At 71.6% G+C, this 115,343-nt stretch carries 90 protein-coding genes and 1 tRNA gene (1 of these 91 cut by a window edge); 51 read left to right on the top strand and 40 right to left on the bottom strand.

Features of this window, described 5'->3' with window-relative positions:
- The 4 genes from ABZT04_RS17835 to ABZT04_RS17820 all read right to left on the bottom strand — a co-directional run.
- Window positions 1-576, bottom strand: the 5' portion of a protein-coding gene (locus tag ABZT04_RS17835) for a 3'-5' exonuclease (RefSeq protein WP_356057491.1). The gene continues 147 nt to the left of window position 1, outside the view; 576 of the gene's 723 nt are visible here — the first part of the coding sequence; the start codon lies at window positions 574-576; its stop codon lies beyond the left edge, outside the window.
- 110 nt (window positions 577-686) lie between these two features.
- Window positions 687-1,928, bottom strand: coding sequence for an SAV2148 family HEPN domain-containing protein (locus tag ABZT04_RS17830; protein ID WP_356057489.1), 1,242 nt, complete (start codon window positions 1,926-1,928; stop codon window positions 687-689).
- Window positions 1,929-2,032: 104 nt separating this feature from the next.
- Window positions 2,033-3,349 (bottom strand): copper amine oxidase, encoded by a 1,317-nt coding sequence (locus ABZT04_RS17825; RefSeq protein ID WP_356057487.1) that lies wholly within the window; start codon window positions 3,347-3,349, stop codon window positions 2,033-2,035.
- A 72-nt stretch (window positions 3,350-3,421) separates the two neighbouring features.
- Window positions 3,422-4,228, bottom strand: a complete 807-nt coding sequence (locus ABZT04_RS17820) for a Tat pathway signal sequence domain protein (RefSeq protein ID WP_356057485.1) — start codon at window positions 4,226-4,228, stop codon at window positions 3,422-3,424.
- 198 nt (window positions 4,229-4,426) lie between these two features.
- On the opposite strand from ABZT04_RS17820, the gene glgX reads away from it, so the two are divergent.
- Window positions 4,427-6,544, top strand: coding sequence for a glycogen debranching protein GlgX (gene glgX, locus ABZT04_RS17815; RefSeq protein ID WP_356057483.1), 2,118 nt, complete (start codon window positions 4,427-4,429; stop codon window positions 6,542-6,544).
- 74 nt (window positions 6,545-6,618) lie between these two features.
- Entirely contained in the window at window positions 6,619-8,967 is a 2,349-nt protein-coding gene (treY, locus tag ABZT04_RS17810) for a malto-oligosyltrehalose synthase (protein WP_356057481.1), read from the top strand.
- Here treY and ABZT04_RS17805 read toward each other — a convergent pair.
- The gene (locus ABZT04_RS17805; RefSeq protein ID WP_356057479.1) at window positions 8,964-10,070 is read right to left on the bottom strand and encodes a cytochrome P450; all 1,107 of its coding nucleotides are present in this window, start codon (window positions 10,068-10,070) and stop codon (window positions 8,964-8,966) included. The two genes, treY and ABZT04_RS17805, sit on opposite strands and share 4 nt — an antisense overlap.
- A 513-nt stretch (window positions 10,071-10,583) precedes the next feature.
- On the opposite strand from ABZT04_RS17805, the gene ABZT04_RS17800 reads away from it, so the two are divergent.
- A complete protein-coding gene (locus ABZT04_RS17800; RefSeq protein WP_356057477.1) occupies window positions 10,584-11,876 on the top strand; it encodes a M14 family zinc carboxypeptidase in 1,293 nt (430 codons plus the stop codon).
- Window positions 11,877-11,892: 16 nt separating this feature from the next.
- Here the strand turns inward: ABZT04_RS17800 and ABZT04_RS17795 are convergent, their stop codons facing one another.
- The 3 genes from ABZT04_RS17795 to ABZT04_RS17785 form a co-directional block, all read right to left on the bottom strand.
- The gene (locus tag ABZT04_RS17795) at window positions 11,893-12,318 is read right to left on the bottom strand and encodes an SSI family serine proteinase inhibitor (RefSeq protein WP_356057475.1); all 426 of its coding nucleotides are present in this window, start codon (window positions 12,316-12,318) and stop codon (window positions 11,893-11,895) included.
- On the bottom strand, window positions 12,315-13,781 hold the full coding sequence (locus ABZT04_RS17790) for a M14 family zinc carboxypeptidase (protein WP_356057473.1): 1,467 nt from the start codon (window positions 13,779-13,781) through the stop codon (window positions 12,315-12,317). The genes ABZT04_RS17795 and ABZT04_RS17790 overlap by 4 nt, the downstream gene beginning before the upstream one ends.
- 203 nt (window positions 13,782-13,984) lie before the next feature.
- Window positions 13,985-14,536 carry a DUF1707 and FHA domain-containing protein gene (locus ABZT04_RS17785; protein ID WP_019071455.1) on the bottom strand — a complete coding sequence of 184 codons (552 nt, stop codon included), beginning with the start codon at window positions 14,534-14,536 and terminating at the stop codon, window positions 13,985-13,987.
- A gap of 173 nt (window positions 14,537-14,709) precedes the next feature.
- Here ABZT04_RS17785 and treZ point away from each other — a divergent pair, with 173 nt between their 5' ends.
- Entirely contained in the window at window positions 14,710-16,458 is a 1,749-nt protein-coding gene (gene treZ, locus ABZT04_RS17780) for a malto-oligosyltrehalose trehalohydrolase (RefSeq protein WP_356057469.1), read from the top strand.
- A gap of 35 nt (window positions 16,459-16,493) precedes the next feature.
- On the opposite strand, the gene ABZT04_RS17775 is transcribed toward treZ, so the two are convergent.
- The 5 genes from ABZT04_RS17775 to ABZT04_RS17755 all read right to left on the bottom strand — a co-directional run bounded on the left by ABZT04_RS17775 (window position 16,494) and on the right by ABZT04_RS17755 (window position 21,008).
- Window positions 16,494-17,432: an aminoglycoside phosphotransferase family protein gene (locus ABZT04_RS17775; protein ID WP_356057467.1), complete on the bottom strand. Its 939-nt coding sequence runs from the start codon at window positions 17,430-17,432 to the stop codon at window positions 16,494-16,496.
- 44 nt (window positions 17,433-17,476) lie between these two features.
- Window positions 17,477-18,604 carry an aminopeptidase P family protein gene (locus ABZT04_RS17770; RefSeq protein WP_356057465.1) on the bottom strand — a complete coding sequence of 376 codons (1,128 nt, stop codon included), beginning with the start codon at window positions 18,602-18,604 and terminating at the stop codon, window positions 17,477-17,479.
- Window positions 18,605-18,714: 110 nt separating this feature from the next.
- Window positions 18,715-19,338: a LysE family translocator gene (locus ABZT04_RS17765; protein WP_356057463.1), complete on the bottom strand. Its 624-nt coding sequence runs from the start codon at window positions 19,336-19,338 to the stop codon at window positions 18,715-18,717.
- A gap of 88 nt (window positions 19,339-19,426) precedes the next feature.
- The gene (locus ABZT04_RS17760) at window positions 19,427-19,999 is read right to left on the bottom strand and encodes a PDZ domain-containing protein (protein ID WP_356057461.1); all 573 of its coding nucleotides are present in this window, start codon (window positions 19,997-19,999) and stop codon (window positions 19,427-19,429) included.
- A gap of 142 nt (window positions 20,000-20,141) precedes the next feature.
- A complete protein-coding gene (locus ABZT04_RS17755; protein ID WP_356057459.1) occupies window positions 20,142-21,008 on the bottom strand; it encodes a LysR family transcriptional regulator in 867 nt (288 codons plus the stop codon).
- Between the two features lie 108 nt (window positions 21,009-21,116).
- Here ABZT04_RS17755 and ABZT04_RS17750 point away from each other — a divergent pair, with 108 nt between their 5' ends.
- Both ABZT04_RS17750 and ABZT04_RS17745 read left to right on the top strand, forming a co-directional pair.
- Complete coding sequence (locus tag ABZT04_RS17750; protein WP_356057458.1) at window positions 21,117-21,863, top strand: hypothetical protein; 747 nt, start codon at window positions 21,117-21,119, stop codon at window positions 21,861-21,863.
- A gap of 59 nt (window positions 21,864-21,922) precedes the next feature.
- Window positions 21,923-23,464 (top strand): hypothetical protein, encoded by a 1,542-nt coding sequence (locus ABZT04_RS17745; protein WP_356057456.1) that lies wholly within the window; start codon window positions 21,923-21,925, stop codon window positions 23,462-23,464.
- A 7-nt stretch (window positions 23,465-23,471) separates the two neighbouring features.
- On the opposite strand, the gene cyc2 is transcribed toward ABZT04_RS17745, so the two are convergent.
- On the bottom strand, window positions 23,472-25,625 hold the full coding sequence (gene cyc2 / locus ABZT04_RS17740) for a germacradienol/geosmin synthase Cyc2 (RefSeq protein ID WP_356057454.1): 2,154 nt from the start codon (window positions 25,623-25,625) through the stop codon (window positions 23,472-23,474).
- Window positions 25,626-25,793: 168 nt separating this feature from the next.
- Between cyc2 and ABZT04_RS17735 the strand changes: the two genes are divergently transcribed.
- Window positions 25,794-27,032 (top strand): endonuclease/exonuclease/phosphatase family protein, encoded by a 1,239-nt coding sequence (locus ABZT04_RS17735; RefSeq protein WP_356057452.1) that lies wholly within the window; start codon window positions 25,794-25,796, stop codon window positions 27,030-27,032.
- Here the strand turns inward: ABZT04_RS17735 and ABZT04_RS17730 are convergent.
- From ABZT04_RS17730 to ABZT04_RS17690, 9 genes are all read right to left on the bottom strand, one after another.
- Entirely contained in the window at window positions 26,986-27,780 is a 795-nt protein-coding gene (locus ABZT04_RS17730; protein WP_356057450.1) for an ABC transporter ATP-binding protein, read from the bottom strand. The genes ABZT04_RS17735 and ABZT04_RS17730 overlap by 47 nt on opposite strands.
- Window positions 27,781-27,790: 10 nt before the next feature.
- The gene (gene mdlC / locus ABZT04_RS17725) at window positions 27,791-29,407 is read right to left on the bottom strand and encodes a benzoylformate decarboxylase (RefSeq protein WP_356057447.1); all 1,617 of its coding nucleotides are present in this window, start codon (window positions 29,405-29,407) and stop codon (window positions 27,791-27,793) included.
- Window positions 29,408-29,426: 19 nt separating this feature from the next.
- Window positions 29,427-30,305: an ABC transporter permease subunit gene (locus ABZT04_RS17720; RefSeq protein ID WP_356057444.1), complete on the bottom strand. Its 879-nt coding sequence runs from the start codon at window positions 30,303-30,305 to the stop codon at window positions 29,427-29,429.
- A gap of 7 nt (window positions 30,306-30,312) precedes the next feature.
- Window positions 30,313-31,227, bottom strand: a complete 915-nt coding sequence (locus ABZT04_RS17715; protein WP_356057442.1) for an ABC transporter permease — start codon at window positions 31,225-31,227, stop codon at window positions 30,313-30,315.
- On the bottom strand, window positions 31,224-32,141 hold the full coding sequence (locus ABZT04_RS17710) for an ABC transporter substrate-binding protein (protein ID WP_356057440.1): 918 nt from the start codon (window positions 32,139-32,141) through the stop codon (window positions 31,224-31,226). Before ABZT04_RS17710 ends, ABZT04_RS17715 begins: the two co-directional genes overlap by 4 nt.
- 114 nt (window positions 32,142-32,255) lie before the next feature.
- Window positions 32,256-33,116, bottom strand: coding sequence for an LLM class flavin-dependent oxidoreductase (locus tag ABZT04_RS17705; RefSeq protein ID WP_356057438.1), 861 nt, complete (start codon window positions 33,114-33,116; stop codon window positions 32,256-32,258).
- 88 nt (window positions 33,117-33,204) lie between these two features.
- A complete protein-coding gene (locus ABZT04_RS17700) occupies window positions 33,205-34,368 on the bottom strand; it encodes a damage-control phosphatase ARMT1 family protein (protein ID WP_356057436.1) in 1,164 nt (387 codons plus the stop codon).
- Window positions 34,369-34,390: 22 nt separating this feature from the next.
- Complete coding sequence (locus tag ABZT04_RS17695; RefSeq protein ID WP_356057434.1) at window positions 34,391-35,038, bottom strand: ScbR family autoregulator-binding transcription factor; 648 nt, start codon at window positions 35,036-35,038, stop codon at window positions 34,391-34,393.
- 263 nt (window positions 35,039-35,301) lie between these two features.
- On the bottom strand, window positions 35,302-35,544 hold the full coding sequence (locus ABZT04_RS17690) for a S8 family serine peptidase (protein ID WP_356057432.1): 243 nt from the start codon (window positions 35,542-35,544) through the stop codon (window positions 35,302-35,304).
- Between ABZT04_RS17690 and ABZT04_RS17685 the strand changes: the two genes are divergently transcribed.
- A complete protein-coding gene (locus tag ABZT04_RS17685) occupies window positions 35,526-36,476 on the top strand; it encodes a lytic polysaccharide monooxygenase (RefSeq protein ID WP_356057430.1) in 951 nt (316 codons plus the stop codon). The two genes, ABZT04_RS17690 and ABZT04_RS17685, sit on opposite strands and share 19 nt — an antisense overlap.
- A gap of 53 nt (window positions 36,477-36,529) precedes the next feature.
- Here the strand turns inward: ABZT04_RS17685 and ABZT04_RS17680 are convergent, their stop codons facing one another.
- Window positions 36,530-37,183, bottom strand: a complete 654-nt coding sequence (locus ABZT04_RS17680; protein WP_356057428.1) for a Tat pathway signal sequence domain protein — start codon at window positions 37,181-37,183, stop codon at window positions 36,530-36,532.
- A gap of 687 nt (window positions 37,184-37,870) precedes the next feature.
- On the opposite strand from ABZT04_RS17680, the gene ABZT04_RS17675 reads away from it, so the two are divergent.
- Both ABZT04_RS17675 and ABZT04_RS17670 read left to right on the top strand, forming a co-directional pair.
- Complete coding sequence (locus ABZT04_RS17675; protein WP_356057426.1) at window positions 37,871-38,554, top strand: DUF6230 family protein; 684 nt, start codon at window positions 37,871-37,873, stop codon at window positions 38,552-38,554.
- Window positions 38,554-38,994: a DUF6114 domain-containing protein gene (locus ABZT04_RS17670; protein WP_356057424.1), complete on the top strand. Its 441-nt coding sequence runs from the start codon at window positions 38,554-38,556 to the stop codon at window positions 38,992-38,994. Before ABZT04_RS17675 ends, ABZT04_RS17670 begins: the two co-directional genes overlap by 1 nt.
- A gap of 42 nt (window positions 38,995-39,036) precedes the next feature.
- Here ABZT04_RS17670 and tatA read toward each other — a convergent pair whose 3' ends face one another.
- Window positions 39,037-39,249, bottom strand: a complete 213-nt coding sequence (gene tatA, locus ABZT04_RS17665; RefSeq protein WP_356057422.1) for a Sec-independent protein translocase subunit TatA — start codon at window positions 39,247-39,249, stop codon at window positions 39,037-39,039.
- Between the two features lie 383 nt (window positions 39,250-39,632).
- On the opposite strand from tatA, the gene ABZT04_RS17660 reads away from it, so the two are divergent.
- From ABZT04_RS17660 to ABZT04_RS17640, 5 genes are read left to right on the top strand one after another with little or no spacing between them, the layout of a single operon-like run.
- Entirely contained in the window at window positions 39,633-40,652 is a 1,020-nt protein-coding gene (locus ABZT04_RS17660; RefSeq protein WP_356057420.1) for a substrate-binding domain-containing protein, read from the top strand.
- A gap of 39 nt (window positions 40,653-40,691) precedes the next feature.
- On the top strand, window positions 40,692-43,034 hold the full coding sequence (locus ABZT04_RS17655; protein WP_356057418.1) for a nitrate- and nitrite sensing domain-containing protein: 2,343 nt from the start codon (window positions 40,692-40,694) through the stop codon (window positions 43,032-43,034).
- A gap of 11 nt (window positions 43,035-43,045) precedes the next feature.
- A complete protein-coding gene (locus ABZT04_RS17650) occupies window positions 43,046-43,477 on the top strand; it encodes a roadblock/LC7 domain-containing protein (protein WP_356057416.1) in 432 nt (143 codons plus the stop codon).
- Between the two features lies 1 nt (window position 43,478).
- A complete protein-coding gene (locus ABZT04_RS17645; RefSeq protein WP_356057414.1) occupies window positions 43,479-43,838 on the top strand; it encodes a DUF742 domain-containing protein in 360 nt (119 codons plus the stop codon).
- The gene (locus tag ABZT04_RS17640; RefSeq protein WP_356057412.1) at window positions 43,825-44,442 is read left to right on the top strand and encodes an ATP/GTP-binding protein; all 618 of its coding nucleotides are present in this window, start codon (window positions 43,825-43,827) and stop codon (window positions 44,440-44,442) included. Before ABZT04_RS17645 ends, ABZT04_RS17640 begins: the two co-directional genes overlap by 14 nt.
- On the opposite strand, the gene ABZT04_RS17635 is transcribed toward ABZT04_RS17640, so the two are convergent.
- Entirely contained in the window at window positions 44,423-45,931 is a 1,509-nt protein-coding gene (locus ABZT04_RS17635) for a M81 family metallopeptidase (protein ID WP_356057409.1), read from the bottom strand. The two genes, ABZT04_RS17640 and ABZT04_RS17635, sit on opposite strands and share 20 nt — an antisense overlap.
- Window positions 45,932-45,945: 14 nt before the next feature.
- Window positions 45,946-47,142 (bottom strand): ROK family transcriptional regulator, encoded by a 1,197-nt coding sequence (locus ABZT04_RS17630; RefSeq protein ID WP_356057407.1) that lies wholly within the window; start codon window positions 47,140-47,142, stop codon window positions 45,946-45,948.
- Between the two features lie 181 nt (window positions 47,143-47,323).
- Between ABZT04_RS17630 and ABZT04_RS17625 the strand changes: the two genes are divergently transcribed.
- From ABZT04_RS17625 to ABZT04_RS17600, 6 genes are all read left to right on the top strand, one after another.
- Window positions 47,324-49,081 (top strand): peptide ABC transporter substrate-binding protein, encoded by a 1,758-nt coding sequence (locus ABZT04_RS17625; protein WP_356057405.1) that lies wholly within the window; start codon window positions 47,324-47,326, stop codon window positions 49,079-49,081.
- A gap of 3 nt (window positions 49,082-49,084) precedes the next feature.
- Complete coding sequence (locus ABZT04_RS17620; RefSeq protein ID WP_356057403.1) at window positions 49,085-50,044, top strand: ABC transporter permease; 960 nt, start codon at window positions 49,085-49,087, stop codon at window positions 50,042-50,044.
- Window positions 50,045-50,118: 74 nt separating this feature from the next.
- Window positions 50,119-50,943 (top strand): ABC transporter permease, encoded by an 825-nt coding sequence (locus tag ABZT04_RS17615; protein ID WP_356057611.1) that lies wholly within the window; start codon window positions 50,119-50,121, stop codon window positions 50,941-50,943.
- Window positions 50,940-52,592 carry an ABC transporter ATP-binding protein gene (locus ABZT04_RS17610; RefSeq protein WP_356057401.1) on the top strand — a complete coding sequence of 551 codons (1,653 nt, stop codon included), beginning with the start codon at window positions 50,940-50,942 and terminating at the stop codon, window positions 52,590-52,592. The genes ABZT04_RS17615 and ABZT04_RS17610 overlap by 4 nt, the downstream gene beginning before the upstream one ends.
- On the top strand, window positions 52,589-53,539 hold the full coding sequence (locus ABZT04_RS17605; RefSeq protein ID WP_356057399.1) for an ROK family protein: 951 nt from the start codon (window positions 52,589-52,591) through the stop codon (window positions 53,537-53,539). The genes ABZT04_RS17610 and ABZT04_RS17605 overlap by 4 nt, the downstream gene beginning before the upstream one ends.
- 148 nt (window positions 53,540-53,687) lie before the next feature.
- A complete protein-coding gene (locus ABZT04_RS17600) occupies window positions 53,688-55,085 on the top strand; it encodes a glycoside hydrolase family 43 protein (protein ID WP_356057397.1) in 1,398 nt (465 codons plus the stop codon).
- A gap of 67 nt (window positions 55,086-55,152) precedes the next feature.
- Here the strand turns inward: ABZT04_RS17600 and ABZT04_RS17595 are convergent, their stop codons facing one another.
- Window positions 55,153-56,115, bottom strand: coding sequence for an ABC transporter substrate-binding protein (locus ABZT04_RS17595; protein ID WP_356057395.1), 963 nt, complete (start codon window positions 56,113-56,115; stop codon window positions 55,153-55,155).
- A 356-nt stretch (window positions 56,116-56,471) separates the two neighbouring features.
- On the opposite strand from ABZT04_RS17595, the gene ABZT04_RS17590 reads away from it, so the two are divergent.
- Genes ABZT04_RS17590 through ABZT04_RS17575 form a run of 4 tightly spaced genes read left to right on the top strand, consistent with a single transcriptional unit; the run spans window position 56,472 to window position 60,575 of the window.
- Window positions 56,472-59,024, top strand: a complete 2,553-nt coding sequence (locus tag ABZT04_RS17590) for an ATP-binding protein (protein ID WP_356057393.1) — start codon at window positions 56,472-56,474, stop codon at window positions 59,022-59,024.
- Window positions 59,021-59,497, top strand: a complete 477-nt coding sequence (locus ABZT04_RS17585; RefSeq protein WP_355914949.1) for a roadblock/LC7 domain-containing protein — start codon at window positions 59,021-59,023, stop codon at window positions 59,495-59,497. The genes ABZT04_RS17590 and ABZT04_RS17585 overlap by 4 nt, the downstream gene beginning before the upstream one ends.
- Before the next feature lie 36 nt (window positions 59,498-59,533).
- Window positions 59,534-59,989: a DUF742 domain-containing protein gene (locus ABZT04_RS17580; protein ID WP_356057391.1), complete on the top strand. Its 456-nt coding sequence runs from the start codon at window positions 59,534-59,536 to the stop codon at window positions 59,987-59,989.
- A complete protein-coding gene (locus ABZT04_RS17575; RefSeq protein WP_355914954.1) occupies window positions 59,976-60,575 on the top strand; it encodes an ATP/GTP-binding protein in 600 nt (199 codons plus the stop codon). The genes ABZT04_RS17580 and ABZT04_RS17575 overlap by 14 nt, the downstream gene beginning before the upstream one ends.
- Before the next feature lie 63 nt (window positions 60,576-60,638).
- Here the strand turns inward: ABZT04_RS17575 and ABZT04_RS17570 are convergent, their stop codons facing one another.
- From ABZT04_RS17570 to ABZT04_RS17560, 3 genes are read right to left on the bottom strand one after another with little or no spacing between them, the layout of a single operon-like run.
- Complete coding sequence (locus ABZT04_RS17570) at window positions 60,639-61,304, bottom strand: ABC transporter permease (protein ID WP_356057389.1); 666 nt, start codon at window positions 61,302-61,304, stop codon at window positions 60,639-60,641.
- The gene (locus tag ABZT04_RS17565; RefSeq protein ID WP_356057387.1) at window positions 61,301-62,011 is read right to left on the bottom strand and encodes an ABC transporter permease subunit; all 711 of its coding nucleotides are present in this window, start codon (window positions 62,009-62,011) and stop codon (window positions 61,301-61,303) included. The genes ABZT04_RS17570 and ABZT04_RS17565 overlap by 4 nt, the downstream gene beginning before the upstream one ends.
- Window positions 62,008-63,138, bottom strand: coding sequence for an ABC transporter ATP-binding protein (locus ABZT04_RS17560; RefSeq protein ID WP_356057385.1), 1,131 nt, complete (start codon window positions 63,136-63,138; stop codon window positions 62,008-62,010). Before ABZT04_RS17560 ends, ABZT04_RS17565 begins: the two co-directional genes overlap by 4 nt.
- A 254-nt stretch (window positions 63,139-63,392) precedes the next feature.
- Between ABZT04_RS17560 and ABZT04_RS17555 the strand changes: the two genes are divergently transcribed.
- The 13 genes from ABZT04_RS17555 to ABZT04_RS17495 all read left to right on the top strand — a co-directional run bounded on the left by ABZT04_RS17555 (window position 63,393) and on the right by ABZT04_RS17495 (window position 82,670).
- The gene (locus ABZT04_RS17555) at window positions 63,393-64,424 is read left to right on the top strand and encodes a hypothetical protein (RefSeq protein ID WP_356057383.1); all 1,032 of its coding nucleotides are present in this window, start codon (window positions 63,393-63,395) and stop codon (window positions 64,422-64,424) included.
- 11 nt (window positions 64,425-64,435) lie between these two features.
- On the top strand, window positions 64,436-65,377 hold the full coding sequence (locus tag ABZT04_RS17550) for a hypothetical protein (RefSeq protein WP_356057381.1): 942 nt from the start codon (window positions 64,436-64,438) through the stop codon (window positions 65,375-65,377).
- Window positions 65,378-65,412: 35 nt separating this feature from the next.
- Window positions 65,413-66,693, top strand: coding sequence for an FxsB family cyclophane-forming radical SAM/SPASM peptide maturase (locus ABZT04_RS17545; RefSeq protein ID WP_356057379.1), 1,281 nt, complete (start codon window positions 65,413-65,415; stop codon window positions 66,691-66,693).
- 84 nt (window positions 66,694-66,777) lie between these two features.
- Window positions 66,778-69,762 (top strand): FxSxx-COOH system tetratricopeptide repeat protein, encoded by a 2,985-nt coding sequence (gene fxsT, locus ABZT04_RS17540; protein WP_356057377.1) that lies wholly within the window; start codon window positions 66,778-66,780, stop codon window positions 69,760-69,762.
- Window positions 69,763-69,834: 72 nt separating this feature from the next.
- Window positions 69,835-70,044 (top strand): YxD-tail cyclophane-containing RiPP peptide, encoded by a 210-nt coding sequence (locus tag ABZT04_RS17535; RefSeq protein WP_356057375.1) that lies wholly within the window; start codon window positions 69,835-69,837, stop codon window positions 70,042-70,044.
- Window positions 70,041-71,270, top strand: a complete 1,230-nt coding sequence (locus ABZT04_RS17530) for an FxsB family cyclophane-forming radical SAM/SPASM peptide maturase (RefSeq protein WP_356057373.1) — start codon at window positions 70,041-70,043, stop codon at window positions 71,268-71,270. Before ABZT04_RS17535 ends, ABZT04_RS17530 begins: the two co-directional genes overlap by 4 nt.
- A 63-nt stretch (window positions 71,271-71,333) precedes the next feature.
- Window positions 71,334-71,702, top strand: coding sequence for a CU044_2847 family protein (locus ABZT04_RS17525; protein ID WP_356057371.1), 369 nt, complete (start codon window positions 71,334-71,336; stop codon window positions 71,700-71,702).
- Window positions 71,699-72,640, top strand: coding sequence for an AAA family ATPase (locus tag ABZT04_RS17520; RefSeq protein ID WP_356057369.1), 942 nt, complete (start codon window positions 71,699-71,701; stop codon window positions 72,638-72,640). The genes ABZT04_RS17525 and ABZT04_RS17520 overlap by 4 nt, the downstream gene beginning before the upstream one ends.
- On the top strand, window positions 72,637-74,547 hold the full coding sequence (locus ABZT04_RS17515; protein WP_356057367.1) for a magnesium chelatase: 1,911 nt from the start codon (window positions 72,637-72,639) through the stop codon (window positions 74,545-74,547). Before ABZT04_RS17520 ends, ABZT04_RS17515 begins: the two co-directional genes overlap by 4 nt.
- A 479-nt stretch (window positions 74,548-75,026) precedes the next feature.
- Complete coding sequence (locus ABZT04_RS17510; RefSeq protein WP_356057365.1) at window positions 75,027-76,328, top strand: CHAT domain-containing protein; 1,302 nt, start codon at window positions 75,027-75,029, stop codon at window positions 76,326-76,328.
- On the top strand, window positions 76,325-79,654 hold the full coding sequence (fxsT, locus tag ABZT04_RS17505; RefSeq protein WP_356057363.1) for an FxSxx-COOH system tetratricopeptide repeat protein: 3,330 nt from the start codon (window positions 76,325-76,327) through the stop codon (window positions 79,652-79,654). The genes ABZT04_RS17510 and fxsT (ABZT04_RS17505) overlap by 4 nt, the downstream gene beginning before the upstream one ends.
- A 143-nt stretch (window positions 79,655-79,797) precedes the next feature.
- Window positions 79,798-80,598 (top strand): dolichyl-phosphate beta-glucosyltransferase, encoded by an 801-nt coding sequence (locus tag ABZT04_RS17500; protein ID WP_356057361.1) that lies wholly within the window; start codon window positions 79,798-79,800, stop codon window positions 80,596-80,598.
- On the top strand, window positions 80,595-82,670 hold the full coding sequence (locus ABZT04_RS17495; protein WP_356057359.1) for a glycosyltransferase family 39 protein: 2,076 nt from the start codon (window positions 80,595-80,597) through the stop codon (window positions 82,668-82,670). Before ABZT04_RS17500 ends, ABZT04_RS17495 begins: the two co-directional genes overlap by 4 nt.
- A 400-nt stretch (window positions 82,671-83,070) precedes the next feature.
- On the opposite strand, the gene ABZT04_RS17490 is transcribed toward ABZT04_RS17495, so the two are convergent.
- The 3 genes from ABZT04_RS17490 to ABZT04_RS17480 are packed head-to-tail and all read right to left on the bottom strand — an operon-like array spanning window position 83,071 to window position 85,865.
- Window positions 83,071-83,817, bottom strand: a complete 747-nt coding sequence (locus ABZT04_RS17490; RefSeq protein ID WP_356057357.1) for an FAD:protein FMN transferase — start codon at window positions 83,815-83,817, stop codon at window positions 83,071-83,073.
- 1 nt (window position 83,818) lies between these two features.
- Window positions 83,819-84,517 carry an FMN-binding protein gene (locus ABZT04_RS17485; RefSeq protein WP_356057355.1) on the bottom strand — a complete coding sequence of 233 codons (699 nt, stop codon included), beginning with the start codon at window positions 84,515-84,517 and terminating at the stop codon, window positions 83,819-83,821.
- 10 nt (window positions 84,518-84,527) lie between these two features.
- A complete protein-coding gene (locus ABZT04_RS17480; protein ID WP_356057609.1) occupies window positions 84,528-85,865 on the bottom strand; it encodes a ferredoxin reductase family protein in 1,338 nt (445 codons plus the stop codon).
- Window positions 85,866-86,015: 150 nt separating this feature from the next.
- Between ABZT04_RS17480 and ABZT04_RS17475 the strand changes: the two genes are divergently transcribed.
- Window positions 86,016-86,705 carry a response regulator transcription factor gene (locus ABZT04_RS17475; RefSeq protein WP_356057353.1) on the top strand — a complete coding sequence of 230 codons (690 nt, stop codon included), beginning with the start codon at window positions 86,016-86,018 and terminating at the stop codon, window positions 86,703-86,705.
- Window positions 86,702-88,162, top strand: a complete 1,461-nt coding sequence (locus tag ABZT04_RS17470) for a HAMP domain-containing sensor histidine kinase (RefSeq protein WP_356057351.1) — start codon at window positions 86,702-86,704, stop codon at window positions 88,160-88,162. The genes ABZT04_RS17475 and ABZT04_RS17470 overlap by 4 nt, the downstream gene beginning before the upstream one ends.
- A 114-nt stretch (window positions 88,163-88,276) precedes the next feature.
- On the opposite strand, the gene ABZT04_RS17465 is transcribed toward ABZT04_RS17470, so the two are convergent.
- Window positions 88,277-88,882, bottom strand: a complete 606-nt coding sequence (locus ABZT04_RS17465) for a GPP34 family phosphoprotein (protein WP_356057349.1) — start codon at window positions 88,880-88,882, stop codon at window positions 88,277-88,279.
- Between the two features lie 368 nt (window positions 88,883-89,250).
- On the opposite strand from ABZT04_RS17465, the gene ABZT04_RS17460 reads away from it, so the two are divergent.
- The 6 genes from ABZT04_RS17460 to ABZT04_RS17435 are packed head-to-tail and all read left to right on the top strand — an operon-like array spanning window position 89,251 to window position 104,002.
- Window positions 89,251-96,102 carry an SDR family NAD(P)-dependent oxidoreductase gene (locus ABZT04_RS17460; RefSeq protein WP_356057347.1) on the top strand — a complete coding sequence of 2,284 codons (6,852 nt, stop codon included), beginning with the start codon at window positions 89,251-89,253 and terminating at the stop codon, window positions 96,100-96,102.
- A 10-nt stretch (window positions 96,103-96,112) separates the two neighbouring features.
- Window positions 96,113-100,597 carry a beta-ketoacyl synthase N-terminal-like domain-containing protein gene (locus ABZT04_RS17455; RefSeq protein ID WP_356057345.1) on the top strand — a complete coding sequence of 1,495 codons (4,485 nt, stop codon included), beginning with the start codon at window positions 96,113-96,115 and terminating at the stop codon, window positions 100,595-100,597.
- Complete coding sequence (locus ABZT04_RS17450; protein ID WP_356057343.1) at window positions 100,594-100,899, top strand: acyl carrier protein; 306 nt, start codon at window positions 100,594-100,596, stop codon at window positions 100,897-100,899. Before ABZT04_RS17455 ends, ABZT04_RS17450 begins: the two co-directional genes overlap by 4 nt.
- A 3-nt stretch (window positions 100,900-100,902) precedes the next feature.
- Window positions 100,903-101,724 carry an alpha/beta hydrolase gene (locus tag ABZT04_RS17445; RefSeq protein WP_356057341.1) on the top strand — a complete coding sequence of 274 codons (822 nt, stop codon included), beginning with the start codon at window positions 100,903-100,905 and terminating at the stop codon, window positions 101,722-101,724.
- Window positions 101,721-102,923 carry a glycosyltransferase gene (locus ABZT04_RS17440; protein ID WP_356057339.1) on the top strand — a complete coding sequence of 401 codons (1,203 nt, stop codon included), beginning with the start codon at window positions 101,721-101,723 and terminating at the stop codon, window positions 102,921-102,923. The genes ABZT04_RS17445 and ABZT04_RS17440 overlap by 4 nt, the downstream gene beginning before the upstream one ends.
- Window positions 102,920-104,002 carry a class I SAM-dependent methyltransferase gene (locus ABZT04_RS17435; protein WP_356057337.1) on the top strand — a complete coding sequence of 361 codons (1,083 nt, stop codon included), beginning with the start codon at window positions 102,920-102,922 and terminating at the stop codon, window positions 104,000-104,002. The genes ABZT04_RS17440 and ABZT04_RS17435 overlap by 4 nt, the downstream gene beginning before the upstream one ends.
- Window positions 104,003-104,183: 181 nt before the next feature.
- On the opposite strand, the gene ABZT04_RS17430 is transcribed toward ABZT04_RS17435, so the two are convergent.
- Complete coding sequence (locus tag ABZT04_RS17430; protein WP_356057335.1) at window positions 104,184-104,948, bottom strand: SIS domain-containing protein; 765 nt, start codon at window positions 104,946-104,948, stop codon at window positions 104,184-104,186.
- Between the two features lie 119 nt (window positions 104,949-105,067).
- Between ABZT04_RS17430 and ABZT04_RS17425 the strand changes: the two genes are divergently transcribed.
- Entirely contained in the window at window positions 105,068-105,952 is an 885-nt protein-coding gene (locus ABZT04_RS17425) for a MurR/RpiR family transcriptional regulator (protein WP_356057333.1), read from the top strand.
- 24 nt (window positions 105,953-105,976) lie between these two features.
- On the opposite strand, the gene ABZT04_RS17420 is transcribed toward ABZT04_RS17425, so the two are convergent.
- Window positions 105,977-106,996: a BadF/BadG/BcrA/BcrD ATPase family protein gene (locus ABZT04_RS17420; protein WP_356057331.1), complete on the bottom strand. Its 1,020-nt coding sequence runs from the start codon at window positions 106,994-106,996 to the stop codon at window positions 105,977-105,979.
- A 40-nt stretch (window positions 106,997-107,036) separates the two neighbouring features.
- The gene (locus tag ABZT04_RS17415) at window positions 107,037-108,515 is read right to left on the bottom strand and encodes a glycoside hydrolase family 3 N-terminal domain-containing protein (RefSeq protein ID WP_356057329.1); all 1,479 of its coding nucleotides are present in this window, start codon (window positions 108,513-108,515) and stop codon (window positions 107,037-107,039) included.
- A gap of 216 nt (window positions 108,516-108,731) precedes the next feature.
- Between ABZT04_RS17415 and ABZT04_RS17410 the strand changes: the two genes are divergently transcribed.
- The 3 genes from ABZT04_RS17410 to ABZT04_RS17400 all read left to right on the top strand — a co-directional run bounded on the left by ABZT04_RS17410 (window position 108,732) and on the right by ABZT04_RS17400 (window position 112,241).
- On the top strand, window positions 108,732-109,757 hold the full coding sequence (locus ABZT04_RS17410) for a lysylphosphatidylglycerol synthase transmembrane domain-containing protein (protein WP_356057327.1): 1,026 nt from the start codon (window positions 108,732-108,734) through the stop codon (window positions 109,755-109,757).
- Window positions 109,758-109,808: 51 nt separating this feature from the next.
- Window positions 109,809-109,880, top strand: a tRNA-Gln gene (locus tag ABZT04_RS17405).
- 3 nt (window positions 109,881-109,883) lie between these two features.
- Window positions 109,884-112,241 carry a hypothetical protein gene (locus ABZT04_RS17400; RefSeq protein WP_356057325.1) on the top strand — a complete coding sequence of 786 codons (2,358 nt, stop codon included), beginning with the start codon at window positions 109,884-109,886 and terminating at the stop codon, window positions 112,239-112,241.
- An 18-nt stretch (window positions 112,242-112,259) separates the two neighbouring features.
- Here the strand turns inward: ABZT04_RS17400 and ABZT04_RS17395 are convergent, their stop codons facing one another.
- A complete protein-coding gene (locus ABZT04_RS17395; RefSeq protein WP_356057323.1) occupies window positions 112,260-112,874 on the bottom strand; it encodes a TetR/AcrR family transcriptional regulator in 615 nt (204 codons plus the stop codon).
- 162 nt (window positions 112,875-113,036) lie between these two features.
- Here ABZT04_RS17395 and ABZT04_RS17390 point away from each other — a divergent pair, with 162 nt between their 5' ends.
- Window positions 113,037-113,495 carry a cupin domain-containing protein gene (locus ABZT04_RS17390; protein ID WP_356057321.1) on the top strand — a complete coding sequence of 153 codons (459 nt, stop codon included), beginning with the start codon at window positions 113,037-113,039 and terminating at the stop codon, window positions 113,493-113,495.
- Window positions 113,496-113,502: 7 nt separating this feature from the next.
- Here ABZT04_RS17390 and ABZT04_RS17385 read toward each other — a convergent pair whose 3' ends face one another.
- Window positions 113,503-114,762, bottom strand: coding sequence for an alpha/beta hydrolase-fold protein (locus tag ABZT04_RS17385; RefSeq protein ID WP_356057318.1), 1,260 nt, complete (start codon window positions 114,760-114,762; stop codon window positions 113,503-113,505).
- Between the last annotated feature and the right edge of the window lie 581 nt (window positions 114,763-115,343).

The following is a 115,343-nucleotide window of genomic DNA, read 5'->3' as shown; positions in this document are numbered from 1 at the left end:
GAGGGCCGCGACCTTGGGGTGGCGGTCGGCTATCGCGCCGGCCAGCCGGGCGGCGGCGAGGGCGTCGGCCGAGGCGTCGTGCGCCGAGTCGAGCACCACGCCGTACTCGGCGCAGACCGCTTCGAGGTTGCGCTTGCCCCGGCGGTAGCGGTCGACGGAGCGGTCGATCGTGTACGGGTCGATGACCGGGGCGGGGTCGGTGCCGCCCAGGCGGTCGCGCAGGGACGGCAGTCCGTGCCGGCGCAGCTCGGCGGAGAGCAGGGTCAGGTCGAAGGCCGCGTTGTAGGCGACGACGGGGACGCCCGTCTTCCAGTACGTGACGAGGACGTCGGCGATCGACTCGGCGACCTGGTCGGCCGGGCGGCCCTCGGCGACGGCCCGCTCATTGCTGATGCCGTGCACCGCGACGGCGTCCGCCGGGATCTCCACGCCGGGATCCGCCAGCCACTCCCGGCGGCCCAGCGGACGTCCGCCCCTGACCTCGATGACCGCGCCCGTGACGATGCGCGCCTCGCGCGGCTCGGTCCCCGTCGTCTCCAGGTCGAAGCCGATGAGCAGCTCCTGGTGCCAGGCCATGACGGCCCCCCTTCTCGGTGGTGCTTTCCCCCAGTGGTCTCCACGATCGCATGAGCCACTGACAATCCGAGGACCGCGTTCCGCTTACCGCGGACCGAGCCGGGGACAGGTCAGGACACCGGTCGCGAATCCGCCCACATCTGCTCGAACTCATCGCGATAGGTGGGGAAAAGCGCGCTGTCGTCCAGTTCGTCCGACTTGACGAGCCGGCTTCCGTTCCGCAGCACCAGCACCGGCGCCTCCATGCCGCGGGTGCGGCGCAGATAGGACTGCACGACGGCGATGCCGTCCGAACCGTCGCCGTCGACGAGGTACGCGGTGAAGCGGGGCGTCTCGTCGAAGACCTGGATCTCGAAGGCCCCGGGATCACGCAGCCGGGACCGCACCCGCCGCATGTGCAGGATGTTCATCTCGACGGCGCGGCTCAACTCGCCCCGCTTGATGCCGAGTTCGCGCTCGCGCCGCTTCACCGCGCTGGAGGCCGGGTTGAGGAAGAGCAGCCGTACCCGGCAGCCCGACTCGGCGAGCCGGACCAGCCGTCTGCCGGAGAAGTTCTGCACGAGCAGGTTGAGGCCGATGCCGATGGCGTCGACGCGGCGGGCCCCGCCGAAGATGTCCTCCGCCGGGAACTGGCGCATCAGCCGCACCCGGTCGGGGTGCACGGCGACCACGTCCGCGAACCGCTCGCCGATCAGCTCCTCGACCGCGTCGACGGGCAGCCGCCGGGCCGAGGGCACGTCACCGCCGGCGCCGAGGGTCTCCAGCAGGTTCGCGGAGGCGCGCTCGGCCTGGTTGAGGACCGCCTCGGACAGGGCCCGGTTGCGGGAGACGACGTTGCGGGTCACTTCCAGTTCGTCCAGGGCGAGTTCGACGTCCCGGCGCTCGTCGATGTACGGCTCGAAGCACGGCCAGTGCTGCACCATCAGCTCGCGCAACTGGGGCAGCGTCAGGAAGCTGAGGACGTTGTCGTCGGCCGGGTCGAGCAAGTAGCCCTTGCGGCGGCTGACTTCGCGTACGGCGACCGCGCGCTGCACCCATTCCTGGCCGGCCGGACCGGCGGCGGCGACCACCCACTCGTCGCCGTGGACGGGTTCGTAGATGGGGCGCAGGACGGCGGCCACGACGGCCCGCAGCCGCTGTTCGACCAGGTTCAGCCAGATGTAGGCGCGGCCGGCTCGCTGGGCGCGCGTACGCACCTCGCGCCAGGCGTCGGCGTCCCAGTCCAACTCCGGCCCAATGGAACCAGCCGCGTCCATCGGACGTGCCAGGGACACCGCGCCGGGCGGGACTTCTGCGGAGTTCCCCTCGTGACCCTCGTCACCAGGGGGCAACTCCAGCCCTCCCGAGCCCACCCGTGCACCGCCTTCCGCTCCCCCGAGCTCACCCCAGTCTCAACGATCAAGGAAGGGTACTCCGGGACCGGTCGGCGGTGCAGCCGGATGGACAGGGTCTTTTCTCAACTTCCGCCGTTCACATTGCCGTTCTGATTCGCGAGGGCGGCCGGAGTGAGCGGATTCATAGCGGTGACGTCGCGCGGAGCGATCGAGAATCCCTGCCAGTGGACCGGCATGGGCTGCTGGTCCTCGTCACGGGCGATGTGGTGGAAGCCGACGTTCACCCAGACCACGGGGTGGGTGAGGGTCTGGCCGTTGACCCACTTGTCGACCGACTTCGGGTGTCCCGTACCGCAGTTGGGCAGGTTGTCGCTGGCGAACTGCTCGCACTTGTTGTACTCGGTGAAGTACACGTCGTGCTGGGTGAAGCTGCGGCCCGGGTACTTGGTGGAGGGGCCGGGGACTATCTCGTAGGACCGGGCGTGGTTGTCCTTGTTCTTGCCGGTCGCGCTGACGACACGCCACCAGCGCATGTTCTTGGCGTCGCCCGCGAGTTCCTTGGTGACCTTGGTGAGAGTGGTCTTGTTGGTGGGCGTGTTCGCGCCGTGCGTGGTGACCGTGGAGTCGTACTGCTCGACGCGGCCCTTGGAGGAGCCGTCGAGGGCGAAGTCCAACTTCCAGAAGACGTCGTGCTGGTGGCTCGTCGCGTACGCCGTGGCGCCCTTGCCGAGCGGCCAGCCGCGGCCGTCGCCCGCGTCGTAGTCGTAGGGCGAAAGGCTGCCGGTGGCACCGACGTTCATGTGGATGGTGCCGTCGTCCTGGAAGCGCCACTCGGTGATGTACTCGTACCAGCCGACCTGGTTGACCGTGTAGACGAGGAAGTCCTTGCCCTGGGTCTGGAAGACCTTGTTGGCGCTGTCGCCCTGCATCCGGAAGGCGTGGCCGCGCGAACGGGTCGTGGTGCAGAGGCCCTTGACGTTCGGGTGGTCCGGGTCGATGGCGTCGGGGACCTTGACGGTCTTGATGGTGCCGCCGGGGCACTCGCCGGGCTGCATGTTCATCAGGCCGGTGCCGAAGCCGTACTGGGTGAGGTCGCTGTACTCGTTCTTGCCGTCGTCGTAGGGCACGTGGATCTGGGCGAGCTTGGCGTCGGCGAGCACCTTGATGGGGGTGGCCTGGCCGGGCGGCTGGTAGGAGATGTTCTCCAGGACGAGGCCGGCCTCGCGCTCGTAGTGCCAGCACATCCGCCAGGTGGTGCCGGTGGAGAGCTTCTGCTCGATGGTGTAGGCGGCGCTGCAGCCGGGGGCGGCGGCGCTCGGGGCGGCCTTCGGCTGGGCGACGGCCGGGCCCGCGCCCGCGGTGGCACCGGCGGCCAGGGCGGCCACGGCGAGGCCGACGGCCCCCCGCCTGCGGGCACGGCTGATTCTGTTGACGCGCATGAAGAAGTGACTCCCTTACAGGGGAAGCAAGTTGGGAAGTGGACGAAGAACTGCGCGATGTACGCGGTCTGTTCAGCCGGTGAGCTTGCCGACCTTGCGGGCGCTCAGGTCGACGACGAAGTCACGGGCGTCGATCCACGGCCCGTTCTTCACCTTCGGGAACAGCCGCACGCAGCGGTGCTCGCCGCACTGGTCGAGGACTCCGGTCTGCTTCCCCGGAGCGGCCTTGTAGATCATGGCGGTCAGCAACAGTTGGTCCGGCGAGGTGAGTTGGCTGCCGGTGGCGTCCTTGTAGTCGGCCTTCAGGCCCGCGCCGAGCGGGTCCGCGAGCAGCAGCTCGGCCGCCTCGACGTCCTCGGCGTGACTGGCCGGCGGCTGCACTCCGTGCTGGGTGCCGGTCTGCTCGACCTTGCCGGTGTCGAGGTTGACGGTCTTGGTGACGACCGTGTCGTCCTTGTAGTCGTAGAACGTCACGTCCGCGCGGCGCGGCGCGTCCGGGTTGTCCAGTTCGCCGGCCTCGGGGTCGGCGAGTTCGACGTCGAGGCGCTGCGGTCCGCGCTTCCCGTCCACGTTCTCGCTGGAGTTGAACAGCTGTCGGTTCACCGCGAGCTGCTCGACGCGCTTGGTCTCGTCGTCGGTGAGCGGGTCGCGGCCCTTGCCCTTCTCGCCCTCGGCCGGGGCCTGCTGCACGACACCGGGTGCCGCGCCCGGCCCGTCCGCGGCCTGCTGGGCGGACCCGGCGGCCTTGCCGGTGCCCCCCGACTCGTCGGCCCCCGCCGTGCCGGGCAGGGTGACGGCGACCATCACGGCGGTCCCGGCCACCGCTATGGCCGTACCCGCCACCACTTTGCCCAGGTGGCGGTGCACTGTCCTTCGCACATTTCCCCCTACTCCCCCCGGATCCTTCCCCGGACCCCCGGGAGTGGTGTCTGTCCCACTCGGTTCGGCGTACGGCAGAAGTCGTACGCACTGGTCATTTGGTAAGAGGGACGTAAGTCATAGGTGGTTCCCTCACTTTCGGGGAGACTCAGGAGCAAGGCGCCCCGGCGGCGGGGCCCGGCTGAAAGAGTCGTGACCATGCAGGTCTGGCCTGGAGAGGCGTATCCACTCGGTGCCACGTATGACGGCGCCGGCACCAACTTCGCGGTCTTCACGGAGACCGCGGACCGAGTAGAGCTGTGTCTGCTGCACGACGACGGCTCGGAGACGGCGGTGGAACTGCGCGAGAGCGACGCGTTCGTGCGGCACGCGTACGTGCCCGGCATCATGCCCGGGCAGCGCTACGGCTTCCGCGCGCACGGCCCGTACGCCCCCGAGCGCGGCCAGCGGTGCAACTCCGCGAAGCTGCTGCTCGACCCGTACGCGAAGGCGGTCAGCGGATCGATCGCCTGGGGCGAGGAGGTGTACGGCTACCACTTCGACGCGCCCGACAAGCGCAACGACCTGGACTCGGCCCCGCACACGATGTCCTCGGTCGTCGTCAACCCGTACTTCGACTGGGGCGACGACCGGCTGCCCCGGCACGGCTACCACGAGACGGTGCTCTACGAGGCCCATGTGAAGGGCCTGACGATGCGGCACCCGGGGCTGCCGGAGGAACTGCGCGGCACCTACGCGGCGCTCGCGCATCCGGCCGTCATCGAGCACCTGGTGGGGCTGGGGGTGACCGCCCTGGAGCTGATGCCGGTGCACCAGTTCGTCAACGACCACCGGCTGGTCGACATGAGGCTGAACAACTACTGGGGCTACAACACGATCGGTTTCTTCGCCCCGCACAACGCCTACGCCTCCTGGGGCGACCGCGGCCAGCAGGTCCTGGAGTTCAAGTCGGCGGTGCGGGCGCTGCACGAGGCCGGTATCGAGGTCATCCTGGACGTCGTCTACAACCACACCGCCGAGGGCAACCACCTGGGTCCGACGCTGTCCTTCAGGGGCCTCGACAACCCCTCCTACTACCGGCTGGCGGAGGATCCCCGCTACTACATGGACACCACGGGGACGGGCAACTCGCTGCTCATGCGCTCCCCGCACGTGCTCCAACTGATCATGGACTCGCTGCGCTACTGGGTCACCGAGATGCATGTCGACGGCTTCCGCTTCGACCTGGCGGCCACCCTGGCACGGCAGTTCCACGAGGTGGACCGGCTGTCGTCGTTCTTCGACCTGGTCCAGCAGGACCCGGTGGTCTCCCAGGTGAAGCTGATCGCGGAGCCCTGGGACGTCGGCGAAGGCGGCTACCAGGTGGGCAACTTCCCGCCGCTGTGGACCGAGTGGAACGGCAAGTACCGCGACACCGTGCGGGACCTGTGGCGGGGTGAGGGGCGCGCGCTCGCGGAGTTCGCGTCCAGGCTGACGGGTTCGTCCGACCTCTACCAGGACGACGGCCGCCGTCCCTTGGCGTCCATCAACTTCGTGACCTGCCACGACGGGTTCACGCTGCACGACCTGGTGTCGTACAACGACAAACGCAACCAGGCCAACGGCGAGGACAACAGGGACGGCGAGAGCCACAACCGGTCCTGGAACTGCGGGGCCGAGGGCGAGACCGACGACCCGGCCGTCCTGGAGCTGCGGGCACGCCAGATGCGCAACTTCGTGGCCACGCTGATGCTGTCCCAGGGTGTGCCGATGGTCAGCCACGGGGATGAGTTCGCGCGCACCCAGCGCGGCAACAACAACGCCTACTGCCAGGACAGCGAGCTGGCCTGGGTGAAGTGGCCGGAGAGCGACGCGGAGTCGCCAGAGCTGCTGGCCTTCACGCGCGCGTTGGTGTGGCTGCGCAAGGAGCATCCCGTGTTCCGGCGCCGGCGGTTCTTCCACGGGCGGCCCGTGGAGGGCACCCACGACGAGCTGTCGGACATCGCCTGGTTCACCCCCGAGGGCAAGGAGATGACCCAGCGGGACTGGGACTCGGCGCGGGCGTCCGCGCTGTCGGTGTTCCTGAACGGCAACGCCATCTCGGAGCCCGGCCCGCGCGGGGAACGCATCTCCGACGACTCCTTCCTGATGATGTTCAACGCCTCCCCCCAGACGCTCGACTTCGTGGTGCCGGTCAACCACGGCCGCCAGTGGCAGGTGGTCGTCGACACGGGCCGTGCCGAAGGGGTGCCTCCCGGCACGGGCGCGAAGGTGAAGGCCGGGGACCGGCTGACCCTGGTGGACCGCAGCATGACCGTGTTGCAGCGGCCCACTTAGGAGAACACCCGGTCGGCGGACCGGATGCGGGAGTCGATGACACGAAAGACGGCCGGGCGGGTACGTAGCTCTGCATGACACCTGAGCGACCCGACCCGGCAGTGCCCACGGCCACCTACCGGCTGCAACTACAGCCCGAGTTCCCGTTCTCGGCGGCCGCGGCGGCCGTGCCGTACCTGGCGTCGCTCGGCGTCTCGCATCTGCATCTGTCGCCCGTCCTGGAGTCCGTCCCCGGTTCGACGCACGGCTACGACGTCGTCGACCACGCGCGCGTGCGGGGCGAACTCGGCGGCGAGGACGGTCTGCGGGCCCTGGCGGGCACCGCGCGGGAGCACGGTCTGGGGCTGGTGGTGGACATCGTGCCGAACCACATGGCCATGGCCCCGCGCCACAACCACGCCCTGTGGGAGGTGCTCAGGGAGGGCCCCGAGTCGCCGTACGCGCGCTGGTTCGACATCGACTGGGAGGCCCAGGGCGGGCAGGTACTGCTGCCCGTGCTGGGCGGTCCGGTCGGCTCGGAGATCGACCATCTGAAGGTCGACGGCGACGTCCTGCGCTACTACGACCATGTGTTCCCGCTCCGCGCGGGCACCGGGGAGCTGCCGCTGCCGCAGCTCCTGGACGCGCAGTGGTACCGCCCGGTGTGGTGGCGGCTGGCCCGCACCGAGCTGAACTACCGGCGCTTCTTCAGCATCTCGGAGCTGATCGGGGTGCGCGTCGAGGACCCCGAGGTCTTCGACGCCACCCACGCGAAGACGCTGCAACTGCTGGACGAGGGCGTGGTCGACGGACTGCGCGTCGACCACCCCGACGGCCTCGCCGACCCCGACGACTACCTGCGACGGCTGCACGAGGCGACCGCCGGCCGCTGGACGGTCGTGGAGAAGATCCTCGCCGACGGGGAGCACCTGCCGGCCTCCTGGCCGGTCGCGGGCACCACCGGCTACGACGCCCTCCGACACATCGACGGATTGTTCAACGATCCGGCGGGGGCGGGTGAACTCCTGGGCCAGTACCGGAGGTTCGCGGCCCCGCAGACGGACCGGGGCGGGCAGTGGGAGGCGACGGTACGGCGGGCGGCCTACAAGGTGATCACCCACGAACTGGTCGCCGAGACGGACCGGTTGACCCGGGTCGCGGCCCGGCTCTGCTCCACCTCGCCGGACCCGGCGCTCCGCGACCGGGCGCCCTGGGCGCTGCGCGCCGCGCTGGTGGAGCTCCTGGTACGCATGGAGGTCTACCGGCCCTACACCTCGGGCGACACCGCCGCCGTCGTCACCGAGGAGGCGGCGGCCGAGGCCCGGCAGGCGTTCGTCGTCGCGGAGGAGGCGGGCGCCGTAGACGTCGTACGGGATCTGCTGCTGGGGCGGTACGGGGACGGGCCCGGGCAGGTCGAGTTCCGCACCCGCTTCGCACAGACCTCGTCCGCGCTCCGGGCTAAGTCCGTGGAGGACACGGCGTTCTACCGCTATGTGCCGCTGCTGTCGGCGACCGAGGTGGGCGGGAACCCGGGCAGCCCCGCCGTGTCCCCGGAGGACTTCCACGCGTACTGCGCGCGCGTGCAGCGCGACTGGCCGGCCATGGGCACCGTGCTGTCGACCCACGACACCAAGCGCAGTGCCGATGTACGGGCCGCGCTGGCCGTGCTCACCGAGGTGCCGGAGCGCTGGGCGGACGTGCTGGCCGAGGTGACCCGCACCGGCGAGGGCGTGCCGGACGCCCAACTGGCGTGGGCCGCCTGGCAGACGGTGTTCGGCCTCGGCCCGGCGGAGCCGGGGCGCGTCCAGGAGGCCCTGCTGAAGCATGTGCGCGAGGCGGGCCTGTACACGAGCTGGACGGAGCAGGAGCCGCCGTACGAGGAGGCGGTGGCGGCGTTCGTCGCGGCGGGCCCGTGCGGGGCGCCAGGCGAGCACGTGGCCGCCTTCCGCGCGGAGGTGGAACCGCACATCCGGGCGAACCTGCTGGGCGCCGCGCTGCTGCATCTGACGATGCCGGGCGTACCGGACCTCTACCAGGGCACGGAGGCCGAGTACCGCGCCCTGGTCGACCCCGACAACCGCCGTCCCGTGCCGTTCCCGCCCCCGGACCCGGGCGACAAGGGCGCGTTGACGGCCGCCGCGCTGCGGCTGCGGGCCCGTCGCCCCGAGGCCTTCGGCGACGCGGCGACGTACACGCCGCTCACGGCGGAGGGCCCGGCCGCGGCTCACTGCGTGGCGTTCGCGCGCTCGGGGGCCGCGGTCACGGCCGTGACCCGGCTGTCCTCGCGGCTCGCGGCGGCGGGCGGCTGGCGCGACACGTCCGTCGCGCTGCCTCCGGGCCGGTGGGTCGATGTGCTATCTCCGGAACGGGAGTTCACGGGGCACGCACGCGTGGCGGAGCTTTTCGGGGCGTCGCCGGTGGTGCTGCTGGAGGTCGCCGGCTAGGTGCGCACCCTGAGGGTCCGGGGTGAACGACGGACCAGGTCGTCGGCGAGGTGCCGGTCGCCCGGTGCGCGGCGCAGGCCGGGCAGGGCGGTCAGGAGGGCGCGCAGGCCGTGTTCGGCCGTGAGACGGGCCAGGAGGGCGTCGGGGCCGGCGTCGTGGACGAGCGGTCCGGGGTCGGGGCGGAACGCGTCGTAGCGGTCGGGGTCGGTGAAGCGGTCCGGGTCGCGGCCTGCCGAGCCGAGGAGGCAGGCGACGGTGGCCCCGGCGGGAATCGCGCCGACGGGCTGGACGGCACGGCGCAGCACGACGTGCAGCGGTGGATCGCGGCGCAGGGACTCCGCCCAGGCGCCGGCCGTGAGCGCGGGGCGGGCGCGGAGCACCTCCAACTGGCGTGGACTGTCGAGGAGGTTCGCGAGGAACGACGCGAGCGCCCGCGCGGTGCCCTCGCCCGCCGCGTCGAGCAGCATGGCCACCAGCCGTGTGACGGTCGCGTCGGACAACGGGCCGTCGGCGGTCCGCGCGGTGCACAGGACGGACAGCAGGTCACGGCCCGGATGGGCGCGGCGGCGGGCCGACAACGGGCGCAGGAAGGCGGCCAGTTCGGCGCGACCGCCCCCGGGAGGGCCGAGTCCCGTCCGGCACCAGCGGTGGACCCGCGCGGTGTCCTCGTAGGGCAGTCCGAGCGCGGCCACGGCCGTGGCGGTGGGCAGCCAGTCGCAGAACTCGGCCACCAGATCGACCTCTTCACGCGCGGCCAGCCGACGGGCGAGGACATGGGCACCGCGCTCCACGGCGGCGGTCAGGGCGGCCAGCGCGGGCCCGCGCAGCGCCCGGTCGAGAAGCCGGCCCATCTCGGGTGGTGCCGCAGGTCCTTCCTCGGGCACGGGGACGAGCCGGGGATCGGCGAGCGCGGCGCGGACATCGCCATAGCGGCTGACGAGCCAGGCGCCGAACGGCTCGTCGTACACGAGCGGATAGTGAGTGCGGAGGGTGCGGTAGAGCGGATACGGGTCCCGTACGGCCATCCGCAGGCTCGGCGGGCGGGGTGGACGGGCCGGGGTCCCCGCGACCCGCGTGACGGGCACGTCCGTGAGACACAGCACCGCCGTCCGCTCCCGGGGTCGTCGCTCCGCCCCGCGCCGTGGCGGCGCGCGGCCGGTCGTCCGCGGCATGGGCACGCGCGGCTGCCCCCAGCGGACCATCGCATCGCGCGGGCCGCAGCCCCCGCACGGCCGTCCGGGTGAAGCGGCCGTCCCGCCGCCCCACGGCGTACGCCGACCCGCCGCACGCCGTAGGACCGTCCCGGCCACCGGCTCGCACCCGCGTGCGATCCCGGGGCGCGGGCCGAGCGGCGGGCGTGCGGAGTCGCAGCGGCGGCGTCGGTGTGCTCGGGGCGGGGGTGCACGCGCGTGCACGGTGTCGCCGTCACGGACAGTGAGCACCGGGTGCCCGCGAAACCCCCTGGAAATCCCGGCCCCCCCTGCTGGCACCAACTCGCTTACCGGCTGTCGGTAAATGCGCCTGGGCGCCCCCGGTAGCCTCCCCCATGGTCTTCTTGACAGTTCACAGAGGCCGTGGGGTACTGCGGGGGCGAAGCCGGGGCTGACTAGTCGGGGGTGAGTCTCCTGCCGGAGTTGCGATACCTCAGTGTGACCGAAATGGTCTCCTCAGCAAGGGCGTTGGCCGCACACCGGCCCGCCCTGTGCGCCCTGAGGCAGGTGGGCGTCTCCCGCGCGGGCAGACCACTCCATCTGCTGTCCGTGGGGCACGCCCGGCGCGCCGTCCTGGTGGTCGCGGGCGCCCACGCCAACGAGCCGACCGGTGGCTCCACCCTCCTCGCCCTCGCCGAACGGGTCGTCGGTGAACGGGAGTTGCGGTCGGACACCTCCTGGCACTTCCTGCTCTGCGCCGACCCGGACGGGGCGAGCCTGCATGTCACCCCGGCGCCGCGCAGCCTGTTCGACTACCACCTCGGTTTCTACCGGCCGGCCGGTCCCGAACAGCCGGAGTGGTCGCCCTCGGTGCTGCCGCCCGACCGGTTGCCGCCCGAGACCCGTGCCCTGACCCGGGTGATCGACGAGCTGCGGCCCTACCTCCAGGTGACCCTGCACGGCACCGATCTGGGCGGTAGCTGGGTGCAGTTGACGAAGGACATACCGGGTCTCGCCGAGCCGTTCGCCAAGTCGGCGGCGGAGCTGCACATCCCGGTGGAGACGGGCGCCTCGGACGCGGCGGGCTGGCCCGCCTCGGGGCCCGGCGTGCATGTGATGCCGGCGCCCGGCTCGGACGTGGCGTACCCGAGCATGCCGGACGACGCACGGAACAGCACCTGGTACCACGCCCATCGGTACGGCGGTCTGACCGCGGTCGTGGAGGTGCCGATGTGGGCCAGCGACCTGGTGGACGACCCGGCCCCGCATCCCGCCCCGGCGGCGGCGATACGGCGGCTGGCGCGCCGGCTGCTGCGGGACACGCGGGAGGTGGAGCGGGTGCTGGCCGAAGCCCTGCCGCGGCTCCAGGGCGCCGACGGGCCACTGCTGCGGGCCGCCCGGTGGGCGCTGGAACTGGTGCCCGGCCTCGCCGCGGACTGGATGCACACCCCGCCGGCCGACACCACGATGGCGTACGTCGGCAGCGTGGACGCGTTCGGGCGCCGGCTGCCGTTACGGGCCGCCGCGATGCTGCTGCGGGTCCTGCGGGAGAGCGACGACCGTGCGGCACCGCTGCTCGAACACCTCGTCGCGCACTGGAGCGACGCCTTCGAGGAACGCTTCCGGGCCCGCTGGGTGCCGCTGGAGCACCAGGTCGAGCATCAGTCCCGCACGGTCGTGGCGGCGGCGCTGCACGCGCGCGAGGAGACGGGGGGAATCGCCGACGCCCCACACGCGCGTGCCCGACGCTCGGCCTGATCCCGGCCGCGCCCGATCAGGTGTCCAGCGCGAAGACGTCTCCGGTCCGCGCCGCCATGGAGCAGCGGTTCGAGAAGGTCCTCGTGTAGTCGACCTGGTGCCCTTTCCACTCCCCGTGCGCGTGGGCGGTCACCGGGGCGTAGATCATCGGGCAGAAGACGCTGTCGGCCGGGATGGCTTCGATGTCCCCGTCCGCGGCGCCCAGTTCGGCACAGGCCTCGGCCGCGCGGGCGTGGCCCTGGGGCGGGTCGCACAGGAGCAGGGTCCCGCGCGTGTCACTGGACCGGCTGTCGCCGCGGGTGACGGTGAGGTAGAGCCAGTCCCCGTGGAGGCCGTGCCGGGCCACCGCGTGGGCCGGCGCCTGACCGGCGCCGAGGAGCAGCACCGCGGTGAGCAGCGCGCCTCGGAGCACGGTCGCCTTCTTCTTGAAGATGTACGTCATTCCCGGTGCATCGGCACCGCGGTCTCCGTACCCCAGCCCGGCTCACCCGAACGGGAGCGTACGGGCGCGTACCGCCGGGCCAGTTCGAACGCGCTGAGCACCACGCGCGACTGGTACTCGACCTGGCGCGCGACCGAGATCCAGCGCGCCCCGCAGCCGTCCCGGTAGTCGGCGCACCACTCGTCGATCAGCCGGTCCAACTCCGGCAGCACACCGGCCGGATCATGCCCGGAGGCGACCACGACCTGATACAGCAGCCCGGCCGTCCGCAACGCCAGCCGCCGCCCCGCGATGCGCAGGGCGGCCAGATGAGCGGTGTTGAGCGGCGGCAGCGGGCGGGCACCGCCGGTGTCGACATCGGGGTCCCACGCGTCGGCGAGCCCGGGACACACCAGTAAATAGTCGTCCACGGGCGCGAGCAGCCGCGCGACATCGGACACGGCACCCGCGGCGCCCGGTGCGGCCAGTGCTGCCCCTGGACCTCCCGCTCCGAAGGGGCTTCCCCCGGATGCCGCCGCCGTGTCGGCGGCGGGTCTGGGGCGGGCGTCTCCCGGGCCGGGGTGTGGTCCCGGCTCTGGGGCGCCCGTTACGTACGGCCGTATGCGCGCCAGGAGTTGTTCCAGGATGCGGGTGTCGTGGCGCAGGGTGTGGCTCACGGTGCGCAGGATCGATTCCGCGTCGATGGGCGGGGTGGCGTCCTCGACGGCGGCCACGCCCCACATGGGTGCTTCCACGACCGCGGTGACCGTGCCGTGCCGGTGCGGGTGGTACCAGGTCGATTCGACGGCGGCCTCGGTGATGGCCGCGGCGAGGTCGCCGATGCGCGGTGGCGGGATGCGGTAGACGGCGGGGCCGAGGCTCGGCCAGTACAGGGTGTCGTAGGGCCCGAGTTCGCGCGGGACCGCGAGGCGGGTCGCGGTGTGGGCGACGCGGCGGGCGAGGCCGGGGAGGTCGCGGGTGAGCTCGACGAAGCCGCCGCCCACGTCGACGCCGTGGAGCGAGCACTGGAGGAACGGCCGGAGTTCGTCCTGCACCTCCAACAGGGCGCGCGTCTCCGGGAGTCGGGCTCCGGCCGCGCCGTCCGGCAGCCACTCGGGCTGTTCCAGGAACCCGGGCCGGAAGAAGTTCCGGAAGTAGCGGCCGAGGCTGTAGGGACCGGACAGCCAGCCCTCGTTGCGGCGCGAGCCATCGGGGTCGAGGCACAACAGCACGTTCCAGGTGGCGTCGGCGCCCTCGCTCAACCTGGGGTCGGCGAGGACCCGTTCGGCCAGCCGCAGCACCGTCGCGCCGCCCACGGGCTCGTTGGCGTGCGGTCCGGCGACCACGAGGGCCTGGCGGGAGCCGTGGCCCACGGAGAGCAGCCACAGGGGCGTACCGGCACGGGAGGTGCCGACGCGGCGCAGCCGGGCGTCCCGGGGGTGGCGGGCGACGAGCGCGGCGGCCTGGGCGCCCAACTCGTCCACGGACGGGTAGCGGAGGAGTGGCGGCAGGGCACACCTCCACGAAGTGGTGCCGTCGATTCACCTGGTGTGCATGGTGTACGCACAGTCAGTCACGGCACGGAGGGTACGTCAACACCGCCGTAGGCAAAGGGATTTGGAGCACACTCAGGGCCACCACATGGGGTAATGCCCAGGCCAGAGGTCAGGTGGGGCTGTGTGCGCGGTCAGTTCACGGCGAGCCGGAACGCCATCCGCCCGAAGCCGATCTGATCGCCCTCGCGGACGACGGCCGCTCCGATCACCCGGCGGCCGTTGACCGTCGTGCCGTTGGTCGAACCGAGGTCGCGCAGCACCCACATGCCGCCCTGGCGGCTGAGTTCGGCGTGCACCCGGGACACCGTCTCGTGGGTCAGGCGCAGCCCGTTGGCGGGGTCGCGGCCGATGCGCAGCGGGTGGCCGTTGCCCGGGTGGGGCAGCAGCAGCTTGGGGAGCCGCTCGGCCTGCCAGGCCCTGCGCAGCCGTACCGTGAACCCGGAGACGGCCTCCACGGTGCCGAACAGGGCGCGCGAGAGGCGGCTTTCGGTGGGCAGGTCGGCGGTGAGCGCGACGAGTTCCTCGGACCGGCGGGCGGCGAGCGCCAGTTCCATGCGCCGGATGAACGTGTCGTGGGAGAGCCGTCCCATCGCGACGCCGTCGTGGAGCACCTTGAGCGCCTTGTCGCGCTCCGCGTCGGACAGCCGCGCGGGGTACGTGTGGAACTCGAAGGACGACGTCACGCTCGTGATTGTCGGGCAGTGAACCCCGGGTGTCCAGAAGACGCGGAAACGGCACGCACGTGCGTGAAGATGACGACACCTGCGCCAAAGGGGTGGATTCAAAAGCGGATTGATCTCGTTTGAAGCACGATGGACGGGCTACATCCCGGTGAGCAGACGAAGGGGAACCGTCCGTGCAGTTCGAGGTGTGGGCACCAGAGGCAGACCGTGTGACGCTCCATCGCGAGGGCTCCACGCGCGCGTTGGAACGCGATCCCGAGCGCGTGGGGTGGTGGAGCGGGGAGGCGGAGGCGGGCGACGGCACGCGGTACGGGTTCGCGGTGGACGACGGCCCGCCCCTGCCCGATCCGCGCTCGCGCCGCCAGCCGGACGGCCCGGACGGGCTGAGCGCGGTCGTCGACCACGAGGGGTACGCGTGGCGTACGGCGGAGTGGCCGGGGCGCCCGCTGCCGGGCGCGGTGCTCTACGAGTTGCACATCGGCACGTACACACCCGAGGGCACCCTCGACGCGGCGGCCGACCGGCTCGGCCATCTCGTCGAACTGGGCATCACCCACGTCGAGTTGATGCCCCTGTGTCCGTTCCCCGGCCGGCACGGCTGGGGATACGAGGGCGTCTCGCTGTGGGCCGTCCACGAGCCCTACGGCGGCCCCGAGGGACTCAAGCGGTTCGTCGACCGGGCGCACGAACTGGGCCTGGGCGTCGTGCTCGACGTGGTGCACAACCACCTCGGCCCGTCCGGGAATTACCTGCCCGTGTTCGGCCCCTACTTCACGGACTCGCACCAGACCCCCTGGGGCAGCGCAGTCAACCTGGACGCGCCCGGCTCGGACGAGGTGCGCGCCTTCCTCCTGGGCAGCGCGCTGGCCTGGCTGCGCGACTACCGGATCGACGGGCTGCGGCTGGACGCGGTGCACGCGCTGAAGGACACGCGCGCGTGCCACTTCCTCGAGGAACTGTCCGCCGCCGTCGACACATTGGCCACCGAGACGGGCCGGCCGCTCTTCCTCATCGCCGAGTCCGACCTGAACGACCCGCGCCTGGTCACCCCCCGCGCGGAGGGCGGCCTGGGCCTGCACGCTCAGTGGAACGACGACTTCCACCATGCCCTGCACACCGCGCTGACCGGTGAGTCCCAGGGCTACTACGCGGACTTCGCACGGGCCCCGCTGGCGGCGGTCGCCAAGACACTCACGGACGGCTTCTTCCACGACGGCACCTATTCGAGCTTCCGGGACCGTCACCACGGCCGCCGGCTGGACCGCACGCGGGTGGCCGCCCACCGGCTGCTCGGCTACAGCCAGACCCACGACCAGATCGGCAACCGCGCCCAGGGGGACCGCCTTTCGGCCTCCCTCTCCCCCGGGCTGCTGGCCTGCGCCGCCGCGCTGACACTGACCGGGCCCTTCACACCGATGCTGTTCATGGGCGAGGAGTGGGCGGCGGGCACGCCCTGGCAGTTCTTCACCGACCACACCGATCCGGAGCTCGCGGAGGCCGTACGGCGGGGCAGGCGGCGGGAGTTCGCGCCGCACGGCTGGGCCGAGGAGGACGTACCCGACCCGCAGGACCCGGCGACCCGCGACCGCTCCTGCCTGGACTGGTCGGAGCCGGAGAGCGAGCCCCACGCGCGGGTGCTGGCCTGGTACCGCCGTCTCATCGCCCTCCGGCACGAGCAGCCCGACCTCACGGACCCCGACCTCACCGACACCAAGGTCGCCTACGACGAGGACGCCCGCTGGCTCGCCCTCCGGCGCGGGGACGTACGGGTCGCCGTCAACCTCGGCAAGGAACCGGCCGCGATCCCCCTCGGCACCCGGCCGGCGCAGGTACTGGCCGCGTGGGAGCCCGTGGAGGCGCCGGGGGCGGACGGGTTGCTGCGACTGCCCGGGGAGTCGTGCGTGGTGCTGGCCCAGGCGTAAACGCTCGCGCAAGCCTTTGCGCAAGCGCTTACGCGCTACAACTCCCCGTCCCCGTCCCGCAGTTCCGTCACCCGTTCCAACAGGATCGCCTCCCAGGTGCGCCGCAGTTGGGTCCTGAGGAGCGGAAGGGGGCCGGTGTCGGGGCCTCCGAGCCGGCCGGCCAGGCGGACGACGGTGTCGCAGCGGGCGAGCCAGAGGCCGCGCAGACAGGGGCGGGCGCCGTAGCCGGCGAGGGTGGCGGCCCGTACGGCGGCGGGCGAACCGACGGCCAGCGCGAGCCCGGCGATGTCCTCGGCGGGGTCGCCGAGGACCGCGTCGCTCCAGTCCAGGACGCCGCGCACCCGGCCGTCGGCGCTCACCACGAGATGTCCGCCCTTGAGGCCGTGGTGGACGAGGACCGCGGTGCCGGGCTGCGCGGCGAGTTGGAGCGCGCCGGGCTGGGTGAGCTGCTGGAGGCGTGCGGCGTCGAACTCGTCGGCGGCGGCCAGCCGCCCGGCGGCCTGCTCGGCGGCGCGGCGCAGTGCCTCCAGGGAGCGCGGTGCGGTGCGCGGGACGCCCAGCGCCTCGGCCTGCCGGGCGGGCACCTCGCGCAGTCCGGTGAGCAGCCCGGCGAGGTCGGCCTCACCGACGGCGGAGACGTCCTGGTCCTCGCCGGACCGGCCGGGCACCAAGGTGTCGAGCGTGTAGGTGAGCCCTGGTGCCCAGTCGCCGTGCGCGACGCTCGTCGGTACCGCGACGGGGACGTAGGGCCGTACGAGATCGCGCAGGCGCAGTTCGCGGCGCTGCCGCAGGGCGGCCTCGTGGTTCGGGGCGAGGCGCAGCACATGGCGGGCGCCGACCCACCAGGTGGAGTGCTCGCCGCCCTCGGCGGCGGGCCGGATGTCGAGTCCGGCGCCGTCGGTCGCACCGTCCTTGAGCAGGGATCGGACCAGCCGTCGGACGGTGTCCTCGGTGGGTGTCGGTGCCTGGTTCATGGTCGCGCCGCTGCCGTTCGGGGTGTCGGGGCTCCTGGTCGTCGTCAGTCCACCAGGGCCATCTCGCGGGCCGTGTTGTTGAGCCGCCGGCCGCCTGCCCCGGTCACCGTGACGATGTCCTCGATGCGTACCCCGAAGCGGCCGGGCAGATAGATGCCGGGCTCCACGGAGAAGCACATCCCGGGTACGAGGGGCTGTTCCTCGCCCTCGATCATGTACGGCGGCTCGTGGGTGGTGACGCCGATGCCGTGGCCGGTGCGGTGGATGAAGTAGGGGCCGTATCCGGCGGCGTCGATGACCGCGCGGGCGGCCCGGTCGACCTCCTGGCAGGCGACTCCGGGGCGCACCGCGCGGAAACCGGCCTCCTGGGCCTCGCGGACGAGGTCGTGGACGCGCTGTTCCTCGTCGCCGGGTTCGCCGACGTGGACCGTGCGCGAGGTGTCGGAGCCGTAGCCGTCCTTGAGGCCGCCGAAGTCGAGGACGATCATGTCCCCCTGCCGGATGACCCGGTCGCCGACCTCGTGGTGCGGGTTGGCGCCGTTGGGGCCCGAGGCGACGATCGTGAAGTCGACCTGGGAGTGGCCGAACCGGCGGAGCAGATCGGCCAGATCGGCGCCGACGTCGGACTCGCGGCGGCCGGCGAAGGGAACCTTCCGGATCTCCTCGTACGCCGCGTCAGCGGCCGCTCCGGCGGCCGCCATGAGGTCCAGTTCCGCCGCGTCCTTGACGGCTCGCAGCATCGGCAGCGCGGTGGTGAGGGAGGCGTAGGTGGTGTCGGGCAGCGTCTTCTGGAGGCCCAGCAGATGCATCGCCCAGGCGTTGTCGCTGATGCCGAAGCGGCCCGTGGCGTCGAGCAGGGCGGCGGTGGCGGCGTAGGGGTCCTTGCCGTCGGTCCAGTCGCGCAGGGTGAGGGCGTCGGCTCCGGGTGCCTTGGCCGCGTCGGGGGCCTCCAGGGTGGGCACGACGAGGACCGGGGAGCGTCCGGGCGTCAGGACGAGCACGGTGAGCCGTTCGGTGATCGCGGTGGGCGCGTAGCCGGTGAGCCACACGAGGTCCGGCCCCGGAGCGATCAGCAGTCCCGCGAGACCGGCGTCGGCGGCGGCCCGCGCGGCGCGGTCCATACGGGCCCGGTAGTCGGCGGCGGTGAAGGGCGCGGGCGTGCTACCGGTCATGCAGGCCTCCGGGAACGGGCGAAAGGTGGCTACGGGCAGCATCCTGCCCGTACCCGGAGGGCCACGCGAGCCGATCGTCGGCACTTCCGGCCCAGGACTCGGTCAAGACGTCAGCTCTCCAGGGCCATGCGGGCCCCCAGGAGCAGCAGCACCCCACCGGAGACCTGCTCCAGGCGCCGGCGCACACCGGCCCGGGACAGCACGTTCTTGAGCCGGCCGACGAACCATACGTACAGCCCGTAGTAGCCCACTTCGTAGACCGCCCACAGCGCGGCGAGCCCGATCATGGCGGGCAGGTGCGGGGCGCCCTCGGGTACGAACTGCGGGAGGAAGGACATCGCGAAGATCGCCGCCTTCGGGTTGGCGAGATTGAGCAGCAGTCCTCCTCTGTAGGAGGCCCAGCCGCCGCGTTCGGGACTGTCCCAGCCGTCGTCCCCGGCCCCCTCCCGGGTGCGGCGCGCGTGGCGCAGCGTCTGGATGCCGAAGCCGACCAGGACGATCGCGCCGACGATCCGTGTGACGTCGTAGGCCACCTCGGAGGCGGTCAGCAGGGCGGTCAGGCCGAAGGCCGCGACGACGCCCCAGACGAAGACGCCGGTCTCGTTGCCGAGCACCGTGAGGAAGCCCGAACGGCGGCTGCGCAGCGACTGCTTGATGATCAGCACGGTGCTCGGGCCGGGTGAGGCCGCGATGAGGGTGCAGGCGCCGACGAAGGCGAGAAGGGTGCTCAACATGGGGCCATCGTGACCCCGGCCGGGGCGGCGGGACCAGTGCTTTTCCCGGCTCCCGCGCTGCCCGTGCGCTTCATGGCCCACGTGCTCGTCATACGACGAAGCCGGGGACCAGGGTGAACTGCTGGAAGCCGCCGCTGTGGTGGCGCACCGTGACGGTGACCTCCTCCCCGGGGTGGGCCCGGGTGACGGCACGCGCGAGGTCGGCCGCCGAGTCGACACGGGTGGAGCCGAACGTGAGCAGCACGTCGCCGCGGACCAGGCCCGCCGTGAAGCCGGGGCCGGGGACGTGGACGCCGACGACCAGGGCACCCGCCTTATCGGCGTCCACGGCCTCCACACCGAGCGTGGCGGCGGCGGTCGTGGACGACGACGGGGTGGGGCTCGCCGAGGGCGCGTGCGGAGCGGCGGTGTGCGCCGGTTTCCGGGCCGCCTGGCGCTGCATCTCGGCGAGCCTGCTCATACCGATCACCGTGGCGCCGACGGTGCCGAGCCCGACCCCCGACAGGACCAGCACCGTCCCGACGAACAGGCTGAACAGCAGGGTCATGAGCCGTCGGCCGCGGCGACGCGCGGCGTGCGGGCGCCGGGCGACGACGGGCCTGGTGCCGTCGCCGGGGTCCTGGCCGGGCATCGGCTTGGGACGCAACGCAGTCTGTTCCATGGATCGCCTCCGCCAGATGCTCTACCCGGCGCACCGGCGCCCGACGTGCCACGAACGAGTGAGACTGACCGACGGTCAGGAACGGGAAGGGACGGGTCTCGTAGAGGCGTCGCACGCGCGCGTGGCGCTCGCACCGGTCCCCTCACCCTCGCTCGACCAGCCGCCCCACCAACCGTGCCGCCGCCCCTCGCGGAGCGCCCCCGTGCAGCAGTTCCGTGCGGTGCAGGACGCGTGGTTCGGTGAGCGGGACGGCGACCGCGCCCGCCACCCCGGTGGCCGCCGAGCGGGGCAGCAGGGTCAGGCCGTGGCCCGCGGCGGCGAGGGCCGTGAGAACGCGGACGTCGGTGCCGTCGTAGCGGAGGGCCGGACGGAAAGCGCCGCCCCCGTTCGCGGCGCGGAGTCGCGCGAGGGGCACGCCCGTGTCGGGGGCGTCGAGCCAGCGGGCGGCGGCGAGGTCGCCGAGGCGCAGGGCGGTGCGGCCGGCCAGCGGATGGCTGTCGGGGAGCAGGACGCAGACGGGTTCCTCGGCGACACCGTGGGTGGTCAGCGGGGCCACGTCGGGCAGCCGCAGCGGGTCGTTGGGGGCCGCGATCCCGTCGACCAGGCCCAGGTCCGCGGTGCCGGTGGCCACGGCGGCCGGGATCTCGTCGCGGGCGAGCACCCGCAGAGCGACACCCGCGCGCGGGAGGGCGGCCAGGACACGTGGCCCCAGGGCGGTCGGCGCGACGGCGAGGGTCAGTCCGCGCTCGGGTGCGGCGGCCATCCGGACGACGTCCGCGCGGGCCGCGTCCAGGCGCAGCAGCAGTGGACCCGCGTGTTCGAGGAGCCGCTCGCCCGCCGCCGTGGGCACGACGGGGCGGCGGGTGAGCAGCGGGGCGCCGAGGTCCTGTTCCAGGGCGGCGATGTGCTGGGACACCGCGGACTGGGTGTACCCCAACTCCCGCGCGGCCTCCGAGAAGGAGGCGAGCCGGGCCACGGTGACGTACGTACGCAGGAGGTGCGGGTCCATGCGGGACAGGATGCCGCACCACATCAGTACCGCTTATCAGTTCCGCTTATCGAGGGTGCAGGAATCATCGTTGGACGTGAACCCCGGGCCGCACCCAGCATGGCGGACATGACGAACCTCGCAGCTCGGCCCGCCCGTATCGCCCTGGTCGGCGACCGCTCCACCAACGTCGTCTCGCACACCCGCCTTCCGCTCATCCTGGACTCCCTGGCCGAACGCGACCGGCTCCTCCTGGACGCCTACTGGATCCCTTCCGAGGATGCCGAGGCCGAGGACGCGGTGCGCGGGTTCGACGCCGTGTGGGTGCTGCCGGGCAGCCCCTACCGCAGCGAGGCCGGGGTGCTGTCCGCGATCCGCACCGCGCGCGTGGAGGGCATCCCGTTCCTCGGCACCTGCGGCGGTTTTCAGCACGCGCTCCTGGAGTACGCCCGTGACGTGTGCGGGCTGACCCATGTCGCGCACGCCGAGAACGACCCCGCCGCCGAGGACCTCCTCATCGAACCGCTGGCCTGCTCCCTCGCCGGCCACGAGGCCGGGGTCACGATCGAGCCCGGCTCGCTCGCCGAGTCCGTGATCGGCGCCGAGCACACGGTCGAGCGCTACTTCTGCTCCTACGGCCCGACCCGTCACCTCGACACCCTGCGCGAACACGGCCTGCGCTTCTCCGGGCACGACGAGGACGGTCACGTCCGGATCGTCGAACTGCCCGGCCACCCCTTCTTCCTGGCCACCCTGTTCCAGCCCGAGCTGTCCGGCGACGGCTCCCGCCCGCACCCGGTGGTCCGCGCGCTGGCCCGGGCGGCGGTGGAGCACGCCTCGCGGGACGAGCGGCGGATGGCGGAAGCGGCCGTCTGACCCCCGGCCCGTCCCGCCGTCCGAGCCCGTTGTCAGTGGCGGCTGTTACGTTCTGTGACATGACCGATCACGTCCTGCGGCTGCTTCGTCAGCACGCCCACCTGGCCGAACTGGCCGCGTTCCCCTTCGACTTCGACCTGCGCCGGGCGGAGCACGGGGAGCCGGTCCGGCTGGCGTCGGGCGGTCCGCTGCGGCCTGTCGCGGGTGATGACACGGGCGGTACGTACTTCGTGTGCGCGGACGGCTCCGTGCTGTACGCCGACTCCGAGGGCTCGGCCGGGATCATCGGCTCCAGTGTCGACGAGGCGCTGGAGATCGTGATCGGTCTGCCGGGCTGGCGCGACCATCTGGACCTGTCCCCGTCCGACGGCCCGGAGAAGATCCTGGCCCGGGTCACAGAGACGGAGGACGAGTTCCGCGAGGACTACGGCATCGACGAGGCGCGGCCCGAACTCCGCGCCGCCCTGGGCCTGTCCGAGCGCTCACCGGTCGAGCTGATCGGCATGCTGCACGCGGCCCTGCTGCGCACCGAGCCCGACTTCCTGCTCCTCAACGCGGAGGAGGGCTGCGCCTACCACCTCCTCGACCGGCATCCCCGTCCCCCGTTGTGGGAGCAGGTGCTCGCCCGGGGGCGGGCGGATCTGGCGGCGCTGCGGGCGGGCGACCGAACGGTGTGGGACGCGACAGCGGAGGATCCCGTACGGCGTCGACTCGCGCTGCGGGCCACGCAGTTCGACCGCGCGGACGGCGATCTGGAGTTGCTGCGGCATCTGCTGCACTACGAGTCGGCGGCGGGCCTGACGGACGAACTGCGGCTCGCCGCCCTGCTGGTGGGGCTGCGCGGGCGCGCCGAGGATCTGCGCCCTGTGTACGCGCTGCGGGAGAGGGACTTCGACGCCGCGTGCGGGCTGAGCGACATGCCGGGGCCGGACGCGGACGGAGCCGCCCTGCGGGAGTGGGCCGAGGAGCTGGACGACTCGCTCTTCGGCACGGACCCCGCGGACGAACCCCTGTGCACCTGGACCGAGTTGGCGGCCGACCAGGGGCTCACCGAGGTGGCACGGACGGCCCTGATCCGTCGGCTGGACGCGATCGAGATGGACCAGGGGCTGCTGCGCCACCCGGGCGCACCGAAGAAGCCGGGGAAGCTCGACCCGTCTCCCCTGGGGGCGCTGGCCCAGGATTTCGAGCGGTTGGGCGACCGCGTCCAGGCGCTGCGCGCCCAGCGCCTCTACACCGCCCTCCAGGACACGGAGTGGGACCGCGTCTCGGCCCGGCTGACCCAGGCCCGCCTGGAGCGGGAGACGGGCCAACTCCCGCAAGCCGGAAACACGTTGGCCGCCCTCCGGGACATCCTCGACTCACCCGCCGACGACTCCCTGCGGCACTTGCACAGAGTCAACCTCGGCCGGTTCATAGCCGAGGAGCACTACGACCTGACCCGCGCCCTGGCCGACGCGGACCTCCCGGAGGAGGCCCGCGCGACCCTGGCCGCCGCCGACGAGATACGCGGCAGGCTCTCGGGGGCCGCCGCGACGGCCGTACGGGAGCGTGCCGAGGACGTGGCGGAGCGGGTCCGGGACCAGAGGGATCTCGTTTGACGGATCGTCAGGCGAAAGGCAGTGCCGGGGCCCGGTCCGGGAGGAAGCCGTGCGAACGGCGGGCCAGGTACTCGGGCTTGTAGCGGTCGACCGCCCGGTGCCAGTTCAGGATGCCCGCCATCCAGTGCTGGAGGTCGGTCACATAGCCCCGCATGATCTCGCGCGCCTCGTCCGAGAGGTCGAAGTCGTCGTAGACGACGGGCAGTTCGTTCGCGGCGACGTGTTCGAACTGGCGCATGCGCTGGGTCATCAGGTCGTGGACGACGCCGAGCGCGGTCGGGTAGGCGATGCCGAAGAAGTTCTGGACGACAAGGATGGCGTTGTGGGCCTCACCCTCGTACTCGATCTCCTTCTGGTAGGAGAAGACGTCGTTGAGGAGACAGGCGTAGTCGATGGCCGCGTTCTCCAGGGAGCGGACGGGGCCGGTGCGGTAGACCTCGGGCGGGACCTTCGGGCCGTGGCCCATGCGGCACATGCTGAGGGTGAGGTCGGAGCCGAAGGTGGCGCGGCGCATCTCCAGGTAGTCGACCGGGTCGGGGACGCGGTGCTGGATCTGGTTGCCCAGCTCCCAGATCCAGCTCTCGGTCATCGTGTTGACCGCGTCCTTCAGGGTGCGCCGGTCGGCCACGGGCATCTCGGCGGTGGTGAGGGCCCAGAGGTCGATGAGTCCGCGTTCCATGCCGTTGGCCGGTACGAGGACCGCCGGGCCCTCGATGGGCATGCAGTCCGAGAGGCGGGCCGTGGTGACGCGGGCTGCGGCGAGGTCGCCGCGGATGCCGTAGACGAGGGGGTAGTAGTCGTCGCCGTAGGTGCCCCAGGCGAGCCAGCGCGAGCTGAGGTCGAGGGCCTTCTCGGTGGCGTCCGGGTCGATGCCGGCGGAGCAGAGCGGGAGGTCGGCGGCGGCGAGTTTCTCCTCGTCCCAGACGCCCTCCTCGAGCATGCCCATGGCGTGCGTCCAGTCGACGAGGCGGAGGCGGGCGCCGTCCAGGTGCGGGCTCAGCTCGACTTCGAACGGCATGTAGAAGTCGGGGAGTTGGGAGGGACCGACCTTCTGGAAGGGGACGTGGGTGTAGGCGCGCAGCCGTTCGGCGCCGGCCGAGGCGAGCAGGGCGCCGATGTCGGCGGCGGAGGTGCCGATGCCGGTCGGTCCGTTCAACGGCGAGTTGTCGAGGGCGCCTTCGTTCATGTAGCGGCTGGAGCGCAGGTGCCACTCGTGGCCGCCGGACTGCCAGTCCTGGAGGCCCCGGGTGTAGGCGGCGACGGCGCCGACCTCGTCCGGGGTGAGACCGTTCTCCAGGGCCACGGCGGGCACTTCGGTGAACGCGGTGTGCTCGAACTGGTGGAGCCGGGAGGTGAGGACGTCGTTGACGGTGTCGGCGGCCTCCTGGGTGGTGCAGCCGAAGAACGTCTCCAGGACGAGCACGCCATTGCTCAACTCGCCCTCCTCCTCGACCTCCCGCTGGTAGGAGAACAGGTCGTTGCGCAGGTGGACGCCGTCGGAGAAGGTCTCCATCAGCACCCGCAGCGGCCGCGATCCGGCGACGGACGCGGGCACCTCGGAGGTCGCGTACTCCACCAGCCCCGCCGACCAGGGCGCACCGCCCACCTTGCGGCGCATCTCGATGTACTCGACGGGGTTGGCGACCCGCCCCTCGTTGATGTTGGACAGCTCCCACAGGGACTCGTTGAGGAGGTGCTCGGTGGCGACGGCGAAGCGGCGGCGCCAGTCCACGGACATCGACGGCACGGTGCGCGCCCACAGGTCGGCGAGCCCGGCCTCGACCGGGTTCTCCGGCTCCGGCACCGGAGTCGCCAGGTCGAGCGGCATGAACAGCGGCAGCCGGTCCAGATAGGCCTTGCCGCCCACCCGGTCCTGGCTGCGCTTGAAGATCTCCAGGAAGTGGTCGTCGAAGAAGAACACCCACACATACCAGTCGGTGATCAGCGACAGGGCGGGCCCGTCGCAGTCGGGGTGGGTGTAGGCGCAGAGCAGGCCGTAGTCGTGCGCGTCGAGGTCGGCCTGCTCCCAGATCCCGGAGCCCTCCAGCATGCCCATCTCGCGGGCCCACACCGAGGAGTGGGCGCGGGCCTCGTCCAGATGCGGGTTGAGCCGCGCGGGATACGGCATGTAGAAGTGCGGGAGTTCGAACGGCTGGGTCATGGCCGGGCTCTACCCGTGGCCCTCAACTGCCATCCCGGGCAAGGGACATGATCACACCATCGCGTGAATCGGCGGTGAATCCATGAGTTTCGGCGGCACCTTGTGGCGTTCACCTCTACGCGCGCAGACTACGGGGGTTCACGTGCCCCCTCCCTCACCGGAGTCCCGATGAACCACTCCAGAACTTTCTCCCGCCGCGCCGCGCTCGGCTCCCTGGCCGGGACGGCGCTGGCCGCTACCGCCGCCTTCCCGGCGTCGGCGTCCGGGCGGTACGGGCGGACCGTGCGGTTCGCCACCTTCAACGCCTCGCTGAACCGGGCCACGCAGGGCGCGCTGGTCACCGATCTGTCGACGCCCGACAACGCCCAGGCGCGGAACGTCGCCGAGACGATCCAGCGGGTGAACCCCGACATCCTGCTGATCAACGAGTTCGACTACGTCGAGGGCGGCGCGGCGGTCCGCCTGTTCCTGGACAACTATCTGTCCCGAGGTCAGCGCGGCGCCCGCCCGATCCACTTCCCGCACCACTTCACCGGCCCGGTGAACACGGGCGTCCCCTCGGGCGTCGACCTCGACGGCAAGAACGGCGTGGTCACGACGCCGGGTTCGGACGCTTACGGGCAGGACGCGTTCGGCTACGGCTTCTTCCCGGGCCAGTACGGCATGGTCGTGCTCTCCAAGTTCCCGATCGACACCCGCGCGGTGCGCACCTTCCAGCACTTCCTGTGGAAGGACATGCCCGGCAACGTGATCCCGCCGGGCTACTACAGCGACGCGGCCCGCGCGATCCTCCGGCTCTCCTCCAAGAGCCACTGGGACGTGCCGATCCGCCTCGGCCACGAGACCGTCCACTTCCTGGTCTCGCATCCGACGCCGCCCACCTTCGACGGCACGGAGGACCGCAACGGCCGCCGCAACCACGACGAGATCCGGCTCTGGGCCGACTACATCGGCGGCCAGGCGCGCAGCGCCTATCTCTACGACGACAAGGGCGTCCGGGGCGGCCTCAGGCCCGGCGCGCGGTTCGTGATCGCGGGCGACCAGAACGCCGATCCGTACGACGGCGACAGCTACGACCACGCCGTACGGCAGCTCCTCGACCACCCGGCGGTCAACCTGCCGGTCAAGCCGCCCGCCAGCGCCGGCGGGGTCGAGGCCGCGAGGCTCCAGGGCGGTGCCAACGTGGGCCAGATCGGCGATCCGGCGTACGACACCGGCGACTTCGGCGACGCGGCCCCCGGCAATCTGCGCGTGGACCACGTCCTGCCGTCCAAGGGCCTGGTCCCGGGCCGCAACGGAGTGTTCTGGCCGACCTCCGACGACCCGCTGTACCGCCTGGTCGGCGACGGCACCACCGTCGTCACGTCCGACCACCGGATGGTGTGGCAGGACGTGCGGCTGGGCTAGGGCCTGACCGCACCGCGCGCCCCACCCGCGTGCGCAGCGCCACGAACTCCGGCAGTCCCCGTGTGCCCAACTGGTCGCGGGGAACGGGGAGTTCGACCGACAGATCAAGGGCGATCTTCGCGCCGGGACCGGGTGACAGAACGACGACCCGGTCGCCGACGTACACGCTTTCGTCGATGTCGTGGGTGACCAGGACGATGGTCGTGGGGTCCGTGCGGTGCACCTGCAGGAGGAGGTCCTCCAGGTCCTCGCGGGTCTGGGCGTCGAGGGAGCCGAAGGGCTCGTCCATCAGCAGCAGGGAGGGGCGGCAGACCAGGGCGCGGGCGATGGCCACCCGCTGCTGCATGCCGCCGGAGAGCTGCCAGGGGTGGCGGCGGGCGGCGCCGGTGAGGCCGACGCGGTCCAGGATGCGTTCGGCCTCGGCGCGCCGCTCGGCCCGGCCAAGGCCCTGTCGGCGCAGGGGCAGAGCGACGTTGTCGCGGACGGTGAGCCAGGGCAGCAGCGAGCGGCCGTAGTCCTGGAAGACGACAGCCAGGCGGTCGGGTACGCCGGTGACCGGCGTGTCGTCGATCGTGATCGTTCCTTCGCGTGCGGGCAGGAGTCCGGCGACAGTGCGCAGGAGTGTGGACTTGCCGCAGCCCGACGGGCCCACCACACACAGGAGTTGGCCGTCCGGCACGGTGAGGCTGATGTCGTGCAGGACGGGCTGGTCGCCGTAGCGCTGGCTCAGGGAGTCGAGTCGGAGCATGGGGCGCGAGTCACCTGGCCCAGGGTTCGGGGTAGAGCGCGTCCTCGCCGTAGGCGAGCCGCAGGTGCAGCAGGTGCGGCCCGTCCTCGTCGTCCGCGCGCAGGACGCGGTCCAGGGCCTCGGGGAGTACGGCGGGATCGTCGACGTAGCTCGCCGGGCAGCCGAAGGACCGGGCCAGCGCGACGAAGTCGACGCCCTCGATGTCGGTGCCGGGGACCTGCGCGATGTCGATACGGCGGCCCAGGGCGCGGACGGCCGCGTAGCCGCCGTTGTCGAGGACGACATAGGTGACGGGCGCCCGGTGGCGGGCCGCGGTCCACAGGGCCTGCACCGAATAGAGCGCCGAGCCGTCGCCGATGACGCAGACCAGCCGGCGCCGGTCGGCGAGCGCGCGGCCGACGGCGAGCGGCAGGCCCCAGCCGAGCGCTCCGCTGCCCGTGGTGAGGAAGCCGCCGGAGCTGTCGACGGGCACGCGCGCGTGGAGCGCGTCCCGGTGGCTGGGGGCCTCCTCGACGAGGACGCGGTCCCGGGGCAGCCGGGCCCGGAGCAGATCGAGGACCAGTTCCGCGGTGAGGCCCGCGCCTGGCTCCGGTGGTGCGGGTGCCGGGCGGGGTGGCGGGGGCTCGCGGTCGGTCGCCGCGAGCAGCGCGGTGAGCTGGGCGACGGCGGGCTTGAGGGTGGTGACGATGCTGGTGCCGGTGGGCAGCCAGGCCGCCTGCGCCGGGTCGCAGTCCAGGTGGTGGAGTTCGGTGCCCGGGTGGAGGAGCGGCCCGCCGTCGTCCACGTGGTAGGTGAAGACGGGCGCTCCGAGGGCCACCACCACGTCGTACGGCCGTAGCCGCGCGGCCAGTTGGCCGGCGACCGGGGGCAGGAAGCCCTGGAAGAGGGGGTGGGACTCGGGGAAGCCGGAGCGGCCGGAGAGGGGGCTGATCCAGACGGCCGCGCGGGTCCGCTCGGCCAGGTCGCGGACCTCGGGGAGGGCCTCCTCGTCGTCCACGCCGGGCCCGACGACCAGTGCGGGCCGGGCACACGCGTCCAGGCGGGCCGCGAGGGCGGACAGGGCGTGCGGTCCTGCGGTGAAGTCGGTGTGCACGGTGCGCGGTTCGACGGGTTCGGCGGGCTGCTCCCAGTCGTCCTCGGGGACGGAGACGAACACCGGTCCCCGTGGGGGTGTCATCGCAATGCGGTGGGCCTCGGCGAGTACGGCGGGCACGTCGGCGGCCCGTACCGGCTGGTGGGCGAACTTGACGTAGGGGCGCGGGAATTCGGCCGGCCGGTCGGCGCTCAGGAACGGGCGCAGCTGGAGCAGCGGGCGCGCCTGCTGCCCGGCGACGATCACCAGCGGGACGCGGTCGCGGTAGGCGTTGAAGACGGCGCCCAGCGCGTGGCCGACGCCGCCGGCCGAGTGCAGGCTGACGAACGCGGCGCGGCGGGTGCCCAGGGCGTGGCCCGCGGCCATGGCGAGGGCCGTGGACTCCTGGAGGCCGAGGACGTAGGCGAAGTCGTCGGGCCAGTCGCGGAACATGCGCAGTTCGGTGGAGCCCGGGTTGCCGAAGACCGTGGTCATGCCGGTGTCGCGCAGCAGCCGGACGACGGCGTCCAGGACGGTTCCCTTCAGGTGGTCCATGTGGTCCTTCCCTTGCCGGTCAGGTGGTCCTTGCCTTGCCGATGAGTCGTCTCTCGACGGCCAGCAGGCCGGTGTTGAGGAGATACCCCAGGACGCCGAGCAGGACCAGTACCGCCCACACGGTCAGCAGGTCGGAGCGGGACTGGGCGTCGGTGAGCGTGAAGCCGATGCCGTTCGCGGTGCCCGGCAGCAGTTCGGAGAAGACCATGAGGACGAGCGAGAGCGAGAGGCTGAGGCGCAGGCCCGCGAAGATCCGGGGCAGCGCGGAGGGCAGCAGCAGGAACCACAGGCGTTCGGGTGCGGTCAGGCGCATCACGGCGGCGACGTCGAGCCGGAGCGGGTCGGTGTCGCGGGCGCCCTCCGCGGTGTTGATCAGCACCGGCCAGACGGCGCTGAACACGATCGACGCGAGCTGCATCGGCGTACCGAAGTCGAAGACGACCACGAAGACCGGCACCAGGGCGGGCGGAGGTACGGCCCGCGCGAACTGCAGGACCGGGTTGCACAGGGCGTGGGCCCGGCGCGAGCGGCCGACCGCCATGCCGAGCGCGATCCCGACGACGGCGGCGAGCGCGAACCCCGCGGACATCCGGCCGAGGCTGGGCAGGATGGCGTCGACGGCGGCCGGGGTGAGGAACGCGTGCCCGACGGGCCCCGAGAACCACAGGTCGTAGGCGTGGTGGGCGATGCGGGTGGGTGGCGGGAAGTAGATGCTGCCGTGTGCGCGGGCGGCCAACTGCCAGACGGCGAGGGCGAGTACGAGGACCAGCAGGCGTGGGAGGGCTCCGCGGGTGGCGCGGGCCGGCCGTGTGAAGCGGTCCGTCGCGGCGCGGATCAGGGGTGCGCCGGCGCGCGCGGGTCGCCGGGGCGCGGGGTCGAGGTCGGGCGCCCTGTTCATGTCCGCCTCATGTCCGCTGCCTCGTGTCCGCGCCCCGCCGTCGGACGGATCGCCGCCGTTGCCGTGGGTGCCCGGCGCCGCCCCGACCCGGCCCACCGACCACCCCGGCAGTCGCGGTCCCGGTCTCCCGCGCCCTCCCCCGCCCCTCCGGCGTCCACGCGAACACCCGCCGCTCCCCCCATACGAGCACGCTGTTGATGACCAGCCCCAGCGCCCCCGCCCACACCACCCCCGCCAGCACGTCCCGGGTGCCGTCCGTGGCCAGTTGGGCCTGGGCGATGAAGATGCCGAGGCCCTGGCCGAAGCCGGAGAGGAGTTCGGTGGCCACGGCGAGGATGAGGGCGACGGACGCCGAGATGCGCAGGCCGGCGGCGATGAAGGGGGCGGTGGCGGGGAGTTCCACGCGGAGCAGGACGGAGAGGCGGCCGAAACCGAAGGCGCGCAGGGTGTCCTTGGCGAGGGGGTCGGTCTCGCCCAGGCCGTAGACGGTGTTGAAGAGGATGGGCCAGACCGAGGCGTAGGTGATCAGCGTGACCTCGGTCCCGGTGCCCGTGCCGAGGAGCAGCGAGACCAGGGGGATCAGCGCCACGGAGGGCAGCGGGCGCAGGAACTCGATCACGGCGCGTACGGCGTCGTCGAGGACCGGCACGCTGCCGAGCAGCAGCCCGAGCGGGACGGCGATGGCGCAGGCGAGCGCGAGGCCGAGCGCCCAGGCGCGCAGGGTGACTCCGACGCCGTCAAGGAAGGCGCGGTCGCCCGCCAACTCGACGGAGCGGACGAGGACTTCGGAGGCCGGCGGAAGGTAGGTGCGCCGTACGAGACCCGCCCGGCCGACCGCCTCGCAGGCGCCGAGGGCCAGCAGTACGCCGAGACCGCCCAGGGCGAATTCCTGACGCCGGTTCAGCCGGTCCGGCCGTTTCACTTGACGAGGAGCGCGGCCGGGTCGATCGCCTTCGTCAACAGCCCTTGTTTCCGCATGAGTTCGGTAAGCCGGCGGAGCTGCGCGGGATCGGTGGTGACCGGGTAGGCGGGGAGGTCGATGGTCTTGGCCTGCGCCGCGGTCACCTTGGTGTACTTGGGGAGTTCGGCGCGTACGGCGGAGGGGTCCTCGGCCGCGATCTTCGAGGCGGCCTCGATCGCTCGCTGGAAGGCGGCCGCCGCCTTGGCGTACTTCGCGGCGAAGTCATGGGTGGTGACGTATCCGCTGATCGGCAGGGACTGGGCCGGCGCGGACGCCCCGTCGAGCAGTACGCGTGCCCCCAACTCGCCCTGGATCGCGCTGTCGAAGGGTTCCACCGCGTGTACGGCGTCGACCTGGCCCTTCTGCAGAGCGGGTCCCATCTGCGGGAAGGCGATCTGCCGGTAGACGGGGTGTCCGGCGCCCTGCTGGTCCAGGATCGCGTTCAGGGTGAGCGACTGGATGTTGTTGAGGATGTTGACCGCGACGGTCTTCCCCTTGAGGTCGGCGGCGGTCTTGAGGGGTGAGTCCTTGGGGACCAGGACGTCCATCATGTGCGGGGCCGTCCGGACGCCCTCGGCGAGGATGCGGAGGTCGAGGGTGCCCTTCTCGTCCGCCTGGAGGAAGGTCACGTAGTTCGCACTCGCGATCACGTCGACCTGGCCCTTGCTGAGGGCGGGCAGCGCCTGGATGCTCTGCTGGACGGGCTGGATGGTGACGTCCAGGTCCTCCTTGGCGAACAGTCCGCGGTCCCGGGCCAGATAGAGCGCCGCCGAGTCCGTCAGTGGGAGCGCGGCCACGGTGATCTTCTGGCGCCCGTCCCCGGACGACCCGGAGTCCCCGCCTCCACCGCAGGCGACGAGCGCGAGCGCCAGCACGATCGCGCCCGCCGCCGACTTCCCTGTTCCCGTTCGTAATGGACGTGACCTCGTCATGGGAGCAAGAAATAGCAGCTCTTTGACATGATCACCACATAAAAGTCAGACAAACCTTCACTCTTTGGAAAAATGCGAAACGAGTTCCGCGCCGGCCCACGCGAGGGCGTCCGGCAGCGCCTTTGTGGCCACCGGCAGCCACAGGGACGCGGAGACGAGCCCGGCCTCGGACAGCCGGCCCAGTTCGTCCCGTACGCTCTCGGCCGTCGCGTCGGCTCCGCCCAAGGGCCGGCCCGGCGCCTTCGCCGCAGGGGTGAATCCGGGAGGAATAAGGAACAGGCCCGCCGTCAGGGCCAGTTGGCCGGGGTCGCGTCCCATCTCGTCGCCGAGCGCGTCGAGCCGCGCCCGTACGCCGGTGAGCCCCTCCGCGTCGACCCCGGAGCCGTGCCAGGCGTCGCCGAACCGCAGAGCCCGGCGCAGTGCCGCGTCACTCTGCCCGCCGATCCACACCCCGGGACCGCCCTCCGTACGCGGCAGCACCCCGAGCCGTGGCGAGCCCTCGCCGCGCCACAACTGCCGTACGGTGGCGAGCTGTTCGTCGGTCCGGCGGCCCCGCCCGGCGAACGGGACGCCGACGGCCGCGTACTCCTCGGTGTCCCAGCCGGTGCCGATGCCGAGCGTGAAACGGCCATCGGAGAACCGGTCGAGGGTGGCGGCCTGATGGGCCAGGATCACCGGGTTGTACAGCGGCAGGACGAGCACGCTGGTGACCAGCCCGATCCGCCGGGTCGCCCCGGCCACCGCGGCCAGCAGGATCAGCGGGTCCGGAGTAACCCCCGTCGCACCGGCCACGGCATGGCCGCTCGCGAAGACATGATCGAAGCCCAACTCCTCGGCTCTGACGGCGGTTTGGAGAACCGCGTCCAACTCGCTCTCCTGGTCGGGCCAGAGGCGGTGTGGTGCCACTCCGATACGCATCTCGGTCGTACTCCCCTCGTGCGACAGGAACGTCGTGTATCGACAGGTCTACCGCTCAAGTCCCTTCCTGTACCGAGGACTTGAGAACCTACGGCCGCACCTGGATCAGCGCGTGCGTGCCACCGGTACGCCAGCGCTGTCCTTCCGCGGCGACCAACGCGGCCTCGGTGCGGACGTCGAGGCCGGTGATCACATCGGACTTGAGGGTGCGCAGGGCGGCGACCGGGCCCGGGAAGTAGGCGGTGACGTCGGCGAAGGGCGTGGTCGGGGGCCAGAGCCGATCGCCCACCAGGCGCCGGTAGTTGAGATCGCCCTTCACGATCGTCAGGGTGGCCGCGGCGAACTCGGCGCGGAGGTCGGCCGACATGTCCGCGTACGGCAGCGGGGCGCAGGAGAAGGCGTGGGCGCGCACGGTGAGGCGGCCGTCCGCCATCGCCGACCAGAGACGGCGGCCGTATGTCGCTGCACCCGGCGCACGGGTCAGCCGGTGCAGGGCGTCGATGACGTCGGCGGCCGTGGCGTCGGAGACGTAGTACGGGTGCGGCTTGATGTGCAGGACCGCGCGCTCGATGCGCCGCTCGGCGAGGAGATGGGCGATCAACAGCAGGTCGGGGATGAGTTCGCGGCCCGCGTTGTCGGCGACGAGGCAGAGGGTTCCGGAGAGGAGCGGCCACAGTCGCTCGCTGTCGTCGGCGACCAGGGCGGGCACGGCGGCCTGCTGTTCGGCCCCGGCCGCGGAGAGCCGGAAGCCGAGGTCCGCGCGGTTGCCCCACAGAGAGCCGTGCAGCAGGGCCCGGGCGCGTTCGTCCGGCGACTTGTCCGCCAGGGCGTCCAGTGCGGCGAGTTCCTCGTCCGTCTCGGGGGCGTCGAGTTCGGCCCGCTTGAAGGGGCGGAACGGATCGATGCCCTGCCAGACGCCAGGGCCGAAGTAGCCGACGGCTTCGAGGAGTTGGCGGTAGAAGTAGCTCTCGGACCAGAGCCAGGGCACGTCGTACCAGGAGTGTCCGGCGTGCTGGTCGGTGCCCCAGGCGGCCCACTGCGCACGGTCGGAGGCGTCCGCGGGGAGGGGTTCGATCGTGCCCTCGGTGCAGTTCTTCAGGAGGGTGTCGAGGGCGCGGTGCCGCTCGGGGTCGTACGGGAAGGCGTCGCGTACCTGCTGGATGATCGCGGGGTGCCGTTCGGCCAGCACGCTGCGGGGGAACGAGCCGGGCTCGTCGCCGAGGATCACGGGCGCGGTGGGGGTGTCGGGCATGCGGCTCACGGTACCGGGCGGGTCAGCTCGCTTCGATCTCCCGCTCCAGGCGCGCGGCGAGGCTGAGATACCGGGCGCGGCGGGGGACGGGGACCAGGCCGCGGATCACCAGGTGCCACATCTCGGCGGTTCTGCGGGGCTGTAACGCCACCGGTTCGAGGGTGCGGCCCAGGACACGGATGCCGACGAAGAGGCCGACGAGGCTGTGCGCGACGGCGTCCACGTCGATGTCGGGGTGGGCGTCCGCTTCGGCGACGGCGCCCGCGAGTTTGCGGGAGGCGATGTCGAGCCATTCGGTGAAGGGGTGCGGTGTCGGGGGCCGTACCTCGATCTCCCCCGCGGCGAGCCGGAGTCCGGCCCGTGGGATCGGGCTCTCGACGGCCAGGCGTGTCATACCGAACGTGACACGTATCAGTGTCTCCAGTGAGGAGTAGCCCCGGCTGTCCACGTCCCTGGAGAGCTGACGCGAGGCCATGGACTGCAGCTCCAGGATCGTGTGGGCCAGGTCCTCCTTGGCGGCGAAGTGGAAGTACAGGGCGCCCTTGGTGACGTGGGCGTGGTCGACGATGTCGCTCAGGCTGGTGGATTCATAGCCCTGCCGGTCGAACAGCTCGGCGGCGGCCGTGATGATCGTTGTGCGGGTCTGCTCGGCCCGTAGCTGCCTCACCATCGACTGACATACTCCCGTGAAGGAAAAACAACGGCCCGTGCCGTTTTTTATTACCCCCTGTAGACAGTAGCTCACCGTACGACGGTGTCGACCTTGCACCCCAAGACCGCCAACACCCCTCACGTTCCCATCACTTGCTTCTCTGCGTCACCCTTGACCCGACTCTTGACCACATCCAGTGTTTGTGGCACGTGTCAACACCGATTCCCGGCCATACGAAAGACCGCCCGACCCGGCGGGGCGCGCGAGGGGCACACCCGCATTTACGGGTCAGTCAGTCTGTTTCTGTGGATTGCCTGTGAGGCCGGGCGGGCCGTGGTGAGCGAGGGGTTCGCCGATTTCACGAGCGCGACCAGGTCGGCGATGTGCGGGGTGGCCATGCTGGTGCCCCGGTTCACGGTGGTGGCGGAGCGGACTGAACGCGTGGGGCCCGGCGGCCGTATGACACGAACAGACCGTTGCCGCGCCGGCCGAGGAGACGTTCCGGATGTCCCGGATGACCGCACATCGCACCGCCATGGCGGCCGCCGCCATGGCCCCGCTGCTGCTCACCGTGTGGGCGGCGGGTCCGGCGCAGGCGCACGGGGCGCCGACCTATCCGGTCAGCCGGGTGTACGCCTGCTCGCCCCAGGGCGGGAGCCAGGCCAAGTCGGCGGCGTGCGAGGCGGCCGTCGCGGCGAACGGGGCGCCCTTCACCTACTGGGACAACCTGCGTGTCCCGGACGTCAACGGCCGTGACCGGCAGGTGATTCCGGACGGGAAGCTGTGCAGCGGCGGCCTGCCGGACTACAAGGGGCTGGACCTCGCCCGTACCGACTGGCCGTCGACGCGGCTGACTCCGGGGGCGAAGCTGACGATGACGTACGCGTCGACGATCGCGCACACCGGCACGTTCAAGTTGTATCTGACGAAGGCCGGTTACGACCCCTCGAAGCCGCTCACCTGGTCCGAACTGGCGACCCAGCCGTTCGCCGAGGTGAAGGACCCGCCGCTGACCGGCGGCGCGTACCGCATCAAGGCGACGCTGCCGACCGGCCGTACCGGCCGCCAACTGATCTACACCATCTGGCAGAACAGCAGCACCGAGGACACCTACTACTCGTGCTCTGACGTGGTGTTCCCCGGCGGCGGCACCGCTTCTTCGTCCTCTTCGGCGGGGGCGGACGGTTCGAAGGGGAAGACGGCGAGTCCGTCGTCGTCCGCGTCCGCGGTCAAGTCCCCTACGGCCGCGAGCCCTTCGGCCAAGGCCCGGGAATCCGCTACGGCGCAGAAGGCGTCCCCGGCCGAGGAGAGCACCGCACCGGGCAGCAGCCCGGTGGCGTCCAGTACCGACGCCGCTTCGGGCGGCCCTTCGGCGCCCATGGTGGCGGGCGGCGCCGCCGCGGTGCTGGTGCTCATCGGGGGCGCCGCCCTGGCCCTGCGACTGCGTCGACGCTGAACTCGACTGCTCGGCAGCTCGACAGCTCGACGCGAACAGGCCCTGCCTGGTGCTTAGTTGACGTAGACCGGCGCGCCACCGTCGGTCACCGGGGCGTACTTCGCGGTGAAGTAGCCCGCGCTGAAGCACAGCGACGAGCCGGAGACCTTGGTGAAGGCCTGGCTGGTGAAGTTGATGCTGTTGTCGGTGTTGCTCGACGTGCCGGTCAGGCTGGGCGCCTGGTAGACGCAGGTGATGCTGCCGAGCAGGGTGGTCAGCTTGACCGTGGTCTGGATGGTGGAGCCGCTGGCCGGGGTGACGGTCAGGGTGCCGTCCGAGGCGACCGCGGTGCTGTAGGGCAGGTTGTCGACCGTGATGCTGCTGACGCCGGTCACGCCGAGGACGTTGCTCGTGCAGCTACTGCTGTCGAAGCTCTGCCCGGACACGGACTCGGTGGCGGTGCCCGGCGCGGTCGGGTTGTCGGTGACGGTCGCGGTGAACGTCGACGAGGTGCACTTGACGCCGCTGGTGCCCGTCGCGCTGGAGTACAGGGTGGCGCTGGTGCCGGACGCCAGGGGCGCGGTCAGCACATCGCCGACGGCGACGGCCGTACCGCCGAGGCTGCCGGTGGTGAGCACGGGGGTGTCGGCCGCCGAGGCGGAGACGGTGAAGGGGAGGGTGAGCGCGGCGACGGAGCCGACGAGGGTGAGGACGGTGCGAGTACGCATGCGGGTGTACCTCTTCTTTCGAAATTCTTTCGGACGTGGAGGACCGAACCGAGGGGTTCGTCCGAAGTGGGGGAACGGGGGGATGGGGGTTGGGGGGCGCGAGTCGCCGCCGCCGGCCCGTGACGCCTTCTCCGTACGTGACGGGCCGGCAACGGCGGCCGGCCGGTGAACCGGCCGGAGGCCCGCGGGGGTTGGGGGTCTCCGGCCGGGCCGGGCGGTGGGGCGGACGGCACGGACCAGGGGGGAAGCGGCCGTGCCGGGCCGCGGGGTTCGGACTCTGGGGGCGGTGAAGTGCCCCTGCGGAAAGGGAAGTCCGGGAACGCGGCTCGTGCCGCGTGCCGGATCCGGCGCCACGGATCCGGCAAACAAGGGAGAGTTGTAGACCTGAGTGTCTGTCAACGTCAAGACGTGCAGGGCAAGTTGATGTACAAGTCGAGGCTCGACGGGACCGTCGGAAAGCCTTGCCCTACAGGTGGTCCATCATCAACACTCTTTTTTCACAACTCCCTTGACCCTCGAATGTAACCCCCGGTAACTTCCTCGACGGCTACTGCTGCGTAACCTGAAAGCCCTTGCACCCGCCGGGAGTTGTGGGGAGGGATGCGCCGCACCCGCTGTCCGCGCCAGGACAACGCGCCACTTGGATACCGACCCGCGTTGAACCAGAGCAGCACATTGGGAGCAGACATGGCTTCACCCTCGGACGCCAACCCGTCCAACGGAAACACCCCTGAGCAGCCGGAAAGCGCTTCCGCACCCGAAACCGCAGAGGCTCCCGAAAGACGCGGTCAGGTCCGACTGCGTCGTGCCGCGATCATGGCGGTGCCGGCCACGCTGGTCGCCGCGACCCTCGCGGTGCTCACCGCCCAGGGCGCCCTCGGGGTGCAGTTCTCCATCTCGGGCATGCCGTTCACGGTCACCGCCAAGTCGATGGACGGCACCGGCTTCGAGCAGTTCGGTGACCTCGACAACATGATCCCGAACAGCCCGAACGCGGGCGACACCGGCGGCCAGGAACTGATCATCACCTCCGCCATCAAGAACGCCACGCTCGACAGCCTGTGCCAGAGCGTCGACCTCGGCGGCATCAACCTGCTCATCAAGGCGGGCAGCGGGGCGACGAAGGTGACGGCGACCGACCTGACCACCGACTCGACGGAGATGTCGGGCAACGCGTCCTTCAACAACATCGAGATCGGCAACGACGCCAGCACGCTCACCAAGGCGGGGGTCCAGGGCAAGAAGGGTGTCTTCAGCCAGCAGGCCGACACCGTGCACATCGACAATCTGCGGCAGACCAACTACGCGACCACGGCGGGTGTGTTCAAGCTGCCGGGCCTCAAGCTCAGCTTCAGCGACACGGGTTGCTGATGTCGGAGAACCTGCCACAGCAGGGGAGAGGGCCCGCCTTCCGGCGCTGGCGGGCCCGCCGTCCGTTCTGGGGCGGGCTGTTGCTCGCCCTGGGCGGGGCGGAGATCCTGCTCACGGAGAAGGTGTCGCTGAAGGTCGCGATGCACATCGGGATGCAGGGCATGACCGGCTATCTGCTCCCGGTGATGATGCTCCTGTGCGGACTGCTGATCCTCTTCAGCCCGGGCCAGCGGCTCTTCTACTCGATCGTCGGGATCCTCTGCTCCCTGGGCAGCTGGCTCACCTCGAACCTCGGCGGCTTCTTCATCGGGCTGCTGCTGGGCATCGTGGGCAGCTGCATGGCGTTCGGCTGGCTGCCGGACCAGGAGCCGCGGGCGGAGCGCCGACGCCGTAAGCGCGAGGCGAAGTCGGCCACGAAGTCGCTCCAGCAGCAGGCCTGACCCGTCACATCGGCCCCGGCGACAGCCGGGGCTCGACGCGCCTCAGGGGGCTGTGGTGGGCGGCTCCGCGGGGGTGCTCACCCGGGGCTCCGCCACGTTGCCCTCCTCCTTCATGGCCTTCGCCTCGCTCTTGAGGATGCGCATCGACTTGCCCAGCCCGCGCGCGGCCTCCGGCAGCTTCTTCGAGCCGAACAGCAGGATGACCATGATCGCCACGATCAGCAGGTGCCAGGGTTCCAGTCCGTTGCGGAGCATGGTCTCGCCCTCTCTTCCCAGGATTCTTCCCGGACAACAGTTGCTACGTTGCGCAACTGTACAACTCAGGAGTGGATCGCAGACTCCTTGGGGGCCGGAACTTCTTCGTTCAGCGACGGGGACATCGCGATGTACGGAGCGGTGGTCCGCATGCCATAACCACCGGTCCTCCCGCACTTCACCTCGTTAACTTCCGTACGACGTCGAGATGATCACAATGCGGCAGCAACAACTCACTCCATGTCGCTGCTCACTTGACTACCAGCGGTCACACGCGATTGGCTCCGGCCAGCGGGAGTCTCCCGGTCGGCGCACCTCATACGGCTCCGGGCGCACTCTCCCCGTACTCAAGCTCGGCCGCACAGCGAGGTGCCGCACCGCTCATGACCACTCCTCCCCCACCTCACACCCCCTTCCGGCGCATACGCCGCACGGCGCCGGCCGCCGCCGTCGCGGTCTGTCTGCTGCTCGCCGGCTGCTCAGCGACCGGTGGTTCCGAGGCCGGTTCCGACGCGGGCGCGGCCGGTGCCGCGGTCACCGGCCGGCTCAAGATCGCCCTGGTCACCCACGCGAGCCAGGGCGACGACTTCTGGGTGCTGGTGAAGAAGGGCGCCGAGGCCGCGGCCGCCAAGGACGACATCGAACTGACCTACACGAGCGACCCCGACGCCACCGGGCAGGCGGAGCTGGTGCGGGACGCTATCCGGGACGGTGTCGACGGCATCGCGCTGACCCTCGCCAAGCCGGACGCGATGAAGGCGCCGATCGCCCAGGCCAAGGCCTCGGACATCCCCGTGGTCGGCCTCAACTCCGGTATCGACTCCTGGCAGTCGGACGGCATCCTGGAGTTCTTCGGGCAGGACGAGAGTGTCGCGGGCCGCGCCGTCGGCGAGAAACTGGACGCCCTCAAGGCCAAGCACGCCCTGTGCGTGATCCACGAGCGGGGCAATGTCGCCCTGGAGGCGCGCTGCGCGGGCGTGAAGAAGTCGTTCACCGGCGAGACCGACATGCTCTATGTGGACGGCACCGACATGAACGCCGTGTCCGCGGCGGTCACGGACCGGCTGAAGCAGGACCCCGGCATCGACGAAGTGGTCATGCTGGGCGCCGACTTCGCACTGACCGCGGTCAAGTCCGTGAAGGCGGCGGGCAGCAGGGCCAAGGTCGCGACCTTCGACCTCAACCAGGACCTGGTCAAGGACGTGCAGAACGGCAGCGTGCAGTTCGCGGTCGATCAACAGCCGTATCTGCAGGGCTATCTGGCCGTGGACGCGTTGTATCTGTACAAGACCAACGGCAACATCAGTGGCGGCGGGGTGGCTCCCGTGCTCACCGGCCCCGCGTTCGTGACGAGGACGAACGTCGGCTCGGTCGCGAGGTTCGCGGCCAACGGAACGCGCTGACCGGACACTTCGTACGAGGATGTAGCGAGGACGACCACGATGTCTCCACGGACAGGTGCCCGGCGCCGCGTCGGTTCCATACGTCTATCCCTGATCCTGCTCGCCCTGGTCCCCAGCATCACGCTGGCCGCCATGTGGGGCCTCACGACGACCCAGATGTTCGCGGAGGGCCTGCGGCTGCGGTCGCAGACGGAGCTGAGCAGATCGACCGGCGCCATGGGCACCGAGGCGGCGCTCGCGCTCCAGCAGGAGCGCAGTCTGTCGGCGGCGTGGCTGGCCTCGCCGCACGGGTCCCGGGCCGCGCTGGACGCGCAGCGTGTGAAGACGGACAAGGCGGTGGCCCAACTCGTGGGCCAGTCAGGCGCGATCAAGAAGGCGCCCGCCCGTATCAAGGACCGGCTGTACTCGGTCGTCGCGTCGGTGGACAGCCTGGAGTACTACCGGGGCCAGGTGGACAACCCCACCGACATCACCGCCCAGCAGGTGCTGGACCAGTTCACCGCGATCATCGACGACCAGATCCAGGCGTTCCAGCAACTGTCCCAGGTCGACGACGGCGACCTCACCTCGCAGGCGGAACCCCTCGTCGCCCTGGAGCACGGGGCCGAGCTGGTCTCCCAGGAGGACGCGCAACTGACCTTGGCCTGGCCCTCCGGGCATGTCGACGACAGGACGTGGGAGCAGTTCGCGGAGCTGGTGCACGCCCGCCGCTGGCTGGTCCAGGACCAGATCGCCACCGCGTTCCAGGGCAGCGCCAAGACGCAGATCGAGCAGGTGCTGCAGAGCCGGGAGTGGAGCACCCTGGAGTCCGTGGAGGACAGGGTGCTCGCGGCCGGTACGGCGCACGGCGGCACCGCCGACCGGATCGCGCTCCCCGATGCGCAGAAGCAGTGGAACGCCGCGCTGGCCGAAGTGGGTGCCCAGTACACGACGTTGATCAGACAGCAGACGGACGGACTCCTCGACCGCAGCTCCGCCAAGGCGCACCGCCTGCTGGTCACCGCCGCCTCCCTGAGCGCGGGCGGACTCGCCGCCCTGCTGCTGTGCGTCGGCATGTCGTGGCGGATCACCCGCTCCCTGTCCAGGCGGCTGCGCGGTCTGAAGATGGCCACCTTGAGCTTGGCCGAGGACCGACTGCCCGACGTGGTCGCCCGGTTGAACCGGGGCGAGAAGATCGACGTGGAGTCGGCGACCCCGCCGCTGGACTACGGCGGCGACGAACTCGGCCAGGTGGCACAGGCGTTCAACACCGCGCAGCGCACCGCCGTGCACACCGCGGTCGAACTCGCCGACACCCGGCGGGGTTTCCAGAAGGTCATCCTCGGCATCGCCCGGCAGAGCCAGAACCTGGTCAACCTCCAGCTCACCAAACTGGACGCGCTGGAACGCCGGCACGACGATCCCGAGGTGCTGCGCGGCCTCTACGAACTGGACTCCACCGCCAGCCAGTTGCGCCGCTACGAGGAGAACCTCGTCGTCATCAGCGGCGAGCAGCCCCGCCGCAGTTGGACCGAGCCGGTCGCCCTGATCGACATCCTGCGCAGTGCCGTCGGCGAGGTCGCCGAGTACCAGCGGGTGGAGGTGCACACCGAGGAGGAGGTGTGCCTGGCGCCGCCGGCCGTCGCCGACGTGATCCATCTGCTGGCAGAGCTGATCGACAACGCGACCGTGTACTCCCCAGCGCCCAGCCCCGTCGGGGTGCGGGCCGCGATGGTCGCCAAGGGTCTGGTGATCGAGGTCGAGGACCGTGGGCTCGGCATGTCCGAGGAGGACTACGCCTCGCTCAACGAACAGCTCGCCGTGGCCCCGAAGTTCGACGTCGTCGCCCTCGCCGACGACCTGCGGCTCGGCATGTTCGTGATCGCCCGGCTCGCCACCCGGCACAGCATCACGGTGACACTGCGCCCCTCGCCGTACGGCGGCACCACCGCGATCGTGCTGATCCCGCACGAGATCGTCGTACCCGAGACCGCCGACGAGCCCGCCTCCGGCGCCTCGAAGGCCGCCGACGCCCACGAGGCCGTCGTAGCCGAGCGAGCCGCCGAGAGGCCGGAGCCCGCGCCCGAGGCCCGACCCGTCATCCCTCCTGCGCGCTCCCCCGAGCCCGCGGTGAGCGCCGGTCCCAACGGGCTTGACGGGCTTGCCCCCTTGCCTCGGCGGGTGCCGCAGACCAGTCTGGCCAGCGAGTTGCGGGAAGAGGCCGGGGCGGTCGAAGAGGACGGAGAGCTGGAAGACTTCACCGCGGAACGGGCCGCCTCCTCGCTCGCCGGGTTCCAGCGCGGCACGTTCCAGGCACGGGACGCCATCGACGACGACGCGCCACCGCAGTACGACCGGGAGGAAGCTGCGGCCTCCTCGACTCCGCCCGCCGACCGCTCATGAAGGACTCCGCCATGACACGTCCTGTCCCCGCCACGCACACCCAGCTCGACCAGTTGCTCACCGGACTCGTGGACCGGGTGGCCGAGGTGAACCAGGCCGTCGTGCTGTCCGAGGACGGCCTGGTCGTCAGCAAGTCCACCGGGTTCCTGCGCGACGACGCCGAGCGGCTCGCGGCCACCGCCTCCGGACTGATGAGCCTCAGCAAGGGCGTCAGCATGGACTTCCGGGGCGGTCCGGTGCGCCAGGCGCTGATCGAGATGGCGAACAGCTATCTGATCCTCACCGCGGCGGGCCCCGGCGCCCATCTGGTCGTGCTGACCGGTCCGGGCGCGGACGTCGGGGTCGTGGCGTACCAGATGAACATGCTGGTGAAGAAGATAGGCGAGCATCTCAGCGCCGCGCCGCGGGCGGGCGTCGGCCCCGTGGCCGGCTCCGGCGAGTGAGGTGAACGGTGGCGACGCGGCGGGGCGGCTCGTACGGCCGTTCACGCTGACCGGTGGCAGAACCCGGCCCAGCCGCGCCGATTTCACCCTCATCACCACGGTGACCGCGGTCGAGCCGGTGCCCGCGCGGGCGCCCCGGCCGCAGCCGGAGCAGTCCCGCATCCTGCGGCTGTGCGCCGAGCCGCTGGCGGTGGCGGAGGTCGCCGCCCTTGTCGACCTTCCGGTGAGCGTGGTAGTGATCATGCTCTGCGATCTGCTGGAGGCGGGTCTGATCACGGCCCGTCCGCCGCACCCGGTCTCCCGTACCAGCCCGGACATGGACCTGCTGCAGAAAGTGAGGGAGGGCCTTGACCGGCTCTGACACCATCGCTCCGGCACCCGCGCCGCCCGAGACGGTCAAGATCCTGATCGCGGGGGGCTTCGGTGTCGGCAAGACCACCATGGTCGGCTCGGTGAGCGAGATCGCGCCGCTGCGCACCGAGGAACCGCTGACCGTGGCGGGCCTCGCCGTCGACGACCTCGACGGCATCGAGGAGAAACGGGCCACCACCGTGGCCCTGGACTTCGGCCGGATCACCATCGGCCAGGACCTGGTGCTGTATCTGTTCGGCACCCCGGGCCAGCAGCGGTTCTGGTTCATGTGGAACGACCTGGCGCTCGGCGCCCTGGGCGCGGTGGTCCTGATCGACGTGCGCCGCCCGAAGTCGAGCTTCGCGGCCGTCGACTTCTTCGAGCGCCGGGGCATCCCGTTCGTGGTGGGGGTGAACGGCTTCTACGGCGAACACCCGTACCCGGCGGAGGCGGTCCGCGACGCGCTGGCGCTCCCGGAGAACGTCCGGGTGCTGCTGTGCGACGCCCGGGAGCGCGACTCGTGCCGGAACGTACTGATCGCCCTGCTCGACCAGTTGATCGCCGCCGCCGTCGAGGACGGCAGGGGCGGGAAGCTCACTCCTCCGCCCCGGTGAGCGGCACGTCCGAGGACGCGATGATCCGGGCCGTGAGGTCCGGCTCCGCCATGTCCCGGTCGAAGGGGAACATCGGCCGCCGGATGCGGTGGTGGCCGAGCCTTGCGAGGTCCTGGTCGACGCCGCCCGGGGTGAGGGCCATCTTCCAGTCGGCGGCCATGGCGAAGAGTTCGGGTTCGAGATAGCCGATCTTGACGAGCACGAGATCGGCGGAGCGCGGGTCCAACTCCAGGTCGGTGAAGTCGTGTTCGTGGTGGTACGGCTTGCGCAGCCGGGTCAGGACCACATACACGCTGCCCACCTTGAGCACCACCTCGGTCCCCGCGTCCCGGTCCCCGTGCCGGATGGAGTGCACGACACCCGTGAGGCTGAGCGGGCCGGCGTGCCGGTCGTCGACCTCGGCGCCGGCCGTGACGGTGACGGTGGCGCCGACCCCGGCGCGCTCGGCGGCGGCTACGGCGGCCGGTCCGGGCAGCGAGGCGTAGATGACCGTAGGCCCGTCGGGGTCCTTGAACTCCGGGCGTTCCAGGACGTGTTGCAGTCCCCAGGTGACATCGCCCGCGCCGCCCGCGGTCGGGTTGTCGCCGGTGTCGCTGATGAAGTACGGGCGGGCGGTGGAGGCGAGGGCCTCGTCGAGGCACTCGTCGAGGGTGCCGGTGGGCGCGACGAACGCGAAGTCGTGCCGGGCGTCCCAGAAGCCGCGCGCCAACCGCTCGGCGCCGACGGTGACTTGGGCGGCGGAGTGTCCCGTGACGACGACGACGGCCCGGTTGCGGGGTTCGTCGGCCCACGCGTAACCGACCCAGATCGCCGCGTCGACGACCCCTTCGGCCGCCTCCACGTCCGCCACCGCCGCGTAGACGCTCTTCGCGGGTTCGATACGGGTCGAGGTCTGCTCCCCCGCGAGCAGCACCGGCACCGGGATCCAGGCCTTGACCGGGCGGGGCGCGCCGCTCGCCAGGAGGTCGACGAGGTTGCGGGCGGCGCGCTCCTTGGTGTCCATGGCGTCCTCGTGCGGGGCCATGCGGTAGCAGGTGATGAGGTCGCTCTGGTGGACCAGTTCGCGGGAGACGTTGCCGTGCAGGTCCATGGAGGTCGACACGAGGGTGTCCGGGCCGACGGTCTCGCGGATGCGGGCGAGCAGGAGGGCCTCGGCGTCGTCGATCCCCTCGACGGTCATCGCGCCGTGGATGTCGTACCAGAGGCCGTCCAGGGGGCCCAACTCGCTTAGCCGCTCGATGAGTTCGGCGGAGAGTTCGGCGTACGCGGCGGCCGTCACCGTGCCGCCGGGCAGCGCCTTGCCGACCAGTGCGCCGCGCCAGTCGGCGGCCTCGCGGAGGGGGGTGCCTTCGGCGAGGAAGGGGTAGCGGGTGAGGACGGCCGCACCGTGCTGGGGGTGGAAGGCGGGGGCTTCGGTGCGGGCCGGGGAGAAGGTCGAGGACTCGATGCCCAGGCCTGCGATGGCGATGACGGGACGGGGAACTGACATGGCTCCTCCGGAGATCAGGATTGGTGGGTACCGGTGACCGTGTGCAGCGCGTGGGCAAGGGCCCGTTGCAGAGCGAACTGGCCCGCGCCCACCAGCCCCGCGTCCGCGCCCAGGCTCGCGCGCTCGATCGCCAGGTGTTCGGTGACCAGGGGGTGGCAGCCCTCGTAGAGCTGGCTGCGGACGGCCGCGACGAAGGGTTCGAGGGTGGAGAGGATGCCGCCGAGGTAGACGGCGTCGGGGTTGAAGAAGTTGACGTTGGCGGCGAGGACCTGGCCGAGGTAGCGGCCGGCCTGGCGGACCGCGCGGGTCGCCTCGGGGTCGGCGTCGGTGGCCAGTCGTACGACGTCCTCGGTGGACGTGACGTCGAGGCCGTGCCCGCGCAGGATGCGCACGAGGGCGGCGCCGGAGGCGACGGTCTCCAGGCAGCCGGTGTTGCCGCACGAGCAGGGGATGTCGTGGGCGGCCTCGACGCGGACGTGGGTGATCTCGCCCGCCGCACCGGTGCCGCCGCGGTAGAGGCGGCCGTCGGCGATGACTCCGGCGCCGATCGCCGTGCCCGTCTTGACCATGATCGACTGACGGCGTCCGGCGGGCTGCACGGTGTGCTCGCCGACGGCCATGCAGTTGGCGTCGTTCTCGATGGCCGCCGGGACGCCGAACCGGTCCTCCAGCCAGGCCCGGACGGGGAAGCGGTTCCAGCCCGGCATCCGGGAGGGGAGGGTCACGACACCGCTCACGACGTCGACCGGGCCCGGCAGCGAGAGGCCGACCCCGCGCAGCAGTTCCGGCCCGCGCCGCTCGGCGAGGCCCTGGAGGGTGTCGGCGAGACCCGGCAGCGCCGCCTCCGGGCCGTCCGCCGTAGGGAAGGGCACGGTCGACACCTCGGTGAGCCCGCCGCCCGGCAGGACGACCCCCACGTGCGCGTGTTTGCCGCCGAGTTCGGCCGCGACCGCGAACCCGTCGCTGCCGCCCAGCCGCAGCACCTTGCGCGGCCGGCCGCCGGTGGACGAGCGGGTGCCGTGCTCGGCGACCAGGCCCAGGGACACCAACTGGCCCACGGCGAGGGAGATCGTCGAGGGCGCGGCGCCGAGCAGTTCGGCGAGTTCGGTGCGGGTGGCGGCCTGCCCGGAGGCGAGCAGTTCGAGGACGTGCTCGGCCAGGGAGGAGACGCCCGAGGTGCCCTTGCGGCGGTGCGCGCTTTTTTCAGGCATGAAGGAAGTTACTTCCGGATCGGGTGAGCGAGGCGTCGAGCGTAAGTCACCCGAACAGCCCTCCGGCTTTTTTCAGAACGGCAGTAACAGGCTTTTTACAGCGGCACGCCTGTTTCTTCGACCACGGGGGTCGTTGACTGTCCTCACCCCCGCCTCCGCCCCTCTTTTTCCGAGGAGAGCCATGTCCCCTGTTCGCACGAGACTCCTCACGGGTGCCTCCCTGACCACGGCCGCGCTGCTGCTCGCGGGCTGTTCCGGGTCGAGCGGTACGTCGTCCTCCGGGTCGCACGACTCGATCGACTACGCGCTGCCCGCGAACTTCACCCCGAACTGGATCCTGCCGATCGGCACGGCCGCGCACCTCAACACCAACAACATCTCCATCGCGAACTCGCTGTGGGAGCCGCTCATCGCCTACGACGGCTCGACCGGCAGCATGGGCTGGAACAAGAAGGGCTCGGTGGCCACCGCCGCCGACTTCGCGGCCGACAACAAGAGCGTCACGATCACCCTGGGCGACCGGCACTGGAGTGACGGCAAGCCGATCACGTCCGCCGACGTGAAGTTCTGGTTCGACCTCATCAAGGCCAACAAGGCGCAGTGGGCGGGCTACAACCCGGGCAAGGCGCCGGACAACTGGACGTCCTTCAAGAGCGTGGACACCCGCCACTTCACGATCACCTTCGACAAGGCCTACAACCCGCAGTGGATGCTGGCCAACGAGCTGAGCCAGATCAGTCCGCTCCCCCAGCACGTGTGGGACAAGGCCGGGGACGCCAAGCAGGACTGGACCTACCTCAACAACGCGGCGAAGAACATCAACGGCTATGCCACGAACGCCCTGTGGAAGACGGTCAGCGGCCCGTACACCGTGAAGTCCTTCTCCACGGCCGGCAAGGTCGTCCTGGCCGCCAACCCGAAGTACGACGGCGGCGAGAAGCCCGGCATCCCCACCGTGAACCTCCTCCCCTTCACCACGGCGGACGCCGAGAAGAACGCGCTGCGCTCCGGGAGCGTCGACTACGGCTACATCGAGGCGACCGACCTCGACCAGAAGGCGAGCTTCACCGCGCAGGGCTACACCGTGAAGCCGTGGTCGGGCTGGGCGATCACCTACATGCCGTACAACTTCAACAACCCTGCCATGGGCGCCGTGTTCAAGCAGCTCTACGCCCGGCAGGCCGTCCAGCGCTCCATCGACCAGGCCGGTCTGGCGAAGGTCATCTTCAACGGGACGGCGGTGCCCGGATACGGACCGGTCCCGCAGGCGCAGAGTTCGTCGTTCCTGTCGGCCACGCAGAAGAGCGACCCGTATCCGTTCTCCACATCGGCCGCCAAGTCCCTGCTCACCGGCCATGGTTGGGCCGAGCAGGGTGGGGTGATGACCTGCACGAGCCCGGGGACCGGGGCCGCCCAGTGCGGTGAAGGGGTCGCCAAGGGCACCAAGTTCCAGATGCAGGTGCTGTCGCAGTCCGGTTCGACGGTGACCGACAACATGATGAGCGCGATCCAGTCCTCGCTGGCGAAGACCGGCATCAAGTTCTCCATCAAGACCGCGCCGGTCAACTCCGTGCTGTCGCAGACCCCGCAGTGCACGGCCTCGCAGTCGATCTGCAAGTGGCAGCTCTCCTTCTTCGGTACGGCCGGCAGTTGGTACTTCCCGGCCTTCCCGACCGGCGACTCCCTGTTCCAGTCCAAGGGCGGCGCGAACTTCGGCAACTACTCCAATGCCGACGTCGACAAGCTCATCTCGGCGTCCACCACGTCGAGTTCGACCCAGGCGATCCAGGACTACAGCGCGGCCCTCGCCAAGGACCTCCCGGTGATCTGGCTGCCCGAGCCCGACTACCAGATCTCCGTGGTGAAGAGCGGCCTCGGCGGCTTCTCCCAGGACCCCCTCGCCAACTTCCACCCCGCACAGTGGAAGTGGACGAGCTGAGGCATGGACACCCTCCTGTACCTGACCCGGCGGATCGCCCAGGCGCTGGTCGTGATCCTCATCGTGACGGTCGTGGTGTTCGGTCTGCTGCACGCACTGCCCGGCGGCCCCGCACGCGGGATCCTCGGCCCGCAGGCCACCCCGCAGCAGATCACCCTGTTCAACCACGACCAGGGCCTCGACCGGCCGCTGCCCGTCCAATACCTGTACTACCTGCGGCAGTTGCTGCACGGCGACTTCGGCACGTCGTACACCCTCAACGAGGCGGTGTCCCAGCTCATCGAGCAACGGCTCCCGAAGACACTGGTGTTGACCGTGCTGTCGGCCGTCGTCGGGCTGCTGCTCGCCCTTCCGCTGGGCATGTGGCAGGCGGTCCGGCGCAACAAGCCGGCCGACTACGTCATCACGACCCTGAGTTTCGTGGCGTACTCGACTCCCGTGTACTTCCTGGGACTTGTGCTGGTGCTGGTCTTCACCCAGATGCTGCGGTGGTTCCCGTCGCAGGCACCGCAGGGCGACACGGTGGCCCAAGTCTTCCAGGATCCCGTGGCGTTGGTGCTGCCCGTGGTGACGGGGGCGGCTTCGATGGTCGCCGTGTTCAGCCGGTACATGCGGGCGGCGACGCTGGAGAACCTCTCCGAGGACTACGTGCGGACGGCTCGGGCGGGGGGTTCGCGGCAGCGGGCGATTCTCTTCAGGCATGTGTTCCGGAACTCGTTGACGCCGGTGATCGCGATGCTGGGGTACTACGTGCCGGTGCTGTTCGGCGGGGCGCTGGTTGTCGAGCAGCTCTTCAACTACCCCGGGATGGGGCTGTTGTTCTGGAGTGCGGCTCAGTCGTCCGACTATCCGGTGTTGTTGGGGTGCGTGTTGGTGATCTCTGTGGCGACTGTGGTGGGGACGTTGCTTGCGGATGTTGTTCAGCGGGTTGTGGATCCTCGGGTCAAGGAAGGTCGGACGTGAGTGTTCAAAGTGCGGGCCGGTTGGAGCCGGCCGCGCCCCGCGGCGGAGCCGCAAATAGACACAGCCCCGCGCCCCTGGCGGCGCGCTTCGCGCGCAATCGACTCGCGGTTGCCGGGCTCGTCGTCGTTGCCCTCTTTCTTTTCTTCTGCTTCGTCGGGCCTCTCCTCTACTCCACCGATCAGGTTCACACCGATCTCACGCAGGTCAACCTCCGGCCCAGCGGGGCCCATTGGCTCGGGACGGACGCCGTCGGTCATGACGAGCTCGGGCGGCTCATGTACGGCGGGAAGGTCTCGCTGCTCGTCGGGCTGGCCGCCGGAGTACTCGCCACCGTGATCGGGACGCTCTGGGGGTCCGTCGCCGGGTATGCGGGTGGGTGGGTCGACGCGGTGATGATGCGGGTGGTGGACGCGGGCATCGCCATTCCGGCGCTGTTCATCCTGCTGGTCGTGTCGGCGATCACCAGTCCGGGGGTGCCGGGGCTGATCGTGATTCTGGGGCTGGTGTCCTGGCTGGTGCCGTCGCGGCTGGTGCGGGCGGAGACGTTGACGTTGAAGCGGCGGGACTATGTGCTGACCCTGCGGGCCATCGGGGGCACGCACGGCCGGGCCATCGCTCGGCACATCCTGCCCAACTCGGTGTCGACCATCGTCGTCGCGGCCACCTTCCAGGTCGCCGACGCGATTCTGCTCGTCGCCTATGTGTCCTATCTGGGGCTGGGAGTTCAGCCGCCGGAGACCGACTGGGGCGGCATGTTGTCGTCCGGGTTGACGGCCGCCTACTCGGGACGCTGGTGGCTGATCGTTCCACCGGGCCTCGCGATCATCCTCGTCGTGTGCGCGTTCAACGCGATCGGCGACGGGCTGCGCGACGCCTTCGACGTGAGGGGACGCGGATGAACAGCATCCTGGAGATCGAGAACCTGGGTGTCAGCTTCTCGACAGAGAGCGGTGAGGTGCCCGCCGTGCGCGGGGTGTCGTTGCGGGTGGCGCCCGGCGAGACGCTGGCCCTGGTGGGCGAGTCCGGGTCGGGGAAGTCGACGGTGGCGCTCGCCGCCCTCGGGCTGCTGCCGGGCAACGCCCGTGCCTCCGGGAGCGTTTCGGTCGGCGGCACGGATGTGGTGGGTGCCGGTGAGGCCGAACTCGCGCGGCTGCGTGGCCGTACGGCTTCGATGGTGTTCCAGGAGCCGGCCACCGCGCTCGATCCGCTGACCCGAATCGGCAGGCAGATAGCGGAAGTTGTCCGCAACCACCGGGACGTGTCCGCCAAGGAGGCGGCCGCGGAGGCCGTCGACCTGCTGCGCAGGGTCGGGATTCCCGAGCCGGAGCGGCGGGCCTCCGCCTTTCCGTTCCAGTTGTCGGGCGGACAGCGGCAGCGGGTCGTCATCGCGATGGCCATCGCCAACTCGCCCGGACTGCTCGTCGCGGACGAGCCGACCACCGCCCTCGATGTCACCGTGCAGGCCGACATCCTGGATCTGCTGCGGGCGTTGGCCGTCGACTCCGGGACGGGCGTGCTGCTGGTCACGCACAACATGGGGGTCGTCGCCGATTTCGCCGACCGGGTCGCCGTGATGCTGGAGGGGGAGATCGTGGAGACGGGGTCGGTGGAGGAAGTGCTGCTTCGGCCGACCCATGAGTACACGCGGCGGCTGCTGGCGGCCGTGCCCCGGCTCGCCGTGACGGGAACGGCGAGTGCCGTGCGTGAGGAGGGCGAGGGTGCTCCGGTGGTCGAACTCCGGGGTGTGGGTGTGCGGTTCGGGCGCGGGCCGCGTGCCGTGCGGGCGCTGGACGAGGTGTCGTTGACCGTGCGGGCCGGGGAGACGGTGGGGCTCGTCGGTGAGTCGGGGTCCGGCAAGTCGACCGCCGCGCGGGTGGCGTTGGGGCTGGTCGCGCCGGAGTCGGGGGACGTCTCGCTCTTCGGGACCGATCTGCGCCGGGCGCGGGGGCGGGCGCGGCGGGCCCTGCTGGCCGGAGTTGGTGTGGTGCTGCAGGATCCGGTGGCCTCGCTGGACGCGCGGATGAGTGTCGGGGAGTGCGTGGCCGAGCCCTTGCGGGTGCACCGGCGTGGCATGGGGGCGGCCGAGCGGCGCGAGCGGGTCGCCGAGGTGCTCGAACTGGTGCGACTGCCCAGGGAGTTGGCGCGGCGCGGGCCGCGTGAACTGTCCGGCGGGCAGCGGCAGCGGGTGAGTCTCGCGCGGGCGCTGGTCCTCGCACCGCGCCTGCTCGTCGCGGACGAGCCGACGAGCGCGCTGGACGTGAGCGTGCAGCGGACCGTGCTGGAGGTGATCGCCGAGTTGCAGCGGGAGCTGGGGTTCGCCTGTCTCTTCGTCTCCCACGACCTGGCCGTGGTGCAGCGGTTCGCGGGGCGGGTCGTCGTGATGCGGGGCGGGCGGGTCGAGGAACAGGGGCCGACCATGAGCACGCTGCTGCACCCGGAGACCGAGTACACGCGGCGCCTCATCGCCGCCGTGCCGGTACCGGATCCGGGTCTCCAACGGGAGCGCAGAGAGCGCCGGGTGGCGTCGGGGACGGGGGCCGGCGCGTGAGCGAGGCTCCCGAGGTGGTGGCCGGCGTGGACATCGGCGGGACCACCACTCAGGCCGTGCTGTGCACCGCCGGGCTCGACGTCGTGGACCGGGCGGAGGTGGCGACCCCGGCGCGCGAGGGCGGCGCGGCTATGGTCGGAGCCGCGCTCTTGGCGCTACGGCTGCTGCTGGACCGTAGTCCCGCCCGGTTGCTCGGGGTCGGGGTCGGGGCGGCCGGTGTCGTGGACGCGCGGGCCGGGCGGGTCCTGGTGGCGAGCGACTCGTTTCGGGGCTGGGCCGGGTTCGAGGTGACGGCGGCCGTCGAACGGGCCCTGGGAGTACCGGCGTTCCTCGACAACGACGTCAACGCGTTTCTGCGCGGGGAGGTGGCCCGGGGCGCGGTCGTGGGCGAGGAGAACGTGCTCGGGATGACCCTCGGTACCGGGGTGGGCGGTGCACTGTGGCTGAAAGGCGCCCTTCACGACGGGCCTCGGGGGGCTGCGGGCGAGATCGGCCATGTCCCCGGGTTCGGCGAACTGCCCTGCACCTGTGGTGGTCGGGGGCATCTGGAGACGCTGGCGTCGGGGCGTGCGATCGCGGCGCGGTACGGGGAGCGGACGGGTCTGGAGCTCACCGCTCGTGCCGTCGCCCTGGCGGCCGGGCGGGGCGATCCGGACGCGCTGGCGGTGTACGAGGAGGCGGGGCGCGGGGTCGCCCGTGCCCTGCTGATCACGGCGGGGCTGCTGGATGTCACCACCTGTGTGATCGGCGGGGGTGTGAGCCGGTCGTGGGCGTTGGTCGAGTCGGCCGTCGAGAAGACCCTGGCGCTGGAGCCGCCGGTGAGCGGTCACCCGGTGCGGGTGCTTCCGGCGCTGCTGGGCGGTGACGCGGTGGCGATCGGCGCGGCGGCCCGGGCGCGGGCGGAGCTGCCGATCCACACAGGAGGCCCCCAGCAGACGCCCAGGTGAACGGCGAGAACCGGCCAAGCACGACCGTGTGATTGACGCACACGCGCCTCATCTCTACCTTCTGATCGACTTACCGAACTCCGTTCGTGATGTCGAACATGGTGTGCACGTCTGACCACTGGGCCGCTCGCATCCCCCTGGAGAACACATGGCCGTCCCCCCGCTCCCCCACCCGTCCCGCCGCCTGTTCCTGGGCATGGCCGCGACCGTCCCCCTCGCGGCCACCGGCGCGCTCGCCCTCGGCGCCGGCAGTGCCCAGGCCGCGACCAACTCGGCTTATGTCATGTGCTACTTCACCGAGTCGCCGACGTTCCTGGGCGCCAACTACGGTCTGCACCTGGCCGTCAGCACCGACGGTCTGGAGTGGACCCCGCTCAACCAGAACGCTCCCGTGGCCACCCCGACCGCGGGCTCCCTCGGTCTGCGCGACCCGTTCATCCTGCGCAAGCAGGACGGCAGCTTCGTGGTCCTCGCGACCGACCTCAACGGCACCGACTGGTCGTACGTCAGCCAGTACATCCACGTCTGGGACTCCCCCGACCTGCGTACCTTCACCGGCTACCGGCGGATGAAGGTGCACGACATGGACACCCACGCCTGGGCGCCGGAGTCGTTCTGGGACGCGGGGCGCGGCCAGTACGGGGTGATCTACTCGGCCGTCAACTCCAGCGGCCACAACGTCATCATGGTCAACTACACCAGCGACTTCGTGACCGCCGGGGATCCGCAGGTGTTCTTCGACCCCGGTTACGACGTCATCGACGGCGACCTCGCCGTGGGCGTGAACGGGGTCAACTACCTCTACTTCAAGAAGAACTCGACGCTGGTCGGCGCGAAGTCCACCTCACTGGACCCGGGCAGCTTCACCGAGTTCAGCACGGCGGTCTCGCACAACGGCACCGAGGCGCCGACGCTGGTCAAGTCCCTTGCGTCCAGCTCCACTTGGTACCTGTGGGGCGACACCTGGGACCCCAACGGGGTCTTCTACGCCTGGCAGACCAGCAGTCTGGCCGCCGGCACCTGGACCGCCGTGGACCAGAAGCTCTACACGCAGCCGCTCAACTCCAAGCACTGCGGCATCCAGCCGATCACCATGACCGAGTACAACAACCTCGTGGCCAAGTGGGGCACTCCGGCCTGGAACCGGCTCAAGTCCTACAACTATCCGGCGCGTTACGTCCGCCACTCCAACTACGTCGGCCGGATCGACGAGTACGCCTTCGACCCGTACACCGACTCGCAGTGGACGCTGGTGCCGGGCCTCGCCGACTCGGCCGGGGTGTCCTTCCAGTCGGTCAACTACCCGACCCGGTATCTGCGGCACTACGACTACGCGCTCCAACTCGACGTGAACGACGGCACGTCGACGTTCGCCGGGGACGCCACGTTCTACCGGACGGCAGGCCTGGCGAACTCCTCCTGGGCGTCCTTCCGGTCGTACAACAACCCGACCCGGTACATCCGGCACTCCAACTACGTGCTGCGGATCGATCCGATCTCCACGGCCACGGACCAGCAGGACGCGACGTTCCGCGTCGGTTACTGAGCCGCCGGACACACCGACGCGGGTGCCTCCCGGAGAATGGAGGCACCCGCGTCGTCGCCGGAGACGGTCAGCTCAGGCCGGCCGTCTTCAGCCAGGCCTTCGCCACGTCCAGCGGGTCCTTGTTCTGGGACTGGACCTTGGTGTCGAGGTCCAGCAGGGTCGCCGTGTCGAGCTTCGCGGAGACCGCGTTGAGGGCGGCGACACCGGCCGCGGAGAGGCCGCTCTTGTAGACGAGGGGCTGCACGTTCTCGAAACCGAAGAGCCGCTTCGGATCCTGGAGCGTGACGTGCTTCTCCTTGACGATGGTCGGGTCCGTGCTGAAGAGGTCCGCCGCCTGCACGGTGTTCTTCTTCAGCGCGGCGGCCGTCAGCGGACCACCCGCGTCCAGCGCCTTGAAGGACTTGAACTCCAGGCCGTAGACGGACTTCAGGCCCACCAGGCCCTGCTGCCGGGTCTGGAACTCCGGCGAGGCGCCGATGACCAGGTCCTTGGCGACGGACTTGAGGTCCGCGATGCTGGAGTCGGACGTGAGGTTGTACTTCTTCGCGGTCTCGGCGTTGAGGGTGACCGTGTCCTTGTCCTCGGCGGCGGCCGGGTCCAGCAGCGTCAGCTTGGAGTCCAGCTTGGCGTTGATCGCCGCCGTGGTCGCGGCGAGGGTCGCCGGGGTGGCCTTCGGGTCGAGGTAGGCCAGCAGCGCGCCGTTGTACTCGGGCAGCACGGTGATGGTGCCGCTCTTGAGCAGACCGTAGGTCGTCTCACGGCTGCCGATGTTCGGCTTGTAAGTGACCTTGACGCCCTTGGCCTTGAGCGCTTCGCCGTAGATGTCGCCGAGCAGGATGCTCTCGGCGAAGTTGTTCGAGCCGACGACGACCGTGTCACCACTGGCCTTGCTGCCCGCGAGGGGGTTGTCGTCCTTGCTGTCGGTGGACGAACCACACCCCGTGACAAGCGCAGCCGTGGCGGCGAGGGCGACGACCGCCGCGCCGGGGTACCTAGTACTGGACCAGCCGTTCTTCGCTGTAGAAGTCACAATTCCCGTTCCGGGCTCGGATGTTGGTACAGCCATGGCAGTGGCGCCCCCGCGCGGGGCGTGAACGCCGCACTCCACTGATCCAATCCAGCCGGTTCTTGGTCAGTCAAGAGAAGTCCGGTCACCGATTGGCCTCAATAGGTGCCCAGTTGTGAAGGCAAAGTAAACAGACCGGTCGCGAACACGGGCGCTTTGTAACTGATTCTTGACGTAGGGCGACGTGCTTGATCGTTCAAAGAGACGGTAGTCTCCCCGGAGTTGGCGTCGGTCACAGCGGTGTGCGGGGGCCGCTTCGATCAAAAACAGTCACGCGCCGGTCATCGCGATCCGTGACAGAACCCCGCAAAGGAGGCCTGGTGTCCATACGGGGCTTCGCAGACCGTTGGCCCTTCAGGCGCAAGCTCAATCTGCTCGTCGGCGTACCCCTCGCGGTGGTCGCGGTGCTGCTGGCGTATCTCATCGCGGATGAGGTCGGGCAGTCGACGGACGCGGGCGACGCGGCCCAACTGGTGCGTGACAGCGGGCAGGTCGCCAAGCTGGTGAACCTCGTGGAGGCCGAGCACCAGCAGGCCATCCTGCTCTCGGTCCGCTTCGAGGCCACCCACGACGGCGGCACCCCCTCGACCGCCGCCTACCGGGCGGCCCAGCACGCGGTGGACGACCAGGTCGGGACGGTGCGCGACACCTTCGGCGACCGGCTGCCGGCCAGCGAGGCCCAGGCGCTGAAGGAGATCACCGGCCTGGAGACGCTGCGCGGCACCGTCGAGCAGAGCTATCTGCCCGCCGACAACATCGACCCGGCGTACACCAGCGCCTCCGACGGCCTGATCGACGGGCTCGACCTCGAACACAACGCGAACCTCGCCACCACCTTCACCGGCAACCTGCTGGACTCCGTGCTGCGGGCCGACGCCGCCCACAGCTCGTTCGAGACCAGCGTGTTCTCGGCGACCACCGGTGACAGCAACGCGCTCATCGAGTTCAACAACGCGGTCGGCGCCTACGACCTCTACACCTACCAGGCCGCCCGCTTCGCCCGGTTCGCCACCGAGGAGCAGGCCGACCAGCTCTCCGGGATCGAGCACACCCTCGCGCAGCGGTCCATCGCCGAGGCCTACGCCGAGTTGCAGATCGACCCCAGCGGGCTCCAGGCGGAGTCTCCGGGCGCGATCCGCGCGGCCTTCGCCGACGCCATGAGCGACTACCCCGCCTTTCCGCAGCAGGCCGCGAGCCGACTGAAGATCACCAACTCGCTCATCGGCCAGATCGCCACCCGCGCCGACAGCGCGTCCAGCTCCGCCTCCTGGCGCGCCGGGCTGCTGCTGAACCTCTCGCTGCTGGGCTTCGCGCTGTGGATCGTCTTCGCGGTGATCGTGCGCCGCTCGGTGGTCCGGCCGGTGCAGGCGCTGACCGGTGCCGCCCAGCAGGTCGCCGAGGTCGCGGGCCGTGAACTGGCCCGGGTGGCCGACGACGACGCCGAGGACGACGGCCCACCGCTGCTGCGGGACATGCCGGTCACCGCGAAGGACGAGATCGGCGACCTCGCCGAGGCCTTCAACCATGTGCAGACCACGGCCGCCGCGCTGCTGGCCCGCCAGGTGCTCAGCCGGCGCAACATCGCCGAGATGTTCGGCAACGTCGGCCGCCGCGTCAGCAACCTGACGACCCGTCAACTCGCGCTGATCGACGCGGTGGAGCGCGGCGAGACGGACCCGGCGCTGCTCGAACGCCTCTACTCCATCGACCACATCGCCGTCCGTCTGCGCCGCAACGCGGACAGTCTGATGCTGCTCGCCGGCATCCGCGAGACGGTGATGGACGGCGGCCCCACCGAACTCACCAACGTCGTACGGGCCGCGCTGGGCCAGATCGAGGGCTTCCAGCGGGTGAGCCTGCGCGCCGTCACCGAGGTCATGGTGGAGCCCGACATCATCGGCGACCTCACGCTGATGGTGGCCGAACTCCTGGAGAACGCGGTCTCGTTCTCGCCCGCGGGCAGCCCCGTCGAGGTGGTCGTACGGACCGACAGCGACGACGCGCTGATCGTGGTCGCCGACCACGGTCTGGGCATGAGCGCCGAGCGCATCGCCGAGGAGAACGCCCGGCTGATCCGCCGTGAGCGTCTCGACGTGGTGCCGACGAAGGTGCTGGGTCTGTTCGTGGTCGGTACGCTGGCCCGCCGCTGGGACATCGACGTCACGCTGGCCCGCACCCCGGGCGGCGGTGTGACGGCGGAGGTGACGATCCCGGCGACACTGCTGCTGCGGATGAGCGCGCTGGCCTCCGGCGGTTCGACGGCGGGCAAGGAGTTGGCGTCCGCAGCGGCGGTCAACTCCGGTCAGGAGCAGCACCGTCCGGCCCCCTCCTGGGCAGCCCCGGAGCCCGGCCCCGTTCCGACGGCCGCGCACTCCGGCCGACCGGCCACCGGTGCCGAGTCCGCGCGGCCGACCCCCGCCGACGAGGCTCCCGCGCGTCACGACTCCGGTTTCGTCGCTCCCCCCGGACCCCGGCCCGCCGCCGTCATCAGGACCGCGGAGGAGCACGCCCGGGCCGCTGACCAGCCCGCCCCGCTCCCCCGCAGGGTCTCCCGGTACGAGACAGCCCCGGCCGCCGAGTCCGACTCCGTTCCCGCCCCCGGTGACGGCGACAGCACCGGAGGCTCCCGCCCCCTGCGCCGCCGTGTCCGGGGCGCCACCCTTCGTACGGGCGCCGACGCCGCCGCCCAGCAAGCCGCCCGGCAGGCCGCACCCCGGCCCGCCGACGCGGACGCCGTCCGCTCGGCCCTCGAAGAGTTCGAGGCCGCCGTGGAGCGGGCGCATCGCGACAGCGACACCCTCTCGGGCCTGCGTGTCACGGACGCGGACCACCCGCACGACCAGAACGACCTCCCGAAAGGAGCTGAGCAGTGAGTACGTCGACAGGTGAAACTCCCGGGGGAGGCACCACGCCGGCCGAACTGCAGGCAGCCGCGGCCGATTTCAACTGGCTGCTGAACCGTTTCGCGAAGGAGACCGCGGGTGTCGTCGACGCCATCGCGGTGTCCTCGGACGGTCTGCTGATCGCCGTCGCCGAACTGCGTGAGCACGCCCACTCGGAGCGGCTGGCGGCCATCGTCTCCGGCATCACCAGCCTGGCCGCCGGCGCCTCGGGCAACTACGGTCTCGGCGCCCTGAACAAGGTCATCATCGACCTGGAGGGCGGTCATGTCCTCGTCTCCGCGATCGGCAGCGGCGCCGTCCTCGGCGTGGTCACCGACAAGGAGGCCAAGCTCGGCAACATCGCCTACGAGATGACGCTGTTCGCCAACCGTGCCGGTTCCGCGCTCAACCCCCAACTGGTGCTCCAGTTGAAGAACAGCGTCGGCGCCGCTTCGGCTCGGTGACCGGTCCCCGACCGGTCGAGAGAGGAACAGCCACTCATGCCCGACGGCCGCACTCCGAGCGGTGCCGGCGCGGACGGGGACACCCCTCCGGGTCACGATCCGGTGCGCCCGCCGTCCGCCGTACGGCCGTTCCTGGTCACCGCCGGCCGGGTGGCGGGCGCGGGTGCGGCGGCCTCGGAACGGCCGATCCCCGTCGAGACCCAGGTGGTGGCCACCGCCGCCGGGCTCGACGTGCTCGACCGGCTCTCCTTCGAGCAGCACGACATCGTCGCCGCCTGCCGGCAGCCGCAGTCCCTCGCGGAGATCGCGGCCCGGCTGCGGCTGCATCTGAACGTGGTGCGGGTCCTCGCCGAGGACCTGCGCGCCGCCGGGCAGTTGACGGTCCATGTGCCGAACGCCGACATCGTCCATGACCCGACCGTCCTGCGAAGGGTCATCGATGGCCTCCGCGCCATCCCCAACTCCCGGGGAGTACTCCGTGACACCGACTGAACCGGTCGCCCGCGGTGCGGCCGCTCAGACCGTCGTACGACCGCCGCTGCCGGTGAAGATGGTCGTCGCGGGCGGCTTCGGCGTGGGCAAGACCACCACCGTGGGCGCGATCTCCGAGATCGAGCCGCTCACCACCGAGGCCGCCATCACCGAGGTCGCGGCGGGCGTGGACGACCTGTCCCACACCCCGCGCAAGACCACGACCACGGTCGCGATGGACTTCGGCTGCATCACCATCGACCCCACCCTGAAGCTGTATCTGTTCGGCACGCCCGGACAGGACCGGTTCGGCTTCATGTGGGACGACATCGTGGAGGGCGCGGTCGGCGGTCTCGTCATCGTCGACACCCGCCGGCTCGACGACTGCTACGCGGCGGTCGACTACTTCGAGCACAAGCAGATCCCGTTCGCGGTCGCCCTGAACGCCTTCGACGGCAAGATCGAGCACTCCCTGGACGAGGTCCGCTGGGCCCTCGACGTCAACGAGCGGGTCCCGGTCATCGCCTTCGACGCCCGCGAGCGCGGCTCGGTGCGGGACGCGTTGCTGGTCGTACTGGAGTTGGCGCTGGCGCGCACGGAGAGCTGACGGAAGCACATGGCAGGAGGGCCCGAGCGATCAACTGCTCGGGCCCTCCTGCCGTTCGGGCTCTCAGCTTCTGCGCACGCCGGGTGAGACCGCGAGCCGTGCGATGCCCCAGAACACCGCGAGGGTCACCAGGGCCATGCCGGCGACCAGGCTGGCCCCGCCGACGACCTTCTCGTAGTTCTTCTGGTAGAGGCCGTCGATGATGTAGCGGCCGAGGCCGCCGAGGCTGACGTAGGCCGCGATGGTGGCCGTGGAGACGATCTGGATGGCCGCCGAGCGCAGACCGCTGAGGATCAGCGGGAGCGCGACCGGCAGTTCCACCTGGAAGAGGACGCTCGCCTCGTTCATGCCCATGCCCCGGGCGGCGTCGACCGGGGAGGGGTCGACGGAGCGCATCGCCTCGTACGTGGTGACCAGGATCGGCGGTACGGCGAGGACGACCAGCGGGATCATCACCGGCACCAGGCCGAAGCCGATCAGCACGAACATCAGCACCAGCAGACCGAAGCTGGGCAGCGCGCGGGCGGCGGTGGCGATGAGCGAGAGGGCGTTGCCGCCGCGCCCGGTGTGGCCGGTCAGCAGGCCGACGGGGAGGCCGATGGCGGCGGCGATGGCGAGCGCGATCAGCGAGTACTGGACGTGCTCGCGCAGCCGGGTGGGGATGCCGTCGTAGCCGTGCCAGTGGGTGCTGTCGCTGAAGAACAGGTTGATGTAGTGGAGTACGTTCACCGGGCTGCGTCCTCCAGTACGGCTTCGGCCGGTTCGGGCCGGTCCTCGGCCGGGCGGGCCCTGCGGGTGCCGCGCGGCATCCAGGGCGTGAGCAGCAGACGTACGGCGACCAGGACGGCGTCCACGACGATGGCGAGCACGGCCGTGGTGATCACGGAGAGCCAGATCAGCCGCGGCTGGTGGTAGATCTGGCCGTCGTTGAGCAGGTTGCCCAGCGCGCCCTGGTTGCCGATGAGCATGCCGACGCTGACGAGGGAGATGCTGGAGACGGTCGCCACCCGCAGGCCCGCGATGATCGCGGGCACGGCGATCGGCAACTGCACCTGGAGATACCGGCGTACGGGCCCGAGGCCCATCGCGGTGGCCGCGTCCAGGGTCTCCTGGGGCACCGAGCGGACGCCGTCCACGATCGCCGGGACGAACACCACGAGGCTGTACACGCCGAGCGGGATCATCACGGTGGTCTCGGTCTGGCCGGTGTAGTCGATGAGGACGACGAAGAAGGCCAGCGAGGGGATCGCGTAGAGCACGGTGGTGATCCACAGCACCGGCGGGTACAACCAGCGCAGCCGCACGCAGAGTTGGGCGATCGGCAGCGCCACCACCAGGGCGACGAGGACCGGGATCACGGCCTCCCGCAGATGCAGGCCGATCAGTCCGAGGTAGCTGTTCTGAAGGTCGCTGGGGATGCGGAACCAGTCGTTCATCCGGCGACCTTGCTGTCCTTGCGGCCCGCCGCGTGGGCGCTGCGGATCGCCTCGCCGACGGCGGCCTGCGACACGACCCCGACCACGCGCCCGGCGCCGTCCACGGCAACCGCCCACCCGGTGGGCGACAGCACCGCGCCGTCGAGCGCGGCCCGCAGCGAGTCCTTGCCGGCCTCGAACGGGCGGCCGTGGGCGATGAGTCGGGTCGTGTCCACGGCTCCGGCGGTGAGCGCGCCGGGTTCGCTCCAGCCGAGCGGCCTGCCGTCCAGGTCGGTGACGAGGAGGTAGGGCACGTCGGGCGTGGTGCGTTCGGCGATCTGCTCGGCGGTGCAGTCGACGGCGACGATCGGGGAGGTCTTGAGGTCGAGGCCCGCGGAGGAGAAGAAGGACAGGCGCCGGATGCCGCGGTCGGTGCCGAGGAAGTCCTCCACGAAGACGTCCGCCGGGTCGGACAACAGCTCGGCGGGCGGGGCGAACTGGGCGAGTTTGCCACCGGTGCGCAGCACCGCGACCATCGTGCCGAGCTTGATGGCCTCGTCGATGTCGTGGGTGACGAAGACGATGGTCTTGCCCAACTCGTCCTGGAGCCTGAGGAGTTCGTCCTGAAGGCCCTTGCGGACCACCGGGTCGACGGCCGAGAAGGGCTCGTCCATGAGGAGGACGGGCGGGTCGGCGGCGAGGGCGCGGGCGACGCCGACGCGCTGCTGCTGGCCGCCCGAGAGCTGGTAGGGGTACCGCTTGGCGAGGGCGGCGTCGAGGCCCACCCGCTCCATGAGTTCGGTGGCCCGCGCCCTGGCCTTCTCCTTGCCCCAGCCGAGCATGCGGGGCACGGTCGCGATGTTGTCGACGATCGTGCGGTGCTGGAAGAGGCCGGCGTTCTGGATGACGTAACCCATCGACCTGCGCAGCGTGTTGACCGGCTGCTTGGTGATGTCCGCGCCGTCCAGGGAGATCGTGCCCTCGCTGGGGTCGATCATCCGGTTGATCATGCGCAGGGTGGTCGTCTTGCCGCAGCCCGAGGGGCCGACGAGGACGGTGATCGAGCGGTCCGGTATGTCCAGGGACAGTTGGTCGACCGCCACCGTGCCGTCCGGGTACCGCTTGGTGACTGAATCTATCCGTATCAAAACGCCGAATACCCTTCGGGTTTGGCAGAAACTGCCCGTTCTCGGCCACGGTCGCAGGCCATTGGGGGCAGAGTCTAGACCGCTTGTGTTGCGAGAACTTGGCGGGATCCGCGGGCGCGGACCGATCGCCGGCGGCCGGAAAGCGCTGTTGACCGGTCGGTTGCCGAGTACTGTCATGGACAGGGGTCGACCACCCCTGCCCATCCTTGACCGCATACGCACGCATCCGACCGTCCGATGACGAGGAGCGCGACGTGACGAACGGCGGTACGTCCCCCTCCGACGCCGCCGTGCTCGCCCGGGGACGGAAACTCCTGGCCCTCGCCGGGGACGCGCGGGGCCGGGACTCGGCCGAGGAGGCGCGGACGCTGGCGCTGCGGGCCGCCGCCGATCTGGAGCGGGGCGTGCGGCTCACCGGCGGTACGGGTGCACCCTCGGCCGTACGCTGCCGGGCGCTGCTGGACCTGGCGGAGGCGCGGGCCGTCGCCGCCGCCGACAGCGGGGCGACCGGTGTGCTGGAGGCGTTGCACGAGGCGGTGGAGACCGTCCGGGACGTGGGTCCGGACCTACGGGTGGTAGCCCTGCGCAGACTCGCCGAGGCCCACAGCGCCCGCTACCGGTACACCGCCGACCCGGCCCAACTCGACGCCGCCGACCGGGTGTTCGCCCAGGCGCAGGATCTGGTGCAACGCGACGACCCGGTCCGGGCGGAGCTGTTGGCGAGCCGCGGCGAGGTGCTGCTGGCGCGGGCCGAGAGCGGTGGCGGACTGCCGGTGGCGGCGGAGGCGGTGCGGGAGCTGCGCTCGGCGCTGGCGCTGACCGCGGGCGGTGATCCCCGGCTGGCCGAGCGGCAGTTGCTGTTCGGGCGGGCCCTGCGCCGGCATCACACGGCGGGCGGCGCGGCGACGGATCTGCACGAGGCCGAGTGGATCCTGGCCCGTGCGGCCCGCGGCGCCCGGACGGACCGTACCGCCGCGCTGGCCTGGCTGGAGCGGGGCGAAGTCCTGCTGACCCTGGCCGGGGCGACCGGCGCACCGGAGTGGCTCGACCTGGCGGCCGAGTCGTACCACCACGGCGCCCGCAGCGCGTCCCTGGCCCACGAGCCACTCCTCGCCGCACAGGCCCACCACCAGCGCGGCGGAGTCCTGGAACGAACGGCGGGCCCGACCCGCGCACTCAAGTCCTACCAGGCCGCCTGGGCACGATGGCAGGAGGCCGGAGCGGCACAGGGGCCACAGGCCCGGTCCACATTCGAGCGCATGACCGCGCTCGGCGTTACGACATAGAGGAGCACAGGGTGGCGGACTTGGCCGAGGACGAACGGAACGCGGGAGTCGCGGGAAGCGGGCCGACCACGGGGCCGGGGCACGAGCGGGGCGCGCCGCACCCGCACCCGGAGGGCACACCTCTGCCCGCCTACGCCGCCTACCCGGTGTCGGGCGGGAAGTTGGCGGACTCGGCGGAAGCCCCGCAGGCCGTGCGGTACGGCCCCGACTGGAGCGAGGACGCGCCACTGCCCGACCCGGCCGCGCTGCTGGCGCAGGCGCACCATCCCCTGCCAAGCGCGGAATCGGAGGGCCCCGCCCAAACCCCGCAGGCCACGCGGCACGGACCTGGCCGGCGCACGGGCCGACCGTCGCCCGACCACACCGCTGTCGAACCGGCCGCGCCGCAGGCGCAGGCGCACCATCCCCTGCCAGGCGCGGAATCGGAGGGCCCCGCCCAAGCCCCGCAGGCCACGCGGCACGGACCTGGTCGGCGCACGGGCCGACCGTCGCCCGACCACACCGGCGTCGAACCGGCCGCATTGCGGACGCAGGCGCACCATCCCCTGCCAGGCGCGGAATTGCAGAGCCCCGCCCAAACCCCGCAGGCCACGCGGCACGGACCTGGCCGACGCACGGGCCGACCGTCGCCCGACCACACCGCTGTCGAACCGGCCGCGCCGCAGGCGCAGGCGCACCATCCCGTGCCGGGCGCCGAGTCGGAGGACTCGGCACAAGTCGCGCAGGCCGTGCGGCACGAACCGGGTCGGCGCGGGGACCAGCCGCGCACGCCGGCCCCCCACCCCGACCACACCCCCCTCCCCGACTACACCGGCGTAGATCTGACCGCGCTGCGGGCGCAGGTCGACCATCCTGTGCTGGGGGCGGTGCTCGCCACTCTGCTTGCTCGGTCCTGTCATGCCGACGGGGGGCTCGTCGCGTATCACGAGGACTCGCCCGGGGCAGAACGATAGGGGCGGCAGAGCGCCGGCCGACGGGAGGCGATGCTGTGCACAGGGCGTCGGACCACAGCTTACGGACGGCCAGGGACCGGGAACTCGCGCCGTGGCCGCACGCCGTGCTCGACGTGGCGGCTCTGCGGCGCGCGGGGCAACGGCCGTTCCCCTTCCGGCAGTTCGTCCTCAAGGTGCACGGCCGCTGCAATCTCGACTGCACGTACTGCGTGATCTACCAGGGCCAGGACGCCAGTTGGCGCGGCCGGCCGGCCCGGGTGAGCCCGCTGGTGATGCGGCGCACGGCGCGCAGGATCGCCGAACACGCCCTGGCGCACCGGCTGTCCGAGGTGCGGATCGATCTGCACGGGGGCGAGCCGCTGCTGTCCGGGGCGGAGACCGCGCTCGCCTACACCGCCGCCGTACGCGCGGCGCTGCCCGCGCACATCGCGCTGCGGACCACCGTGCAGACCAACGGCACCCTGGTCACCGAGCGGACCCTGGACCGGCTCGCCGACGCGAACATCCGGGTCGGACTGAGCCTGGACGGCGGCACCGCCGTACTGAACCGGCGTCGGGTGGACCACGCGGGACGGCCCTCCTGGCCGGCCGCCGCACGGGCCGCGCGGCTGCTGGCCGACCGCCCGGAGCTGTACGCCGGGATCCTGTGCGCCATCGACGTCACCAGCGATCCCAAGGACGTGTACTCCTCGCTCGCCGAACTGCGCCCGCCCCGCCTGGACCTGCTGCTGCCGCACGCCAACTGGTCCAGCCCGCCCCCGGGACTGACCGCCCGCTCGCCCCATGACCCGCGCGCCCAGCGGGCCGTACCCACGCCGTACGGCGACTGGCTGGCGACCGCCTTCGACCTGTGGTGGGACGGCCCGCCGGACGGGACACAGCCCCGGGTGCGGCTGTTCACCGAGATCGTGGCGCTGCTGCTCGGCGTCCCCAGCGCCACCGAGTCCGTGGGGCTGTCGCCGACCTGCGCTGTGGTGGTGCACACGGACGGTGCCGTCGAACAGATCGATTCACTGAATCTCGCCTACGACCGCGCCACCGCCACCGGGTTCGACGTGTTCGGGCACAGCTTCGACGAGGCGCTCGACCATCCCGGGATCGTGGCCCGCCAGATCGGGGTGGAAGGGCTCGCGGACGAGTGCCGGGCGTGCCCGGTCGGGCGGGTGTGCGGCGGCGGCAACTACGGGCACCGCTACTCCGCCGGGACCGGCTTTCTGCACCCTTCCGTCTACTGCGCGGATCTGGAACAACTGGTGCGGCACGCGTCCCGGCGGCTGAGCGCGGTGATGCCCGAGGACCGACCTCGTATCGACTAGGGTGCACGCGAAAACCAGCGAAACAGTCACATCACAGTCAATCCGTGCCAATAAGTTCATTTCGGTGTAAAGGGAGACGGTCGGATGACCGACAGGTCCAAGGGCGCCGAGTCCCACGAGCACTTCACCATCAGCTACGCGGGTTTCAACCGGCCGTGGGCCACCTGGATCGCCCACCAGTTGGAGCAGTTGGGACACGCGACGACACTGCTGCGGTGGGACCCGCCGAAGGAGATGTCGCTCGCCGAGGCGCTGCGCAATCTGCTGGAGGCTCCGGGCCGGGTCCTGCTGGTCCTCGACGACTGGTACTTCTCGCTGGGCCCGCGCACCGACGCCGAGTGGACCCAGGCGCTGCACGAGGTGGTGCCGGCCCATGTCGACCGGTTCTCCGCCGTCAGCGTCGCCACCCGCGCGCTGCCCGCCACCGCCGCCCCGCTGCGCCCGGTCGATCTGCGCGACCTGGACTCGCGCGAGGCCCGCCGCCGTATCCTGCGCCGCCTGGACCTGGACCCGGCCGCCGCGCCCGGGCCGGTGAGCGGCACCGCGCCGCGCTTCCCGAACGACCCGCCGGCCGTGTGGAACGTACCGCGCCGCAATGTCCGCTTCACCGGCCGCGACGCCATCCTGGAGAAGCTGCACGCCCGCTTCGAGGAGGGCGGACGCGGCGGCGCCCGGGTCGCCCTGCGCGGTATCTCGGGTGTCGGCAAGAGCCAGATCGCCATCGAGTACGCGCACCGGTTCGGCAACGACTACGACATCGTGTGGTGGGTGGGGGCGCGGTTCCGGGCGCCGGCCCGTGAGCAGTTCGCGCAGTTGGCGCCGAGGCTGGAACTGCCGGTCGGGCAGGAGCTGGGCGAGCGGATCCGGGCGGTCCACGAGGCGCTGCGCACCGGTCAGCCCTACCGCCGCTGGCTGCTCGTGCTGGACAGCGCAGACGACATGGAGCAGATCGAGGACCTGCTGCCGGAGGGCAACGGCCATGTCCTGATCACCACCCTCACCCAGGACTGGGCCACCTCGGGCAGCGTCACCGAGATCGAGGTGCAGCCCTTCCGCCGTCCCGAGAGCGTCGCCTACGCCCGCCGCCGGGCGCAGCGGCTGACCGAGACCGAGGCCGACGACCTCGCCGACGCCGTGCAGGACCTGCCGCTGCTGCTGGCCCAGACGGCGGCCTGGCTGGACGCCAACGTCATGCCGGCCAAGGACTATGTGGCGATGATCCGGCGCGGCGAGGCCAGCCAGATCGGGATCCGGATCTCCTCCGACTACCCGATGGGCTTCCAGACCAGTTGGTCGATAACTCTCAACACGCTCCAGGAGAACAACCCCGAAGCGGTGGAACTCCTGCACCTCTTCGCGCTGTTCTCACCGGACGCCATCCCGGTCCGGCTGATGCAGGCCGCCCACCCGTCCGACCTGCCGGCCCATCTCGCCGCGCTCGCCGCCGACCCGATCCGCTGGCACACGGCGCTGCGCAGGCTCTCGGAGTCCACCGCGGTCCGCCTGGACTACGTCGAGTCCTCGGAGGCCGAGCCTGCCGTGGAAAGCGTGTCCATGCACCGCCTCTACCACAGCTTCCTGATCAGCACCCTCACCGAGGACCGCCGCGAGACCCTGTCCAAGACCGCCTGCACGCTGCTGGCGGGCGCCGACCCGCGGCGGCCCAACGACACGCGTGAGTGGACGCGTTACGCGGAGCTGATCCCGCACCTGGAGACCGCGGGCGCGCTGGACAGCCGTGAGCCCGTGGTCCGCCAGCTCGTGCTGAACTGCATCGACTACATGCGCGTACGGGGCGAGAACCGGGCCGCGCTGCGGCTGTGCGAGCAGACCGTCGCCCGCTGGCGCACCCGGCTGGAGCCCGACGAGCGCGACATGCTGGTGCTGACCCACGACCACGCCAACATGCTGCGGCGCAGCGGCCGTTACCGGGAGGCGGAGGCCGTCGGCCGTGCCGTCCTGGACCAGCTCGCCGAGACCCGCGCCGACGACGACCCCGACCTGCTGCGCGCCAAGAACGGCCTGGCCGGCACCCTGGTGTCGCTGGGCCGCTACGACGAGGCCCACCAGATGTTCGAGGAGTGCGTCCACGCGTACTCGGACACCCTGGGCACCGAGGCCCCGCGCACCCTCCAGGACCGCGGGAACCTGGCCGTCGTCACCAGCCTCCTGGGCCGCTACGAGGAGTCGCTGCTGCTGCACCGCGACATCCTGCTGATCCGGGAGCGGCTGCTGAACCCGCGCCACCATCTCACCCTGCGCTCCGGCATGTTCTACGCCTGGATGCTCAGGCTGCTCGGCCGGTACGAGGAGGCCACCTCACGCCAGGAGCTGAACGTCCGGGCGCACCGGCAGGCGATGGACCGCTTCACCCCGCAGACCCTGTTCGCCGAACACAATCTGGCGCTGTGCATGCGGCGCACGGGCAATCTGCTGGGTGCCGAGTCGCTGATGCGCAGCGTGGTGGAGCGGTTCGTGCAGCGGCAGGGGCCGCGCCATCCCGACGCGCTGCTGGTGCAGGCGGACTTCGCGACCTTCAACCGCGAACACGGCAATCTGGAGCAGGCCCGGGAGATGGCGGCCACGGTCGCCGAGGACTACGCCAGGCTGGTGGGCCCCGAACACCCGTACGCGGTGGGCACGATGGGCAATGTCGGACTCGCGCTGTGGGAGTACGGGGAGCGGGACGAGGCACTGCGCATCGCGGAGCGGGCGCTGACCCAGATGCGTGCCGCGGTCGGCCCCACTCATCCGTGGGCGCTCGGCGCCGGGCTCAACGCGAGCGGTGCGCGGAGTCTGGCCGGCGACGAGGAGGGGGCGGCCGAACTCAGCCGTACCGTCCTGGAGTCGGCGCGCGTCTCCCTGGGCGAGACCCATCCGCTGACGCTCTCCTGCAAGGCGGCCCTGGCCGGTGACCAGCGTGCGCTGCGGCGCGGCCAGGAGGCCACCAAGCTGGAGAACGAGGCGCTTCAGCAACTCGCCGACACACTCGGCGCACAGCATCCCCATACCCTGTCCGTCCGCCGCAGGGAACGGCCGTATTGGGATTTCGAACCACTGACAACATGAGTCCCGGGCGGCAGTAGCATGGCCGAGTTCCGTTGCCCAAGGGGGACTTCGGCCGTCCTTGAGAGGTAGATCGTGCGGGGAAGAGATGGAGACGGCCCCTCCAGGCTGGGAGAGCGGGGGCCGCGCGGCGCGTTGCCCGACTTCGCGGATCTGGACCTGAGCGCCCTGTCCCGTCAGTCATCGCATCCGGTGCTCGCCGCCGTCGCCGGCGGCCTGCTGCCCCGGATGCTGCGTAACGAGCCCGCGATGGCCTACTACGAGGACGGCCCGTACCAGCTGTGACCGCCCTCTGGCCCCTTGAGGAACTCGACGTCGCGGAGTTACGGCGGTCCGGGGTACGGGCCGTGCCCTTCCGGCAGTTCGTGCTGAAGGTGAACGGCCGCTGCAATCTGGCGTGCAGCTACTGCTATGTCTACGAGGGCGCCGACAGCAGTTGGCGCGACCGCCCGAACCGGGTCTCCCCCGCCGTGGTCCGGCGCACCGCGACCCGGATCGCCGAGCACGCCGCCGCCCACCGACTGACGTCCCTCCAGATCAATCTGCACGGCGGCGAACCCCTCCTGGCCGGGGCCTCGAACCTCGTCGCCCAGGTCAACGCGGTGCGCGAGGCGGTCCGCGAGCGATGTGGCCGAACCTGCGCTGTTGACGCCTCCGTGCAGACCAACGGCACCCTCCTCACCGAGCACGCGGTGGCCGAACTCGCCGACGCGGGCGTACGGATCGGGGTGAGCCTGGACGGCGGCTCCCCCTGGCTGAACCGGCACCGGCGCGACCACGCGGGCCGCTCCTCGTGGACGGCGACCGTCGCCGGACTGCGGGTGCTGCGCTCCCGTCCCGAGGCGTACGCCGGAATCCTCAGCGTGATCGACCCGTCCTCCGACCCCGCCGAGGTCTACACGTCGTTCGCCGAGTTCGAGCCGCCCACCATGGATCTGCTGCTGCCGCACGCCAACTGGGCGTTCCCGCCTGCGGCCAAGGGCCCGCATCCCTACGGCGACTGGCTCATCCGGGTGTTCGACCTGTGGTTCGACGCCGGTGAACGGGCCGTGCCGATCCGGCTGTTCCACGAGATCATCGCCCTGCTCTTCGGACTGCCCGGCCGCGCCGAGGCGGTGGGCAACTCACCGGTCGTCGCGGTCGTCGTCGACACGGACGGCACGATCGAGCAGGTCGACTCCCTCAAGACCGCCTACGCCGGGGCGCCCGCGACGGGGTGCGACGTCTTCCGCCACACCTTCGACGACGTGCTGGACCATCCGGGCGTGGTGGCACGGCAGTTGGGCACCGCCGCGCTCGCCCCGACCTGTCTGGCCTGTCCGCTCGCAGAGGTGTGCGGAGGGGGCAACTACGCGCACCGGTATCGCCCGGTCGAGGGGTTCCGCAACCCGTCGGTGTACTGCGCCGACCTGGAACTCCTCATCCGGCACATCGCGGGCCGGGTGCGCGGCGCGGCCGATGTGGACATCCCAGCGGGATCAATCAACGCCCGCCGAGGACAAGGCTGTTGATGGCACGCCAGAATTGGGGAGGGTAAGGAAAGGATTCCGGCTCTCCGACGGGGGAAGTGCTGCATGGCGATCGTGACGAGGGTGGCCGCGGACGGCCTGAACCAGGAACGGCCGATCTATGTGGAGGTCGACACCGCGCCGCCCGGCGGTCTGGAGGAGATGTACGACGGGATCGACACCCGGGAGGGCGCCGCGGAGCGCGTGCTGGCGGTGGCCCGGGACGTCTACGGCGACGGGCTGGAACTGGCCCGGCGCTGCGCCCGGCAGGCGGCCGGCCGGCTCCACGACCTCGGTGAGGGGCTGACCCCCGACGAGGTGGAACTCCAGCTCTCCATCAAGCTCGACGCCGAACTCGGCGCGTTCCTGGTGAAGTCGGGGGCCGAGGCGCAGCTCCAGGTGACGTTCCGCTGGACACCGGGCAGCGCGTCGTGACGGGTCCGCTCGACGGCTCGGAGGTGCACATCCTGCCGTACAGCCATGTGGTCGGGCAGAGCGAACTGAAGCTCGCTCTCGAACTCAACTACATCGCGCCGCGGATCGGCGGTGTCCTCATCAGCGGGCAGCGGGGCACCGCCAAGTCCACGGTGGTGCGGGCCTTCTCGCTGCTGACCCGGGGCGAGCTGCCGGTGACCCTGCCGATCAACGCCACCGACGACCGGGTGCTGGGCGGCTGGGAGTTGGACGCCCTGATGCGGGGTGAGGCCCGGACGCAGCCGGGGCTGCTGGAGGAGGCCGGCAAGAAGGGGATGCTGTACATCGACGAGGTCAATCTGCTGGACGACCACATCGTCAACATCATCCTGGACGTCGTCTCCACCGGCGTGCTGTCCGTGCAGCGCGAGGCCATCGACACCGTACGGAACATAGGGTTCGGCCTGGTCGGCACGATGAACCCCGAAGAGGGCGGCCTGCGGCCGCAGTTGCTCGACCGGTTCGGTCTGATGGTCGCCGTGTCCGAGCTGGACCAGGAGCAGCGCCGGGCCATGGTGCTGGCCGTGCTCCGCTTCGACGACGCGGCCGGTACGGACTCCCCCTGGCTGGCCGAGGGCCTCGACCGGGACCGGGCGCTGCGCGAGCGGCTCGACCGGGCCCGGGAGGGTGTCCAGGACGTGCGGCTGAGCGAGGACATCGCGAGGCTGTGCGCCGATGTCGCCACCAGGCTGCGGGCCGTGGGCCATCGCGGCGAGGTGGTCACCGCCTGGGCGGCCCGTGCGCTGGCCGCCTTCGAGGAGGCGGACGCCGTGGCCGCCGACCATGTGCGCAGGGTGGTCCCGCTGTCCCTGCGGCACCGGCGGCCGGAGGCCGCGCACGGCGGTCCGGTCGAGTGGACGGCGGAGGAGTCGGAGCTGCTCGACGGGCTGCTGGGATGAGCGCGCCCGCGGAGAGCCGGTCGGTCGGTCCCCGGCAGCGCCTGTTACAGGTGCTGGCCTGTTCCGCGCTGGGTCCCGGTCTCGACGGGGTGCTGCTGTTCGACCTGGAGCCGGAGATGGTGGCCCCGGTGACGGACGCGTTCGCCGGCATCCTCCAGCTCCGCGAGCAGCGTCCGGTACGGCGGACGACGCTCGGTTCGGTCACCGGTGACGACGAGCTGTGGCTGCGGCCGACGCTGCGCCACGACGGGAACGGCGTCAACTTCTCTTTGGCGCCGGGCCCGTTGGTGGACAACGCGTCCGATTCCGCCACGGTCGTCGTGGTGCCGGATCTGGTCCGGCTCAGCCTGCCGGGCATGCGGGCCGCCGTACAACTGCTGGGGGCGGATGTCGCCGCGGTCGAGCGCTCCGGGTTCCGGGCCCGCTGGCGGCCCCGGGCCCGCTGGCTGGCCGCCTGCCGGGAGGCGGACATCGGCCGGCTGTCCCCGCACCTGCTGGACCGCTTCCCGATCCGGCTCAACGCAGCCGGTCTACGGCGGGTCAGCAGCGGTCCCGAGCGGGTGCTCGACGCGCTCGACGGGCAGGAACCCGAGCCGGGGCTGGGCGAGTTGCCGTCATCCTGGCGTACCGCGCTCGCGGCCCGGACCCGGTCGGCGTGCACGCTGACCGAGGAGGCGGCGGCGCACGCCGTGGGGCTGTTCCGCGGGGACACCAGTGGTCGGCGGGCGATCGGGCTGGCCCGGCTCGCCCGGGTGCTGGCCGTGGTGAACGGCGCCGAGACCTGTGGCCCCGACCGGGTCGACGAGGCGGCCCGGCTGCTGGGCGTGGCCGCGCCCTCATCACCCCCGGCGGGCCCCGGGCGTTCCGCCAACGGCACCTCGCTCGCCACCGGGAACAATTCCGACGGCCGGCCTCCGCCGACGGAGCAGCCGAAGGCGGAGCCGGTCCCCGAGGACACCCCGGCGACCGGTCAGGCGGGGGACGCCATGGCGTTGCCCGCGGGGCCCGCCGAGGCCCTGGACACCTTCACGGCCGACACGGGAGAGGGGCCGGGCTCGCCGTTCCCTGAGGACGACGCGGCGTTCCTGCGGGAGTTCGCCCCGCTGCGCATTCCGTGGCAGCGGCGGCCGGAGCCCAGTTCGGCGCGGGGTCCGGTGATCGGGGTGCGGTCCGCGACCACCCTGCGGGACCTGGCCGTGGTGGCCACCGTCGTCGAGGCCGCCAAGCACCAGAAACTGCCCGGCCGGCGTGCGCTGCGCGCGGGCGGGGACGGACGGCTGGTGGTGCTGCCGGGGGACTTCCGCAGTTACGCGCGTCTGCCGGTGGCCGAGCGCATGCTGGTGCTGCTGCTCGACCACACCTGCCGGCGCGGCTGGGACTGGCAGCCGGCGCTCGCGCCCTATCTGCAGTGGGCCTACACGGGCCGTGCCTCGGTCTGTCTGGTCGAGGTCGGCAGCCGGGACGCGGCGCACGAACTGCGCGCCGACCACTTCATCGCCCGCAGTGTCCTCGACCCCCGGGTCGGGGCCGCCCTGCACCGCCCTTCCGGCCGCAGCACCCCCCTCGCCCACGGCCTGACCCTGACCGACCAACTCCTGCGCCGCGCCTTCCAGCAGCGCTCCAACCTGGTCGAGGCCTGGCTCGTCGTCGTCTCCGACGGCCGCGGCAACGTCCCCCTGGACGCCAGCGCGGGCGGCCGCCTGCTGGGCCCGGTCCGCCGCACCGGCATCGACGACGCCATCTCGGCCGCCGCCCGCATCGGCGCGATGGGCCGCATGCGCCTGCACTCGGTGGTCGTGGACGCGGCCCGCCAGCCCCACCCCGACCTCCCGTTCCTCCTGGCCGACGCCCTGGGCGGCGTCACGGTCGCGGGCCGCACGACGCGGGGGGTGCCGAGTGCCCGCTGAACACCGCACCGCCCGCACCCCGGCTCCGGACGCCCGCACCCAGAGGCCACCGTCCCCGGACACCACCACACCCCGGCGCCGAGTGCCCGCTGAGCCTCGCGACCGAGACGCTCTCGGCGGCCTCAGCACTCCCGCCCCATCAGCACACCCCCACCCACCCCGGACCAGCCCAACACCCGCCGAACCGCCCGGCCCCCGCACCCTCGTCGGGACCGAACCACCTGCGGGCCCACCCGCCCTCACAGCCCTGACCCCGACCCACACCGTCCCGGGGGTGCCCAGCGCCACTGAGCCTCCCGGCCGACACGCTCTCGGCGGCCCCGATACCCCCGCCGCCCCACTGACCCTCGCGACATCGGCACGCCGCATCCCACCCCGGACCAGCCCAACACCCGCCGAACCGCCCGGCCCCCGCACCCTCGTCGGGACCCAACCACCTGCGGGCCCGACCCCGCCCGACCACACCCCGGGGGTGCCCAGTGCCCGCTGAACCCCCCGGCCCCCGCGCCCTCGGCGGCGCCGTCCCCCTCGGGCCCGGGGCGCCCGCTCGCAGGCCCGCGCCTGAGGCGCTCTCCGCTCCCCGCACCGCGGGGGTGCCCGAGCACGTGGCCGAGCCGTACGAACCCGTGTCGCTCGCGGCGACCGCTGTCGATCCGGATGCACGGCTGCCGGTCGGGTTCGCGAAGTTGGCCGTGAACCGGGCCTATGACGAGCGCGGGCAGGAGGTGTTCTGGCTGACCGGGCACAGCGGTGATCTGGAGCTGTCGCTCGACTCGGAGGACACCCGGCTGCGGCCGAGCGGGCTCGCGCTGAGCAATCTGCGGCCGGACGGGTTCCCGCCGACGGAGATCTTCCGGGCGGTCGCCGAGTGGTCGGGGCGCCAGGAGGACGTGGTGCGCTGGATCAACGAACTGCGGGCCCGGTTCGGCGCCGAACTGCACCTGGTGATCTGGGACGACACCGACTACGACATCCCGTGGGAGATGCTGCGGCTCACCGGCGGCCGGGACCTCGGCGTCGACGACGGCATCCTGGGCGCCCTGGTGACCGTCGTGCGCTGGACCACCATCCGCGAGGCCGGCAGCACACCGTTCGACGAACCGGCGGTCTGCTCGGGCCATGTGCTGGGCTACTACGCGGAGGAAATGCGCCGCGACGCCACCGTGTTCGACGGCTTCGAGCACCGAGGGCACTTCGGCACCACACGGACCTTCCTCACCGAACTCGCCCGCCCCGGACTCGGCGCCGGCCTCGTCTACATGGGCTGCCACGCCACCCACGGCCCGAACCTCTACAAGCTCAAGCTGGGCACGGTCACCTGGAACGAACTCAACGGCCTGGACATGTCCGCGCTGGACGGCCGCCGCACCCTGGTGTGCCTGAACGCCTGCCACTCCGCGCGGTTCGTGAACAACCGCCCGCTCGGCGAGAACGCCCTGCGCGGCTTCGCCGAACTCTTCCTCCGCAAGGGAGCCGGCGGCTGCATCGCCACCTCCGGCAAGGTCGGCGACGACGTGGCGCACGACCTGATCCGCGAGCTGGTCGGGCAGCTCTGCGCCGACCCCGAACTGCCGGTGGCGCGGGCCCTGCGCGACTTCCGGGCCGCCGCGGTGGCCCGGCTGCCCGACCCGCTGCCGTTCGTCTACGGCGACGACGACCGCTTCGACGCCGAGGGCCAGCGGGAAATCCTGCCGATCCTCTACAGCTTCATGTTCCTCTACTTCGGACACCCCTTGACCACGCTCCGGCTCAGCGTCCGGGCGCAGGAGGCGAGGACATGAGCGGCGATCCCGCTGCGTTGATGATCGAGCCCCTGGTGGGCTGGCCCCGCAAGGCCCAGGCAGGCCAGAGCTATCTCGTCACCGTCGACCTCAACGGCCCGGCGGCACCCGAGGACTGGCCCTACGACGAGGAGGAGTTCGACTTCGGCGTTGCCCTGGACGGCTCCCGCCGGTTCGTGTGCGAGGCCCTCAATGAACCCAGCGTCGTCCTGCACCGCTTCGGCGGCACCTACGGCCCCGCCCGCTTCGTGGTCAAGGCGAGCCGGGCCCCCGGCCACGCCACGATCTGGCTGACCATCAGCAACCGCTGGGGTGTTCCGGTCCGTACCGTCGAGCTGCCCAGCGAGATCGTCGCGGACGCCGTCGCGGGGCAGGGACATGTCGTCGTGCCAGCGCTGAACGGCAGGACCGCCACCCTGCCGGGCGAGGACACCGCCCCGGGCCACCGCATCGGACGGCGTCCGGTGTCCGGCGTCTGGTCGCCCCACCACATCACGATCAGCTACGCCGGCACCGACCGGGCCTGGGCCGTGTGGACGGCCCGCCAGTTGGAACGCCACGGCTGCCAGACGCTCCTGCTGCGCTGGGACCCGCCGCCCGGACCGCCGCTGGCCCGGCTGCTGGCCGATCTCCTCGCCGCCCCCGGCCGGGTGCTGCTGCTGCTCGACGAGGAGTATCTGCGGCTCGGCCACCGCACCGAACTGGAGTGGGGCGAGGCGCTGGGCACGGTGGTCGCCGCGGACCCCGACCGGTTCGCCGCCGTGGACCTCTCCACCCGCACCCTGCCGTCCTCGACCGCCGTGCTGGGCCCGGTCAATCTGCGGGAGTTGGAGCCGGCCGAGGCGCTGCGCCGGCTGCTGGCCACACTCGACCTGGAGCACGCCCGGCCGCGCCCCGAGGACGACTCGGCCCCCCGGTTCCCGGACGCGCCACCGGCGGTGTGGAACGTCCCGCGCCGCAACTTCCGCTTCACCGGCCGCGACACGGTCCTGGAGGAGTTGCGCGCCCTCTTCGAGAACGGCCCGCCCGCGGGCGCCCGGGTGGCCCTGCGGGGCATCTCGGGCGTCGGCAAGAGCCAGATCGCGATCGAGTACGCGCACCGGTTCGCCAACGAGTACGACGTGGTCTGGTGGATCAGCGCGAGCTTCCGGGCCACGGCCCGCGAGCAGTTCGCCGATCTCGCCGAGCCGCTGGGCCTCGCGGACAGCAGCGCGCTGCCCGAGCGGGTCCGCGCGGTGCGCGAGGCGCTGCGCACCGGCCGCCCGCACCGGCGCTGGCTGCTCGTCCTCGACAGCGCCGACGATCTGGAACAGGTCTACGACCTGCTGCCCGAGACCGGCGGCCATGTCGCCGTGACCACCCTCACGCAGGGCTGGGCGACCTCCGGCGGGGTCGCCGAGGTCCAGGTGGAGCGCTTCACCCGGGCGGAGAGCATCAGTTACGCCCGCCGGCACGTGGAGCGGCTCACCGAGGAGGAGGCCGACCAACTCGCCGACGCCGTAGAGGACTTCCCGCTGTTGCTGGCCCAGACAGCGGCCTGGCTGGACGCCAACCGGATGCCCGCGGCCGAGTACATCGCGCTGCTGCGCCGGGCCGACGCCGACGAGATCGGCATCCAGACCCTGCCGGACTATCCGATCGGCTTCCAGACCAGTTGGGCCCTCACGCTCGACTCCCTGCGGCAGGACAGCCCCGAGGCGACCGAACTGCTGCGCCTGTTCGCCATGTTCTCGCCCGGCTCGATCCCGGTTCGCCAGCTCCAGCGGTCCCGCCCCGGCGATCTGCCGACCCTGCTGGCCGACCTCGCCGCCGACCCGGCCCGTTGGCTGGGCGCGCTGCGTCGGCTGTCCGAGTCGACCGCCGTACGGATGGACTACGTCCAGCCCTCGGACAGCGTCGGCTATGTGGACAGCGTGGAGATGCACCGCCTCTACCACCGGTTCCTGCGCCGCACCCTCACCCCCGGCGAGCGGGACGAACTCTCCGCCGTGGCCTGCCGGGTCCTGGTCTCGGCCGACCCCCGCTCCCCGTCCGAGGTCGCCAACTGGCCCGTCTACGCGGAGCTGTTGCCGCATCTGCATCCGTCGGGCGCGCTGGAGAGTCCCGAGGATCCGGTGCGCGATCTCGTCCTCAACTGCATCGAGTATCTGCGGCTGCGCGACGAGGAGAGCACCGGCCTCACCCTGTGCGAACAGGTCCTGGCCCGCTGGCGGATCAGGCTCGCGCCCACCCATCCGTCGATGCTGGTCCTGGTGCACCAGCACGCCAACATGCTGCGCCGCTGCGGCCGTTACCGCGAGGCGGAGGCCGTCGGCCGGTCCGTCGTCGAGCAGTTGGCCGAGGAGCGGGCCTCCGACGACCTCGAACTGCTGCGGGCCGAGGCGGGCCTCGGCGGCTCCCTGATGGCGCTCGGCCTCTTCAACGAGGCGCACCAGCTCTTCGAACAGGTCTGGCTGGCCTACGACGTCCTCGACGGACCGGAGGCCCCCCGCACCCAGGCCTGCCTCAACAACCTCGGCGTCGCCCTCGGTCTCCTCGGCCGCTACCAGGAGGCGGCCGATGTGCACGCCCAACTCCTGGACCTGCGCCAGCAGTCGTTCGGACCGCACCACCAGGCCACCCTGCTCAGCGGCCTCACCTACGCCCGCTCGCTACGGCTCCTGGGCCGCCACCGGGACGCCGCCGCCCTCCAGGAGACCAACTCCGCGCTGCACCGCCAGACGATGGGCGACCACCATCCGCAGACCCTGGCGGCCCTGCACAACCAGGCGCTGTGCCTGCGTCGTTCGGGCGATGTACCGGCCGCCGCCGACCTGCTGCGCGGCCTGGTCGAGCGGTGCCAGAACCTCCAGGGCCTGCGGCATCCGATGACCCTGATGGTCCAGGCCGACCACGCCTCCTTCCTGCGCTCGCACGGCGAGCTCGCCGAGTCCGCCGAGCTGACGGACGCGGTGGCCGACGGCTACCGGCATCTCCTCGGCGACGACCACCCGTACACCGTGGGCGTCCTGGGCAACCGGGGCCTGCTGCTGTGGCTCGGCGGCGAACGGGCGGCCGGGGCGCGGCTGATCGAGCAGACCCTGCGGGCCATGACGAACGCCGTGGGCCCCGACCACCCGTGGACCCTGGGCTGCGCCCTGAACGCGGCGGCGGTCCGCCGGCTGTCGGGACGGCCGGACGAGGCGGCCGAACTGCGCCGCGACACCCTGCTGCGGGCCCGCCGGGTCGTCGGCGACGGCCATCCGCTCGTACGGGCCTGCGAGGACGCGCTGTCGACGGGAGCGGAGGAACCACCGGGCTGGGACTTCGAGCCGCAGCCCATCTGAAGCCCGCCTGAACTGCCGTTCCGGGTCCCAGCATTGGGGTCCGGCCTGAGAGCACTGTGGGCTACCTGTGAGTCCGCTGATTCTCATCGGCCGCTCAGTGAAGGCTCAGGGACGCCACAGACGGGGACCGGAAAGTCACCGTCATGAGCGAACAGAACGCGGGAGGCGTCCGGCAGCGGTCGGTCGAGGTCGTGGTGCCGGTGTACAACGAGGCGCACGTCCTCTCCGACAGTGTCGGCCGTCTCCACGCATACCTCGAAACGTCCTTCCCGTTCCCGTTCACGATCACCGTGGCGGACAACGCGAGCACCGACGGCACCTGGCAGGAGGCGCTCGACCTCACCGGGCGGCTGCCGCACGTGCACGCCGTGCACCTCGACGCCAAGGGCCGGGGCCGCGCGCTGAAGCAGGTGTGGAGCCAGTCCGAGGCGGACGTGGTCGCGTACATGGACGTCGACCTGTCCACCGGCCTCCAAGGCTTCCTCCCGCTGGTCGCCCCGCTCCTGTCCGGCCACAGCGACGTGGCCATCGGCAGCCGCCTGCACCGGCAGTCGGCGGTCGAGCGCGGACCCAAGCGCGAGTTCATCTCCCGCTCCTACAACCTGCTCCTGAAGGCGGGTCTCGGGGCCCGCTTCTCGGACGCGCAGTGCGGCTTCAAGGCCGTACGCACCGAGGTGTTCCGGGCACTCGCCCCGCACATCGAGGACACCGCCTGGTTCTTCGACACCGAACTCCTCGTCCTCGCGCAGCGCAACAGGCTGCGCATCCACGAGGTCCCGGTCGACTGGATCGACGACCCCGACAGCCGTGTCGACATCGTCCGTACCGCCCTCGACGACCTCAAGGGCATGCGCCGCATGTTGAAGCAGACCGTCACCGGCCGCGCCCGCATCGCCGACGCGCGCATCGCTTCCCGCTCGGAGAATCTGGAGTACGCGTCATGACGACCCTCGCCCCGCCGCCCAGCCAGGAAGGCACTCGGCGCTCGCGCCGAGCGGCCCCGCCCGCCGACGGCGGCCTCAATTCCCGTGCCAGAAGGCTCTTCACGGGCCCGGAGGACGACCCGCGCTGGGCCCGCCCGACCCTGTGGGCGATCCTGCTGCTGGCCACGGCCCTCTACGCCTGGAACCTGAGCTCGATCACCGGCAACTCCTTCTACGACGCCGCCGTCTACAGCGGCACCAAGAGCTGGAAGGCGTTCTTCTTCGGCGCGCTCGACTCCGGCAGCTTCATCACGGTCGACAAACCGCCGTTCGCCCTGTGGGTGATGGGCCTGTCCGCCCGCGTATTCGGTTACGGGAACTGGCAGTTGATGCTACCGATGGTCGCGGCCGGCACCGGCTCGGTCGCCCTGTTGTACCGGCAGGTCAAGCGGGACTTCGGCGCGGTCGCGGGCACCATCTCGGCGGTCGTCCTCACGCTGACCCCGATCACCGTCGCCATCACCCGCGACACCAACCCGGACCCGATCCTCGTCCTGCTGATGATGCTCGGCGCGGTCGCCCTCCTGAAGGCCGTCCGCAACGGGAAGTTGATGCCGCTGGTGTGGTCGGCGGTCGCGATCGGCTTCGCGTTCAACACCAAGATGATGCAGGCGTACGTCGTCCTGCCCGCGTTCTTCCTCGTCTACCTCTGGGCCACGAACCTCTCGCTCGGCAAGCGGATCCGCAACCTCGCCGTCGCCACCGTCGCGCTGATCGTCTCCAGCGCCTGGTGGATGGTGATCGTCGACCTGATCCCCGCCTCCTCCCGTCCCTACATCGGCGGGTCGACCGACAACACGGTGTGGGACCTGGTCATCGGCTACAACGGCTTCGGCCGGATCTTCGGCGCCAGTTCGTCGGTGGGCTCGCAGGGCAACGGGGCTTCGTTCGGAGGCAGTTCGGGCCTGTACCGGATGTTCAACGAGATCATGGGCGGCCAGATCTCCTGGCTGATCCCGTTCGCGGCGATCGCGCTGATCGGCGGTCTGGTACTGCGCGGACGCGCTCCCCGTACGGACGCCAAGCGCGCGGCACTGCTGCTCTGGGGCGGCTGGTTCGTCCTGCACTTCCTGACCTTCTCGCTGGCCGAGGGCACCTTCCACCCGTACTACGTCACCGCCATGGCACCCGGTATCGCGGCCATGGCCGGTGCGGGCGGCGTGATGCTGTACCGCGCCTTCCGTGAGGGCGCGGCCGCGAAGTGGGCCTGGGTGCTGCCCCTCTCCATCGCGGTCAGCACGGTCTGGGCGGTCGTCCTGCTCCAGCGGGTCTCCGGCTCCGGCACGGTCTACACGGTCGCGGAGATCGTGGTCGCCGTGGCAGGCGCGGCCTCCGTACTCGGTCTGCTGGTCGGCCGGTTCACCCGGCGCCACCGCCTGATGGGCTTCGCGGCCCTCGCCGCGATCGTCGCCCTCCTCGCCGGCCCCGCGGCCTACTCGGTCTCGGCGGCGACGTCCTCGACCAACGGCACCAACCCCACGGCCGGTCCGAGCACCGGTGGCGGCATGGGCGGTGGCGGTGGCGCCCCGAGCGGCATGAAGTCCGGTACGAAGCCGAGCGGTTCGGCCCCGTCGGGCACGAAGCCCAGCGGTACGGCGCCGTCCGGCACCCAGCCCTCGGGCAGCGCTTCGGAATCCGGTTCCGAATCCGAGTCCGGTACGCAGACTGCCGGTGGCGGTGGCGGTATGGGCGGCGACACCCAGGTCTCGTCCGCGATGATCTCGTACCTCAAGAAGCACCAGGACGGGGCGACGTGGCTGCTGGCGGTGGCCACCGACCAGACGGCGTCCTCGATCATCCTGGAGTCCGGTCAGCCCGTGATCTCCATGGGCGGCTGGTCCGGCAGCGACAACGCGATGACCCTCGCCAAGCTCAAGTCCCTGGTGAAGTCAGGCCAGTTGCACTACATCACCGTCAGCAGCGGCGGAGGCCAGGGCACCAACTCCGAGATCGCGACCTGGGTCAAGGCCCACGGCACGGCGGTGTCCGCCTACAGCGGCCTGTACCGCCTGGACGCCTCCGACGTCACCTGATCCACATCCGAAATCACTGAGCCACTTCCCGACAGGAAGGGCCGCCGGGGGCGCCCGGCGGCCCTTCCGCATGTCGTGAGGCGCCAGGCCGTGTCGGCAAGGTCCAGCCTGCCTCGCGATGCCCGGCCCGCTCCCCCACCGACTCAAGCGCCTGGGAGGTACCCCCACTCGCCACACCAGCCGCTTGCGCGGCGACCGCGAGACGGCCCCCGCCCTACGAGCGACCGACAAGACTTCCCGGCCGCGACCTAAGCCGCAGCCGCAGTGTCACCCACCACCGGAGAGTCCCGGCGGACGACGGACCCATGGGAGATACCCGCACTCGCCACACCAGCCGCTTACCCGGCAACCGCGAAACGGCCCGCCCTACGGGCGACCAACAGGACTTCCCGGCCGCGACCTAAGCCGCAGCCGCAGCCGCAGTGTCACCCACCACCGGAAACCCTGGCGTACGACGCACCCGACGGTCGGTGTCGACCGCGAACACCTCGCAGCCGGGGCGGGCGGCGGCCCAGTCGACGCCCTCCGTGCCCATCGCGAAGGCTGCCGTGGCCGTGGCGTCCGCCTCGGTGAGGGAGTCGGCTACGACGGAGAGGCTGAGCAGGCCGGTCGCGGGGCGGCCGGTGCGGCCGTCGATGATGTGGTCGCCGCGCTCGTAGCGCGCGGAGGTCGCCACCGCCCCGTCGGTCAACTCCAGTACGGCGCACAGTTGGTCCGCGTGCTCGGGGTGCCGTACGCCGACCCGCCAGGGACCGCCGGCCACGACCACGTCGCCGCCGGCGTTGAGGACGAAGCGCCGGGCCCCGGCGGCGGTGAGCAGGTCCGCCGCCCGCTGCACCGACCAGCCCTTGACCACCGCGCAGGGGTCGAGGGGCCGGCCGGGCAGGCGGACGTCGAAGGCGCCGCCGGTCGCGAGCCGGTACTGCTCACAGAGGTCCAGGACCTTGGTCAAGTCCGGGCTGAGGTCGGGGAGTTGCAGCTCGCCCCGGTCGTAGCGGCACACCTCGCTGTCCGGGCGGAACGGGCTGAAGCGGGCGTCGACCTCGCGCAGCCAGGTGAACAGCCCGTCCGCCGTCTCCTCGCCGATGCCCTCGTCGTCGACCCGCAACGACACCGGGAAGCCCATGACATGCTCAACTCGCCGCATCTCAGGCCGCCTTGGCATCGATGGCGGCCTGGAGCGACTGGACATAGGCGTCGCTGGTGATCGTGGCGCCGGACACCGTGTCGATCTTCGCGCTCTGCGCCTTCAATGTCTCCGAGACCAACACCGGCACGGCCGCGGCGGTCTGAGGGTGGTTGGGCTGCTGGAGCATGCTGACCGCGCTGATCTTGTCGCCCTCGAAGGTCGCCTGCACCTGGACTGTGCCCTTGGACGTGTTGATCGCGGTGCCCGCGACGGTCTGCTGCGCGGGCGACGCGGACGCGGTGGCGGAGGGCGACGCGGACGCGGCCTCGTCGTTGGCGTCGATGGCGGCCTGGAGCGACTTCTTGTACGCCTCGCTGGTGATCGTCGCCCCGGACACCGTGTCGACGTCCGCGCTCTGCGCCTTCAACGTCTCCGAGACCAACACCGGCACGGCCGCGGCGGTCTGCGGATGGTCCGGCTGCTGGAGCAGCTTCACCGCGGTGATCCTGTCGCCGTCGAAGGTGACTTGGACCTGGACCGGCCCCTTCTCCGTCTGGATCGTGGTGCCCTTGACGACGGTTCCGGACGAAGCGGAGGCGGACGGTGCGGTGACGGGCTCGGCGGTGGAGGTCGTCGTAGTGCCGATGGAGGGTTCGTAGCGCCAGACCGGGACCAGGCCCGCGATGCTCAGCACGACGACAGGTATGGCTCGCTTCACGGTGTCTCTCTCATCCCGCCAGGCTGAAACGCTCGAAGTGGATCTGCTGCTTGGGCACGCCCAGGTCGCCGAGGGTGCGCAGCACCGCGTTCATCATCGGCGGCGGCCCGCACAGGAAGACGTCCCGGTCGGCGATGTCCGGTACCAGCCGGGCCAGTTCGCGCGGGGCGAGCTTGTCGGGGACGGGCGGGCCGGTGACCAGGTGCAGTTCGGCGCCCTTGGCGTGGGCCAGTTCGGCGAGTTCGTCGTAGAGGACGGCGTCGCGGTCGGCAGCGACGCGGTAGACGACGACCGCGTGGCCCTCCAGGTCCTCCAGCAGGGCGCGGATGGGGGTGACTCCGACGCCGCCCGCGATGAGCAGGGACTCCGGCTTCCTGCGGTGCAGGGTGGTGAAGGCGCCGTAGGGGCCCTCGGCGAAGACGCGGGTGCCGACCTTGAGGTGGCGCAGGGCGGCCGTGCCGTCGCCGGCGGTCTTGGCGGTGAGGCGGAGGCGGGTGCCGTCGGGGGCGGCCGAGAGGGAGAAGGGGTTGGCCTGCCACCAGCGGTCCTTGGTGAGGAAGCGCCAGAGGAAGAACTGGCCGGCCCGGGCCGGGAGCCGGTCGAGGTCGCGGCCGGTGATGTGGATGGAGACGACGGTGTCCGACTCGGGGACGACCGCCGAGACCCGGAACTGGTGCCGCCAGTTGCGCCACAGCGGCAGCACCAGCCGTCCCAGGGCCACCGAGCCGAGGGCCACGCCCCAGAGGGCGTACCAGTACGTCGTGGCGGCGGGCGACGCGGTGAACGTCGTACCGACCGCGACCTGGTGGGTGAAGGCGAGGACCACCGCGACATAGGTGTAGAGGTGGATGAAGTGCCAGGTCTCGTAGGCGAGTCGACGCCGGGCGTAGCGGGCGGAGGTCGCGCCGATGACGAGGATCAGGGCGAAGGCGACGAGGGCGCGCAGGATGCCCTCGGTGGTCTCGGCGAGGTCGACGACCTCGCCGACCGGGCCGGTGTCGGTGCCCTGCGCGTAGCCGAAGGCGATGAACACGAGGTGCCCGAGCAGCGTCCAGAGCAGCGCGAAGCCGGTCCAGCGGTGCCAGGAGGTCAGCCGGTCCATGCCGATTCGGCGGTCGAGCCAGGGCAGGCGGGCCACCAGCAGCAGTTGGAAGGCCATGACGAGCGCGCCGTAGAGGCCGAGGAGGCGGCCGATGACGACGAGCGCGTTGGAGGCGGTTCCGGCCTGGGCGAAGAAGACGGTCACCACGGCGACGTTCGCGGCCAGCACGGCGTACAGGCCCGTGCGGGCCACCACCCTGGGGCGTATCGCCGTGGGGGGCGCAGGGGGTGATTGGACGGTCGTCACGGACGGCAGCTCCTTGATCGGGTCCTGGGACACGAGCTTCACCTCGGGGAGCTGTCGATTTCCTGTCGTACAACTTTCAAGTGGTTATCGATGTGGGTGCGGGGGACCACCGGGTCTGGCGCGGATCGGCGCGTGCAGCACTATGAGCGGGTGGACAAAGTTCGACTCCTCGTCGTGGACGACGACCCGCCGATCGCCGACCTCGTGGCGACGGTCGCCCGGTACGAGGGCTGGGAGGCCGCGTGCGCGTACTCCGGTGAGGAGGCGCTCACCCTGGCTGCCGAGTTCGTACCGGACATCGTGGTGCTGGATCTGATGCTGCCGGGCCTTGACGGGTTCGGTGTCCTGGACCGGCTGCGGCGCTCCGGGACGATGGTGCCCGTGGTGTTCCTCACGGCACGGGACGCGGTCGCCGACCGGGTCGCCGGACTGACCCGGGGCGGTGACGACTACCTGGTCAAGCCGTTCGCGGTGGAGGAGCTGATGGCCCGGCTGCGGACCGTGCTGCGGCGCAGCGCCGGGCCCGGTTTCCCGCGTTCGGTGCTGCGGGTCGCGGATCTCACGATGGACGAGGACACCCGCGAGGTGCGCCGCGCCGACCGGCTCCTCACGCTCACCCCGACCGAGTACGAGGTGCTGCGCTATCTGATGCGCAAGTCGCCGACCGTGCTCACCAAGGCGCAGATCCTCGACCATGTGTGGGAGTACGGCTTCGGTGGCCGCTCCAATGTGGTGGAGCTGGTGGTCAGCCGGCTGCGCCGGAAGCTCGACGAGGGGCATGATCCGCTGATCCACACCGTGCGCGGTTTCGGCTATGTGATCCGGCAGGCCGCCGAGTGATCGGGCGGCTGCGACAGAACTGGCGCAGGCTGCGGCTGGGCACACGGCTCGCGCTGGGTCTCGGGGCGCTGGCCCTGATGGCGTTCGCCGTCGTCGGCACCGCTCTGACGACGTACATGCGGGACTATCTGTCGGCCCAGCTCGACGACCAGCTCGGGCTCGCCCAGGGGGGCCAGTCCAAGTCCATCGCGACGAGCGGCACGCTCCAGGGCAAGAAGTACTACCGCTGGTACTACGCGGTGTACGACGTCTCGAACGGCACTCCGGTGCTCCGCAAGCCCGAGGAGAGCTCGGACCTGCCCTCGGACATCGCCGACCTCACCTCGGTGGCCAAGGCGCAGATCGCCTCGGGCGGCCATGTGCTGCGCACCGAGACCCTCGCCGGTGAGGGCGAGTACCGGTTGCGCGGCTGCGAGGTCGAACCCGGTGTGGTGCTGGTGAGCGGTGCGCCGATGGGCGACATCGACGAGACGGTACGACAGCTCGTGATCATCGAGGTGGTCGCCTTCGGGCTGGCGCTGCTGGCCCTTGTGGTGCTCGGCCGCAGGCTGCTGCGGCGGGGGCTGCAACCGCTGAGCGATATGGCGCACACCGCGCACGGCATCGCCTCGCACGACCTCACCGACTCGGCGGCCCGGCTCCCGCTGCGCGCCGAGAACCGCGACGGCGGGCCCGAGGTGGAGGAGCTGCGCACCGCGTTCAACACGATGCTGGAGCACATCGACGACTCGCTCGCGGTGCGGGCGGAGGCGGAGCAGCGGCTGCGCCGCTTCGTCGCGGACGCCTCGCACGAGCTGCGGACACCGCTGATGTCGGTGCGCGGCTACGCGGACCTGTTCCAGTACGCGGCCGCGAACGTGCCCGAGGAGCGGGACAGGCATCTGGCCCGGCTGCGCGCCGAGGCCGCCCGGATGGGCGTGCTCCTCGACGACCTCCTGCTGCTCGCGCGGCTCGACGCGGCGGACGTGGAGACCCCGCTGCGGCCGGAGGACACGGATCTGGTGGACCTGGTCCGGCAGGCGGCGGACGCGTTCCGCGCCGGGCATCCGGACCGTCCGCTGACCGTGACGGTCCCGCCGTCCCCGGTCCGGCTCCGCGTCGACCCGGTCCGCATCCGGCAGGTCCTGGACAACCTCCTCACCAACGCGGCCGTGCACACTCCGCCCGGCACCGAGGTGTCGGTGACGGTCTCGGTCGGCGCCGGCACGGCGTCGGTACGGGTCGCCGACACGGGCCCCGGCATCCCGGAGGCCGACCGCGAGCAGGTCTTCGACCGCTTCTACCGGGTCGACAAGGCCCGCAGCCGGGACCGGGGCGGTAGCGGCCTCGGCCTCGCGGTGGCCCGCTCGCTGACGGAGGCCCACGGCGGCACCGTGGAGCTGACGTCCGGGCCCGGGGCGACGGTGTTCACGGTGACGATCCCGCTGGGGGCGGTCTCGCCCCTTACGTCACCCTAGGCTCCTCCACGGGTTGCCCCTACCATGGGTAACGTGGCGTCACCTGAGGCACAGGACCACCAACTGGCTCTGCTTTGTGGCCAGTTGACGTACCCCGAAGTCCGGAAGTCGCCGTCACATACCCCGCCACACATTGTCGTAGGCCGCGTCCTCCACGGTCTTCCGCTGCCGTACGGCCTCCAGTTCCGTCACCGCGTCGTGGACGACGGCGAGGACCGTGTTCAGGGCCTCGTCGGTGATCTTCGCGGAATCCTCGTCCGGCACGGCACGGATGCCGACGGCCGCCGCGAGCTGGGCGAGGACGGGCTCGCCCTCGGTCCAGCGGGCGGTGGCGCGGGTGCGGGCCGGGGAGTCGACCAGTGCGGTCCGGCCGGTGCGGACCGGGATCCAGCGGGCGCGCTGCCGGGCGACCAGTCCTTCCGCCTCCAGCGCGGCCAGATAGGCCAACGACAGGCCGCGCCCGCGCCGCCACAGCCAGTCCTCGACCGACTCGTACGGCGTCTCCCGCACGAGCGAGGTCGCGGCCTCGTCCAACAGGCCGTCCTCCAGAGGAACTTGGAGGTTCGGCACGATCAAGTCGCCGTCCAGCGCGACGGCTTCGGCAGCGAGGAGGTCGACCACCTCCGCTCCGGCGAGCGCGAGCGAGAGATCACCCGTCTCGACCGGGCGCTCGGGTACGACATCCATGGCAACGATCATCAGGTCCCGCGGTGTGCTCATGGGTGCCAACCTAGCGCGGCTCATCCGAGGGGGCACCGACACCCAACGTTTACATAATTCCGTCCCGCCGTCGGCGATGTTTCGGGACCGTGAGCCCCGGATGAATACCAGGGGCTTTTGGACCGCTTGCGCCACTGCGGTCCGAATGGCGTGCCCTCTGAAGGAAATTGGCAGGGTTTTCGGTTTTTTGGGGACCGGTTCCGAGTGGCTTGATCACTTCCCTCAATGGGTTGCTTACCTTGTCGTAGTTGACCCATGAGTAACAGGGGGGCTAGTTTTCAACCAGCCCTCTCGCGTCTATGCGATTACATTCGGCGCCCCCGGCCGAAACCCCCCACCGTGCAGTTTCACCGTTTATTCGGAGAATCATGACGTCTGTCGCGCGCGCCGAAGAACTGATCATTGGAATCACCCCGTTCCATGAGCCGGACGCCAGGCTCGCGGCGGCTGTCAGCCGCGCCGACGGCCTCGGTGTACTCGACCTGGGAATGGGCGACCGAAGAGCGAGAGAGGCCCTGGCGCGAATGCGGCGCTGGGCCCCCGGCCCTTTCGGGGTACGGATCGGAGCCCACTGCCGGATCGACCCCGGGGACCTCACGACGGGCGGCGGCGCGAGCCCGCACACCGTCGTTCTCGCCGCGGACGCCTCCTGGCGGGTCGCGGACGTCGCCGCCGCACATCGGGTGCTGGTCGAGGTCACCGGCCCCGACGAGGCGCTCGCGGCGGTCCGCGCCGGTGCGCACGGGCTGATCGCCCGGGGTGCCGAAAGCGGCGGCCGGGTGGGCGAGTTGAGCACCTTCGTGCTGCTCCAGCGCCTGCTCGCCGAGCCCGGTGTGGACGTCCCGATCTGGGCCTGCGGCGGCATCGGCCCCCGTACGGCGGCCGCGGCGGTGGCCGGTGGCGCGGCGGGGGTCGTCCTGGACAGCCAGTTGGCGCTGCTCGCCGAGTCGGGGCTGCCGGAGACGGCGGCCGCCGCGCTGCGCTCGATGGACGGTTCCGAGACCACGGTGGTGGCCGGTCACCGGGTGCTGCTCCGGCGCGGCCCGGACGCCCCGCGCGTGCCCGCCGAGCGGGTGTCCGAACTGCTCGGCGCCCGCGACCCGCGCACCCAGCTCCTGCCGGTCGGCCAGGACGGTTTCCTCGCCGCGCGGTTCGCCGAACGCTGGGGCGACGCGGGCCGCACCGTGCGTGAACTGACCGCCGCCGTAAGGGAGTCCGTACGCGACGAAGGACCCGCACAGGCGCTGCGCACCGGTTCCCCGATGAGCGAGGCGCTCGGCACCCGACTCCCCGTCGCCCAGGGCCCGATGACCAGGGTCAGCGACCAGGCGGAGTTCGCCGCGGCGGTGGCCGCGGGCGGCGCCCTGCCGTTCGTCGCGCTGGCTCTGTCGAGCGGCGAGCAGTCGCGGGCGGTGCTGGCCGAGACCCGCTCCGTCGTGGGCGAGCGGCCCTGGGGCGTCGGAGTGCTCGGCTTCGCGCCCGAGGAGCTGCGGAACGCCCAGCTCGAAGCCGTACGGGAGTTAGGTCCCACGCACGCGATCATCGCGGGCGGGCGGCCCTCCCAGGCCGAGGCGCTGGAGCGGGCCGGGATCTCCACCTTCCTGCATGTGCCCTCGCCGGGGCTGCTGCGGCAGTTCCTGGACGCGGGCGTACGCAGGTTCGTGTTCGAGGGCTCCGAGTGCGGCGGCCATGTCGGGCCGCGCAACAGCTTCCCGCTGTGGGAGGCCCAACTCGCCGTACTGGAAGACTTCTTGGCGACCGCCGAAGCGGACACCGCGGAGCACGTCGAGGTGTTCTTCGCGGGCGGCGTCCACGACGAGCGGTCGGCGGCGATGGTGGCCGCGCTCGCCGCGCCGCTCACCGCCCGGGGAGCCGCCGTCGGTGTGCTGATGGGCACCGCCTATCTCTTCACCGAGGAGGCGGTCGGCTGCGGAGCGATCCAGCCGCTGTTCCAGGAGCAGGTGACAGCGGCCACCCGGACCGCGCTCCTGGAGACCGCGCCGGGTCACGCCACCCGTTGCGTACCCAGCCCGTTCAGCGACAACTACCTCGACTTCGAGGCCCAGTTGCGTGAGCAGGGTGTGCCGGACCGGGAGATCTGGGAGAAGCTGGAGCGGCTCAACGTCGGCCGGCTGCGGATCGCCAGCAAGGGGGTCGAGCGGGACACCGCCGGAGCGCTGGCCGCCGTGGACGAGCAACGGCAGCTCGCCGAGGGGATGTTCATGGCCGGCGAGGTCGCCGTGCTGCGGACCGTGACCACCACGATCGACGCCCTGCACCGGGCGGTGACCGAGGAGGCCGCCGACTTCCTGGCCGACAGCGCGCGAACCGCCCGCGCCCGCCTGGGAGTCGAGGAGAGTACCGAGCCGGACGCGCCCGCCCCGCTGGACATCGCTGTCATCGGCATGGCGTGCATGTTCCCGCAGGCACCCGACCTCCCCACGTTCTGGGCGAACATCCTCGGCGCCCGCGACGCCGTCGACGAGGTCCCGGCCGACCGCTGGGACCCGGCCGTGCACTACTCGACCGGCAAGGACGGTGCGACCCCGTCGAAGTGGGGCGGCTTCCTGCCGCGCATCCCCTTCGACCCGCTGCGCTACGGCATCCCGCCGACCTCCCTCGGCAGTATCGAACCGGTCCAACTGCTGGCCCTCGAAGCCGCCCGGCGGTCACTGGAGGACGCCGGATACGGCGACCGGGGGCGGGAGTTCGACCGCTCGCGCACCTCCGTGGTGTTCGGCGCTGAGGCGGGCAGCGACCTCTCCAACGCGACCACGCTGCGCGCCGTACTGCCCTCCTACTACGGCAAGATCCCGCAGGGCATCGAGGAGCAACTCCCCACGCTCACCGAGGACTCCTTCCCCGGCATGCTCTCCAACGTCATCTCGGGGCGCATCGCCAACCGGCTGGACCTCGGCGGGGCCAACTACACGGTCGACGCGGCCTGCGCGTCCTCACTGGCCGCCGTCGACGTCGCCTGCAAGGAACTCGTGGGCGGCACCAGCGATGTCGTGCTGTGCGGGGGCGCCGACCTCCACAACGGCATCAACGACTACGTCCTCTTCGCCTCCGTGCACGCCCTGTCCCCCACCGGCCGCTCCCGCGCCTTCGACAGCTCGGCGGACGGCATCGCGCTCGGCGAGGGCGTCGCCTGCGTGGTCCTCAAGCGGCTCGCGGACGCCGAGCGGGACGGCGACCGGATCTACGGTGTCATCAAGGGAGTCGGCAGTTCCAGCGACGGCCGTTCGCTGGGCCTGACGGCACCCCGGCCCGAGGGCCAACGGGCCGCGTTGCAGCGGGCGTACCGCAACGCGGGCGTCTCCCCCGCCGAGGTCGGCCTGGTCGAGGCGCACGGTACCGGGACGGTCGTCGGCGACCGGACCGAACTCTCCATCCTCAGCGAGGTGTTCGCCGAGTCCGGGGCGGAGAGCGGCAGTTGTGCGCTCGGCTCGGTCAAGTCGCAGATCGGGCACACGAAATGCGCCGCCGGACTCGCCGGGCTGATCAAGACCGTGCTCTCCCTCTACACCGGGGTCAAGCCGCCCACCCTGCACATGAAGCGGCCCAACCCGGCGTGGCAGGAGGACAGCAGCCCCTTCGTCTTCCACGCGCGGCCCCGCCCCTGGGCGGCTCCCGCCGAGGAACGCGTCGCCGGGCTCAGTGCGTTCGGCTTCGGCGGCACCAACTTCCACGCGGTGATCGGGGCCTACGGCGAGGCCGTACCGCCCGCCCACGGCCTGGACGCCTGGCCGGCCGAGCTGTTCACGTTCCGGGGCGCCGACCGGGCGGCGGCGCGGCGGGGCATCGAGGAGATCCTCAAGCTCGCCGAGGCGGGCTGCTGGAAGCTCCGTGATCTCGCCCTCAGCGCGTCCCGCCGCTCCGACGCCCGGCACGAGCCGGTCCAGGTGGCCGTGGTGGCCCAGGACGTGGAGGGGCTGGTCGGGCAACTGCGCCGCGCGCTGGACGGTGAGCACGATCCCGCCGCCGGCATCCATCTCGCCGAAGCGGCCGACCCGGGCAAGGTGGCGTTCCTCTTCCCCGGCCAGGGCAGCCAGCGCCCCGGCATGCTCGCCGACGTGTTCATCGCGTTCCCCGAGTTGCAGCACTATCTGCACCTCGGCCGCGACCACGCCGACGCGCTCTACCCGCCCACCGCCTTCGACGACACCGCCCGTGACCGCCAGCAGGCCGGGCTGACCGACACCCGGGTCGCGCAGCCGGTGCTGGGCATCGCCGGGCTCGCCGCCCACGCGCTGCTCACCGAGGCGGGAATCCGTCCCGACATGGCGGCCGGGCACAGCTACGGCGAGCTGGTCGCCCTGTGCGCGGCCGGTGCCATCACCCCGGAGGCGCTGCTGAAGCTCAGCGCCGAACGCGCGGCGGCGATCCTGGCGGCCACCGGCGCGGACGACCCGGGCACCATGGCCGCCGTCGCGGCCGGTGCCGAGGACGTCGAGCAGGCCCTGAAGACGGCGGGCGCACCCGACTCGGTGGTCGTCGCCAACCACAACTCGCCCCGCCAGACAGTGATTTCGGGCCCGACAGAGGCCGTCACGGCGGCCGTACGGCTGCTGCGCGACGCCGGTCTCGGCGCCAAGCGCATCCCCGTCGCCTGCGCCTTCCACAGCCCGCTGGTGGCGGGGGCGGGACAGCGGTTCGCGGAGGTCCTCGCCCAACAGCCCCTGCGCGCACCGGAGTTCCCGGTGTGGTCCAACCGCACAGCGGCCCCCTACGGCGAGGACGCCGACGCGGTACGGGCCGAACTCGCCGCGCAGATCGGGGCACCGGTCGGCTTCGTCGCACAGATCGAGGCGATGTACGAGGCGGGAGCCCGCGTCTTCGTCGAGGCCGGGCCCGGCTCCGTGCTCACCCGGCTGGTCGACCAGATCCTCGACGGCCGTCCGCACCGCACGGTCGCCTGCGAGCCACGGCAGGACAGCGGGCTGCGCGGCTGGCTCGACGCGCTGGCCCAACTGGCCGTCGCCGGGCTGCCGGTGCGGACCGGATGGCTGTTCAACGGGCGCGACGCCGTCGACGCGGCCCGGACCCCCGCACCCTCGCGACCCGGCTGGACGGTCGACGGACAGCTCGTCCGTACCGCCGCCGGAGCACTCCTGCCCGGTGCCCTCGCACCGGCCCGACGCGTTGTGGAGACGACTGTGACGACGAACCCTCAGGACGGCGCCCCGGGCGAGGCGAACAGGGACGCGCTCATCTCCGAATTCCTGCGCACCAGCCGGGAGATGGTGGCCGCCCAACGGGACGTGCTGCTCACGTACTTCGGCGGGGCCCAGGTGCCCCAGGGCACATGGGTGCCCGCACCGGCGCCCGCCGTGGTCGAGGCACTGCCGCAGACGCCCGCCCTTCCGGCCGCTGTGGCGACCCCGGTAGCCCAACAGCCCACCACCCAGCCGGAGTCGGCGCCCGAGGCGGTCACCGAGGACGATGTGCTGCGGGTCGTGCTGGAGATCATCAGCGAACGCACCGGCTATCCCGTCGACATGATCGAGCCCGATCTCGACCTGGAGGCGGACCTCAGCATCGACTCCATCAAGCGCGCCGAGATCGCCGGCGAACTGGCCGGGCGCCTCGGCATCGGCGGTGGCGCGGACATCGCCTCGCTCGACGACGCCGAGCTGGAGGACCTGGCGAAGGCCCGCACGGCGGCGTCCGTCACGGGCTGGCTGTCGGCACGGCTGACCGGGCCGACCGCCGCGCCCGTGGCGGAGAGTGTCCCGCAGGACGAGGTCACGGGCGCCGCGCCGAAGCGGCTCCAACTGCGGCCGGTGCCGCTGGCGCACCAGGACGGCGACAACCCGGCGGACCCGGCGTCCGTGCTGAGCGGACGGCGGTTCGTCCTCTACGGCGGCGAAGAGGCGGCGGAGTCGGTCGTGGCCCGGCTCACCTCCTACGGCGCCGCCGCGGTGATCGTCGCTCCCGACCATCAACTGACCGAAGCCGAAGGCCAGGTGGACGGCGTCCTGTATCTCGCGCCGCTCACGGCGTCTGCGCCGGTGCTGCCCGACGCGTTCCCCGTGTTCCAGGCCGCGCTGCGGCGCGGCCCGCGCCATCTCATCGCGGTCCAGGGGGCGGACGGCGGCTCGGCGGGCCTGCACGGGCTGTTCCGCACGGTGGCCCGGGAGTATCCGGACACCGTCGCCCGGGTCGTCGAGTTGGCGGACACCGCACCCGCCGCCGTCACGGACGCACTGATCGCCGAACTGCTGGCAGCCGACACCGAGCCGGTCGTCCTGCGAACTCCCACTGGACGGCACGGACTTGAGCTGGTGGAGACACCGCTCGGCGCGCTCGCTACCAACGGTGCCGGACCGGCCGGCGACGGGGTCGCCGAGGCCGCCGCCATCGGGCTCGACCGCGAGTCGGTGGTGCTGCTGGTGGGCGGGGCGCGGGGCATCACCGCGAAGTTCGCCGCCGCGCTCGCCGCGGCCTCCCGGTGCCGGATCGAACTCCTGGGCAGGACGGCCGCACCGGCCGGCCCCGAGGACCCGGCGACCGCGGGCGCCCACACCCCCGCCGAACTGCGCGCGGCCCTCGCCGCCAAGGGCGGCCGACTCACCCCCGCCGAGATCAACCGAACCGCCGAACTCCTACTCGCCCAGCGGGAGATCACCGCGACTCTGGACGAACTCGCGGCCCTCGGCAGCGAGGCCCGGTACCACAGCGTCGACTTCCGCGAACCGGACGCCGCGCTCCAGGCGGTCAAGGAGATCCACTCCGAACACGGCAGGCTCGACGGGGTCGTCTACGCGGCCGGGGTCATCGAGGACCGGCTGATCGCCGAGAAGACCACCGAGTCCTTCCAGCGGGTCTACGGCACGAAGACGCACGGCGCCGAAACCCTGCTGTCGGCCCTGGAGGAACTTCCCAACGGGCCTTCCTTCGCGGTGCTGTTCGGCTCCATATCGGCCGTCCTCGGCAATCGCGGCCAGGTCGACTACGCGGCCGCCAACGACGCCCTGCAGAGCCTGGGCACCGCCTGGTCGGCCCGCACCGGGCACCGCGCGCTCACCGTGCACTGGGGTCCGTGGGCACCGACCGGCGGCCATCACGGCATGGTCACCCCGGAGTTGGGACGCGAGTACGCCCGGCGCGGCATCAGCCTGATCGACCCGGAGGAGGGCACGGCGGCGCTGCTGCGCGAACTCGCCTGGGGCGAGGAGTCGGCCGGAGCCGTCGTCTACACCGCTTCGGGTTGGTGACATGTCCGGCATGACGGACCGTCACGTGCCGGTCGCCATCGTGGGCATGTCGGTGCTGCTGCCCGGCGCCGCCGACCTCGACGCGTACTGGCGCAATCTGCTGGCCGGCACGGATGCCATCAGCGAGGTGCCGGACGGGCGATGGGACGGGGACTACTACCGCCCGGACTCCGCGAGCGGTCCGGCCGTCGCCGACCAGGTGTACTGCCGGCGCGGCGGGTTCGTCGACGCGCTGGCCGAGGTCGAGGTCACCCGGTTCGGCATCATGCCGAACTCGGTGCCCGGCACCGAACCCGACCAGCTCATCGCCCTCCATGTGGCCGCCGCCGCCCTCGCCGACGCGGGCGGCGAGTCCCGACTGCCCGACCGGCGGCGCGTCGGTGTCGTGCTCGGCCGGGGCGGCTATCTCACCCCCGGCCTGGTCCGCCTGGACCAGCGGGTCCGTACGGCGGGCCAACTCGTGCGCACCCTGGGCGAGTTGCTGCCCGACCTGGACCCTGGCCAACTCGACCGGATCCGCACGGCGTTCACCGAGCGGCTCGGCCCGGACAGTCCCGAGTCGGTCATCGGCCTGGTGCCGAACCTCGCGGCGTCCCGGGTCGCCAACCGGCTCGACCTGCGCGGCCCGGCGTACACGGTGGACGCGGCCTGCGCGTCCTCACTGATCGCCGTGGACCAGGCGGTGACCGAACTGGCCGCCGGGCGCTGCGACTTGATGCTGGCGGGCGGTGTCCACCACTGCCACGACATCACGCTGTGGAGCGTCTTCTCCCAACTGCGCGCGCTCTCCCCGAGCCAGCGCATCCGCCCCTTCCATCGCTATGCCGACGGCATCCTGATCGGCGAGGGCACGGGAGTCGTCGTCCTCAAGCGCCTCGCCGACGCCGAGCGCGACGGCGACCGGATCTACGCCGTCGTCCGGGGCACCGGTGTGTCCAGCGACGGCCGGGCCGCGAGTCTCGTCAACCCCGACTCGACCGGCCAGACCCATGCCGTACGGCAGGCCTGGGAGGCGGCGGGGCTCGACCCGGCGCGGCCCGACTCGATAGGTCTGCTGGAGGCGCACGGCACGGCGACACCCGCCGGTGACGCGGCCGAACTCGCCACGCTGGTCGAGGTGTTCGGGGACACCGGCACATCTCAGGGCAGTGCGGTCATCGGCTCGGTGAAGTCGATGATCGGCCACACCATGCCGGCCGCCGGGGTCGCCGGTCTGATCAAGGCGGCCCTCGCCGTCCACCACGGCATGCTGCTGCCGACCCTGCACTGCGACGACCCGCATCCGGCGCTCGCGGCCACGCGGTTCCGCCCGCTGGAGAAGGCGGCGCCCTGGGAGACGACTTCCGAGCAGCCGGTGCGGCGGGCTGCGGTCAACGCGTTCGGGTTCGGCGGCATCAACGCGCATGTCGTGCTGGAGGAGGCGCCGGGGGCCCGCGCACCACGTGCGGCGGCGGTGCTCGTAGACGAACCGGAACGTGTGCTGACCCTCGCCGCCGACAGCCCCGAGGCCCTCGCCGCGCTGCTGGAGGCCGACGACTCAACCCTCTTGGCCGCAGGCCACACGCGTCCTGCGTCGGGCCGCTCCCGGCTCGGGATCGTCGCCCCGGACGCCAAGCGGCTCGCGCTCGCCCGCCGTGCGGTCGCCAAGGGGCGGGCGTGGCAGGGCCGTAGCGATGTGTGGTTCACGCCGAGCCCGCTGATCGGGCCCGGCGGGGGCGGGCTGGCTTTCGTCTTCCCCGGCCTGGAGGGCGACTTCACGCCCCGGGTCGAGGATGTCGCCGCGCACTTCGGACTGCGCGAGACGAGGTCGCCAACTCCCGCACAGGTGGGGGACGTCGGCCGCCACGGCTTCGATGTGGTGGGTGTCGGGCGGCTGTTGGACGCGGCGCTGCGCCGGATGGGCATCGTCCCGGACGCGGTCGCCGGGCACAGTGTGGGCGAGTGGACGGCGATGACGGCCGCCGGGGTGTACTCGGCGGACGAGGTCGGCGGCTTCATGGAGTCCTTCGACCCCGACTCGGTGACGGTGCCGGGGCTGGCCTTCGGCGCGATCGGGGCCCCGGCCGAGCGCGTGCTGTCGGCGCTCGCCGACGACTGGGCGGACGCCGGGATCGTCCTCTCCCACGACAACGCGCCGGGTCAGTCGATGGTGTGCGGGCCGGACCAGGCCGTGGACGAGTTCGTGCGGTCCTTCCGCGCGCAGGGTGTCCTCAGCCAGGTACTGCCGTTCCAATCGGGCTTCCACACACCGATGTTGAGGCCCTACCTCGCGCCGATCGAAGCCGCCGCGAACCGCTTCCGTCTCCACCCGCCGACGGTCCCCCTCTGGTCCGGGACGACCGCCGCGCCGTACCCCTCGGACGAGACGGCCGTGCGCGAGCTGTTCATCCGGCACCTGCTGGAGCCGGTGCGCTTCCGGCAGCTCGTCGAGGCCATGTACGCGGCCGGTCATCGCGCCTTCGTCCAGGTCGGCACCGGCCAACTCGGTTCCCTCATCGACGCGACGCTGAGCGGACGCGACCACCTGGTGGTGGCCGCCAACTCGCCCCACCGCTCCGGTCTTGCCCAACTCCGGCGCGTGGCCGTGGCGTTGTGGTCGGCGGGCGGGGCGGTCGACCCGGCCGTGCCGGCGTCCGGGAAGGCCACGACCACCCCACGGCGGGACCGGCCTCCCATACGGCTCGACCTGGACGGGGCGCTCGTGTCGCTCGACGGCCCGAGCCTGGTGAAGCTGCGGGCGGAACTGCGCACACCTCTTCCGAGCACCACGGCTTCTCCCTTGGACGCCCTCACCGAACGCTTCCCGGCCGCAGCCGAGTTGGACGCCCTGCTGCGCGACACCGCCGACACGGCCGCCCAGCTCATCACCGCGGGCAGCGGCCGCCGGGCCGTGGCGGCCCTCCCCGTTCCGAGCCGCCAACCACCCGCTCCCGCACGGGAATGGCAGACCACGGTCCATGTCTCACCGGACTCGATGCCGTACCTCATGGACCACTGCTTCTTCCCACAGCGCGCCAACTGGCCGGATGTCGCGGACCGTTGGCCGGTGGTCCCGGCCACCACGATCGTCCAGCACATCATCGAGGCGGCGGAGCGGACCGCGCCCGGTATGCGGGCGGTCGCCGTGCACGACGCGCGGTTCGACCGGTGGCTGACGGCGACACCGTCGGTCGACGTACCGGTGCGGGTGACCACCGAGGCCTCCGGCCGGCTAGCCGTCTCCTTCGGCCCGCACGCACGCGCGGTGGTCGAGCTGGCCCCCGCGCACGCCGCCGCGCCTCAGCCCCACCAACTCCCCGACCCCGCCACCGAACGCACCCCCGACCACACCGCGTCCCATCTCTACGACGAGCGCTGGATGTTCCACGGCCCGGCGTTCCAGGGCGTCACCGAACTCACCGCGATCGGCGACCGCCACGTCCGCGGAGTGATCACCACACCCCCCGCCCCCGGCGCCCTGCTCGACAACGTCGGCCAGATCCTCGGCTACTGGATCATGGCGACCCGCACCGAACGCACCGTCGTCTTCCCGGTCGGCATGCGCGAGATGCGCTTCTACGGCCCTCATCCGCGCCCGGGCACCGAGGTGGAGTGCCTGGTGCGGATCACCTCGCTCACCGACACCGCGCTCGAAGCCGATGTGCGGCTCACGGTCGACGGCGAGGTGTGGGCGGAGCTGACCGGCTGGCAGGACCGGCGTTTCGACAACGACCCGCAGACCAGGCCGGTCGAGCGGTTCCCCGAGCGCAACACCCTCTCGGAGGCCCGCCCGGGCGGCCGGACCCTGCTGAACGAGCGCTGGCCCGACCTCGCCTCCCGCGACCTGATCATGCGCAACTCGCTGAGCAGCGTGGAGCGTTCGCAGTACGCCGAGCATCCGCCGCGCGGCCGCCGGCAGTGGCTGCTGGGCCGGATCGCGATGAAGGACGCGGTACGGCAGTGGCTTTGGGGCCACGGCGAGGGGCCCGTCTTCCCGGCGGAGATCCGGGTCCACAACGACGAGTCGGGCCGCCCGTACGTCACCGGTCTGCACGGCCGCACCCTGCCCCCGCTGGATGTCTCGCTGGCGCACCGCGCCGAGGCGGCGGTCGCGATCGTACGGCCGCACTCCCCCGGTCCCGGCCCCGGGATCGACATCGAGGAGGTCGTGGACCGCCCTCCCAGCACGCTCACCACCGCGCTCGGCGAGGAAGAACTCGCGCTGCTGCGTGCCCAGTCGACCGCCACCGGCGAGTCGGAGGCGCTCTGGTTCGCCCGCTTCTGGGCGGCGAAGGAAGCGGTCGCCAAGGCGGAGGGCACCGGCTTCCGCGGCCGGCCCCGCGACTTCGCCGTCTTCCAAGTCGTCTCCGGTTCACGGCTGTTGGTGTCGGGACGCCTGGAACGCGCCTACACGGTGCACTGCGAGCCGGCCGGCAATCCCCCCGCTCTGCCGGACCGGACCTACGTCGTGGCCTGGACGACGGGACCCGCGCACGAGGAGGAGTACGACCGATGACCACCCCCACCACCGAGGACACCGTTCTCGCCGACCTCACCGGCATGCTGACCGCGCTGCTGGAGGACGAGTACGGCGTCGACGACGTCGAGATCACCATGACGACGACCTTCAACCGCGACCTGGAGCTGGAGAGCATCGACCTGGTGACCCTGGCCGGGCTGCTCCAGGAGCACTACGGCACGAAGGTCAACTTCGCGGAGTTCCTGGCCGGGATGGAGTTCGACGAGATCATCGAACTCACCGTCGGCCGGCTCGTGGAGTACGTCGTGCAGAGCCTCAAGGCAGCCGAGGCGGGCTGACCCATGGCGATGGTCGACACCGGTCAACTCCGGTTGCACGTACAGCGAATGAGCCCGCCCGAGAACCGCCGCCCTACCGCGACGGCGGTGCTGGTGCACGGGCTGCTCACCGACAGCCTGGCCAGCTACTACTTCACGATCGCCCCGCCGTTCGCGCTGGCCGGCATCGACGTGGTCATGTACGACCTGCGCGGCCACGGCCGGAGCGGGCGCCCCGACACCGGCTACACCCTCGACGACAACATCGACGACCTGGAGGCGCTCCTCGACCGACTGGAGGTGACCGGCCCGGTGCATCTGGTCGGCAACTCCTACGGCGGGACGGTCGCGTTCGGCTACGCGGCCCGGCATCCGGAGCGCGCCGCCAGCGTCTCCCTCATCGAGTCGGAACCGGCGACCGCGGCCTGGGCGCCGAAGCTCGGCGGCATCCTGCACCGCGTGCTGCACGAGCTGGCGCACAACGAGGACGACGCGCTCGCCTGGATCAGCGCGAACCGCGGCCACAACACCGCCCGCCTCGCCAAGGGCGCCGCGCGGCTGGCCCGGGAGACCTCCCTCTCCCGGGACATCCCGCTCAGCAAAGTCCTGACGGACGATCAGGTCCGTGCCGTCCGCTGCCCGGTGCTCGGCATCTACGGCGGCGACTCGGACCTCGCCCTGCTCGCCCCGTGGCTGGAGTCCATGCTCCCGGACTGTCGGACCGTCGTCGTACCCGGCCACGAGCACTCCGTGCTGGTGGAGGCGGCGGGCACGGTCGGCACCCACATCCTCTCCCTGATACAGCGGGCGAGCGCGACGGGGGCCGCCGAGGTGGCGGCCCGGTGAGCCGGTTCCTGTTCGTCGTACCGCCTTTGGTCGGCCACATCAACCCGGCGGCGGCCGTGGCGACCGAACTCGCTTCGCGCGGCCACGAGTTGGCGTGGGCATGCGCCGATCCCGCTCTCGTACGGCGACTCGCCGGGGAGTCGGCGCGGGTGTTCCCGTGCGCCGGACCGGTGCCGGGCACGGGCGAGGGCATCCGGCCGCCCGACATCCGCGGCCCCGAGGCGCTGAAGTTCCTGTGGGAGGCCTTCCTCGCGCCGCTCGCCGAGCAGATGGCGCCCGGAGTCGCCGCCGCCGTCGCGGAGTTCGGGCCGGATGCGCTCGTCGCCGACCAACAGGCTCTGGCCGGTGGGCTGGTGGCGGAACGCCTCGGCATACCGTGGGCGACCTCGGCCACCACCTCGGCCGAGTTCACCGACGTCCTCGCGGGGATGCCCAAAGTCGCCCTGTGGCTCGACGAGTTGCTGCACGGACTCCGCGCCGGCATCGGCGACCCGTCCGGCACCGCCGACCCGCGCTTCTCGCCGCATCTGGTGCTGGCGTTCAGCACTCCCGAACTCGTCGGCCCCGAGGCGCGGCAAGGCGAGCAGATCCGCTGGGTCGGCCCGTCGATCGCGCCCCGCCCGGCCGCGCCGGACTTCCCCTGGGACTGGCTGGACCCGGCCCGCTCCCTGGTCCTGGTCAGCCTCGGCACCGCCAACACCGACGTGGGCGCCCGTTTCCTCACCGAGTGCGTGACGGCACTGCGGGCCCGAACGGACCGCGTCCAGGCGGTGATCGCGGATCCGGGCAACGCGCTCGACGCGGCCCCCGAAGAACAGGACAAGGACCTCCTGATTCTCCCCTCGATCCCCCAACTCCCGCTCCTCGAAAGGGCGGACGCGGTCGTCTCGCACGCCGGGCACAACACGGTCTGCGAGGCGCTGTGGCACGGCGTCCCCCTCGTCGTGGCGCCCATCCGCGACGACCAGCCGGTGATCGCCGGGCAGGTCACCGGCGCGGGCGCGGGCATCCGGGTCCGCTTCGGCCGGGTCACCGCACCGAAGCTGGGCGCGGCGATCGACGCCGTACTCCACGAACCCGACCACCGCGCCGCGGCGGGCCGCATCCGTACGGCGTTCCGCGCGGCCGGAGGCAGCCGTGCGGCGGCGACCCATCTGGAGCTGCTGGCCACCGGCGCGCCCTTCAAGGAGACCCAGTGAGCAACGCGGACGACCTCAAGGCACCGAGCCGCAACGACCAGGTGGCGGCCCTGCGCCCGATCTACCAGGCCGACCTCGCCGACGGCCTGGCCCGCTTCTTCGAGCCCAGGCGCGAGACCTGCCCCTGGTGCGACTCGTCGCGGCTGCGGACCCGGTTGCGCACGAAGGACCTGATCCAGCACAAGCCGGGCACCTTCGTCCTGGACCGCTGCGAGGACTGCCGGCACACGTTCCAGAATCCCCGACTGAGCCCGGCGGGGCTGGAGTTCTACTACCGGGACTTCTACGACGGCCTGGGCGAGAAGCAGTTGGGCAACACGTTCGCGGCCCGTACCAAGATGTACGAGCAGCGAGCACAGTCACTGCTCCCGCACTCCCCGACTCCCAAGAACTGGCTGGACGTCGGCACGGGTCACGGCCACTTCTGCGAGTCGGCCCGCACGGTGTACCCCGACACCACCTTCGACGGCCTCGACTTCACGGACGGCGCCGAACTCGCCGAGCAGGCGGGCCGGGTGGAGCGCGGCTACCGCGGCAGCTTCCCCGAACTGGCCCCGGATCTCGCGGGCCACTACGACGTCGTCAGCATGTTCCACTACCTGGAGCACAGCACGGAGCCCGAGCGCGAACTGGCGGCGGCACACCGGGCGGTGCGCCCCGGCGGCCACCTCCTGATCGAGGTCCCGGACCCCGACAGCCGGTACGCCGCCCTCCTCGGCCGCTGGTGGCTGCCCTGGCTCCAGCCCCAGCACCTGCACTTCATCCCGGTCGAGAACCTGCGCCGCCGCCTCACCGACCTGGGCTTCACGGTCGTGGCGGAACAGCACGCCGAGCCGCACGACCCGGTCGACCTCCTCGCCGGAACCTGGCTGGCCCTGGACACGGCCGCGCCCCGCGACAACCTCCCCTGGCTCCCGAAACCCCCGACCGGCGCCGCCCGCACGCTCCGCGCGGCGGTCCTGATCGCCGGCATCCCGGCGCTGATCCTGGGCACGCTCCTGGACCGGTTCGTGGTGAAGCGGCTGTCGGCCCGGCTGGGGGTGTCGAACGCCTATCGGCTGGTGGCCCGGCGCGACTAAGCAGTCAGGACACGTCGGCCGTCGTCGCCCCCCATTGAATGATGCATTCACCGCGTCTAGCATCACTCGGTGATTCCATCATTTTCCGTCTGACTCTCGTCGAGCACGGCGCCAAGGGGCGACGAGCGGCCGCGGCCCGGTTCCGGGGGCTCCGGCCGCCCGTCTCCGCCCCTACGACGGGTCAGCTCGCGGTACGGCGGATGCGTCCCTCGTAGCGCTTCTCCAGCTCCAGATTGCCCTCGAAGCCGCCCGGCACATTGGCCGAAACGTATACGGGAGGCCGCTCCCCCGAGGCGAGCAGCCGGCCCGCCGCCTCCGCGACCGACAGTTGGACGAGCATCGCGCCGGTGAGAGTGGACAGGGCGCAGACCACGCCCCCGCCCGGGAGTTCGAGGAGGGCGTCGCCGCGCGGGGCCGCGTTGTCGAGGACGACGTCGGCGAGGTCGGCGAGCTTCTTGCCACTCGGGTGGGCCGCGGGGACGGCGCTGGTGTGGGCGAGCGAGGTGAGGGCCAGCAATCGGTGGCCGCGCTCCTTCACCCTTAGGGCCATCTCCACGATCACCTTGTTGACACCGGAGTTGGAGACGATGACGAACAGGTCCTGGGGGCGTGGCCCGGCGAGGTCGTAGAGGCGGTCGGCGATCCCGGCCCGCCGCTCCAGCAGCGGATCGTCGAGGACGCTCGGGTCGTCGCCTCCGTAGAGGACGAGGTCGGCGATGCTGAGGCGGTTGGTGGGCACCAACCCCCCGGCCCGGCCCGCGAGTTCGAGGACCAGGGCCTGGGAGTGGCCGGTGCCGAAGGCCTGGATGACGCCGTCCGTGCGGACGCAGTCCGCGATGAGCCCGGCGGCGCGGGACACGCTGTCCCGGCTGGACTCGGTGACGCGCTGGAGGACGGCCAGGCTCTCGCGCGCGAAGGTCTCAGCGCTCACGGACTCGGCGGACACGAAAGTCTCCCCACCGGTGGATCAAACCACCTATTTATTCCTAGAATATTGAATCAATGAATCACACACGGTCCTGGTATTCAATCGAGGGCCTCTGGGGTGGCTGATACCTTCTGCACATGCCCCCGACAGACGTCACCTCCCTGATCCGCGCCGAGCTGCCCCGGCTGGCCGGCTCGCTGCGTAAGGTCGGCGAGCTGATCCTGGAGGATCCGGCCGCCGTCACCCACTGCTCGGCCGCCGAGCTGGGTCGCCGCACCGGCACCTCGCAGGCGACGGTGACGCGGTTCTGCCGGGCGGTGGGCCTCGACTCGTATCAGCATCTGCTGATCGAGCTGGCCCAGGAGCGCGGCCGCGGCGAGGTCTCCGACTGGGGCACGGCCGAGATCGGCCCGGACATCTCCCCGGACGACGATCTCGAACGGGTCGTACAGGTCGTGGGCAGTGCGGATCTGCGCGCGGTGCAGCACACCATCGACCGTATCGACCTCGACGCGGTGGAGCGCGCGGCCACGGCCGCCGCCCGCGCCCGGCGCATCGACGTCTACGGCATCGGCGGCAGCGGGGCGATCGCCCAGGAGACCGAGACCCGGCTGTTCCGGATCGGCTGCGCGGTGCGCGGCTGGACCGAGGTGCACGCGGCCGCCACCTCCGCCGCCCTGCTCACCCCGGCGGACGTCGCCATCGGTATCTCCCACTCCGGTGTGACCCGCGAGACCACCGAGCCGTTCGCACTCGCCAAGGAGCGCGGGGCCACCACCATCGCCCTCACCTCCGACCCCCGCTCACCGCTCGCCCGCGCCGCCGACATCCGGCTCATCTCCTCGTCCTCGGCGACGAGTTTCCCCACCGGCATCATCGGCGCCCGCCACTCCGTCCTGGTCCTCATCGACTGTCTCTACGTCCGCATCGCCCAGCTCTCCTACCAGCGCGCGAGCGCCTCACTGGCCCTCACGGACCACATCGCCGGGGAGCACGCGGTGAAGCCACGCAGGGGCCGGTAGCCTCAACCCGCGTGAAAACGACCGCTAGTTGACGTCCCGGTGGGCAAGTCGGGCAAGGGCGACCGCGCCGCCGCAGCCGTCCGGTACCCAGTCGAGGGTCAGGCCGAGGGTGTGGAGGCGGGCGGCGAGGGGGGCCGTCAGAGGGCCTTCGGGGCCCAGCAAACCGCCCGTGGCGACGATCCGTTCACCGAAAGCCGGTTGCAACGCCCTTACCGTGTCGGTCAGTTGGTCCGCCGCCTCGTCGAGAATCCGCTCCGCCACGGCGTCCTTCCCGTCGGCCGCCTCGACCACCAGCGGGGCCAAGCGGGCGAGACGGACGGGGAGTTCGGCCATGACGGCGGGGAGGACATGCATGCGGTAGGCCTCGCGGTGGGCGCCGGACCAGTCGCCGTCGCCGGGGAGTACCGCGTCGGGCACCCCCAGCGCCCGCCCCACCGAGACCGCCAGCACCGTCGCCGCTCCCCGGCCGTCCGCCATGCGCAGCGCGGCCCGTACCGCGCTCCGGCCGATCCAGAAGCCGCTGCCGTCGTCGCCGAGGAGCCAGCCGTCGCCGTCCACGGTGGTGGTGGAGCGGCGGTCGGTGATGCGCAGGGCGACCGCGCCGGTGCCGGCGACCAGGGCGAGGCCGTCGGCGGGGGTCCCGGGGGCGGAGGCGAAGGCCGCCTCGATGTCGCTGCAGACGCGGATTTGGTCGGCCCGGATGCCGAGGTGCCTGAGCGCCGCGGTGAGGGCGGCGCGGGCGTTGACGTGGCCCGGTTCCTCGGCGGAGGCCGCCGTGGCACCCGCGAAACCACCGGCCACGGCCACCACACGGGCGCGCGCCCACTCGGGCACAGCCAGGGTGAGCGCCTCGACGAGATGGCCGGTGAGTCGCGGCACCGGGACGGTCAGGGCGTTTCCGGGACCGGCGACACCCTCGTCGAGGGGGCGCCCGTCCTCGGCGGCGGCGAGAACGGCGCGGGTGCGGGTGCCGCCGGCATCGAGACCGACGACGAGATCACCCACCGAACCGCCCACGGGATCCTGGATCACATCAGTGCTCATCGCCGACCATGGTTCCATCCGTGGCCGCCGCTCATGACGCTCACGCGCCCGCCAGGACCTCCGCGACCGCCCGCAGATTGACCCGCCCCCGCCCGTAGGAACAGAGGGCGCCGCCCTCCGGCAGCCCCGTGTCGACCAGTAGGGCGTCGGGTCGCCGGGCCGTCAGGGTGTCGCGCAGCCGGGCCTGCCAGGGGTGCAGGCCGGCGTCGGAGGTGGCGATCACCAGCGGGGAGCCGTCGCGCGGGATCGCGTCGACGAGGGCGGCGGGGTCCGCCGGTTCCTCGGTGAGGGTCGTACCGGTGGCCGTGGGGTCGATGGTGTGGAGTTCGGCGAGGAGGTCCTCGCCGCCCCAGTTCAGGGCGGGGTGCGGGGCCGGGAACAGGTCGACGACATGGGCGCCGCGCACCGGCGGCGGCAGGGGCCGGGAGCGTACGGCACGGCGGGCCGCCTCCGGCCCCGCGTCCGCGTCCCAGGCGGTGACCGTCCGGCGCGGGGTCGCGTACCGTTCGGCGAGCCGCCGCACCCGCCCGGCCGCCTCCCACACCCGCTCCTCGGGCAGCACCCGCGCGTGCAGCGCGTCGAGCACGGCGTCCCGGCAGGCCAGGGTGGTCTCCAAGTCCGGTACGGCGACGATGACTTGGTCCGCTCCCGCGGCGAGGGCGATCCGGGCCCCGGCCGCTTCGCCGTACGCGTCGGCGATCGCCTTCATCTCCAGCGCGTCGCTCACGAGCACACCGTCGAAGCCGAGTTCGAGCCGGAGCAGATCGCCGAGGATGCGGCGGCTCAGGGTGGCGGGGCGGTTGCCGTCCAGGGCCGGGAAGACGACATGGGCGCTCATCAGCATCGGCACGCCCGCGGCGATGGCCGCGCGGAACGGTTCGAGATCGACGAGGAGTTGGTCGTACGGCCGCGGGTCGATCGCGACACCGTGGTGGCTGTCGGTGACCGTGCCGCCGTGGCCCGGGAAGTGCTTGGCGCAGGAGGCGACGCCGCGTACGTCGGTGGCGGCGATCCAGGCGCGCAGATGGCGGGCGGCGAGGGCGGGGTCGGCGCCGAAGGAGCGGGTGCGCACGATCGGGTTGCGCGGCTGGTGCTGGAGGTCCGCGACAGGGGCGTACGAAGCGGTGATGCCCAGCGTGGCGAGATGACCGGCGAGCGCGTCGGCGCAACGGGCGGTCAGGGCCGGGTCGTCGACGACACCGAGGGCGTAGGGGCCGGGGATCTCCGGGGCACCGGCGTTCACCAAGTGGCCGATGCCACCGCCCTCGTTGTCGATGGCGACGATCAAGTCCGGGCGGATGGCGCGGAGTTCGTCGGTGAGCCGGCGCACCTGCTCGGCGTCCCGGACATTGCGGGTGAACAGGATGACCCCGCCGAGGCCCCGGTCGACGAGCCGCTTCAGCGTGTGCGGCACGGCCGTCGCACCGTCGAACCCGGCGACCAGACAGCGATGGGCCGCCTCGTCGAGATCGACGGGAAGGGCGGTGGCGGCGGCGGACGGTCGCTCGGCTTGGGTCATAATGGAATTCAAATGGCTCGATAAGCCGGAAGTCAACAAATCGATGGATTGTTGATTCAGGCAATGAATTCACCCCGGCCCCGTCAATGAGTTCGCCCCGGCCTCATTCCTTCCGCGCGGCCCCACACTCTCCGTGCCGTCCGCGTCGCCCGCCCGCCCGCACTCCTTCCGCTTACGGACACCGCGACGTCATACCAGGCGGGAACGTTTCGTCTCGTGCCCCTGCTTCCGCTCGAAGACCTCCCCGGGCCGCTCCCCGTCTCCACCCCCGGCCCCGCTCCCGTGCCCGTCCCCTTCCGCCTCCCCGCCGCGGCCCGCCTCGCCACCAAGGTGCTGACCCTGCTGCCCCTGCTGCTGATCGCGGTGTGGGCGGCGGTCGACTGGCATGCCATGTACGACGGCACCACCCGGCTGGCCTCCGCCGACCCCTGGTGGCTGCTGGCCGCGCTCTTCTTCACCTGCCTCGGCTGGGGCACCGCCGCCCTCGTCCGCCAGGGTGCCGTGCCCGAACGGCTGCCGACCGGTCTGCTGATCGCCTCGCAGTTCGCCGCCGGCGCCGCCAACCACGCCCTGCCGGCCAGCATCGGCGCCCACGCCGTCACCCTGCGCTTCCTCCAGGGCCGCGGCATCCCCCTCGCCCGCGCCACCGCCTCCCTCGCCCTGTACTCGCTGGTCAGGCCGATCGCGAAGACGTTCGTGCTGCTCGTCTTCCTCGTCTCCTTCCCCGAGATACTCCAGTTCGGCCAACTCGCGCCCAGGGGCTGGTCGTTGCTCCTCGCCTTCGGCGGTCTGGCGACCGCTCTCACCACGGCCACCGTCCTGCTGACGGCCGTCCCCCGACTGCGCCGCCCGGCGCTGCGCTGTGTCCGCACCGCCCTGACCGACGTACGCCAACTGCACACCATGCCCAGTCGGATCCTCGCCCTGTGGGGCGGAGCGGCGGCCGCCCCGGTGCTCCAGGCGACGGTGATCTTCTCGGTCGGCGCCTCGCTCGGCATGCCGCTGTCCTGGGCCCAGGTGGTCCTGGCGTTCCTCGCGGCCAGCACGGCGGTCGGCGCCGTTCCCGCACCCGGCGGGATCGGTCCCGTGGACGCGGCGACGGTGTTCACGATGGTCGCGTTCGGCGCCCCCATGGACCTGGCCACGGCGAGCGTCATCGGCTACCGCGTCCTGACCGTGTGGCTGCCGTTGCTGCCGGGGGCGCTGATGCTGTCGGCGCTGGTCCACCGGAAGGTGCTCTGACCGAAACCCACTTGTCCGGCCGTCCGTCGCGGGTCTAACGTCGCTGCTCATCGGCGTGTAGCTCAGTAGCAGAGCACCGGGCTCTGGACCCGGAGGGCGCGGGGGCGGAACCCGCCACGTCGGCTTATGGATGACGACGCTGAGCAGCAGCACCTCACCCCGGCGCCGGGCTATGCCCTGGGCCAGTTGGCCAAGGCCTTCACGACCGCGCTGACCCACGAGGACACCGACACCCGCCGTCGCGCGGAGGGCCGCGCGAAGCGCTGGCGTGCCGTGCTCGCGGGGATGACGGGCGGCCGACTGACGGTCGGTTCGCGCACCCCGGTGGCCGGGCTTCCGGCCTGGGTCACCCCCGAGGTACTGCGCGGCGGTTTCGCCACCGGGACCCCGGGCGCGGGCGGCCCGCTCCAGCCGTACGAGCTCGGGCTCGCGGAGCGGTTCGGCGTGCCCGCGGACCGGCGGGCGCTGTTCGCCCACTGCCTGACCGACACCGGACTCACCTGGTTGTGGGGGCAGTTGGACAGCGGGCGGTACGAGGTGACCGTGCCGGAGGAGGGCGCGCTGCTCACCATGGCGTGGCTGGTGCGGCACGGGGAGACGGCCGGTGCGCTGGACCTGGTCGCGGAACTGGAGCCGTTCGCGGGCCGACTCCGGTTCCTGCCGCGCCCGTCGACCGGTCGGCGCGGCCCGGACGTCGCCGACGCGGTGCACCGTCGTAGCGTCTCCGAAGCCGTGGACACCCTGGTCCGGAGGCGCCCCAACGCCGCCGTGGAGACCCAGCGCGAGGCACTGACCGTATGGCAGCCGTTCGGTGACGAACTGCTCGCGCACTGGCTGGAGACGGCGGGCGGGGAGGACGGTCGGGTCCTCGAACTCGCCCCGGACGACGGGTGGTTGGAGCGCGGCGCCGCCCTCCTGGACCGCTATCGACTGCTGGCCGCGGAGCACACCCGCTGCGGGAAGCACCGCGATCCGAAGCAGAACCTGGGCATTCTGCGCGGGGCCCTGGAAGAGACCGTCGCCGGGCGGCAGTTGGACGCAGGGCGGCTCGGCCTACTGCGGCACGCCGTCACCTCGATGGTGCGGCGGCGCGGTCTGCCCGGCTCCGCCCCGCACACCGAACTCCGCCGCGCCCAGGGGGCCCAGGCCGCCCTCCCCTCCCATCACGCCCTGGCCCAGGTGGCGTTGGGCCGACTCGCCGTGCTGCCCCAGGAGTTCGGCATCGCCGACCCCACCCCCGTACTCGCCCCGGTCTCCGCACCGGAGGAGCGGGAGACCGGCGTGCCCGCAGGGGCCGAACTCCCGCAGTCGGTACGCCGGGTGGTCGAACGCACGCTGAGCGCGCCGGTAGCCACCCTCGTGGAACGCGGGGTCGTCCCGTCGGCCGAGGTACTGGCCGAACTGGTACCGCAGTTGGTCGCCGTCACCACCGCACGCGCCTACGCCGACCAGGCGCTGCGGACGCTGATGGCCGCGAACTACACCGCGTTCCGCAACCGCCGTTCCCTGCTGCTGCTCAACCTGGAGCGGCAGATCCGGATCGAGGAACTGCCCTGGGTGCGGGCGGTCGAAGCGCACCGCGGCGACGGCACGGTCGAAGCCGCCCTGCTGCTACGGCAGTTGGGCGAACTGGCGGTTCAGGCGTTCCCAGGCACGATCCTGCCCAACCCGCTGGTGCGTGAACTCGGCGTGCTCGCCCGCCGGTCCGGCCTGGGCGCACCGCTGGTGGAGGAGCTGGCCGCCGACATCTTCATGGACACCTTCGGCCCCAAGTTCCTGGTGGCGGCCCGGATCGCGGGCGAACTGCTGGGCGGTTCGCTGTACGAGCGGTACTACGGCATCGACTACGCGGCGATCCGCGACCTGTCGATCGCCGAGGCGAGCAAGACGGCGGGCCGCTCGTCCGGGCCCCGGACCTCCCCGGGGTTCGCCAGGCTGTGCGCGGAGCGGGCCGCGTCGGCGTCCTCGGCCCCAGCGGGACCGCCCGGGCCCTCGTCCGGGTCCTGGGTGGCGGGCAACGGCAAGGTGATCGAGCAGTCCCAGATCCTGACCACACACAACCTGGCCACGTTGGTCCACCGGGTGGGCATCGCCCCCGCACCGGGGTGGGCCGACCTGGCGCGCCGCTGCTTCGGCGCCGTGTGCCGGCTGACGGGCCGGGTGCACCACAACCCGTGGCCGTACTCCACGATCAAGGACGCGGCTTACGCCTGGCGGCAGTTGGTGTTCCACCTGTCGCTGTGCACACCCGCCGAACAGCGGCGGGTGCTCGACGCCCTGGACGAGGAGACGGCCCGTCACCCCGGCCATGTCGCCGCTCGGCTGGCGCCCGCCCTCGCGGGGCTGCGCCTGGTCGCCGACGGTGGCACCTTCGCCGCCGACGGCTCGGCGAGCGGGGGCCGGGCCCGCCGTCTCCTCGGCTGGACGACGGACGGCCACTGGCTGGCGGCGGACCCAACTGGCGTGGCGCAGAAGGGTAGTTGAGGGACACCCAGCCCGGCCCTACACCTCCGTCGCCGTGCGCACCGCCGCCTCCGTCAGGGTCTTCGCGGTGCGTACGGCGCTGGCGACGGCCTCGTCGGGGGTGAGCCCCACCTGGTCGGTGAGGGTGAACAGCGCGTCCGCGCCGACGACCACCGCGAGGCTCCGCTTGAGCTGGACGAACGCGTCCGGGTCGGTCACGCCGAGGGTGGCGGACAGGGGCGCGAGGGCGTGGTCGATGAGTCCGAAACGGATCCCGGGCCTCATGCTCTCCATGTCCGGGCGGACGATGGTCGCGGCCATCATCGCGCGCACCCCGCCCTGACGGGCCAGTATGCCGCGCAGCAGGAACTCGCAGGCGAACGCGATCCGTTCGACCGGATCGCGGGAGTCGGCGACCGGGGCGAGCGCGTCGACGGGGTCGGGCCAGACACCGGCCAGGGCCTCACCGATCAGTGACGGCAGGTCGGGGAAGTACCGGTAGGCGGTGGCCTCGGAGACCAGGGCGGCGCGGGCGATCTCGGGCATGGTCACCTCGCTGCCCGCACCGATCAACTCGCGGGCCGCGTCCACGATCGCCGTACGGGTGCGCTGCTTCTGGTTGCTGCGGCCCGTGCCCGTCGGTGCTGTCGCCATGGGTGTGTCACATCCCCGTTCTCGCTCGGTGCGGCTGTCCGTCCCTTCGCCACTTTATCACGCCAGGCTCTCGTCATGAGAGTTCACTTGCACGACGAGAGCTGCCCCGCCTACTGTCGTCATAAGGGCGCACAACGCGCCGCGAGGACAAGGGAGTCGGCGATGAACAAGGTTTCCGTGGTCGGTCCGGACGACGGCGAGACGATCCACCTGGGCCCGGCCACCATGCGCATCCTGGAGGACGGCAGCACCACCGGCCACCGCCTGGGCATCGGCGAGATCACCCTCGCCCCGCGCACCCAGGGCCCGCCGCAGCACCGGCACGCCCAGCACGACGAGGGCTTCTACGTCGTCTCCGGCACCGTGCACTTCACCATCGGCGAGACCGTCCACATCGCCCCCGCGGGCACCCTCGCGATGATCCCGCCGGGTGCCCCGCACACCTTCGCCAACCCCGGCGACGAGCCCGCGGTGATGATCAACACCTTCACACCCGACCTGTATGTGCAGTACTTCCGCGAGCTGCGCGACATGATCGCCGGTGGCCGGGAACTCGACGCCGAGTCGACGATCGAGGTGATGGGCCGCTACGCCACGGTCCCCTCGACCGAGTTCGCCTGAGCCGGCGTCACCTGCGGGTGTTGGTGGTGGGTGTGGGCTCGGTGCCCTCGGCCCGTACGGTGCCGTGGCCCTTCTTGGCGCGGTGCTTGGGCGGTGCGACGTCCTGGGGGAAGGTGAGTTGCTGGTTCATCCACTTCAGGGCACCGGGCATCTCCCGGGTCCAGGTGGGGAAGTTGTGGCTGCCCGACTCGGGCTGGATGGACGCGACCCGCATGGGTGCCTTGACGGCCTTGATGAAGGCGAGGGTCTGCGGATAGCCCCGCTCGCCGTGCTTGCTCTCGGCGACCAGGACGGAGACCTGGGGAATGGGCAGGTGCTTCAGCCGCCACATCAGATCGTGTCCGTTGACCCGGTTGACCCGGCCGAGGCCGCTGCCGAAGAGGTTGCCGGTGGTGGGGTCGTCCTTGACCTTGTAGTCGGGCGAGAGGGCGGCGGCCGTCGAGTACACCTTCGGGTTGCGCATCGTGAGCTGGAGGGCGCAGCTGCCGCCGGAGGAGTAGCCCATGACACCCCAGGCGCTGGCGTCGCGGCCGACCCGATAGGTGGACCGCAGCGCGTGCGGAAGGTCCTTGGCGAGGAAGGTCTCGGTCTGCGGTCCGCCGGGGACGTTCACACACTCGGTGTCGCGCGGCGGGGCGATGGTGGGCCGGATCATCACCATGATGGTCGGCTGCATCTGGCCGCTCTTCTGCAGTTGTCCGGCGGTCTGCGACACCCGCAGGTACTGGGCGAGGTTGAAGATGCTGCCCGGGTAGCCGCTGAGCGCGACGACCACCGGGAAGCGCATCCTCGCGTAGGCCTTCTGGAAGTACTGAGGCGGCAGATAGACGAACGCGGGGTCTACGACACCTGTGGTGTGGCCGATGATCTTCACGGACTCCACCCGGCCGTTCACCGCGGGGGACCCGGTGGGCAGTCCGCTGACCCGGTTCAACTGCTCGTTGGAGGCGGGCTGCACGAGGGCCCCCTTCACGGCGACACCCGTCGCGCCGCCGTTGTCGTCGGCCGCCTGGGTCACGCCGACGGGGGCGGTGTCGACGTTCCCGAACAGCTCGCCCCAGGATCCGAAGAACTGGTACGACGAGTTCAGCCAGCACGCGAACGCCGCGATGATCGCCACCTGTGTCACCCCGACGGCCGCCAGCCGTCCGAGCACCGGCCGCACCCCGGAACTGGCGAGCCTTGGCCACACCCAGACCAACAACGCCACACAGACGACGGCCACGGCCGCCACCACATAAACGGTAGTCTCGCTGGTCAAACCCATGACACCAGTCCCCGGCTTCCCTTGCCAATGCTCGTTCCTTCATACAGAAGGAGGGCTACGAGTCCTTCCGCGTTCCTCAACGAACACGAATAGGACAAAGAAGCGGGTCCACGTACGTTTCCCCGGACGGCCGCGTCGTGATGTTTCGGCGGGGTGGCGGGCGGGCGTTGGATGTGGTGGGAGGGGGCGAGGCTGGGTTGCGCTGGGGCTGGGAGGCGGGCGGGCCCGGTCGCGCCCGGAGCAGAAAGCAGGTAGTCCCGGCCTCGCTCGGGGCAGAAAGCAGGCAAGCCCAGCCGCGCTCAGGGCAGGAGGCAAGCCAGACAGCCCCGCCCGGAACTGGAGGCAAGCCCGGCTGCGCCCGGAGCGGAAGACAGGCGAACCCGGCCGCGCCCGGGACGGGAGGCGAGCAAGCCAGGCCGCGACCGGGACGGGAGACAAGCAAGCCCGACCGCGACCGGGACGGGAGACAAGCAAGCCCGACCGCGCCCGGGACGGGAGACAAGCAAGCCCGACCGCGACCGGGACGGGAGACAAGCAAGCCCGACCGCGCCCGGGACGGGAGACAAGCAAGCCCGACCGCG

Origin of the sequence: Streptomyces sp. NPDC005492, assembly GCF_040605995.1 — a bacterium.
In the GTDB taxonomy this organism is placed as follows: Bacteria; Actinomycetota; Actinomycetes; order Streptomycetales; family Streptomycetaceae; genus Streptomyces.
The sequence above is the reverse complement of the archived record's forward strand: the minus strand, read 5'-3'. Positions and strand labels throughout refer to the sequence as shown.

What these genes read in the sequence shown, in the direction of transcription:
- ABZT04_RS17825 (WP_356057487.1), bottom strand. Translation starts at nt 3,349, where the DNA reads ATGCGCGTCAACAGAATCAGCCGTGCCCGCAGGCGGGGGGCCGTCGGC.
- glgX (WP_356057483.1), top strand. Translation starts at nt 4,427, where the DNA reads ATGCAGGTCTGGCCTGGAGAGGCGTATCCACTCGGTGCCACGTATGAC.
- treY (WP_356057481.1), top strand. Translation starts at nt 6,619, where the DNA reads ATGACACCTGAGCGACCCGACCCGGCAGTGCCCACGGCCACCTACCGG.
- ABZT04_RS17795 (WP_356057475.1), bottom strand. Translation starts at nt 12,318, where the DNA reads ATGACGTACATCTTCAAGAAGAAGGCGACCGTGCTCCGAGGCGCGCTG.
- ABZT04_RS17775 (WP_356057467.1), bottom strand. Translation starts at nt 17,432, where the DNA reads ATGAACCAGGCACCGACACCCACCGAGGACACCGTCCGACGGCTGGTC.
- ABZT04_RS17770 (WP_356057465.1), bottom strand. Translation starts at nt 18,604, where the DNA reads ATGACCGGTAGCACGCCCGCGCCCTTCACCGCCGCCGACTACCGGGCC.
- ABZT04_RS17765 (WP_356057463.1), bottom strand. Translation starts at nt 19,338, where the DNA reads ATGTTGAGCACCCTTCTCGCCTTCGTCGGCGCCTGCACCCTCATCGCG.
- ABZT04_RS17760 (WP_356057461.1), bottom strand. Translation starts at nt 19,999, where the DNA reads ATGGAACAGACTGCGTTGCGTCCCAAGCCGATGCCCGGCCAGGACCCC.
- ABZT04_RS17755 (WP_356057459.1), bottom strand. Translation starts at nt 21,008, where the DNA reads ATGGACCCGCACCTCCTGCGTACGTACGTCACCGTGGCCCGGCTCGCC.
- ABZT04_RS17750 (WP_356057458.1), top strand. Translation starts at nt 21,117, where the DNA reads ATGACGAACCTCGCAGCTCGGCCCGCCCGTATCGCCCTGGTCGGCGAC.
- ABZT04_RS17745 (WP_356057456.1), top strand. Translation starts at nt 21,923, where the DNA reads ATGACCGATCACGTCCTGCGGCTGCTTCGTCAGCACGCCCACCTGGCC.
- cyc2 (WP_356057454.1), bottom strand. Translation starts at nt 25,625, where the DNA reads ATGACCCAGCCGTTCGAACTCCCGCACTTCTACATGCCGTATCCCGCG.
- ABZT04_RS17735 (WP_356057452.1), top strand. Translation starts at nt 25,794, where the DNA reads ATGAACCACTCCAGAACTTTCTCCCGCCGCGCCGCGCTCGGCTCCCTG.
- ABZT04_RS17730 (WP_356057450.1), bottom strand. Translation starts at nt 27,780, where the DNA reads ATGCTCCGACTCGACTCCCTGAGCCAGCGCTACGGCGACCAGCCCGTC.
- mdlC (WP_356057447.1), bottom strand. Translation starts at nt 29,407, where the DNA reads ATGGACCACCTGAAGGGAACCGTCCTGGACGCCGTCGTCCGGCTGCTG.
- ABZT04_RS17720 (WP_356057444.1), bottom strand. Translation starts at nt 30,305, where the DNA reads ATGAACAGGGCGCCCGACCTCGACCCCGCGCCCCGGCGACCCGCGCGC.
- ABZT04_RS17705 (WP_356057438.1), bottom strand. Translation starts at nt 33,116, where the DNA reads ATGCGTATCGGAGTGGCACCACACCGCCTCTGGCCCGACCAGGAGAGC.
- ABZT04_RS17700 (WP_356057436.1), bottom strand. Translation starts at nt 34,368, where the DNA reads ATGCCCGACACCCCCACCGCGCCCGTGATCCTCGGCGACGAGCCCGGC.
- ABZT04_RS17695 (WP_356057434.1), bottom strand. Translation starts at nt 35,038, where the DNA reads ATGGTGAGGCAGCTACGGGCCGAGCAGACCCGCACAACGATCATCACG.
- ABZT04_RS17685 (WP_356057430.1), top strand. Translation starts at nt 35,526, where the DNA reads ATGTCCCGGATGACCGCACATCGCACCGCCATGGCGGCCGCCGCCATG.
- ABZT04_RS17680 (WP_356057428.1), bottom strand. Translation starts at nt 37,183, where the DNA reads ATGCGTACTCGCACCGTCCTCACCCTCGTCGGCTCCGTCGCCGCGCTC.
- ABZT04_RS17675 (WP_356057426.1), top strand. Translation starts at nt 37,871, where the DNA reads ATGGCTTCACCCTCGGACGCCAACCCGTCCAACGGAAACACCCCTGAG.
- ABZT04_RS17670 (WP_356057424.1), top strand. Translation starts at nt 38,554, where the DNA reads ATGTCGGAGAACCTGCCACAGCAGGGGAGAGGGCCCGCCTTCCGGCGC.
- tatA (WP_356057422.1), bottom strand. Translation starts at nt 39,249, where the DNA reads ATGCTCCGCAACGGACTGGAACCCTGGCACCTGCTGATCGTGGCGATC.
- ABZT04_RS17660 (WP_356057420.1), top strand. Translation starts at nt 39,633, where the DNA reads ATGACCACTCCTCCCCCACCTCACACCCCCTTCCGGCGCATACGCCGC.
- ABZT04_RS17655 (WP_356057418.1), top strand. Translation starts at nt 40,692, where the DNA reads ATGTCTCCACGGACAGGTGCCCGGCGCCGCGTCGGTTCCATACGTCTA.
- ABZT04_RS17650 (WP_356057416.1), top strand. Translation starts at nt 43,046, where the DNA reads ATGACACGTCCTGTCCCCGCCACGCACACCCAGCTCGACCAGTTGCTC.
- ABZT04_RS17635 (WP_356057409.1), bottom strand. Translation starts at nt 45,931, where the DNA reads ATGTCAGTTCCCCGTCCCGTCATCGCCATCGCAGGCCTGGGCATCGAG.
- ABZT04_RS17630 (WP_356057407.1), bottom strand. Translation starts at nt 47,142, where the DNA reads ATGCCTGAAAAAAGCGCGCACCGCCGCAAGGGCACCTCGGGCGTCTCC.
- ABZT04_RS17625 (WP_356057405.1), top strand. Translation starts at nt 47,324, where the DNA reads ATGTCCCCTGTTCGCACGAGACTCCTCACGGGTGCCTCCCTGACCACG.
- ABZT04_RS17620 (WP_356057403.1), top strand. Translation starts at nt 49,085, where the DNA reads ATGGACACCCTCCTGTACCTGACCCGGCGGATCGCCCAGGCGCTGGTC.
- ABZT04_RS17610 (WP_356057401.1), top strand. Translation starts at nt 50,940, where the DNA reads ATGAACAGCATCCTGGAGATCGAGAACCTGGGTGTCAGCTTCTCGACA.
- ABZT04_RS17600 (WP_356057397.1), top strand. Translation starts at nt 53,688, where the DNA reads ATGGCCGTCCCCCCGCTCCCCCACCCGTCCCGCCGCCTGTTCCTGGGC.
- ABZT04_RS17580 (WP_356057391.1), top strand. Translation starts at nt 59,534, where the DNA reads ATGCCCGACGGCCGCACTCCGAGCGGTGCCGGCGCGGACGGGGACACC.
- ABZT04_RS17565 (WP_356057387.1), bottom strand. Translation starts at nt 62,011, where the DNA reads ATGAACGACTGGTTCCGCATCCCCAGCGACCTTCAGAACAGCTACCTC.
- fxsT (WP_356057377.1), top strand. Translation starts at nt 66,778, where the DNA reads ATGACCGACAGGTCCAAGGGCGCCGAGTCCCACGAGCACTTCACCATC.
- ABZT04_RS17525 (WP_356057371.1), top strand. Translation starts at nt 71,334, where the DNA reads ATGGCGATCGTGACGAGGGTGGCCGCGGACGGCCTGAACCAGGAACGG.
- ABZT04_RS17515 (WP_356057367.1), top strand. Translation starts at nt 72,637, where the DNA reads ATGAGCGCGCCCGCGGAGAGCCGGTCGGTCGGTCCCCGGCAGCGCCTG.
- fxsT (WP_356057363.1), top strand. Translation starts at nt 76,325, where the DNA reads ATGAGCGGCGATCCCGCTGCGTTGATGATCGAGCCCCTGGTGGGCTGG.
- ABZT04_RS17500 (WP_356057361.1), top strand. Translation starts at nt 79,798, where the DNA reads ATGAGCGAACAGAACGCGGGAGGCGTCCGGCAGCGGTCGGTCGAGGTC.
- ABZT04_RS17495 (WP_356057359.1), top strand. Translation starts at nt 80,595, where the DNA reads ATGACGACCCTCGCCCCGCCGCCCAGCCAGGAAGGCACTCGGCGCTCG.
- ABZT04_RS17490 (WP_356057357.1), bottom strand. Translation starts at nt 83,817, where the DNA reads ATGCGGCGAGTTGAGCATGTCATGGGCTTCCCGGTGTCGTTGCGGGTC.
- ABZT04_RS17465 (WP_356057349.1), bottom strand. Translation starts at nt 88,882, where the DNA reads ATGAGCACACCGCGGGACCTGATGATCGTTGCCATGGATGTCGTACCC.
- ABZT04_RS17460 (WP_356057347.1), top strand. Translation starts at nt 89,251, where the DNA reads ATGACGTCTGTCGCGCGCGCCGAAGAACTGATCATTGGAATCACCCCG.
- ABZT04_RS17455 (WP_356057345.1), top strand. Translation starts at nt 96,113, where the DNA reads ATGACGGACCGTCACGTGCCGGTCGCCATCGTGGGCATGTCGGTGCTG.
- ABZT04_RS17450 (WP_356057343.1), top strand. Translation starts at nt 100,594, where the DNA reads ATGACCACCCCCACCACCGAGGACACCGTTCTCGCCGACCTCACCGGC.
- ABZT04_RS17445 (WP_356057341.1), top strand. Translation starts at nt 100,903, where the DNA reads ATGGCGATGGTCGACACCGGTCAACTCCGGTTGCACGTACAGCGAATG.
- ABZT04_RS17425 (WP_356057333.1), top strand. Translation starts at nt 105,068, where the DNA reads ATGCCCCCGACAGACGTCACCTCCCTGATCCGCGCCGAGCTGCCCCGG.
- ABZT04_RS17420 (WP_356057331.1), bottom strand. Translation starts at nt 106,996, where the DNA reads ATGAGCACTGATGTGATCCAGGATCCCGTGGGCGGTTCGGTGGGTGAT.
- ABZT04_RS17415 (WP_356057329.1), bottom strand. Translation starts at nt 108,515, where the DNA reads ATGACCCAAGCCGAGCGACCGTCCGCCGCCGCCACCGCCCTTCCCGTC.
- ABZT04_RS17400 (WP_356057325.1), top strand. Translation starts at nt 109,884, where the DNA reads ATGGATGACGACGCTGAGCAGCAGCACCTCACCCCGGCGCCGGGCTAT.
- ABZT04_RS17395 (WP_356057323.1), bottom strand. Translation starts at nt 112,874, where the DNA reads ATGGCGACAGCACCGACGGGCACGGGCCGCAGCAACCAGAAGCAGCGC.
- ABZT04_RS17390 (WP_356057321.1), top strand. Translation starts at nt 113,037, where the DNA reads ATGAACAAGGTTTCCGTGGTCGGTCCGGACGACGGCGAGACGATCCAC.
- ABZT04_RS17385 (WP_356057318.1), bottom strand. Translation starts at nt 114,762, where the DNA reads ATGGGTTTGACCAGCGAGACTACCGTTTATGTGGTGGCGGCCGTGGCC.